Origin of the sequence: Fodinibius salipaludis (assembly GCF_002287075.1) — a bacterium.
GTDB classification, from domain to species: Bacteria; Bacteroidota; Rhodothermia; order Balneolales; family Balneolaceae; genus Fodinibius; species Fodinibius salipaludis.
In genome coordinates this window covers 403699-519041 of record NZ_NSKE01000001.1, presented here as the reverse complement: position 1 = coordinate 519041, position 115343 = coordinate 403699, and the positions used below count along the sequence as shown (strand labels likewise).

Sequence of the window (115343 nt, the reverse complement as noted above, 5' to 3'; positions counted from 1 at the left end):
AGTTGATAAGGGAGATAATCTTACCTTTAAACCCATAAAACTGTAGTAAAACTTTGAACTTTGGCTAACTATAGGGATTATTGTACGCAAAAATATAAAGTGTATTTTTAACAACTAATATTTTATTGGCTCAAAGATTAAAAAATTGAAGTTAAAGAAAGGAAAAAGAAGATGAGTTCTGATAACAATTGTGTAATTGGTATTGATTATGGTACGGATTCGGTACGCTCGGTTTTGGTCGATACCGAAGGAAATCAGCTTGCGGAAGCTGTACACCATTATTCACGCTGGAAAGAAGGGATGTATTGCAGTCCCACACAAAATCAGTTTCGCCACCATCCGCTGGATTATCTTGAAGGGTTGGAAAATACCTTAAGTAATGTGTTGCAAAAGGTGGACAATGAAACTGCAGCCAAAGTGAAAGGTATTGCTGTTGATACGACCGGTTCTACGCCGGTTGCAGTAGATAAAACTGGTAAGCCATTAGCGCTTACAGATGAATATGCAGAGAATCCCAATGCCATGTTTATTCTCTGGAAAGATCATACAGCCGTGAATGAGGCCGAGGAAATTACAAAACTTGCACGATCGTGGGATGGACCTGATTATACGAAATATGTAGGTGGGATTTATTCTTCTGAATGGTTTTGGGCTAAAATTTTGCATACCATCCGCAATGATGAGAATATTTGCAATGCAGCTTACTCTTGGGTTGAGCTTTGCGATTGGATTCCCTACGAACTCACGGGTGGTGATGATGTAAATGAGATGAAACGAAGTCGTTGCGCAGCCGGTCACAAGGCTATGTGGCACGAAGAATTCGATGGGTTGCCGAGCAAAGAATACCTTTCGAAATTAGATCCCGATCTTGCCGACCTTCGAGATCGATTGTTTGACGATACGTATACTTCAGATCAGCCGGCGGGAACGTTGTCAACAGAATGGGCTCAAAAGCTTGGTTTATCGGAAGAGGTAGTTGTATCAGTGGGGGCGTTTGATGCTCACATGGGAGCGGTAGGGGGCGAAATTGAGCCCTACTTTTTAAGCAGGGTTATGGGTACTTCTACCTGTGATATTTTGGTTGCTCCTTATGAAGACGTGCAAGATAATCTTGTAAAGGGTATCTGTGGACAGGTTGATGGCTCGGTTATTCCCGGTATGGTCGGACTTGAAGCCGGACAATCCGCTTTTGGGGATGTTTATGCGTGGTTTCGAGATGTGATTCTTGGTCCCTTTACCCAAGTCGTCGAAAATTCTGACCTCCTTTCTGAAGGCCAAAAAAAGCAATTGGTAGATGAAGCAGAAGAAAAACTGATTCCGCAATTATCAGAAGCCGCAGCCGAAGTCGAAGAAGTTGATACGGGCATTGTAGCTCTTGATTGGCTGAACGGACGGCGTACGCCGGATGCTAACCAACTTTTAAAAAGTTCTATTGAAGGCTTGGATCTTGGTAGTGATGCGGGACGTATTTTCAAGGCTCTTGTTGAAGCTACCTGTTTTGGAGCCAAGGCTATAGTTGAGCGGTTTCGGGATGAAGGTATTCGTATAGAAGGAATAATAGGTTTGGGAGGTGTTGCCAAAAAGTCTCCTTATGTAATGCAAACGCTGGCAAATGTGCTTGATATGCCGATCAAAATTGCTAAATCAGATCAGGTTTGTGCAACAGGGGCAGCTATGTTTGCAGCGACAGCAGCCGGTTTGTTTACTGATGTAAATAAGGCCAAGAATGCTATGGGAAAGGGATTTGGAAAGATCTATGAACCGAATCCAGATAAAACCGAACAATATCAGACATTGTATAAGCAGTATAAATCATTGGGACAGACTATAGAGAAACGTATACAAGACAAACATAAGTAAATCGATTATTAGAATAATGAGTGAATTTCAGGAATTAAAAGAAATTGCCTATCGCAGTAACATGCGGCTTCCGGAGCTGGGATTAGTACTCTTCACCTTCGGCAATGCCAGTACAGCAGATCATAAACGCGAAGTTTTTGCCATCAAGCCGAGTGGGGTTCCTTATGATGAATTAAAGGTCGATGATATTGTGATCGTCGATTTTAACGGTAATGTAGTAGAAGGAGATATGCGTCCCTCTTCGGATACCGAAACACATGCCGTTTTGTATAAACATTGGGAAAACATTGGTGGAATTGTCCATACACATTCGACCTATGGTACGGCTTGGGCGCAGGCACAAAAAGATATCCCGATTATGGGGACGACCCATGCCGACCATTTGACGCATGATATCCCGTGTGCTCCACCGATGAGCGATGAGATGATAGAAGGTGACTATGAAGAGCAAACGGGTCATCAAATTATTAATGCCCTGGATGCCCGGGAATTGTCATATGAAGAAGTAGAGATGATTTTGGTTGGTAATCATGCGCCATTTACATGGGGAAAAACTGCTGAAAAAGCAGTTTATAATAGTGCGGTACTTGAGGAGGTAGCAAAGATGACATATTTGGCGCGACAAATAAATCCCGATGCTCCACGATTAAAAGATACGCTTATTAAAAAGCATTGGGAACGGAAACACGGAGATGACGCATACTACGGACAAGAAAATTAATTAACACTTAAATTTTAGAATTATCTACAAATGATTGAACAGCGAAAACCTCGAATAGGCCTTTTGGGTATCATGCAGGAATTATACGATGATGATATCCCGGGTATAACAGAACACCAAGAAAAATATGCCCGAGAGGTCTGCGAACAACTAAGTGATGTAGCTGAGTGGGACTTTCCTCGCGCAGCCCGAAATCGTGATGATATTGAAGAAATCCTTGGTGGTTTTAACCACAAAAATCTGGATGGTGTGATGATTGTCATGCTCACCTACGGGCCGGCAATGCGAACTGTTCGTGCATTACAGAAAAATAACCTTCCCCTGTTGTTAGCTAATATTCAACCGGTTTCTGAAGTCACAACCGATTGGGATATGGATGATTTGACTTACAATCAGGGTATTCATGGGGCACAGGATATGGCAAATGCAATTCTGCGAACCTGTGGCAATAACTTCGAAGTAATTTCTGCTGATTGGAAGAGTGATGAGTTTGAGAATTATGTTGCAGATTGGGCAAGTGCAGCTCAGGCAGCATCCGAATTAAGAAAAATGAAGATTGCCTCCATCGGGAAAATGCATGGCATGGGAGATACTCTTTCTGATGAGGCGGCTTTTACCCGCATCATCGGTCCCGAAGTTAATCGGGAATATATGGGGCAAGTATTTCGAAATATGGAAACCATTTCTAAAGACGAAGTCGAAAAGCAGATGGCGGTGGATCGTAAGCGTTTTGATGTAGATGATGATATGCCCGATAAAAATTTCCGCTATGCTGTTCGGATGTATCTTGGGTTTAAAAAGTTTTTGGAAGAAGGAAATTACCGTGGCTTTTCAGCCCACTTTGATACGTTTAAAGGAGATGGGCGTTTTGAGCAAATTAATATGTTAGCAGCATCGAACCTGATGGCCGAAGGCTATGGTTACGCTGCCGAAGGAGATACTAATACAGCCAGTATGGTAGCAGCGGGGCATATATTGGGTGGTGATGCCCACTTTACCGAGATGTATGCTATGGATTTTAAGCGTAAGTCCATGCTCATGAGTCATATGGGAGAAGGAAACTGGAAAGTAGCCCGAAAAGATGAACCTGTACGTCTGGCTAACCGTGAGTTGGGAATAGGGGATTTGAATAACCCACCAACAACGGTGTTTCGTGTTGAACCGGGTCCTGCAACTATTGTGTCATTAGTACACCTTGAAGGAGAGGAGTTTCGATTGGTGGTAGCACAGGGTGAGGTATTAGATTCTCAGAAATATCCCACCATAGAAATGCCGTATTTCCATTTTAAACCAGATTCAGGAGTGCGGGACTGCAACGATGCGTGGCTTAAAGCAGGGGGGACCCATCATCAAACCCTTCTTTTGGGTGACCAAAGACAGAAATGGAAGATGCTTTGTAACATTCTCGGGATTGAATATATCGAAGTTTGATAATTTATCCTGTTTGAGTGATGGTCAACATGTTTTAAAGTTGGCCATCTTGCTTGAAGAACTAACTATACTTTCAGGTATTTGTATACAATAAAATGCTAATCAAAACTATCTACATAGGAGCTTTTTATGGGAACTTTAGCGGCAATTGATTGGATTGTCATTGGGTTGTATTTCTTGTTGATCGCAGGATTGGCCTGGTGGGTTATAAAACAAAAAACAGATACAACGACCGATTATTTTCTTGCCGGTCGCCATTTGGGCTGGATTATTGTCGGAACGTCAATATTTGCTTCCAATATTGGTTCTGAGCATCTGGTAGGGCTTACCGGAACGGGGGCCACGGATGGTGTGGCAATGGCGCATTACGAGTTGCACGCCTGGTGTTTGCTAATTCTGGGATGGGTGATGTTACCATTTTATATTCGGTCACGTGTTTTTACGATGCCCGAATTTCTCGAAAAACGGTTTTCTCCCATGGCTCGGACAGTACTTTCGGGAGTGTCACTTTTGGCATATGTGCTTACTAAAATTGCTGTTGGTATTTTTGCCGGGGGGATCGTATTCAGCGTGCTCATGCCTGAACTTTCTTTTATGGGAATGAATAGTTTTTGGCTTGGTTCCGTACTTGTTATTGTATTTACCGGACTATATACGGTTTTGGGAGGTCTCCGAGCAGTAGCGTACACCGAGGCCGTGCAGACATTGGTCCTTATTTTTGGATCGGTAATGGTACTTTATTACGGTTTAGATGCTATCGGCGGGTGGAATCGCCTTGTTGAGGTTGCTGGTCCCGAGATGTTTGACTTATGGAAACCGATTGTACCTGAAGGCACCGAAGCGACTTGGGCTCCCGTGATGGGAGATGGCAAAATGGCTTGGTATTTTAACAGTAATTATCCTTGGCTGGGGATGTTGTTTGCTGCACCTATTGTTGGGTTATGGTACTGGACTACCGATCAATATATTGTTCAGCGTGCTTTAGGTGCTCCCAATGAAAAAGAAGGTCGGCGGGGAACTATTGCGGCTGCTTTTTTGAAGCTGTTACCGGTATTTTTATTTATCATTCCCGGGATTATTGCTTTTGCATTGGCGAAATCTGGAGATTTAGCGATCATGCAGCAAGAACTGCTAAATGAACAAGGGAAAATTATCAATCAAAATGCCCAAGCTTCTTTCCCGCTGTTGGTAGCCCATATTTTGCCTGTAGGAATTCGGGGTATTGTTGTTGCAGGATTATTAGCTGCTTTAATGAGTTCATTAGCCGGTGTGTTTAATGCTTCATCTACGCTATTTACAATGGACTTTTACAGTAAATTTAAACCCGATGCATCTGAAGAACACCTTGTGTTGATGGGGCGTCTTGCTACTGTTGTAATGGTTATCATTGGTTTGCTTTGGATTCCAGTAATTCAAGGAAGCCGTGGACTATATGATTACTTACAAGGGGTACAGGCATATTTGGCACCACCTATATTTGTGGTCTTTTTCTTTGGGATCTTTTTTAAAAGGCTCAACAAACAAGGGGCACTATGGGCACTGTTTATAGGGTTATTTCTGGGTATATTTCGGTTAGCAGTAGATACGCCCGTAATGTTAGGAGATATGACGTACGCAGAAGGATCCTTCTTTTGGATTATTAATAATATCTTCTTCCAATATTATAGCCTGTTTATTTTCTTAACCTGTATTGCAGTAATGTTTGGTGTGAGCTATGCCACAGATCCTCCAAAATATGAGAAAATTTCGGGGCTTACATACGGTACGCTTACCGAGGAAGACAAACGAAAATCCCGTGAAAGTTGGAATTGGGTGGATGTAACGCTATCTGTATTACTGGTAGCCGTAATTGGATTCATTTACATTTATTTCAGCTGAAAAAGAATCCTATAAATGTTAAAAGGCTCACTAATCATTGATTAGTGAGCCTTTTTTAAATAGCTAAACTCGAAGAAACTTTACTTTAGTTATTACATAAGCTTTATGAGGAGATCAAGCTAATAACATTTGCGTTATATGTTTTGGCTCAAACCCCACAAAGTTTTCAATAACCATAGTACAAGGTGATAATTCTTCGTTTGTGTGAGTGGTAGTTACTCCAATTACATTGGCTCCTGCCTTTCTACCAGCGGACACTCCTGAAACCGAATCCTCAAAAACAATACAATTTGTAGGCTTTTTGCCGAGCGCTTTTGCAGCTTTAAGATACACTTCTGGATGGGGCTTTCCGGATGTTACATGGGAGGAATCAAGAACAGTTTCAAAATAGTCGGTCAAGAAAAGACGAGAAAGAATATAATCGGCGTTTTCTCTTGGCGCGGAGGTTGCCACTGCCATTGAAATATTCTTTTTTTCAAGCTTCTCTAAGAATTCATGAATTCCTTCAACGATATGATCTTCTGGGGTAAACATATCACGAAACAGCTGCTCTTTTTCGTCAGCCAGTTTCTTGAGCCTATCATCACTTATTTTTCCAAAAAGTTCGGGAATCCACTCTTTATTCGTGCGCCCATATAAGCGATTTTCAAGAAAGGTTTTGGAAACATCCTGATTGTGTTTTTCGCAAAATATCTGGATGGTTTTTTTATGTGCAGGGTTACTGTCAACAATTACGCCATCCATATCAAAAATTACGCCGGGAGTATTAGACATTGTAGTTAGATTAGTGATTGTATAAGCTATTCGAATAGATTTTTGACATCAATTTATGGAGAAAGTACAACTCTAAAGCACAAGAATAGGTTCCCTGCAAAAATAGAGTCCGGATTAAAAAAAATTAAATACTTATAGTGAAATATCGGGCCATCCCTCATTCCATTTTATTTTTCGGATGATCAACTTAGCTTTTCCCTCATCGGATTTATCATAACCGTGAAAGATCAGGTAATCAGTACCATCAAAGGTATAAGCAGCTTGATGCCCTACCGCAGCCCAATCCTCGTTACCTTTTGCGATGAGTGTTCCACCTCCATGAATTAACTTTTCACCGGATTTATCAAGGTAGGGGCCGGTGATATCTTTGGAACGCCCCACTTTAATTTTGTAAGAGCTATTTAGGCCACGACAGCAACGGTCCATCGATACAAAGAGGTAGTAGTAGCCGTTTTTCTTAAAGACGAAAGGGGCTTCTACAGCTCCATTTTCCATATTCTTGTTGGCTTCGAGCAGATCTTCGGAATACAACTTTTCATAATCCAACTCGGGATTGGCAGCATCACCGGCATCGCGCTCATCTACTTTCCAGTGGCGGTGACGGGCGGCAATAGTGTGCCATTCCTGCTCTTGAGGTGCCTCGACCACTTCTGTTAGGTTATCTTTTAGTTTAACGATTTTCAATCCCATCCAAAAAGAACCAAATGTAAGCCAAGGGGTACCGTTATCGTCGAATGCCAGGTTAGGGTCTATCGCGTTCCACATATCACGGCCGGGCACAGATTGTACAACTATTCCGTGATCGTCCCATCCAAATTCGGGATCATCTGGATTCAAGGTCTCGTTAGTTGCAACTCCGATCGCTGAATTATTACGTCCAAATTGGGATACTGAATAATAAAGATAAAAAGTGCCGTTATACTCAGCGATATCCGGTGCCCAAATTACATTGTCAAAATCTGGGACAAGATCGAAACTCCACTCCGGTGCTTGTTCAAAAACAGGTTTCTCAGCAGTCCACTCTTTCATATTGGGAGAAGACCACACTGCAATACCTTTTCCGGTTCCAAAGGCGTAATAGGTGCCATCATCTTCAATCATAACAGGGTCATGTATAGGAATCTGCTCATGATCAAATTGCGCTTGTGCCGGTATCGATATCATTAAAAAGAAAAGAAAGGAACCGAGTACAAATAGAATGTTTGTGACTTTCATAATTGATGAGATTAATTGTGGATATATTAAAAATCTATTGTAGGCCAGCCATCTTGCCAGTTAATTTCTTTTATGATGAGTTTAGAGTTTCCCTCGTCAGATTTATCATAACCGTGAAAGACCAAGTAGTCGGTGCCGTCAAAGGTATAGGCAGCATTATGGCCAACGGCTGTCCATTGGTCATTTCCTTTAGCCACAAGGGAACCCCCACCGTGGATCATTTTTTTGCCGGCTCGGTCAAAATAGGGACCGGTAATATCTTTTGAGCGTCCCACTACAATTTTATAGGTACTTTCGTTACCCGAACAGCATTGATCCCAGGAAGCAAAGAGGTAATAATAATTGTACTTCTTGAAAATAAAGGGAGCTTCTATATCTCCGTTGGAACTGTTTCCCGCATCGCGTTCGTCAAGCTTCCAGTAGCGATGGCGCGAAGCTATAGTTTGCCAGGATTTGGGAGAGCTGGCAATTTCTGTGAGGTCGTCTTTTTTTAGCTTCACGATTTTAATTCCTAACCAATAAGAACCAAATGTGAGCCAGGGGGTACCACTATTGTCAAATGTTAGATTAGGATCAATTGCGTTCCACATGTCGCGACCGGGTACCGATCGTACAACAAAGCCATGGTCTTTCCATTCGAAATTGGGTGCATTCGGATCAAGTGTTTGATTGGTGGCTACTCCAATAGCAGAATTATTGGTGCCAAAATTGGAGATTGAGTAATACAGGTAGTAAGTACCATTATGTTCGGCAATATCTGGTGCCCAAATATGATTTCTAAAATTAGGATGAGTTTTCGAGGTCCAACCGGGGGCACTTTCGAATACCGGCTTTTCACGGGTCCAGTCTTTTAGATTATCTGAGGATTGTACCGAGATACCTCGTCCGGTACTAAATAGATAATAGGTGCCATTTTGTTGGATCATCACGGGATCGTGAACGCGGGTATTCTTGGATTGAGCATTTGCAAGGGAAATGAAACCAAGCAAAAGCGTGAAAAGAAATAGGATAATCCATTGCACTGGTAAACGTAAACTCATAGGTTGGGAACCGAAGAATACTTACAAAGTGTTAAAAATACACTTATTAATAGGCATTTATTGTTATTTTTGCAAGTAGGTAATTTCTATTGGAATGTCCTGCAAATTATTGCTGTTGCTAATCCAAAGTAGTTCGAACAAGTTTTCTTTATGAAAAACATCAACAGCAAGCGTGTTTTTAAACGAAACGAGAAGGAGCCTAATACGGATGGGGATTATATACTGTATTGGATGCAGATAAATCGTCGCTTTCAGTACAATTATGCGCTGGAATATGCAGTAGGTTGGGCTAATAAGTTAGGTAAGCCACTGTTGATTTATGAAGGGTTGAGTTGTGATTATCCGTGGGCCTCTGATCGTTTTCATCACTTTCTGATGGAGGGGATGGAGGAGAACCTGTCTTATGCTAAAGAGAATAATATTAACTATTACTCATATCTGGAAGATGTACCGGAAGCCGGTAATGGATTACTTTATGAGTTAGCAGATAATGCCTGTACTGTTATTTCGGATGAATATCCGGTGTATATTATTCGGGAGCATAATGAGAAAGTGGGTCCCACATTAGAGGTCCCCTATATCACGGTAGATTCAAATGGCATTATTCCATTGGGATTGACGGAAAAAGCACCCTACAACGCCTATTTTTTCCGGAAGATCATGCAGCGGAATTTTGTGGAGTGTTTTACCCATCCGCCAAAAAAAGAATCGTTGGATGATTTAGAAAACAGAAATACCGTTTCATTAAGTGATAACTTTCTGGAGAAATATCCTCTGGCAGATGAAAAGCTGAAAAACCGATCATCGTTTATTAGCTCGTTGTCCATAAATCATACGATTGGTAAAATTGACTTGGAAGGCACACGTCAGGCGGCACTGGGTAAGTTGGGACAGTTTATCGAATACGGTCTTTCGAAATATGATGACCATCGCAATGATCCCGATATCAATGCTACAAGCGGGCTAAGTCCTTGGCTACACTTTGGTAAGATATCGGAATACGAAATTGTGGATGCGGTGCTTGATCATCAGCCCCAGGGATGGAGTTTAGATAATATAACCTTTAATAAGGGATCTACCGGTGGATTTTTTAATGGTGATCCCAACGTAGATGGTTTTTTGGATGAAGTTATTACGTGGCGGGAAGTTGGGTTCCATTTTGCCCATCATGAATCCAATTACGATCAATACGAAACGTTACCGGATTGGGCACTTAAAACGTTGGAAAAGCATAAAGATGATCCCCGTGAATATGTATATGAGTTGGAAGAGTTTGCCCAGTCGCAGACCCATGATGAGATCTGGAATGCTGCTCAGACGCAGCTCCGAGAAGAGGGTGTGATGCATAATTACCTTCGGATGCTCTGGGGAAAAAAGGTGCTGGAATGGACGCCCAATCCTGAAATAGCGCTGGCTTATTTGATTGAGCTCAATAATCGCTATGCCATTGACGGGCGTGATCCCAATAGCTATTCAGGTATTTTCTGGATATTTGGCCGCTTTGATCGTGCCTGGCAGGAGCGTCCCATTTACGGAAAGGTGCGCTATATGACAAGCGATTCCACGCGTAAAAAACTAAAGCTGAACCAATATTTAGAACAATACGGCTCCCAAAAGACAATGGATATATAGAACTCTTCTGCCTAAGATATCATGTCATCCTGAACTGGTATAGCGAAGCTTGGCGTAGTTGTGCTTGTTTCAGGATCTTTAATATGATGTTTCGCAGCAGAGCAACAAAACGAGATTCTATCAGTCTTGAATCTGTGTAAATCAGTGGCTTATAATTTTTCAATAAGAGCCTTAACCAGCTTAGCGAAATCATCTTTGCGTGCGTCAGCAGCTTCTTTTACTTCCTCATGATCAAGTTTTTCGCCGGTAACGCCGGTTGACATATTGGTAATCAGTGAAATAGCTGAACTTTTTAGATCAAGGCGAGCGGCTTCAAAAAGTTCAGTAGCCGTTGACATACCCACCGCATCGGCGCCCATTTTGCGGAAAGATCGAATTTCAGCTTTTGTCTCGTAGTTGGGTCCGGTTACATACATATATGTACCTTGCTGGGTGACTAATCCCAATTCAGCGGCAATTTTTCGTACTTTTGGAACCCACTGATGGTGGTTGTAGCGATGTCTCTTATTGCCACGAGGAGAAATCGCCACATTACTTCGTATAACACTTTCTATGACCATCAGATCGCCAACCGAAAAGGAGGTGTTAATGGCTCCGGCAGCATTGGAAACGATGAGTTTCTTGGCCCCAAGGTGGTTAGCGATATATACCGGTGTGGCTGTTTCCTTAAATGGGAATCCCTCGTAATGGTGAAAACGGCCTGAAAATGCCATTACATTCTGACCCTTAAGCTTACCGAAAATAAGTTCTCCGGCATGTCCCTCTACAGATGAAACCGGCATTCCGGGAATATCATGGTAGGGAATGGTAGAGGTGTTTTTGATCTGATCTACAAAGCCGCCCAGACCGGAACCTAAAATAACAGCGGCTTCGAAGGTGTCGGGCAGCGTCTGTTTATCTAAATAGTTAAAAATATCAGTAGTAAATTCGGGGTATGACATTATACAACAGATTCAATTTTGTAACCTTGCTGTTCGTCGTAGTCGGTGAGATTAAACAGGGGATGGTGTGAGTCGTGGTATCCCATGACCGTATAGCCTTCTTCATAAGCTTTCTCCGTTAGCTCTTGGCGAACCTTCATGCTTTGATCGGCGTCAAAATCATATTTAGCCGCAAATTTTCGATTTACTTCTCCCCGCGTAGCCAATACATCTCCGGCCATCATATATTTGTGACTGTCGTCATCAAAGAGCAACACCTGTGAAAATTCGGTATGTCCGCCAATTTTCTTGACGGTTACCTCGGGATAAGGCTGATCTTTCTCGTCCAAAAATTGCAGATTTGCCTTGGCATCTAAAAAGTGAGTAAAAGCCGTCTTTTCCTCATCATAATATTCCTCTTGGGCCATGACCTTTTCCCAGCCTTTCTTAGAAACCCAAACGTTAGCATCAGGAAAGGTGAGCTCCCAGTATCCTGATGAACGTCCGGCCAAACCGCCAATATGATCATAATGAAGGTGACTGGCAAAGATATCAGTGATATCGTATTCGGTGAGTCCTATCTCATCGAGATTTTCCTTAATGATGTCAGTACTGGTATCTTCGCCGAAGTCACCGATTCCTACATCAAAAAGAATATTTTTATCACCGGATTGTATCAAAAAGGGGTTAAGTGATATTTTTAGAGCTCCTTTGGCGGGAGGGTCGTCACGATTAATGCGATTAAATTTTTTATCTAATCCAACGCTGAAAGTCCCTTCGTAAAGGGGGTAGGCCGTTAGTTCCTTGGTTGCCATCTTATGATTTTTTATTCTTTTTATTTTCGTACTTGTCGTAGGCTTCGATAATATCACGCACTAATTTATGGCGAACCACATCTTTTTCATCCAGGTAAACAAACGAGATGCCATCAATATCTTTTAAGATTTTTTGGATGGAGATGAGTCCCGATTTTTGTTTGTGGGGCAGGTCGGTTTGAGTGATATCTCCGGTGATAATGGCCTTGCTGTTAAATCCAATACGCGTTAAAAACATCTTCATCTGCATATTGGTAGTATTTTGGGCTTCATCCAATATCACAAAGGCATTGTTGAGGGTACGTCCGCGCATATAAGCCAGGGGGGCAATTTCAATACTATTCTTGGCCAGATGCATTTCCAGTCGATCATACTCAATCATATCTTCAAGCGCATCATAAAGCGGGCGTAGATAGGGATCAATTTTTTCGCGCAGATCGCCAGGTAAGAATCCGAGCGTTTCACCGGCTTCAACAGCGGGACGCGCGAGCACAATTTTCTTAACTTTTCGCTCTTTAAGTGCTTTAACGGCTAAAGCTACCGAGGTATAGGTTTTTCCAGTCCCGGCCGGGCCAATTGTAAAAACAATATCGTTTGCAGCGGCCGCTTTCAGAATTCGTTTTTGCCCCGGTGTTTTGGCCGTAATTGCATCGCCGGTATGAGTATTAAGGATAAAATCACCGGTAACACGGGTATCGCGCAGTGGGTTGGGCTTTTCGCTTTCACGGTCGCTGTGCTTTAAAGCAAGAACGGTTTCGAGATCACTTTCCGTGAGATCCTCATTGCGCAAAGCCATGCGTTCGAGTTCATTGAAAATATCAAGGAGCTCTTTACAATCTTCTTTCGGTCCTGATATTTTAATCGTATTGCCACGAGCCGTAATTTTGGAGTCGGGATAAGCTTTATCAATTTTTTTCAGATAATTATCCTGAAACCCTAAAATCAGGACAGGCTCAACATCCTCTATTTGATAGGTTTCTTTGCTAATGGTCGATTGGTCTGCGATAAATGGCCTCTACTTTAATTAAAAATCCGAACCCCTAAAATAAGGAAATTGTATGAATTTTTCGTAAATCGGTTAAACGAGATTTAAGCAATTGTTCCTTTTCCCAATTTTGCTTTCTGTGTCAGATTTTCAATTCGTTTGGGAATGTTTTTAGCTTTAAATACAGCACTTCCTGCTACAAGAACATCGGCACCGTACTGAGTGACTTTCCGGATATTATCGAGGTTTATGCCTCCATCCACTTCAATAAGAAAACCGGCCCCGTTTTCATCACGCATAGCGCTCATCTTTTGCAAGCGCTGATAGGTGTTTTCGATAAAGGATTGTCCACCAAAACCGGGATTTACACTCATTAGAAGTACTAAATCAACATTATTAATAACTGGTTCAATTGTTTGCAGGGAGGTCCCGGGATTTATGGCAACTCCCGCGGTAATTCCTTGATTATGAATATTTTGAATGGTGCGATGTAAATGGGGGCAGGCCTCTTGGTGTACTGTGATTTGATCGGCTCCGGCATCAGCAAAACGTTCGATATATTGATCGGGATTTTCAATCATCAAATGAACATCTAAAAAGGCATCAGTACAACTTCCTGCTGCTTTTACAAGCTTGGGCCCATAGCTGATGTTAGGAACAAAATGACCATCCATGATATCACAGTGTAACCATTGAATGTCAGCCTGATTACACTTGTCGATTTCTTCACCAAGGCGTGTGTAGTCAGAGGCTAAAATTGAGGGAGCTAAAATGGGTAACGTAAAATCCATATCAATTAATTGTTGTTATCTTCTGGTGAGGATACATTTGAGGTGTCAATGACGGCTCCGGATTCATCCTGTTCTTCTACTTCAAATCGTTCCGAAACAATAAGTTTTAGCGTTTCGCCTTCTGTAAGTTGGTCTTTTTGTGGCTCGTAATTAATGATGACATTGGGATCAAATTCTTTACTTGGCTGAAATTGGATCTCACTAATCCGAAGCCCTACTTTCTGTAATTTCTGTTGTGCTTCAGAAAGACGAAGCCCTTTGATATTTGGAATATCCACCATCTTTTCGCCAAGCCCGTCACTTACGGCTAAATCTATTGTGGTGCCTTTTGGAACAATATTTTCAGCTGGTACAGACTGACGAAGTACCACATTTTTAAATCGGGATGATTCATAACTAATCGTACCTACGCTCAAACCGTAATTTTCCAGTTGAACCCGGGCATTGCGCAACGAGAGATCAACTACTTTCGGGACTTCAACTGTGGGATTCGCCTCGGTATTTACGGTAAGATAGACTTTACGGTTAGGCTTCACAATTTCCGATGCTGCCGGCATCTGGTCAATAACATAATCAGCTGGATAAGCTGAATTGGAGCGACGTTCAGAGACCTCATATCGCAGGCCATAAGAAGTGAGACGTTCCTGGGCTTCATCTAACGAAACCTGGGTAATATTGGGTACGGTAACCCCTTCGTTGTAATTGGTATAGGCCGGCATAATTACAAAATCGAGCAGTGTTAGAAACAATGCTCCGACGGCAATTAAACCACCTAACCCCAGGTAAAATATTTTATTTGTGAGTAATGATTTTATTTGTGACCGCATGTCTTAAAAATATGATTATTTGGGAATTACTTAAAAATGAAATTTTAGTGTAAAGGTGCGATGCGGATTTAACAGGTTTGTTTCGGTTTCCAGTTTTCGATTTTTAACCTTGACTGTTAAATAGGCATCAAAAGCCGATACAACATGATTTAATATCAGAAATGAAACCATGTTCCCGGCCAGGCGATAGCTGTCATTAAAATCATCAGCCATGTTTGCACCTAAAATAAAATGGTCTGGCATGCCACTACCGTCCCACTTTAGTTTGTATTGGTTTGTAAAATCGTTCCAGCCCGGACCATATTGGTAGTATTTGCTAATGAGTTCGTAGTATTGTTGCGAGCCGTAATCCGGCATAACATGTGAAAAATTATTACCGACATGTTCAGGATATACAAACGGCGTATTTCGTTCCACATTGTGCAGCAGTTCAATATCTATTTTCGACCAATCACTATCGGGATTGTAATCAGCTGTTTTGCCCTCGATATGTTGCTTAAGATCATCAATGTGATTATTGCTCAAGTTATTTTGTTCATGATATTCAACTAACCATTGGGCATAGTTGATCACACTCCAGTTGTTATTGGCAAACTGTTTGTACCGTCGTTCTTCGATTCTTGCATCATGAGAACCTTTAAGATAAACACCGATCAGCACCGCTTCTGCCAAAAAGTATAACCCAGCCCTTAACCATTTTTTGTTAGCAGCTTGTCCGCTTCCGGGAATAACAGCTGAACTGAACAGTGCCCAGCCTGCTTTTTCCCTTATCGGTTGGTAAAAGGGATTGGATTGAGTGTAATTGATTATAGGCTTAATATCATCAAGGGTAATTTTCCGTGTAGTTTGCTCGTTTTGTGCAGTTATACTGTTTACCATTATCCCCAAAAGGATACCTAAAAATGTCACTTTTTTAATCATGATGTCAGGACATTAACATCGAATGTTATCCGAAAAAAAAGAAGTGGAAACTTTTCCGTATGTTATCTTGCTCCCTGTTGATTTGGTAATAAATTACGATGAGTAAGGTAACATCAAATTTGTTGAATCCATAAAGCAGTTCTGGAAAATAATTTGCAGTTTGCCCTAATACTTGGTTTTAGATAGTTGCTAATTTTCCAAGCGTTTTCCGGAAATTTTCTTAAGTAGAGTTTTTAAAAAGTATGATGGTTAACCCTGTATGTTTGATTTATTGAAAGTTCGGAAGGTATAGGAAATATTTGGTAGAGTTGAGGTTAATTAGTTTCTGTCGGACTAAAATTCAACTATTAGAGTGATTACAAGGAGTTGATGGGAGATTAACTTGGCTTGAGAATTTGTGAAGGAGATACGGCTAAAGCTTCACTGTATTTAAATGTGCAGGACGAAAAGGTTTGGAAGACCACATAATAAAAGCATGCTTATAAATAGCATGCTTTTATCAAAAAAAGGGTTGCTCGATTTAGAAGTTTAAGAGCAGGCCAAAACGAGTTGTATTGGCAAGAGGATGGTTTTCTGCACCGAGGGTGTTAATATAGCTAAAATCAACTCCTACAAACTTGTATCGGATACCAGCCCCCAAAGTCATGTACTGTCGATCGCCATTATTGGGATCTTCATAATAATAACCGCCACGCACGGCAAAAAGATCGTTGTACCAATATTCTGTACCCACAGCATACATCAGTTGTTGTGGAAGAGAAAGAGTAACCTCTCCAGTTCCGGTATTACGAGTAAAGCTACCCCAAGACGAGAAAAGAGAATTTATAACTCCTTTGGGCTTGTCGTCAGAGTCGAGTCGTGCCATTACCTTGGAGATGTCGTTGGCAATGGTCAATTTGTGGATGCCGTCGTTATCAAGGTTTGTGTTAAATGCCCATCCGATACGGAAGATAGTCGGCAGGGGATCTTTTTGGGCATTATCAGTATAGTTTACCCCGGGACCGATGTTTGAGATGTTTAATCCGGCATTTACATTGGCGTCATTGCCGATAAATTTAAAATTATTTGATTTATACATAGCAGCAAGGTCAACGCCTACACTGGAACCTGGGTTAATGCGCTGCTGGCTTACCCGACCATCGGCAAGACTGCTGTAAATGAATCTAAAACCGGAACCCAGGGACCAGTTTTCATTAAGTTTAAGTCCATAGGAAAGTCCTGCTGCAAGTTCATAGCTGTTAAAACGTCCCTGTTCCAGTCCAGTTTCATCAGTACGAAGTTGTTCTCCTAAATTCAAAAAAGTAACGTGGCCGCCAAATGTCCCGATCCCTTCCACATAGTATTTGCCACCGAGATAATCATAAAACAGGTCAGCGTTAAATTGGGGCAACCATTCACTATGCGTAAAGTTGATTTGATTTCCCTTTTGGAAAGCAAGCCCGGCGGGGTTCCAAAATACTGCCGAGGCATTATCGGCAATGGCAACACCGGTATTTCCCATTCCAGCAGCCCGGGAATCGGGTTCGATCTGTAAAAATGGTACCGAAGTAATACCAACTTGAGCATGTGATAAACCGGCTAAAAGAAATAGAAGGGCAAAAGTTGATAATGCTTTCTTAGTCATAACAAAATCGGTTGAAAGAAGTACATTTAGGGTTTAACAGAAATCAGTAAATTTAATTTCTTATCTAAAAACTTGCTCTAATATATAGTTCACATAAAGTTATCAGAATAAATGAAAAATAAAAAAGCAGGATGAAATAGTTCATCCTGCTTTCAATTTCTTAAAGGATCTTAATTAAGCATCTCCACAACCATGGCCGATGCTCCACCGCCACCATTACAAATGCCAGCACATCCATACCGTCCTTTGGTACGCTTGAGAGCATGTAGAAGCGTGACAATGATACGTGCTCCCGAGCAGCCAATGGGATGACCAATACTGACCGCTCCACCGTGAATGTTTACTTTTTCCGGGTTGAGCTCTAAAATTTGTTCATTAGCCAGAGAAACAACGGAAAAAGCCTCATTAATTTCAAAAAGGTCAATCTCATCTTTTTCAAGACTGGCTCTTTTCATAGCTTTAGGCATAGCATCGGCAGGTGCCGTGGTAAACCATTCGGGTTTTTTAGCTGCACTGGCCTGACTTACAATACGAGCAAGTGGAGTAAATCCAAGTTCTTCCGCTTTTTCTTCACTCATCAAAAGAACGCCTGCAGCTCCGTCATTAATACTGCTGGCGTTAGCAGGGGTAACGGTTCCGTCTTTTTGAAAAACAGGGTTTAGCTTGGGCACTTTGTCGTAATTGATTCGTTTGAGCTCCTCATCCATTGTAACTTTGGATACATTGCCCTTGCGATCTTTTACTTTCATTTCAATGATTTCATCATCAAAATAACCTTCTTCGTGGGCCTTAATAGCCCGCTTATATGAGGTGATGGCGAATTCGTCCTGTTCTTCACGGCTAATATTGCATTCTTTTGCACAAATTTCCGCTGCATTACCCATATGGAAATCGTTATATACATCCCAGAGTCCATCTCTGATGATGCCGTCTTGTGCTTCAGCATGTCCCAGTTTAGATCCAAAACGGTGTTTATTTAGGTAATAGGGGACATTACTCATGCTTTCCATACCACCGGCAGCAATAACATCTGCTTCTTCGAGCTGAATTTGATTGGCGGCAATCATGATAGCTTTCATTCCCGAGGCACAGACTTTGTTAATCGCTGTTGCAGGAGTAAGCTCAGAAAGTCCGGCTTTTAGTGCAGCCTGTCTCGCAGGAGCTTGACCTACACCGGCGGTGAGTACATTCCCGAATACCACTTCTTGAATCTGCTCGGGTTTGATACCGGATGATTTTATTAATTCGGTAATCGTTGCCGCACCTAATTCCGGTGCAGAAAATGAGGATAAGCTTCCACCGAAAGAGCCAACGGGTGTTCGTTTGGCATCAACAATAACTACATTCCGCATAATTTAATCTGTTTTTGTGGTTTAAATTTATTGGTGATCCGAAATCTATTCGAAAGCCTGTTCCAGATCTTCTATAAGATCGTCGGCATCTTCAATACCTACCGAAAGTCGGATTAACGAGTCTTTGAGTCCCGCTTTTTCGCGAACTTTTTTAGGGATCGACCCGTGTGTCATTGAAGCGGGGTGGCTGATTAATGATTCAACGCCTCCAAGACTTTCAGCTAATGTAAAAATTGTTGTTCTGCTCATGAATTCCTGAGCTTTTTCCATGGAATCATCCTTTAAGGAAAATGAAACCATGGCGCCGAAGTCGCTCATCTGTTTTTTAGCGATTTCGTGCTGTTGATGACTTTTTAATCCGGGATAAATAGTTTCGTCAACATCGGGATGATTTTCCAGAAAGGAAGCAACTTTTTTGGCATTATCTACTGATTGCTGCACGCGTACTGATAGCGTTTTTATTCCTCGTAATGTAAGGTAACAATCCATCGGACCGGGAACAGCTCCGGTAGTCTTAACCTGGAAGCGAAGCTGCTCCATAACTGCTTCATTTGAAGTGGCTACAGCACCTCCAATAATATCAGAGTGTCCGCCTAAATATTTAGTGGTGGAGTGGAGTACCATGTCAGCCCCCATCGCTAACGGTTGCTGGAGATAGGGGGAGGCAAAGGTGTTATCAACCAATGATAGGATATCCTTACTTTGTGCAAAGTCTGTAAGCTCCTCAATATCGACAACCCGCAATAGGGGATTGGTTGGGGTTTCAATCCAGAGCAATTTGGCATCGTCGGTAGCAGCTTCTTTAACCTTCTCGATATCCGTCATATCCACAAAGGTAAAGTCGATGCCGTATGGAGCAAACACTTCGGTAAACAGTCGATACGTACCACCATAAAGATCGTTTGAGGCAATAATTTGGTCTCCGGGTCGAAACATTTTGAGAACGGCATCCATTGCAGCACAGCCACTGGAAAAACAAGCACATTCATCGGCATCTTCTAACCCGGCAATAAGCTTTTCAAGGGCCGTGCGGGTAGGATTACCCACGCGAGCGTAATCATAGCCTTTATGTACATTTGGGGCCTCCTGGGCATACGTAGAGGTTTGAAAGATAGGAGGCATTACAGCTCCGGACGTTTCCTCCGGTTTCTGCCCTGCATGAATTGTTTTGGTATTGAATTTCATTACTGAAAGGTATTATAAATTATCCTTAGCATTTTCTGCTTCTTGTTCCATTCCTAAAATAGAATAAGCCTGAAAAAGTTTCTTCCAGATTTCTTTATTCTGCTGATCCTGTTCTATCAGGTTTTCAAAAAGGGGAATTGAAGCTGATAAATATTGTTTGATCTTCTCTTGTAGTTGCTCTTGGTGTATATCCGATACTAATGGGACAAGTTTTTGATATTGTGATGCACTGTTATAGTAAAAAGTAGCAGTACGTTCTTGAACTTCCGAGTTCCCAGGATTTGCTTCAGAAATTTGATTAAACTGTTCTTCGGCTTTTGTAATTAGAGAATCTGCACTATCAAATGCGGTATCATCAAGTGAATTGCCATCCTTCAGAGCAGTAGCAACAGAGTTGAGGCTCGATTTACCCAGAAAGTATAATTCAGTAGCTAATGATTGACCGTAAATAATATTCTCAGGCTCATTCTCGATCAGTTGTTCGAGCAGTTTTACTGCTTTCTGATGTTCTCCTGCATTAATATACGCATTTGAAAGTCCATGTAGTAAGTTCAAGTTCCTATTTGAAAAGGATTCAGCTTGCTCATAAATTCCAACCGCTTTTTGTGGATCGTCATTTTCGAGATATAAATAAGCCAGTTGTTCTAAAAGACGTGTCGGTGGATTATCAATCTTTCCGTGCGCCCTTTCCAATGTATTAATCGCTTTTTTCGGTTGTTGGTTTTTGTACAATGCACGTGCCTGCATCGTATAAGAAATTGCACTGTCGGGAATAACAATAGTTGCATTATTGAAATGGGCGGCAGCTTTATCATAATTGGGCTGTTCCACATTCTCTTCCTGCAACATCTTAACGCCCTGATTATGTTCTAAACTCCATGTTATGTTGAGTAAGTCGCTTACTTTGTTCTGTAGGTCTGTATCATCACCATATAGTTCTGATGCCCGGTTTAAAACCTGACGAGCATTTGTATATGGAGATACGCGTTCTGAAGGATTCTCTTTCTTTTGAGCAAGTTTTGTGAGGAGTTTACCTTTTTGGAAGTATAAATCAGCTTGCCCAGGATTTGAGGAAATATCCTTTTCGAGGGAATTTATTTGTTGTTGAATCTGCTGTTCGGAAAGGTTTTCAGATGTAGCAGATTCTTGGGTTGATGATTGTAATGTAGAACAACTAATAAAGAACCCGAATGCAAGCACAATGCTTGCTATTCGGGTAAAGTCGGAAATCATAAATAAGTAGTAAATTAGTTAATGCGAGTGATCAGATCGATGTTATCCGTCCATGCCCGCTTTTTCCATTGCTTCTTCAGCTTTTTCGTCCATACCGAGGAAGGTGTAAATCTGGAATAAGCTCCTCCAGTAATTTTTGTTATCAGGATCGAGTTCGACGGCTTTTTCATAATAATCCATAGCCTGGCGGATGTCTTTTTTACCTTGTTCGTCAAGCTTAGCCGCCTTTTTGTTATCGGCAGTTCTGTTACGGCGATCGAAAAGATTTTTGGCTCGATTTTGGTAAATGACGCCCAGTGTTTCGTAAGCAGCTGGCTCATCGGGATCAATTTCCAGAGCTTTTTTAATTACTTCCTCAGCACGGTTAGTGAGTTCTTCTTGTTCAGCTAACAGCTTTTCATTTTGATTACTGAGTTTATCAATTTGACTCTTAATTTCTTCCTGTTTGGAAGGATCAGCCTGTTTAAACTTCCTCTGCAGCTCCATGATTTTTTCAGAGTTTGTTCCCAATGTATCTTGCAGCTCCAGCGCCTGCTGATAAATTTTCGTACCCATTACCAAGCGGTATTGGGCATTATCTGGATCTTGCTGAACAAGCTCTTCAAGTGTAGCGATTGCTTTTTCTTGTTGCCCAGCTCTGCTATAAGCATCAGCAAGGTTTGTAACAATAGGTCTACTTTCGGGGAATCGCTCTTTTCCTTTTTCAAAGACCTCAACGACTTTTTTATCGTTTCCTACATTGAAGTAGTAATTCCCCAAGTGCATGTAATCTACGGTATCAATCTCTGACTCAGAGATCATACCCATATACTTTTCTTTTGAAGTAACAGCTTCTTCAAATTTCTTATTCTGAGCAGCTATTTGTGCACGGACATTCCAAGAGCTTGCACTGTCTGGCTGGATTTCGGTAGCATTTCGCAAGTGGTATAATGAATACTCCATTGGATTTTCTACCGTACCCTTAAGGCTGTCATCGGTAGCGTAGTTAACACCACTCTGAAATTCATTCTGCCATACGGCAACTTTCACGCCGGAAATGTTTTCAATTTCTCCCGGTTTATTTTCAGAAGTATCAGCAACAGCTTTAGCCGTTTCAAATGTTTCATCCATTTTTTTATAATACTCGAGTCGTTCGCTTGGATCCTCTTTAGAACTTGCAAGTTCGCCAAGTGCAACGGCTTTATAGTAATATCCCAAAGGATCTCCAGGATACTTTTCAATGGATTTTTCAGCTGAAGCAATAGCACCTTCAAAATCCTGACTTTTAAGATTATTTTGAGCTTCGTCAGCTAACGGATTTGAAGATCCGCATCCTATCAAAATCGCTGCGAGCAATGTTACAAGTAAATGTGGTAATTTTTTTATAAACATGGTTTCTGATTGCTATAAATTCAATGTTATTAGAATATCCATTTGTGATTGAAGAAAGTAACTATATATAGTCCTTTCTGCAATATTAATGCATAATTTTATTATATTATATACTTAAAAATAACAGTCTATTAACCCAGGTATCAATTTATATGTTCGGCAGTAGTCATTTCGAAAGTCATCATCACAACAGTTTTGAATATCTCAAAATTTCAAAGGGAACAGAGGATTCAGCTAATCTGGTTTTTTTGCATGGTATGTTTGGGGGGTTAAGTAATTATGATGCATTGGTCGAATATATAGATGACTATAATGTTTTTGTGCCAGCTATTCCTCTCTATGAATTTAAGGCCCGAAAGCTGACATTTACGAATATGGCCAAATGGCTGCATTCTTTTATGGAGGCATTGGACATTCAAAATCCTATTTTACTGGGTAATTCTATGGGCGGGCATCTCGCTCTTGAGTATACTGTCCAACACCCGGAGAATGTGGCAGCGTTGATTTTAACCGGAAGTTCCGGATTACAGGAAAGAGATTTTGGGTCCACATTTCCTCGTCGAAATGACCGCGATTATGTGCGTAAGCAAGCCGCCATTACTTTTTATGATGATGATTTTGTGACCGAAGAACTGATGGATGAAATCATGGACGTGATCAATGATCGATCGAATTTGTTGAATGTACTGGCGATTGCCCGGGAGACACACGAGTACAGCATGGAAGATTATTTGTCTGATATCGATCAGGAAGTTCTGTTGATTTGGGGTAAACAAGATGAGATTACACCCCCTGAAGTTGCGGAGGAGTTTCATAAGGCATTGCCAAATTCTCGACTTAAATGGATTGGCAAATGCGGCCATGCTCCCATGATGGAACATCCCGAGAAATTCGCTTTTTATTTGAATGAGTTTTTGATTGAATTGAAAAATAAAAATGCAACGTCAATAAAATAATATTTACAGATCATGAAGAAGATTATTCATACCTCAAATGCACCGGAAGCCATAGGACCTTACAGTCAGGCTGTTGTTCATGACGATTTGGTTTATTGTTCAGGACAAATAGGATTGGATCCCGATAACATGGAGTTTGTGGGAGACGATGTTAACTCTCAGGCTAAACAAGTCATGAAAAACTTAAGAGCCGTTTTGGATGAAGCCGGATCCGGTTTTGACAAAGTTATTAAGTGCAGCATTTTTCTGGATGACATGGATAACTTTGGAACAGTTAATGAAATTTACGGCAATTACTTTGAGAGTGATCCGCCGGCACGAGAAACGGTTGCAGTAAAAACGTTACCAAAAAACTGTAAGGTTGAGATTGGCTGTATTGCACATCTTTAATAAATAAGCAGAATATTTATTATAAAGGGGAGAAGCTGTACACCGGTTTCTCCCTATTTTTACTCTTTGTTTTCTAATTCAAAAATCTGTTCTGTTTTATTTCCCATCTTATCATAGGCGATAACCTTAACTTTCATTGAGGGAGTGGGCACAAAATTAGGGTGGTAATAAACAAAGCGATTATTTTCCGGCTCAAATTCTGCAATACCCTGATCATCGTTAACGAATATTTTTGACTTGGAATAATCAATGCCGGAAAGATTATCCAAAATATTTATATAAATAATCCATTTGCCATCGGGACGTTGGCGCAGGCGTGGATTTCTTAATTCAGGAGCTTTTTGATCCTTTTTTAAAGAAAAATGGCCAAGAGTTTCAGTTTTGCCAATAATATGAGAGTTCGTAAAACTTGTAGGAATTAATTCCCATTCCTTATCCTCTTGATCATAATGATAAAGCGAGAGTTTGGCTGTATTACTCAAAGTACTATCACGAGCGGTATAAAAGGCATATTCTTCTTTAACCGGATAGGCATTCGGGATTAAATCAACTGTTAAGGTATTTTGGGTAAAACTGTTAACAGACATTCCCACCGAAACGGTATCATAAAATGTTTGCCTGGGAAATATGGCAAAATGGTTTTGATCAGCGGAGGAAATAAAAGAGGTAGATTTCGGATTAATCCGGTAGAGTTGCAGTGGACCCGTCTCCGGAGTATTGACGTAGATCGATTTTTGTCCTTTTAGATTAACTGCAATACCGTTGGTATGTTCAGTAAATTCCTCTCCATCTGCCAAACCAATGGTGGTATGTTCATATTGACTGTATGGGATGGTAACCCAATCCGAAAACCAGTTCCACTGATCTGGAGATACAATGCCGGGATTTGAGTTGCGATTTGTGAAAATTTGATGCTTTTTTTGCTGCTGATCTTCGGAAACTTTTAGAGTAAGTTTGGCTGTAGAAGTATTACCGTAATAATCTTTTGTTGTGATGGTAACATGATGTGTTCCCACCGGCAAATTGAGGACGCCATTTTGTTTGTCGGTTTTATAAAATGGGAGGGAGTTTCCATCCGCTATATACAGTCGTTGAAATCCTTTGTCCATATTTTTTAAGAGGGGATACACTCGATCGATGAACATCTGGTGAGTTTCACCGTACGAAAAGCTGTCGACTCGGGAGCTGAAAGTGTGCTCCCCGTTTACATTTAACTTGAGCTCATAAACGGCATAGGTGTTATGAACATTGTTAGACTGATCAAAAGCATTTAACCCTAAGCCAATAGGGCCTTTAGTTGTAATGGTACCAAAGCTATAAGATCCATTTTTGAGTTTTGCTTTTTTGGTAAATATGGCATTTTCGCCTTCAATGGTGGATCTGAGACTAAGTGGTTCTACAGAAAGCCCTCTAATTTGCGGAGGGATGTCATCTTTAACCGATAAGTTTGTTAGCAGGGGATTAAATGGCTTGTGTGAGGGCGTTCGAAGCTCAAAATGAAGGTGGGGCGGACCAATACCCGAAGCGCCGCTGTATCCGATGAGGTCACCTTGGTCGACTTCAATATTTCGCCATCCCCAGAACTTTTCTATTTCAAATTGATAATTGTCAGCAAACCGAACGGAATCAGCCAGCTGCTGCAGTTCATCATTAAAAGCGAGCAGGTGGGCATATACCGAATAGGATCCATCGTCGTGTTTTAAATAGATTACTTTGCCGTAACCCCTTGGACCAATAGCAACACGATCAACAGTTCCATCGCGGGTGGCATAAACTTCGTATCCCTTTCGTCCCCAGGTTTTGATATCCAAAGCGGCATGAAAGTGCGCTGCTCGTGTTTCCCCAAAAGTAGAGGAAAGATACCGGCTGGCTTCGGTTGGCCAAACATAGTGGGCTTGGCTCGGACCAAAAGTATCCGATTCTTGAGCTAATAATGGATGAGTAGAAATTCCCGTAAAAAGCGTAATGAAAAGTAGAAGGCGAATATTCATCGGTTAATCTACGGTTACGGAAATTGTTGCCAGTCCATTGTTCAACGTAGCCTCAATGTTATCTCCCTTCGTTATGGGTGATACCCCTTTGGGGGTACCGGTTAAGATAATGTCGCCGGGTTGCAGGGTAAAAATGGTCGATAAATAATGGATTAGGTCAGCCACCGTAAAAATCATCAGCTTGGTACTGTCCGATTGACGAATTTCGCCATTCACGGATATTTGCAGATCTATATTTTGTGGATCTTCGATCCGATCCTTTTCGATGAACGTGCTCAGTGGAGCAAAAGTATCAAACCCTTTGGCAACGGTCCACGGATGACCTTTTTCTTTGGCTTTTTGTTGAATATCACGAGCGGTAATATCAATTCCGATACCATATCCCCCGACATGTTTTAAAGCTTTTTCTTTCGGGATATTTTTGCCAGCCCTATCAATAGCAACTGCCAACTCCACTTCGTGATGAACATTCCCACTTTGGGGAGGGATCTGAATGTTATCACCATCAAAAATGATGCTACTGGTCGGTTTTAAAAAAACAAGCGGCTGACTCGGGACTTCATTGTTGAGTTCTTTAGCGTGTTCAACATAGTTGCGGCCGATGCAAAAGATATTACGAAATTGTAGATGGGGCAGTCCCGGGATATTATTCTTTTTCATAGAGCGTAATATAAAAAAGCCTTGGTCTCTTAAGAAACCAAGGCTTGAAAAAAATCTGGTAAAAAAGTGCTGTTATGAAACAGGTTCAACACTTACATATTTACGTCCACCGGAGCGAACGCGGAAGGTAACCTGTCCGTCAGCTTTGGCAAAGAGCGTGTCATCGCCGCCACGGCCTACATTATCGCCGGGGTGGAATTTAGTACCACGCTGACGTACGATAATATGACCGGCTTTAACAACTTCTCCACCGTATTTCTTAACTCCAAGTCGTTTCGAAATCGAATCGCGACCGTTCTTTGTAGAACCTTGTCCTTTCTTATGCGCCATAACAATCTAAAATTTCTGAATTATCCTTCTTGCTTACTGTTCCATGCGTCCAAAACGGTAACCCGTTCTTCATCATCGGGAACAAAACCTTTGAGATCTTCAAGATCAGTATTTCGGATATGACTAATGGCCTCTTTGGCTGTCATATCAGTAGATACTTGTCCTGATTCCTCAGACTCAGAAGTATCTTTTGCTTTCTTAGCTTTTTTCTTACTTCCACTGCCGGAAGTAGAAATGCTGTTAATCTCGATTTGGGACATCGGTTGGCGGTGTCCGCGCTTAACTTGATATCCCTTGCGACGTTTCTTTTTGAAAACGATAACTTTGTCTGACTTTACATTATCAAGCAAAGTCGCTTCAACAGCAGCACCTTCAACAACAGGTTGACCTACTGTTACATTACCGTCATCATTTGTTAATAAAACTTCGTCAAAAGTAAGCTTTTGATCTGTTTCATCACTTTGCTTGTCAACAAACAGGACATCGCCTTCTGAAACGCGATATTGATGTCCACCTATCTTTACTACTGCGTACATCTAATTGTCTAATTTTATGTTGTAAATTCTTTTGGCTACAGAATGCCAAATATAAGCTTTTCGAAGCTTAAAGCAAAGCTAAAAATCTTATGAATTATAGTTGTTAAAATTGTATTATTGTCAATGAATTACATCCAACAGAAAAGAAATTGTTATGGAGAAGAACTTACCCGATTTGCATGAGCAAGCTTTTATGTTCAAAAATGAGAAACGTTTACAACATGATGGAGGACGAGCGTGGATTAAGGATTCACAACTCCACGAAGCTCGCAAAGATGGGAACGGCAAATTGAAGACTATCCACCCTGAAAAAGATTCCGATCGCGTTGAAGAGGCTGAGGATCATAAGCCTTCTCTCTAATCTTTTGCAACTCAATTATTGACAATGAAATATGTCCGATTTCGATCTTGGATAGTCTTAATAGCACTGGTAGTTGGTGTTATTATACTATTCAATTATTCGACTGGTGATTCGGGGCCATATAAAAGTGCTAATCCGATTACAGATTCACTGCTTACTGCAACGCACCCGGATTTATATGAAGCTGTTACCCGGCGGGATGCAGAATCCCTCGAGCCATATTTATCTCATCAACATCCCCAGGTACGAAAGCAGGCTTGGCGGGCTTTTGCCAACACTCCGGTAGATTCTGCAGGTTCATTCATTAACATTGTTAAAGAACAGAATTCTGATGCCTCTTGGTTTGGGCTTAGCAAGCACGAACTTGCAAAAAATGAATTGAGAGAGCTCGAACAAAGCTGGATAGAGCATGCTGAATTACGTCCCGGAATTTCAAGGGTACTTGGTCGACAGGGTGATAAACAAACGCTTTCCTTTTTAATTGACCAGTTGGATAAAAACTTAGCGGATAGTGAGTATCAGTCTGCGTTGGCCGTAGGGCGGTTAGTGCAGCAGTTTGATATTACTCAGGATCGTCAAATCCGGGTGATACAGAAGGCATTTGATACAGAAAACTATGAAGCTACTCGCGCTTATTTATATGGTTGGTATCGTGATGATGAGTCTCAATTAACTGCTACGGCTCAAGATACCCTGTTTAATCGATGGCAGCTGATGGGAACAGGCTTGAGTAGAGATGTGGATCAGTATGTAAATAAGATTCTACCCGAACGCACTACTCATACCATGACAATTTTCTATAATGGTGAACAGATGCTGGACCATGAAGTGCAATTGGCGTATGAGTTGGCTACTTCTATTGGTAAAGTATCCCTGAATGATAAGCATTCATTGGCAGCTAAAATTTTATTGACGAACGAAAATCCGCATGTCCAGATTCGAACATTGCAAAGTTTGCAAGGGAATGTTAAAGAAGGGGAAGATCTGTATGAATACATTTATAATGAAATGTTGACCGATGAACGGTTAACTGACGCTGTTTGGCTGCAGGCGTTAGCGTTAGTACAACAAGTGGATAGTCAGATTGTTGGAGAACACCAAGACCGGCTTGCGACCATTCCTGAAGAAAACCCCTATTTATGGCCCGAAGCGTTGGGGATTTATCAGCAATATGAAGCTCCGAAAGATTATCTGCAGCGTATTGAGGATTTGGTGAGCGAGGGGGAACAGTTGCCGACAACGTATGCTTTGCAAAGTTTGGGAAGTTTTGTACAGAATGGTCAAAATATAGGAGACCATAGGCAGCAAGTTCGCAATATTGTTTTTGATGCTCTGGATCTCGGTGACCGGGGCGTGGCTTATATGTCAGGTTCGCTATTGGAAAATGAAGCATTATTTGAATCTGATGATTTTGATCGCATAAACGGTAGCTTGGCGGCCTTTTCGCTGCCCGAAGACATTGAAGTTTATCAAACGTTTGGCTCGTTGTTTAAAGAACGATTTGAAGAGCAGGCGAAACCCGTTATCGATTCACTTGCTTCTAAAAATTATGTGCCGTTGAATCGCTCGCTGGCCGATGCCGGATGGGATGTTGAGGTGCCGGAAGACTCAAAAACTGAGTTTCGTTTACCTGACTGGGCTCGACTTTGGGAGCTGGGGCCCAAACCCACACTGCTTGTGCAAACCGAGAAAGGGAGAATTCATATTGAGATGAATACGCTTAGTGCTCCCGCTACAGTTGCAATGATTGACAGTTTAAATAGTGCAGCACAGTACAATGATGTACCGTTTCATCGAGTGGTGCCCAATTTTGTAATACAGGGCGGAGATATTGAACGACGGGATGGATTTGGCGGACCCGATTTTGTGATACCTACCGAAGCATCAGAAAAAGGATTTACGCGGGGTGCGGTGGGTATCGCCAGTGCAGGTCCCGATACTGAGGGCAGCCAATACTTTATGATGCATCAGTGGAAGCCGCATCTAAATGGAGATTATACACGTTTTGGCAAAGTGACTGAGGGAAAAGATTTGGTGGATAGTATCTTGAAAGGAGATAAGGTGTTATCGACCACCTGGTATTAACGGTTGATTGTCGAGTGTCTCTGGGTCTTTGAATATCACTTTGGTATGGAATTCTCCGTTTTCACCCATGGGATCGATTTCATTAAGGCGCTGAAGTTGCATGACCAACTTCTGATCGAACGGTTCTCCTGTTTTTAGCAGTGACTGAAATTCTTCTTTAACCGCGCTGATTTTTATTTCTATCGGTTTTAGAAGCAATATGGGTAGCAAGTCATTTAACTCTTTTTGCCATATGGGGAAAAGGCAGGAATACCCCATTTCTCCGAACACTTTTTCTCGCCATTCTCGGATATCTTCCAGGTACCAATCGCCAAAAATGAGATTATCAATCGGTTGGTCCAATTCATTCAGGGCATTTTTAATCCGCTCTAAATAGGTTTTATTGGGGCATTGGGAAGGAAGTCCGACGGAAATTAGATCCAAGTCGAGATAATTTGTTTGTTCCTCTATTTCGGAGAGCGGGATGTTTTGATGAGGTACAATGTCGGTGGACTCATCATAAGTTGTAAGCAGTTTTAGATCCGCCTTCGGTTGCGACTCCCTGAAAAAATGCAGAGCCAAATAGGCATCTTTGCCGCCGCTCCAAAAAAGAATATTCATTGTGTTTGTAATAAATTAATTAGGTAATCAGTGTTTGTAATTAAAGTAAGATCGATTCTGAATTCTGATTACTGAATTCATATATTAGGGCGCAAGTTCAGATTCTGTAAGATAAAAATATTCATTAACGTTTTAATTTAAGATAGTTTTTGATGAGCAGCGAGATTCAAAAAGTACATTTGCGCACCAAAGGTATTCTTCCCGTTCAAAAATTGCGTGTGTTAGCGAATGCGGGCATTATTTCTCATGCTGATGGATATCCGTTGCAGGATGACCAGTTTCAGCCCAATTCAATAGATTTACGTTTAGGGGAGAAGGCTTACCGGGTGAGATGCAGCTTTCTGCCCGAAGATGAGTCAGTAGATCAGAAGCTGGACAAGCTCAGTCAGTACGAGTTTTCAATTACCGACGGAGCTATCTTGGAACCGAACTGTGTGTATATCATTCCGCTGCTCGAAGAGTTACATTTGCCGTCGCATATCTCACCGCAGAAAACATTATTCAATGGAAATGAAAACGGAGTTGACTATCAGATTGTATCCGGAGAGCATCTTTCGGCCAAAGCCAACCCCAAGAGCACAACGGGGCGACTCGATGTATTTACGCGTGTAATTACGGATTATTCGCACCGTTTTGAAGAAATACGATCGGGCTATAAAGGAAGAATGTATTTAGAAGTGGTGCCAAAATCTTTTCCGATAAAGATTAAAACGGGACACCGGTTGAATCAGCTGAGAATTCGTCACGGCTATACCGTGCTTTCCGATCAGGATATTTTGCGGACCCACAGTTCTGATCCATTGCTTTTTACCGAAGGCGGGAGTCCGGTTGATGTGGATGAACTGAAAGTTAATAACGGACTCTTTTTGAGTGTGAATTTACATGCTTCAGAAGGAAAAATTGTAGGATACAAGGCCAAGAAGCACCGTGATTATATCGATCTCGATAATATCGACTATTATGAGGTTTCTGAGTTTTGGGAACCTATTTATCATCAACCTGATGATCACCTTATTTTAGAGCCGGAGGCATTTTATATCTTTGCCTCTAAAGAGCGATGCCGTATTCCGGAATACTTAGCGGCTGAGATGATTGCCTACGATACGGGATCGGGAGAGCTGCGTACGCATTATGCCGGCTTTTTTGACAGTGGATTTGGCGGACGTGTTGAAGATAAAGGAGCACGAGCTGTGCTCGAAGTGCGTTCGCATGATGTACCATTCTTGATTGAAGATGGACAAACGTTTTGCAGTATGAAGTTTGAACCGAATACCGAAGTTCCTAAATTTGTTTATGGTGATGATATTAAGAGTAACTACCAGGGACAAGAACTTCGTTTAGGAAAACATTTTAAACAATAGTGGTTAAGAGCTGAGTTATTATGGCTCCAAATAATGTAACAGAATGTATTTGTCACGATCGGGAGTTTATCGAGATAAAGCAGTATGCCAATCAAAATAATGTCACTTCACTCGATGAGCTTCAAGATCAGGATTATTGCAGTAACAGTTGTGGGCTTTGTGCTCCGTATGTTGAAATTGTTTTGGAAACCGGCCAGACGGAGTTTGTGCCCGGTGAGCCGTTCCGAAAAAAACGATAAGGGATGAATATTTTTTATGTGCCACCCGCGCAGATAAATAATGGATTTGCAGAGCTTTTGGATCAGGAGGCGATTCATGCTTCCAAGGTGATGAGGGCTCGGGAAGGAGACAAGTTAACGATTGTAGACGGGGTTGGCGGACGTTATGAGGGAATTGTCCGTCGGATTACAAAGAAATCGGTGCAAGTAGAAATTAAAGATGAGCAGCACAGTTTACCTCCGAAGCCACAACTTGTTTTAGGGATGGGAATCATCAAGAAAAGAGATCGTCTGGAATTTGCCGTAGAGAAAGCCATAGAGTTAGGGGCAGCTCAAATAGGTCTGTTTAGAAGTGAGCATACGATTAAAGAGAATGTGCGCATGGATCGTCTGGAATCGATTGCTGTCTCAGCGATGAAACAGAGCTTACAGTCACATCTTTGTAATGTAGAGATCTACCATTCGTTGGATATTATGCTTGATGTTGTTACAGTTGATAATATATTGGTTGCCCACGAAAAAGTTGACGAAACCAACGGAGATATTGACTACAAAAGTGTTCACAACTCTGATAGAACACTGTTATTAGTAGGGCCGGAGGGAGGGTTTTCGGAAGATGAAATTGAAGAGTTCGTCAATAGGGGAGCAGATCTTGTCTCTCTTGGGCCAAACAGATTACGTGCAGAGACAGCTGTAGTGGCATTTCTTAGTCAGTTTTTGTGAAACTTTTGTTACCTACCGGATCTAAAATAATTGTCTTAAATAAAAAAGCCCGACTCATTGAGTCGGGCCTGTTAAATTATTAATTGGACATAACGGTTAGTAACGATCAGTAGAAGGCGTTGTATGCGTGGCTGCATACTCTTCTAACTTTGCTACTTCATGCCACATCTTCATTGCTTCATCAATAGTTTCGTCAAGTTTATTTCTGACTGGATAATACTTTTTAAGTCCCCAAACCTGTCGCGCCAGCTCTGCTTTTATTAGTCCACGGGGCATCCATTCGATTTCTTCTAAATGGCCATTCGGAATGAATAGCGTATCAGATTTGAAGTCTGGTTTTGACAATGTATCGGTTACGACCATATTCTTTTCTTTGAGACGGCTGAAAACCTCATCCATCTGTTCTTCCGACCACTCAAACTCTTTGTTAAAGCGATCATAGTTATCTTCCCATTTTTTTCGGAAACTGTCACCGTTTTCATCCAGATAGTCTCTTACAAAATCAAAACCAACCCGATTACGAAGCATATAGTTGGCTACAATCTTGGATTGCGCTGTATCGGGCTGTACAACATGATCCGGGACAATGCCGCCGCCGCCGTAAACTGTTCGTCCGGCATCAGTAGAATACTTCAAGGAGTCGGGTACATCAGATACAAATTCCATGGCATCACCCTTGGCATCGACCCCACGTTGATATATTTCATAAGCGTATTCTTCACCACCTTTTTTGTTGTATGGTTTTTGTATTAAACGTCCGGAGGGGGTATAGTATTTGGAGATGGTAACACGAATTTTACTGGAATCTACCAGTTCGTATTGCTGCTGCACCAATCCCTTGCCGAAAGTACGTCGTCCTACAATCCATCCGCGATCGTGATCTTGGACTGCGCCACTTACAATTTCACTTGCAGAAGCTGATCCCTCATCAACGAGAATCATGAGCGGTTTGTCTTTGAAGAAACCATCTCGGCGTGAATAATAGGCCGAGGTAAATCGGGTATGCCGACTTTTAGTTGAAACAATTTTTGTGCCTCGGGGGAAGAATTCTTCGGTAATAGCAACGGCCTGACTAAGATAACCACCGGGGTTACCTCTTAAATCTAACAATAGGCGTTCCATACCTTTATCCTGGAGATCTTTCATGGCCTCCATAAACTCTTCATGGGTAGTTTGGATAAATTTATCCATTTTGATGTAGCCGGTCTTTTCGTCCATCATATAAGCGGCGCCGATGGAGTAGAGAGGTATATCATCACGGACAATGGTGAATTGGATAGGATCTTTTACGTTGGGTCGTTTAATTGTGACATCGACCTCAGAACCCTTTGGTCCCCGAAGGTTATTGCGTACATCCTCATTTGTAAATCCTACAGCACTTTCACCGTCAATTTTGATAATGCGATCTCCTGAGCGAATGCCCAATGCATCACTGGGTCCACCGGCAATAGCCGTAATTACAGTAATGGTATCTTGGATTACGTTAAACTGAACGCCAATACCTTGAAATTTGCCTGAAAACTCATCATCGATATCATCACTCAGTGAAGGTTCTATATAAACGGAGTGTGGATCCAATCCCTTAAACATCGATTCCAGGGCATCTTCGGTACGTTTGGTCATATCCTCATCGGGATAGTTATTAGTCACATAAAGATATGCTTCTTCAAATTTGTTGACCGATTCGCTAATATCATTAATTTTCAAATCCCCAAATGTAGTATCGGCGGGGGTACCTTGAAGATTAGCTGTGCTGTCTGATAAGTTTTTTACCAGTCCTTTAACACTGTTTTTATATAGGTTTGTTACATTAACCTCATCAACATAATTGTCGATTATTCGTCGTTGGGTCTGGACGTATTTTTTGATGTTTTTTTGCAGTGTGTCATTTCCGGGAACCACGGTTTCAACGCCGGCAAACCAGAAAGAGGATAGGACAAACAGTGTTATTATGTTGGGGATGATAAACTTTTTCATGCTCATGGTGCAAAAAGGTATTGGTGGTTATATGCAGAATTTACTTCCTAAACATACTGTTAAAGAAACAACGTATTAAAGTAGACAAATGGGTATTTGCTGTTTTAATTGTAAGTAGTTCATTAATTTGATTTTTGTCAACGTATATTTAAAGAATATATTGACTTAAATCTTTATCCTTAACAAGATCGTCCAGCTGTTTGTTCACATAATCTTTGTCGATAGTGATGTCGCCGGAGCTAATATCATCGGGAACAGCAAATAACAGCTCATCCAGCAGTGATGATAAGATCGTGTGCAGTCTTCGAGCACCGATATTTTCTACGCGATCGTTTACCTGAGCAGCTATAGAAGCTACTTCCTTAAGGGCGTCTTCCGTAAATTCTATTTCAACGCCTTCAGACTTTAACATAGCTTGATATTGCTTGGTCAACGCATTTTTGGGTTGTGTTAGAATATCAAAGAAATCCTTTTCTGTAAGGGAATTAAGTTCCACGCGAATAGGGAAACGTCCCTGTAATTCGGGAATAAGATCGGAAGGTTTGGAGACATGAAAAGCCCCTGAACCGATAAACAGCATGTGATCGGTTTTCACCATACCGTGCTTGGTAGAAACATTACTTCCTTCCACAATCGGGAGCATGTCGCGCTGTACTCCTTGGCGACTTACATCGGGTCCACCGCCGCCACCGCTTTTGCCGTTATTGGAAGATTCGGCGACTTTGTCGATCTCATCAATAAAGATAATGCCTTGTTTCTGTACGCGCTCAAGTCCTTCCTGGACGGCCGACTCGTGATCAATTAGCTTTTCGGCTTCTTCTTCCAGCAGGATTTCACGGGCTTCTTCAATCGTTACTTTGCGGTTGGTTTTTTTCTGTCCCCCTAAATTACCGAGCATATCCTGCAGGTTGATGCCCATTTCATCCATTCCGCCCTGTGGACCAAAAACCTGCATCATGGGTGAGCGACTGGTCTTTTGAACTTCAATCTCAATTTCGCGTTCATCAAGTTCTCCGTTACGAAGCTTCTCGCGAAATTTTTTGCGTGTACGTTCATTCAGCTCCTCATCAGAAGCACTTTGTGGGTTGAAATCCTGATCGCTTGAATTGGAATCAAATCCCGGAGAGCTATTATCACTCTGGTTTTTCTTAACGGGAGGTATGAGGATATCCAGAATGCGTTCTTCAACGATTTCTCGAGCTTCCTCTTCTACGCGATCGCGCATCTCCGTTTTCACCATGTTGATGGAAATGTCTGTAAGGTCGCGAATCATCGATTCTACATCGCGTCCCACATAGCCAACTTCAGTAAATTTGCTGGCTTCAACTTTTGTAAAAGGTGCTTCTGCAAGCTTAGCCAACCGACGAGCAATTTCTGTTTTACCTACACCGGTAGGGCCAATCAAGAGAATATTATTGGGCAGGATTTCATCTCTGATTTCTTCATCAGCATTCATACGTCGCCAACGGTTTCGCAAGGCAATGGCAACCGATCGCTTAGCGTCGTCCTGTCCAACAATGTATTTATTTAATTCTGCTACAACTTGTTGTGGAGTAAGATTCTTCTGTGTAACTGTCTTCTGTAAAGTACTCATTAATCTTCAAGTTCTAATATACTCAGGTTATGATTCGTATAGATACAGATATCTGCTGCAATATCGAGTGCTTTTTGTACGATCTCACGGGCTGATAAATCGGGAGCATCCTCCTTTAATGCCCGCGCAGCAGCAAGTGCATAGCTGCCACCGCTGCCGATGGCTAAAATTTGATCATCGGGCTCAATAACATCACCCTGACCCGAAATAAGCAGAGCCTGATCTTTACTCATTACGACCAATAGTGCTTCAAGTTTTCGTAAAAATTTATCCTGCCGCCACTCTTTGGCCATCTCAACGGCAGCGCGTTTTAAATTACCGTTATACTGTTTCAGTTTTTCCTCGTATTTCTCAAAAAGAGTAAAGGCATCAGCCGTAGAACCGGCAAAGCCCGCGGCAATTTTTCCTTCATACAGGCGCCGTACTTTGTTAACGGTAGCTTTCATCACCGTATTTTCCATGGTTGCCTGTCCGTCGCCGCCAAGGGCAGCCTCTCCATTGTGAATAATGCCTAAAACAGTTGTTGCTTTTATCTCAGGTAAACTCATTAAATTCTGTTCTGTTTCATTTCTTTTGGGTTAGGATGTATTGGTTAGGAGTCAGACTTGTAGTACTTGGACTTTGAGCCGTCTCCCGAACGGGTCGGACGTGGCTTTCGCTTATCTCGTTTTTGACGTTTACCGGAATCAGACCCATTTTCCTTTTTATAATAATCCAGGTCACCTCTGCCCGGACGGTCATCCAGATCGTCCAAATCATTCGTTTCGTTTGCAATAAGCTCATCGATGTTGTTTTCCTGCATAACCACATCTGTAATGTCAATATCGGAGCCGGCAATGGTAGCCTTATATTCGTTCAGGGAAATAGAATCATCGCCAACAAGCGTAATTTTCAGCCAGTAGCGGAACATCCATTTCCGACGAATGCTAAGCAATCCTTTTTCCAAGTATGCCTTGAGATATGGATTGATATAAATATCAACAGCGCGATAGTCAGTCGTAGTACGGAATTTACTTAACCATGCATCAAGATCGGCAATAATAGTATTCTTTGTAACTACGCTACCCGATCCTCCACAAGTGGGGCATACTTTAGATACAGAATTAACCACACTTGGCCGGATACGCTGACGGGTAATTTGCACCAGCCCGAAATCGCTCATTCCAATAACATTGGTCTTGGCGGGATCTTTCTTGAATTCTTTCTTGAGCTCGTCGTAAATCTTCTTTCGATTTTTATCATTGCGCAGATCAATAAAGTCGACGACAATAATTCCCCCGATATCTCGTAGACGCAGTTGTTTCGCTACTTCACGCGCAGCTTCAAGATTCGTTTTTAGCGAATTGTCTTCCTGCTTTTCCTTAGCTGCGTACGGACCGGAGTTTACATCTACCACATACATCGCCTCGGTTTGTTCAAAGATGAGGTACCCGCCGGATGGCATGCGAACGCGTGGACTAAAGATAGAATCCACATCTTTGGCCACCTTCATGAAGTCAAAGATGTGTTCACGTCCCTTATAAAGTTCTACATTGGGAAGCATTTGCGGCGCGACCTGGCTTACATACGATTTAATCTTTTTGTGCATCTCGGGATCGTCAACCAGCACGCGGTCATACTGCTTAGCAAAAAGATCACGGACCAAGCTCTCGGTCATATCAAGATCTTTATAAAGCAGTTCCGGTGGATCAGCGGTTTCAAGCCGTTCCAGGATACGTTCCCATTTTTTGAGCACATCGCGCATATCATCCTCAATAGATTGCTCATCCTGTCCTTTGGCAACCGTTCGGATGATAACACCGAATCCATCGGGAACCATTGAGCTTACAATGCTTTTAAGGCGACGACGCTCTTTATAGTTATTTATTTTCCGGGATACTGCTACATAATCACCCATGGGAATAAGCACGAGGAAACGTCCCGCTACAGTGATATCCGTAGAGATACGCGGACCTTTGGAACCAATTGGTTCTTTAACAATTTGAACCAACAGTTTCTGACTGGGATTTAAAATTTTTCCCGCCCAGTTCTGTTTCTCGTAATTGGAAATCTGGTTGAAGTCCGTCTTCTTCAGCTCTTTGCGAACATTCTTGTGAATGGCATCGCGTCCGTTGAGCATCTGAACATATTCTTTCAGATGATCACCGGCGTCAGAAAAGTGCAGAAAAGCGTCCTTCGGGGTACCCATGTCAATAAAAGCTGCACGGATACCACTCATTACCTTGTGGACCTTCGCCAGGTAGATATTACCTACCGTACGTTGGTTTTCATCAGATTCTATAAAAAGTTGGGCAAGTTCGCCGTTTTCCAGCAGGGCTATCCGGGTCTGCTTTCCCGAGGCGTGAATAATGATTTGATTTTTCATTGAAATATTCTTCTTTCACGCAGTTGCTGTCCTCCGGACGTATAATCCTGATCAGTAAATCAATAACTTTCATAGTAACAACAGTCTTACAGTTCGTTCGTCTTAGCGGGATTCCAGCAACCGCTAAATTAAAATTCCTGTTAGGAGAAAAATTTGTTTGTGTAATAAGATCGTATTCAGAGGAGGGTATATATTGCAGGAAACGATCACAAGAAATCAGCGAGTTCATAAACTTCGCCGCATTCTTCAAAAAAATGTTCAAATGCTTTCGAAAAGTGAATAAAACCTTAAATAGTGCTTGTGAGTAAATAATATGCTGCAAAAGGTAAACCTAAACTTTTTTAAAATCTCTGAATACTTGGTACATAGTATCACATTAATATACAAGTAGTTTTGCTATTATGTAAACGGTAAATTGATCAAGTGAGTTCATGAATTGATAATATTCCTTTAAGTCGGATCTCATTAACAATTTTTGTGCTTCCTTATTTTAAGTTCACTGTATATATCTGCAATATATGGCTCTGTGTATCCATGCGTTATTTTTTTATTTGCCTGATTAGAACTCCATGTTTGAGTGGAGATGTTGGGTAATAAATATTGGATCTATTTTAATCCTTATACCACAACCAGATTGCTGAACCAACCATAATGCCCAATAGAAGTGTTTGCAGCTGTAGTGCTATTGTATCATCAATTATTTTAAGAATGTGATAAGCGTAGGAATTTATTAGCACATTACTGCTAATAATAACGGTACCTAATACGATTCCGCTTCGTTTTTTCCTGAATAGCAGGTAGGCTGTTAAAAGATCAAATCCATCGAGCATAGTCCAATACAGATTAATCCATATTGGTGCAAAATGATAAGGCAAAAATCCATATGCAAAGTTGTGGAAAAGATGTGTGAGTCCTCCTACAGTAAAGCTAATACTTAATAACAGGAAATATACTTTTTTGATTTCCACATCAATATAGTAAATGCCAATATTGGGAGAAGTTTACTCCTTTTGCTCAGCCCGGGTGATATTTGCCCCAACGTTTGTCAGTTTTTCTTCGAGATCTTCATAACCACGATCAAGATGATATATACGTAACACGTCGGTTTCTCCTTCGGCCACCATTCCGGCCAGAACCAAGCTTACGCTGGCTCGCAGATCCGTACTCATTACCGAAGCCCCTTTAAGTTTCGTTTTTCCGCTGATATGCGCCGTATTTTTCTTGACGTCGATATCGGCACCCAGTCGCACCAACTCGGGTACGTAGCTGAAACGATCATCGTAAATGGTATCTGTCACTTTTGATTCGCCGTTTGCCTGTGTCATCATTGTTGCCCATTGTGCCTGTAGATCGGTAGGGAAGCCGGGATAGACTTTCGTTTTTATAGATGTGGGAGTAATATGATCGGGTGCTTTAATGTGAATAGAATCACCGTTAATATTCATCTCGGCACCAATTTTGCGAAATGTTTCCGGGAAATGTCCCAGATCATCCACATCCACGTTAGTCAATGTTATATTGGACTGCGGATGCATGGCTGCGGCAATCATAAAAGTTCCGGTCTCAATCCGGTCGGACGCATTGCGGGCGGAAATACCCTGCAGGCTGTCAACTTTGCGGATGGTCAAGGTGCGCGTTCCAATTCCTTCAATATCAGCACCCATTTCGGCCAGTTTTTCGCAAAGCAATACTACATCGGGTTCTTTGGCAGCATTTTTGATCGTAAATTCTTTGGCACGAAGTACCGCTGCCAGCACTAAATTTACGGTTGCCCCAACGCTGCTGGGTTCAAGGGTAAATGTGCCGCCCTCTAATTCTTTGGGAGCGTTGGCGATGACATATCCCTCTTCAAGTTCAATATTAGCCCCCATGGCACGCATACCGTCGAGGTGTAGGTCAACGGGACGAGGTCCCCAGGCACAGCCGCCGGGCAGAGATACTTTTGCTTCGCCGTATTTGCCGAGCAGCGCCCCAAGCATATAGAAAGAAGCCCGCATCTTTCGAACGAGCTCGTAGGGAGCTTCGTAATGATTTAAGTTTTTAGGGTCGATCGTGAGAATGCCTTCATCCTCATTAAATTCCACACGGCAGCCCGTTACGCGAATAACATTGTTAAAAGTATAGATGTCGCGCAGTTTCGGGATGTTGGTAATGGTTGTCGGCGAATCACCTAAAATCGCCGCTGCCATCAGGGGCAGAGCTGCATTTTTTGATCCGCTGATTGGAATAGTGCCTTGGAGAGGAGTAGGTCCTTCAATTACAAATTTATCCACTTGCTTCGATTTCTAAGATTAGAGCGTCTTTTTCGAGTGAGTCTCCCTTTTCAACAGCGATAGATGATATTACGCCTTTGATGGGAGCTTTAAGTTCGTTTTCCATTTTCATGGCTTCAAGAATAGCAACAGGATCGCCAAGTTCTACTTCGTCACCTTCTTCGACAAGTACTTCCAGAATTTTACCGGGCATGGGAGCGTTGAGTTCGCCTTCGCCAATTTCGCCGGCCGTTTTAAAGCCCATGCGGTCCAGTAACAGATCCTGCTCATTGCGAATATCTACCGAGTGCCAATTGCCATTCAGGGTAAAGGTAATCGTATGTTTGTCGTATGATACATTATCGATTTTATAGAGTTTTGTTCCCATCCGGAGCAGGTAACGTCCGTTTTCTTGTCGATGTAACTCATAGGATTGGGTATCATCATCGAAGGTAACTTGGTTGGCATCTTCTACAATTTCCAGCTCGGTCGTGGTTTCGTCAAATACGGCTTCAAATTTCATAATTAGTTCGATTTAATTTCTGACAGTCCCTTGCTTGTAGCTTGAAAGGTAAAATCCTGTAGGTTATCAGTATCATAAAAACTGGTGAGGGCAATTTTGTTGCCGCTGCGTTCATAGGCCTCTACAAAGCCGAAACTTAACAGGTTAATCAGATCGTCGCGCAGCTCACCCTGCAACAATCCCGTTTCTTCCATAATAACCTGGAATTTTTCTGGGAATATGAGACGTTCGAGAACTTGTTTTTCGGTTTTGGTTATTTTATGCTTGCCCATAACTTTTTGTTTCTAAAAGAGAGCTTGAAAATAGGAGGGAGATCGCTTTTTAACAACTTAGTTTGTCACTCCGATTTTAACATCACCATAGGTGATTAAATTATCTTTCCCATCATAAATGAAAATTCTGTAAATGTTAGAAAGCCCTACTCCAGATTCTTGGGCAAATTGAGCTGTATTTATTGAGAAAGTATCTATAATTGAAAGATCACTTTCCCTAAACAAAAATTGAAGTTGGCTTTCAGAGGTGTTTTGAGACTTCGCAAAAAACGCTATTTCATTTGCGGTATTGTCATACCCAAAATCAATCGTGATTTGCATAGTTTGTCCATAATTTATGGGATTTGGATAAGCAGGAGTAAGAACACTGATTCGTTGTATATACCGAGGAGAAATATTCCAATCATCAGAATCGATATTTCCATTTTCTGTTTTTTCTCCCTGTGAAGTCATTTCTGTTATTCCTTTAAAGGGAGGGACTAATGCTTGGTTCTCAAACTCGCGCTGATCGTCGCTTTTTGAACATCCCGCAACAATCAGGAATCCCGCTAAAAATAAAATAGTTTGGTATGGGAAAAATCTATTAGAAAACATGAACGAAATTCCTGAAAGATACTTTTAATAATATTTCAATTTCACCTATATAATAGGGAACTTTGGACGCTTATTTAAAACAAATTTAAGAGTTTATTTTGAGACTATTGAAGCAGCTGGGAATTACCGGATTTTTTGTCATTTTTATGTTTGCAGGTTTGGGATCTCCGTCAGAGGTGCAGGCACAGGACTCACTGCTGACTTATGAGCATCCCGACAGGCCGCCTACGATGGAAGAGCTGCTGGAGTGGAAGGAAGTTTTTACTTACAAAGTAAAGTTTGGATTCTTCAAGCTCGGCGAAGTAAAGACCACCATCATCAGGGATACAACTTATCAGGGACAAAAAATATGGTGGCTCCGCACAGTAATAACGTCAAACTCGGGCATTCCTTTTGTCGGGGAAGAAGAAAATCACTACAACACTTATATGGTAGAAACCGATAGTACGCCTTACACGAAGCTTTATTGGCGGGATAATGTGGATGAGGACGAGTTTGAGGCTGAATTATATGAGTTTGATTACGAGAATGAGAAGGTCTACATATCGGAGAATATGAGTCCCGTTGACACCCTGGCATTGACCGAGCCCTCAAGTTCGGGCCAGCTTATTTTCTATTATTCTCGGCTATTTGCAGGTACCAATCAGGATTATCGCCTGCCGGTATATTTAGAACGTGAAAAGGGATATATCAACGCGACGAACAGTACTAAAATTAAGATGCGCGATTACGATGCTTTTGAAGATCCGGTAGAAACTTATTTTAGTGAAGGGGATGCTAATATTGACGGCCCCTTTGGATTTCGCGGGAAATATAAGGCGTGGTATGTCGCTGACGATCTGCGAGTCCCCGCCGAAGCTCATGCCAAGGTTTGGCTGGGCAATGTTAAAGTGCAACTAATTGATTATAAAAAAGAACGAAGATAACCAATGAAGATACAGTTTAAGAAATTACCTCATGCCGAGGATTTACCACTCCCTTCATATGAATCGGAATATGCGGCCGGAATGGATATTCGGGCTGCCCTGGATGAGCCGATCACCCTGCAGTCCGGTGAACGACAGCTTATTCCATCGGGGTTAAAGATGGCCATGCCGCAGGGTTATGAGGCGCAGATGCGTCCGCGAAGTGGATTGGCATACAGAAATGGCATTACCATGCTGAATACGCCCGGAACCATCGATGCAGATTATCGGGGTGAGCTGAAAATGTTGGCGGTAAATCTGGGAGATGAAGAATTTACCATCAACCATGGGGATCGCATTGCCCAGATGGTCATTGCACCCGTCATTCAGGCTGAAGTAAATGAGGTTGAAGCCCTATCTGAAACTGATCGCGGGGATGGCGGGTTTGGTAGTACTGGAGTAAAGTAAATAATCGTAAAATGATTATTTGTTGTTGGGCTACTAATCAACCAGTAACAGATAGTAAAAACCAGAAGCTTGCTCGATAAGATACGTCCATATATAGACTTAGTATCCAACAACCAAAACTATCGCCGGTTGTGGCTAAGCCAGATTATATCCAATTTTGGTGATTGGTTTGGCATATTGGCCGTATATGCGCTAATTACGAAATATTCTGATTCTGAATTTTTACTGGGACTTATTATAGTAGTGAAAATGATGAGCCTGGCCAGCTTTTCTCCCTTTGCAGGTTATATTACTGACCGTTTTAATCGTCGACATTTGATGATTATTTGCGATCTGCTGAGGGGTATGATCGTCCTGGGATTATTATTGGTCGTATCCTACGAAACGCTTTGGCTGGCGTATGTATTAACCGCTTTACAAATGATGCTTTCGGCCATCTTTGAGCCCGCCAAAACTTCATCTATTCCAAATGTTACTACAGAAAAAGAGCTGGTGGATGCGAATGTGTTATCAGCGGCAAGTTGGAGCATCATTTTTACCATTAGTATGGGTATTGGCGGACTGGCAACAGCGGGATTGGGTACCGACCTGGTATTTATCATTAATGCCATAAGCTATGTGTTATCAGCGTGGTTTATCTATAGAGCTGTTATTCCACAAAAGAAAATGGATGTGGCTGAGCGAAAACGAACACGTAATCCACTGACGGGAATAAAAGAGGGCTTTCAATACCTGTTTAGAACGCATAAAGTATTGCGCCCCACGCTGGCGAAAGGGTGTTTTACGATGTTCCTTGGAGCGTTAACCTACATGCTTATTCTGGTTTCTGAGGATGTGCTGATGATGGGCAGTGTCGGGCTCGGTCTGCTTTATTCGGCACGAGGCGTTGGTACCGGTATTGGACCTGTCATTGGGCGACGCATTTTCAACCAGGAAAGTGATTGGGTGCGTGCGATGGGATTTTGTATGATATTTGCCGGGTTGATGTATTCAGTGGTTGGACTGACGACCAGCTTAAGCATTATGTTACTTTTTGTCTTTATAGCCCACGCTGCGTCCGGAGCCAACTGGGTGATGAGTACGGTATTACTACAGCGTCGAACCCCCGATACGTTTCGCGGACGTATTTTTAGCACTGAATGGTTGCTATTTACGCTGGCTCAATCAGCATCGGTAATAATGGCCTCATGGATTTTAGAAAATGAATGGTTGACTATTCAGCAAGCGATGGTAGTATTTGCACTGGGACTGTCAGCAGCGGGAATGATCTGGCATTTTACGATTACTCAACAGGAGGAGGTTTACCAAATAAACCGTGAGGATAATGAGCATTTTGCAGCTGCAAACAGGATAGAGGCAGAGTAAATTGTTCCGGACTTGTTGCTATCCTTCGGGCTATGCTCAAAATTCTTATATCTAATTTCATCCTGTGAAATAAACAATAATTATGATCTCTTCGAAGGTCAACGATGCTTCAAAAATTTAGCGATGTAGGAGATTCATCCGTGGACAAGTGAGGGATAGAACTTTTGTTTAGCTGATGCAGGTCAGGTAGTTTTTCTGGAAATATCAAAACTGTCTCAATTTAGATGCATTTAAGCAGTGTCCCTTTTACCTTGATGCAAAAGGGACGAAAAGATCAAGACTTTAGATTCTGTAAGCACTGCATTCAGCGGATTGGATAATTCTGATGGTCCGTTACGTATTGAAGTGATTTTCAGATAGTACCGGTACAGAATTATCCCGGTCATCCACTTTCACTTCGTACAGAATCCAAGGTCTTGGTAAAAAAATAACCCTCAGGGATTTACAGGCCCTGAGGGTTTAGTAATTAGTTGAATTAAAGAGAAAATATTATTCTCCGGTATAAACGATACGCCAAATTTTTCCTTTTATCGAATCAGAAACATAAAGTGATCCATCGGGGCCGATAGCTACTCCCGTAGGTCTGTATTCGGCATTACCCGGAGATTTTAATTCGTCCGTTCCGGCAAAATTATCTGCAAATGTTTCATGTTCACCAGATGGGTTTTCTCCATCAAAGGGCAGAAAAGTAATGCGATACCCTTCTTGTGTTTCCGGTGCTCGATTCCATGAACCGTGGAAAGCCACAAAGGCGCCATTTTGATATTTTTCCGGAAATTGAGCTGCGTTATAAAAAAGCAAATCATTAGGGGCCCAGTGAGCTGGAAATGCGTAGGTAGGATCTTCAAAATCAGCAGCCCGGCCAATTTTATTACCGTCACCGCCGTATTCAGGCGCTAATACCTTTTTTTCTTGAAAATGATCGTAATAGGAATATGGCCAGCCAAAGTTATCGCCGTCTTCAACAGAAAAGAACTCTTCGGCAGGAAGCTGAACTCCTTCTTTTTTGCTAAAACGATCGGGCCATAACGCATTTAGCTGATCACGGCCGTGTTGTACAAGATAGAGTTTGTTGATGGAGTTATTCCATTCGAGAGCAACAGCATTACGTATGCCGGTTGCGTATCGATGACCGTCTTCCTGTTGTGTTTGTTCGGTTTGCGTTGCGGAGAACTGCCAGATTCCGCCATGTCGTTCCAGCTGAGGACAAGGATCCTGGCCTGGTGATCCCGGAGATCGCATTTCTTCTTGGCAGGCATTGGAAGGGCCGCCAATGTTTACATAGATATTCTCCGATTGATCAAGTGTAAATGACTTGGCGGCGTGTTGACTCTGCTCTGGCAGGCCTGTAACGATTGTTTCCGGCTGGCCAGTGGGGGCAAGACCATCATTTGGAAGGGGATATCTAAAAACTTCCACATCCGAACTTCGATACAGATAGCCATCGCGAATATCAATACCGGTTCCTGTATATTCCCCGAAATATTCCGTTTGGTCAGCCACGCCGTCGCCATCGGTATCACGCAGTGCTGCGGTGCCGCCTTCTTGTTGTTTTTCGCTCAGTGCCACATAAATATCCCCATTATCACGAACAGTAATATGGCGAGCAGGGCCAACATTCTCGGCAACAACTACGACTTGAAACCCATCAGGAAGTTCCAGCCCTCCGTTATTTTCATCAAAGGCAAGCTGCTGACTTCCTGCAGTATCAGGCTCTGCGGTGCAGGACATGAGTGCCAAAATTATTCCTAAAACAATTCCAATATGAATTATTCTATACATGAGTCCCTGATTTTATTTAGATAAATAGTTTATCTCATTATCAGTAATACGCTAACTAAAATTCAAAGATCATCCAAAACATTCCCTTAAAAATGTATTAATCGGTAATTTTATGGGTATGTATTATCCGGATATACATTAGGAAAGACACAATTTGTAATTAGGAGATATTAATGGGTGCAAATAATAAACCCTTCAAGATTTCAATTATCTTGGAGAGTTCTAAAGTGATATTAAGGACTTTTTTAATCTTCCGGGATGTTGTAATCAATATTATTGGGTCGATAGTCACCTAATAGATGTTCAGCAAAATAGCGCCAGCGGAGTCGTTCAAAGTAGGGAGAGTAATCTCCAAAACCGTGTCGCTGACCGGGAAGCATCATAAAGTCGAACTTTTTACCATTTTTAATTAATGCATCGGCTAACCGGATGGTATTGGCCGGATGTACGTTGTTGTCGATGGTACCGTGAACCAGCATAAGATGTCCTTTAAGATTTTGAGCAAGGTCAATATTGGTTTCAATTTCCGACTGGAACTCAGTCTTCGTTTTAACTGAATCGGACGAGGTGCTGTCGGCCTGTACCTCTTTCTCCACACCCTTTACGCCATGATGGAATTCGCTCCACCACAAGTTATAAATATTGTTATCGTGGTTCCCGGCTGAAGACACCGCAACATCATAAAAATTGGGATACGTCAGCAGTGCCGCGGTACTCATAAACCCACCACCGGAATGTCCGTATATACCTACTTTGTCTAAATCAATAAAAGAGTACCGAGCCGCCAGTTGTTCCAATCCATATTTGTTGTCTTTAAGTGGATAATCGCGTAAGTCACCGTATCCATAATTGTGATAATACTTGCTTCGGATAGGACTTCCGCCCCGTTGTCCCATAGCTACGACCACAAACCCCAGCTGTGCCAGGGCCGTTTCATCGACGTGGCTAAAGCTGATGGGGAAGGGTTCGACTTGTGGGCCGGGATAAACATAGGTGATGATTGGATAACTTTTGGTGGAGTCGAAGTCAAACGGTTTCCACATCACGCCGTGAATGTCAGTAGCATCATCGCCTGCTTTAACCTTGAATGTTTCCGGAGCTTGCCATCCAGCTTCTTTTAATCTGCTCACGTCCGTTTGTTCAAGTCGGGTTATAATATCTCCGTCACCATTCCGAACAACAGATTGTGTCGGCAGATCAACGCGTGAATAATTATCGACAAAATAATTACCGTTGTCGGAGGCACTAATTTCGTGGGTCGCATTTTCGGGCGTAAGCCGCTCCATGTCAGAGCCATCAAAATTAACTTTGTAAAGCTGTGAATAGTAAGGATTTATATCAGCTTCACGGCCGTAGCCTTCGAAATAGAGAGTCTGCTCGGTCGTATCAATTTTTGCAATATCACCGGCAACAAAATGCCCATGAGTAATCTTGTTTTTAAGATTCCCATTTTTATCATAGCGATAAAACTGCCCCCAGCCGGTGCGCTCCGACCACCATATAAATTCTTCGCCCTCATTAATTATAGCTAAGTTTGCCAGCATTACATTAAAATAGGGATTACTTTCTTCGCTAAAGAGGACCTCGGTTTCTCCGGTATTGGTATTTGATTTTAAAACATCGATTTTATTCCATTCACGATTACGCCGCAGCATGTAGAGATATTCGGATCCCGTTCCGGTATAGATGCCACCGTTGTTAAAGTAAGCACCACCGATGACTTCATCCGTCCATTCTTGCTTATCGGTGTCCAATTTAACGCCGTTGGTATCCTGAAGGGGGTCGGCCTTATAGACCCATATTTCGTCTTGGGGTACATTTTCTTCACCGGGCATTGCATATTTATAGGTTTCCAGCTCCGGGCGTTCTTTCAGAGAGTTAATAACCCAGAGTTCTTCAACGTCGCGCTGATCTATACGTTTGGCATAAAGCTTATTGGAATCCTCGAACCATTCTGCTACCGATCTCAATTTCTCGTTACTGGTAGTATCTCCGGCATCGGCCTGAAAACTGTACCAACGTTCGCCGTCATCAGTAAGCTGATATTCAGTGCTATCGGGATCATCAGCCTTCATCAAATAGAGATCGTGATCTTTTGCATAGGAAATCCAGCTGCTGTCGGGAGAATAGGTAGCCCATCGCTCATCGGACTCCTCTTTTAACGAATCCCCCTTGATGAGCTCGTTGTTTTCGAGTTTGTATTCAAAGTTGATGCTGTCGACGTGAAAGGTGAACAAGCCTTTATTAACATTATATTCAAACTCGTTGAGCTCCAGCTTTTTGTGGTTAAACGTTTTGCTGAATGTTTCTGACAGCTGTGCAGCCATTTCTTTACGATCAAAAAGAGGACGCTTTTCGCCTTCTTCGGCATTCACAAAATACCAGTGCGTACCGGACGGATTTTCATAGCTGTACCAAAATCGATCTTGGTCTTCAATCCACTGGGGATTTACCCGGGTATCGCCGGTCATTTTTTCCATGCGATCTTCGGTGAATTGTTGGGCCGCCTCAAAATTGGCTTGCTGGGCAAAGACTTCTGTTGAAAAGAAGAGAGTAAATAAAAGTAGTAATAGCGTTCGAGATAGATGTGAGAACATAACTTGATTTGTGCCTGTTGTAATTTTCGATCAATATTTATAAAAACAAACTATTAATGCTAAATATGATACCGTAAAAGAAAGTAAAAATAGAGTGTCTAACTGAATCAAAAGGGAGAGTGCAGGAATGAGAAGTAACAGTTAGATTATGGCAGAGTTGAGGTTACTAGTACAAGTCAACAACAAGCAATGCTTATCCTGAATAATATTAATATTATTTCTCCCATCCTCCTTTTCTAAGTAGGAACTTTTATAATGCTGTTAGGGCAAATAAATGAAATCCCTCTTGGCGAAGATAGATTTGCGCAGATTGGGAAGGTACATCTTCTTTGGTTTCAAATATATTACTAATTAAACTGTGGCCTCATGTGGTTTAATCCCTACTCAAAGTGTTTTTTCTCCTTATCAAAGTCATCATTCGAGACAAGTCCCTGCTGCCATAGTCCCGTCAGGTAATCCATGCGCTCCATTGTTCCGGGATCACGGTCAGGTTGTTCGGGTTTTGTTTCCTGTTTTTTGTTTTGTCGCTCTTTCTGGGCCGATATCGCTTTTTCAAGCATATTCTTTAATACGAAGGGATCAGCTATGCCTTGGAGCGTCATTGAAGTAGCTGTGGTCTCAAGTTTAATATCTCCAACAGAAACTTTCTTTTGCAGCCAGCCCTGCTGTACCAACACGTTTTCAATATTAACCAGATCAATATTACGCTGATATTTATCATCACGTGAAGAAATCTGTGTGTCGGTAAATGTGTAGCTGTGTTTTTTTTGTCTTTTATAAACCCAATAGAGTCCCACTAACCCAATTCCAAATAGTGGAATAAGTAGCACCGAAACGATATATCCTATAAGATGATTTTTCCAGCTGGGCTGCAGTGTGATGGTTTTATCTGAAGTTTGATCAGCCATAATAGTTGCATTTTATACCATTTATTAATCTGTTGTAAACTTAGGTAAAATTCCGGAAAGACTAAGGCGAAAAGACTAATTTTTCCAAAACAGATTTCGTATATTATCAGGCTTTCATAATCACCCGCCTCCCAGTAGAGGTAAGTTTTTTTGTTCATGAGACTAAAACCCTGGAAATATATTGTTGCTTTTTGGATGTCGGCCGTTATCAGTATCGGATTTTTGACCCCTATTCCCGACATCCCCATTCTTAAAGAATCGGCTCGTAACCTGTTTTTGCATGTGCCGATGTGGCTAACGATGTCAGTCTGTTTTGCCGCGGGACTTTATTACAGTATTCGCTATTTGAACAATCCTATTATGAAGTTTGATCGAAAAGCGGAGACTGCAACACAGATAGGACTTATTTTTGGCATTTGTGGATTGTTAACCGGGTCACTTTGGGCTCGCTTTACCTGGGGAACATGGTGGACGTTTGCTGAACCGCGCATGAACCTTTCGGCGTTGGGAATGATGATTTATGTGGCATACTTTGTGTTACGTACGGCTTTTAATAATCCCGAGAAAAGAGCTAAAATTGCCGCAGTGTTTAATGTGTTTGCAGCGACAACGATTCCATTTTTACTGTATATCATACCCCGACAGTTGCCAAGCTTGCACCCGGGCGCCGATGGCAATCCGGCCTTTAGCGAGATTACAGCTCCCGAGCTGCGATATATTTTTTACCCTGCAGTAATCGGATTTATTGGACTGGCTGTTTGGCTGAATGATATTCTTAATCGTTACAAAACTGTAAAGCATTTAACTGATCAACAACGAGCATGAAAATTTTTCCTATTCAGGCACAAGAAGATACGGTTGCTGCCGTTGATACATTAACAGAGCAATATTCTCAGAAATGGGATGGAGCAGCCGGATTGGATCAGGCAAGTCCGTTAATTCAAACTGCGGCCTCGTACGACCTTATTTTTATTGTACTGGGCGTAAGTCTTATTATTTGGTTTGTGCTGTTGTTTTTTATCATCCGGGTAGATAAAAAAGTGAGTAAATTGGAAGAAGAAATTGAAAAGTCTAACGTCGAAGATACATTATGAAACCTAAACTGATCATCGGAATTATTGCTATTGTCGGGTTTACATCGCTGTTGATGTATAACTTTGGAAACAGCATTAGCACGTACGTAAATTTTGAGCAGGCTTCCGGAATGGAGGGGGCCCATGTGGTGGGAAAGTGGGATGACTCTCAAGATTATGGATTTTCTATGGAGACCAAGCAGTTCTCCTTTTATATGGAAGATAAGGATGGTAATGTACGGCGAGTGGTGTATCCCAAACCCAAACCCAATAATTTCGAAGAGGCCGATCAGCTGGTTGTTATCGGGGAGATGCAGAACGGCGTATTTTATGCCAACGATATGTTGATGAAATGTCCCTCGAAGTATAACAATGCCGATGAAGCTGAATTTGAAAGAGCAATGTCCTCAAAGAGTTAAGATTTCATGATTGGATTTTTAGGAGACCTTTTTATCAATGCTGCATTGGTAAGCGCGATACTGGCGGCTATTGGATATTTTATATACGCCCAGAACGATACGGATAAGCATTTTAAGATATCCAACTGGCTATACGGCTTACAGGGTTTGTTTTTGCTTGTTGCATCGGGATTGCTGCTCTATATCATTCTTACGCATCAGTTTAATTTCTATTACGTCTATAATTATACCAGCAGTGACCTGCAGCTCAAATACCTGATATCGGCCTTTTGGGGCGGACAGGAAGGGAGCTTTATGCTTTGGGTTTTGTTTTCAATCATGATAGGACTGGGCCTGATGAAATGGACACGGGAACCCTATCGTGGTCCGGTGCTCTTTTTTCTGACGCTCACGCAGATTTTCTTATTGTCGATGGTCTCCGGTATTTCTATTGGTGACTTTCAACTGGGAGCTTCTCCATTCCGGTCGCTGGCCGAGGCTATGCCAAATGCCCCATTTTTACAATCAAACCCCGATTTTGTGCCGCAGGATGGTAAAGGGTTGAATGATCTGCTTAAAAGTCCTTGGATGATGATTCATCCCCCCATATTATTTGTGGGTTTTGCGATGATGACGGTGCCATACTGTTTTGCTATGGCCGCTCTCTGGAAGCGCAAGTATAATGAGTGGGTAGATCCCGCCCTTCCCTGGACATTGGGTGCCAACGTTGCATTGTTAACCGCTATTTTCTTAGGTGGATATTGGGCTTATGTGACGCTCTCATTCGGTGGATATTGGGCTTGGGACCCTGTAGAAAATGCCTCCTTTGTGCCATGGCTTTTGGGTACTGCAGGCATCCATATGATGATTATCCAGCGCAAAAGTTCGACCTCGCAAAAGGCCTCTATTATTTTTGCGATATTGGCTTACGTAGCTATCGTTTATGAGACCTTTTTGACGCGTTCGGGAATTCTGTCCGACTCTTCGGTGCACAGCTTTGTTGATCTTGGGCTTTATAATCAGCTCGTGGTTTTTATGGCTACGGTGACGCTTATCGGTCTGGGACTGTTTTTCTATCGATACAAAGAGTTGCCTTCCCAGGAGAATGAGTCCAAATTATTGAGCCGCGAGTTTATGACTTTTGCCGGGGCCATGGTACTGTTCCTTATTGGGTTTGTCATTATACTGGGAACGAGTTCACCAATTATCGGTCGATTGTTTGTAGAAAATCCTACACCTCCTGAAGTTAGTTTTTATAACGAATGGACAATGCCGCTGGCTATTATAGCCGCAATAATGACAGTCTTGGGACAGTTCCTGTTCTGGAAGCGTCAGGATGCTGAATCGCTGGCTGCTGATTTGTTATGGCCGGTTGCGATAAGCTGTGTCGCAACACTGGCTACAATTATAATAGGGGATGTCCGCAATATTTATTATATGGTCTACCTTTTGGCGGCTTGGTTTGCTGTGATTGGAAATTCTGTGATTATGTATCGTCTGGTTCGCCAAAAACCGTTACTCATTGGCGGAACACTTAGTCATGTTGGTTTTGGTGTACTTCTGCTTGGAATATTGGCTTCCTCGGCCTACAACGAAATGTTGCTTGATGAATCCGTAAAAAAGTATAATGCTGCAATCGAGCGTGGAGAAGTAACTGATGAACAGGGGTTTCAAAAGACGCAAAAAGTGGAATTTCTGGAGTTGAAGCTAAATCAGCCCAAAATTATTGATGATCGTTATAAAGTTACGTACGAAGGATATACGCTTAAGAATCAAGAGCGTCCGGGCCAGCAGGAATATCGCATTAAGATTGAACCCGCCGACGGAAATGGGGAACAATTTGTGTTAAATCCGCAGGTTTATCCGATGTTATCATCTTCTTCGCAATCCGAAATTCAGTGGTCGGTAGATCCTGATGTACGTACCGGATTAGTGAGTGATATTTATTTATATGTAGCTGGCAGCTCCTTTGTTGAGCGGCGGAATGCTGAAGCCAAGGAGACTGCAGCTAAGCGAAGGAGTAATGGCAGTACATCAACAACAGAAGAGGACTCTATCGAAGTGCAGGAAGTAAGTATTGGCCGCGGTGAAACCATAAAAGTGGGAGAATTTGATCTTTCTTTTGAGGATTATGTTGAAGTAGATGATCAGCAGTTGAAAGATAGCACAATAGTAGCAATTCGGGCTAATCTTAAGCTGACGCAACGCGGCAGTGATTCTTCGGTTCCACTCCGACCGCTGTTTTCTATTTACGTGCAGGATGAAGAAAACTGGACGTATGCTCCTCCTATTTCTATACCCGGTTATGATGATGCGAGTATACAGTTTACAAGTGTAGACCCTTCAAATGGCGGTATTGACCTTAAAATTCGCGGTATTGATACCCAGGTTGAAGAGCAATGGGTACTGCTTGTTGCCGAAGAAAAACCGTTTATCTCTGTGGTGTGGCTGGGTACCTTTTTACTGATGGCCGGATTCAGCGTTTCCATTTTCCGACATTGGGGGAGAGAACGAAAGAAAGGGTGATACAGTAACTGAACGGATACCTAATGGATTGCCAATCAAACGCTTTGATTTTAGCAAATGCCCCGATATAAAATTTCGATAGAATTTGACGGTACCCGATACAGTGGCTGGCAAAAGCAGCCGAATAGTGATACCGTCGAGGAGGAGATCGAGTCTGCACTATCCCGAATCTTGCCTCAGCCGGTAGATGTAATCGGACAGGGGCGTACCGACAGCGGAGTGCATGCAGAGGAGCAGATAGCTCATTTTGATTTTCCTGATGAGCTTGATGCGGACAGAATTCTCTATGCGCTCTTGGGTGTGTTACCGCACGATATAGCAGTTTGGGATATGCAACAAGTGGATGATGATTTTCATGCCCGATTTGATGCTGTAGCACGCCGCTATCGGTATCAAATAATACGCCGACCGGCGCCCCTGATACGATCTGTATCAGAGATGGTGCTTGATGAGCTGGATTTGGATAAGATGCATCACTGCGCACAAAAAGTACAAGGAACGCACAACTTTGACAGTTTTACGAAGCCTGATAATCAAAATCCGGATTCGGTTTGTGAAGTTCTGCATTCGTCATTTACTGAAGATGAGTATCTGCTTTGTTATCATGTGGAAGCCAACCGATTTGTCCGCCATATGGTTCGCAGACTGGTAGGCACGATGATAGAGGTGGGGAAGGGCAAGCGAACGGTAGAGAAATTTGAGGATATGATCGATAATGCAAGTAAAAGGAAGAATGGCCACGGGGCCCCGGCACAGGGTCTTGTTTTGGAAAAAGTTAAGTTCGAAAAAAGCTAAAAAAATTCTTGACTTGAGTTACCTGAATCTATTATATTTGTCCTCTCTTTGAAACGGTTGATAGATTTTCAAACGAGTTACATTCCTCGGTAGCTCAGCGGCAGAGCAATCGGCTGTTAACCGATGGGTCGTAGGTTCGAATCCTACCCGGGGAGCCAGGCATCCCTGAAGTGCGAACTTGGTCCTTTCCAGGTTCGCACTTTCTTATTTCAGTGCCATTCAGCAGTAAGTTATTTATAAGTAATACATTTTACCGCAATGTTGCCCTTCACAATACTGATCTAATTTAGAGATAGCTTAGTTAAAAATACTGCTTCTACCGTCAAACAGTGCTTATTGTATCACATCCTCATCGGTTTCCCCGGTTCGGATGCGTACGCCTCGTTCGACATCGGATACAAATATCTTGCCATCCCCGTAGTTACCCGTCTGTCCCTTTTTAACAATTACGGAGATAATTTCATCTACCCGGTGGGTAGGTACAACTGTTTCCAACTTAATACGCTCAACCAGTTGGGCCGCTTCTTTTTCTTGGGCATGGCCCCAGCCCCGTACGTCACTGAGTGTAATACCAGGGGCATCCTCAAGATTTTCAAGGGCGTCAATAACATAATCAATCATGTTGGTTCGAATAAAAGCTTTGATCTCTTTCATAATACTAGATGGTTTAATTGGACCTGCCAGGTCTCGAAAACCTAACAGGTCTGTTGGTTAAAATTTAAAGTTCGGCATGTGTGACCGGTTCGGCAAACCACTTGTAGATGGTCGGCAGTACCACCAACGTAAGCAGCGTGGAGGTAAATAGGCCCCCTACAACCACAGCGGCGAGTGGGCGCTGCACGTTGGAGCCGATATCATTAGCCAGCAGTAGCGGCAGTAGTCCGAGTCCCGTGGTCAAGGCCGTCATCAGTACGGGACGCAGGCGGAGCAGCGAAGCCCGTACGACCGACTTCTCGGTGGACATGCCTTCCTCCCGCAGCTGATTGATGTAGGATACAATCACCAGTCCGTTGAGTACGGCAATACCGAAGATCGCGATAAAGCCTACCGCAGCCGGTACCGACAGGTACAGCCCGGATATCCAGAGGGCAAAGATTCCCCCGATGGTTGCAAAGGGGATGTTAAGGAAGATGAGCACCGCATAGCGCCAGCTGCCGAAGGTGGAGAACAGCATAAAGAAGATCAGTCCCAGGGTAATGGGTACGACCACCATCAGCCGGTTCATCGCTCGTTGTTGGTTTTCAAACTGTCCGCCGTATTCGGTAAAGTACCCGGCCGGCAGATCTACTTGCTGTTCTACTTTCTGGCGGATCTCGTTAACGACGCTTCCCATATCCCGTCCACGCACGTTTAGCTGTACGTAAGTACGTCGGCTTGCTTTGTTGCGGGATATTTGTTTTGGACCAGTAAAGACTTCTACATCTGCAATCTGGGAGAGGGGTACCAGCGAGCCTTTAGCCGTACGGACAGGCAGTTCCCGAATTTGTTCAATGCGTTTGCGCTGGTTTTCCTGTAGGCGCACGAAGATATCGAAGCGTCGAATGCCCTCGAAGACCTGTCCGGCTACCGAGCCCCCGATACCGGTTTCTACTGTATTCAGAAAGTCATCGATACTGATGCCCAGTCGCGCCAGCTGCTCCCGATCAGGGCGCACCAGGATTTGCGGTTTCCCGCCCTGTTGCTGGGCGCGGACATCCACAGCTCCTTCTACGCTTTTGGCGACCTCGGCAATCTCCTGGGCTTTTTGAGCCAGGGTATCAAGGTCATCCCCATACAGACTGGCAACCACCTGGGCGCGTACGCCGCTGAGCAGCTCATCGGTACGAAGCTGGATAGGCTGAGAAAAGTTAGAAGCCACACCCGGCAGATCTTCCTGCAATTTTACAGCCATGGCCGACTGCAGTTCTTCATAGCTGCGTCCGGCGTCCCACTCATCAAGCGGCTTCAGGTTCACCACATTGAAGACCACGTTCACCGGCTCGGGATCACCGCCCACTTCGGCACGCCCCACACGGGAAAAGATGCCCTGGACTTCGGGGAAGGTTTGCATCGACTCCTGAATACGCTTCGTGTATTTTTGGGTGGTGGGAAGGTTAGCGCCCGGAGGCAGCACAGAGCGTACGGCAAAGGTGCCTTCACGCAGCGTTGGCTGAAACTCGGTTCCCAGAAACGGAAACACCGCCATACTTGCGGCAAACAGCAGCAAGGCTCCGCCAAAGACCATCTTGGGAAATTTCGTAGCTTTTTCAATGAGCGGGCGGCTGAATCCTTTTACCTTGCGGACCAACCACGGCTCTTTGTCCATCCCCTTATCCGGCAGGATATAACTAGAAATGACCGGGATGTAGGTCAAGGCCAGAAATATGGCGCCGGCCAGTGCAAAGGTAATCGTATAGGCCAGCGGCTTAAACATTTTACCCTCGACGCCTTCCAGCGAAAAGAGGGGAATAAATACGATAATGATAATGCTGGTGGCGAAGATCACGGGACGTATGACTTCCCGAGCCGCTTCGCCTACCACACGCACCAGGGAGACATTTTCGGTATCCCGTTCTTCCAGCAGGCGGTAGGTATTTTCCACGATCACGGTGGCACTGTCCCCGATCATCCCAATGCTGATCGCCAGTCCCCCCAGACTCATTAGGTTGGCCGATATGCCCATGATGTTCATCCCAATAAAGGCCATGAGAAACGCAATGGGAACAGTTGATATAATGATAAGCGTTGATCGAAGGTCCCCCATAAAAAAGTAGAGGATCACCAGCACGAGAATGGCCCCGATATACAAGGCGTTGCTGACCGTACCCACAGCTTTGCTGACGAGCTGCCCCTGCGAGTAGAAAGGTTTCATAACTATGCCATCCGGCAGCGTTTTGTTGATGGCATCGACCTTTTGATCCACCTGGGTCAGCAGGTCCTGGGTATTCGTGCCAATGAGTTTTAGCACAAACCCACCCACGGATTCCTCTTGGTCTTTAATAAGGGTCCCCCGCTTAATCTCTGAGCCGAACTCCACTTTGGCGACATCCTTGACGTAAATGGGCGTACCATCAGAGTTTTTGACAATAATGTTGCGGATATCCTGCAGGCCTTCTTTGTCCGGTTTAATCCAGCCGTAGCCGCGGACGAGGTATTCTTCACCGCCTCGCTCCAAAAAGGAAGCACCTACATTGCGATTATTGCTGTTGATGGCTTTTTCCAGATCTTTCAAGGTAAGTCCCCGTGAAATCAGGGCGTTCATATCGGCATTGACCTGGAACTGGCGGACATCCCCACCGAGAGAAAGGACGCCTGTAACCCCGGGCACTGTTCGCAGTTGCGGCTTTACGATCCAGTCCTGTGCCGTACGGAGTTCCATCAGGGAGTGGTCGGCGGTATCGGTGTTGGTTACTTCGTACATCATGATCGTTCCCAGTCCTGTGGTAATGGGCCCCAGTTGTGGTTGTCCCAGCCCATCGGGAATAGACTCCCTGGCTTTGGATAACCGTTCCATAACCAGCCGTCGGGCAAAATAGATATCGGTGCCGTCTTCGAAGTAAATGTTTACGCGCGAAAGCCCGAAGATGGACGTACTCTGCACGCGATCCAGTTTGGGAAGCCCGTACATCGAGATTTCAATGGGATAGCTAATTTGTGTCTCCACATCCACCGGGGAAAGGCCAGGACTGGAGGTAAACACCTGCACCATGGTGGGCGATACGTCCGGAAAGGAGTCGATAGGGACATCCTCAAAGGAGAAGTATCCATAGACGCCAACGGCCGCCACCAGAATGAGGATCGTCAAACGATTCTTTAATACCTTGTCAATAATCTGTTGAAGCATAAGTCAAAAATTCTTTAGTCTTTAAATACATCATCTGTCACCCTGAATTTATTTCAGGGTCTATAATTCAGGTTGTTAGATGCTGAAAGAGATACTGAGACAAGCTCAGCACGATGGTTCAGCATGACACGAGAGTAAATGGGATTAATGTCCGTGGGATGCGCTTCGTCCCTGAGCGGTAAGGGCGGACTTCAGGTCAAAGGCTCCGGCGATTACGGCTTGCTGGCCGGGTTTCAGGCCTGACGCAATTTCCACGTAGCCCTCATTCTCGCTGCCCAACATCACCTCGACGGGCCTGTAGCTGCCATCCTCTTTGCCGGGGATAAAGACCACTTGCTTACCCTCGATGGTTTGTACCGCGTCAATGGGAATCATCGCAACGTTCCGTTCTTTCCCTGTTGATATGCGAGCGGTGCCGAACATTCCTGCCCGTAGCTTTCGATCTGGGTTTGCAACAATCGCGCGAACCGGCATGGTACGCGTCTGTTTTTCGAGGCTATATGAGACCCAGTCTGTTTTTCCCTCAAAGGTTTCCCCGGGTATGCTTCGAACCGAAAGGCGTACGCCTTGTCCTTTATCCAGATACCGGATATCCTGCTCGTAGGCATCGATCATCACCCACATGTTGGAGAGGTTTGCTACGTGAATGGGCGTCTCGTTGGGACTGATGGTTTGTCCCGGCGAAATATCTCGCTCTTGAATTACCCCGTCGAGTGGGCTTGTCAGGTAGAAATGGGATAAGGGCTGATCGCTGCCTGCTTCAATATTTTTAATGTCGTTTTGCGTCATACCGTAAAGGCGCAACGCTTCGGCCGCAGAGTTCAGTTCGGCTTTGGCCTCTTGGTAGTTGGCTTCGGCATCGAGCAACTCGGCTTGTGAAGATATGTCCTGATCATACAGCGTCTGTTCGCGTTCATACCGCGCTTGTTCGGCTTTGAGTCGGGCCCGAAGCCGAATATATTCAGCCTTGGCTTTGCCCAAGCCTACGCTGCTCATCAGCGCAATCGGTTCATCCTTCTTAACTCGGTCTCCCAGGTCTTTTATGACCTTCACTACCTTTGCTTCGATACGAGGACCGACTTTGGCAATTTGATCCAGATCGTATCCAACGCTGGCCGGACGTGAAATGGTTGAGGAAGCGCTTCCTTCAGACAGTGTTTCCACTTTAATGCCGAGATTATCTTCTTGCTGCTCAGTCAGGTGCACTTCGCGCGCCTGTTGCCCCGACTCTTCGGTATGTTGCTGTTCGGATTCTTCACTATGTTGCGATTCTTGTTGATGCTGTTCGGTTTGCGTGTTGGTTTGGGAATCTGAATCAGATCCACAGCCTGTTAAGAAACTTCCCAAAAGAAGTCCGATAATCGATAATACAGTTAGATTCTTCATGAGTGGTGATTCCATATTCATTCAAAAAATTAGTTTGCAGAAATTTCAGAGAGGGGCGTGCCGATGAGTCGTTCTACTTCGGCTACGGCCCGGTTGTATTCGGCCAGGGCCTGGATGTAGCGAGTGCGCGTCGAAAAGAGCGTGCGCTGGGCATCCAGTACTTCCAGGTAATCGAACTTGCCCTGCCGATAGCCGGTTTGGGCGGCCTCAAAAGCCGTTTTGGCACCGGGTAAAACCTGCTCTTGCAGCTGATTGACTTCGTGGGCAGCTGCATTCAGCCGGTTGTATGCTGTTTGCAGGGCCTTGTAGGTTTGGGAGACGGCCGCTTCCCGCTGGGTTTCTACGCGACTTAGCTGATACTTCGCCGCCTTAATGTTGCCCTGGTTGCGATCAAAGAAAGGCAGTGGAATGGAAACGCCCACGATGGCGGCACTGGCTCCTAAATTCTCCGCTCGTTTATATCCCCCGCTCACGATGATATCGGGAATGCCTCTGGCTTGTGCAAGGTCAAGAGCTGATTCGCGCTGCTGCAATTCGGTAGCCCAGCGCGCCACATCCGGATTGCGCTGTATATAGGTTTGCACCTTAGCGTACTCGGGAACAGTAGAAGGCATGCTCAGCTGGCCTTTTAACTGCTCGAACTGTGGTTGTTCGCTTCCCCAGTAAGAGGCCAGCGAGCTACGAGCGGATTCCCATTGGTTGCGGGCATTTTTCAAGTCAATTTTTGCGCGGGAAAGCTCAACCTGTGCTTTCGTCTGGGCCAGCTTGGAAACTTTACCGGCCTTCACCTGCGCAGATATGGAGTCGTACAGGTTTTGCGCCACATCGACCAGCTCTTTTTGCTGCTGCCACTGTCGTTGCGCTTCCAGTGCTGATATATAAGCTTTGGTAACGCCGGTGAGCACGTCCAGCCGTTGGGCTTCATAATCCCAGCCGGCCAGTTCTTTGGTGGTTCCGGCCAATCTTTTGCGCTTGAGTCGATCAGCACCCAGCAGGATTTTCTGTCCCAATTTGACGGTCACTTCTCGCCCTTCGTAGCCTTCAAAGGGGCCCGTGCCGCCAAAATTTTCCATTTCGGCATTCAGTTGTGGATTGGGAAGCAGGGAAGCCTGAATGCGTTCGGCTTCTCTCACCCGCACCTGCCAGCCATAGCTTTGCAGCCGGGGATTTTCGAGCAGGGCTTTGGACAGCGCATCCGAGAAGGCCAGTGTATCGGAAATAGTGACCTTGGATACGGTATCCTGTGGGTTAACATTCTGATTTAGTGCGGGAGACGTCTCATAGGTTTGGTCTCCCAGCGTGCTTTCTGAAGGTGGTTCGATAACGGTTTCTTCTGTGGCACAACCGGCAGCAAGCACAAGCATGCCGAGGGCCAGTAGGGGTTTAAATAATTTCATCTGTTTCCAGCCAAATTTTGCTGTTATAGAGGGGTAAGTAGCACCGGCAGGATATAATAGTTCCTTACCTGATTACATTACTTGCAAGTGAAATGGTGATATGGAAAGGGCTGGAACTACTTAGTTGTAGAGAATGCGGACAACTGTTTTGAGCGAAGCAGTTATCGTATCCTCAATCAAAAGAGGGGGGTAAGAAATTAGTTGAAAGGCCCGTGATTGCGGGAGGGTTTCAACCATACTGTAAAGCATTCCATCAAGAAGCTTAAGCATGCGTTCTTGATCGAAACGTGTTGTTTGTTCCTCTTTGGCACAGTTCAGCGACAACGGTACATCGTGATGGTTGTCCAGGTCCGCCTTCAGGGTAGGAGTAGTATGTTGATGGGCGTCTTTAGTATGTATGACATCTTCCGAGGGGATGGAAAAAATACTGCCGGCTTCAGACTCGATATTGATTTGCCCATCTTCTTCAAAGCAATAGACGAGACTGTCAACAAATCCGTGAATGCTAAGAAAATGCAGCCCAAACAGAAACAGAAGGGCAAGGGTTATTCCCTTCAGGCTTTTCTTGTATGTGGATCGGATCTGTTCCATTGGAAAATATTTTAAATTAAGCCTAAAGTTAGGGAATAGATAGGAGCTAAAAAAGCTACGTTTTACAGAAGATCTATTTCAATACCTTGGAAACCCATGCCCGAGAACAATCAAATTTTCGATCTATATCAGCTTGCGAATCCACCTCTCCGAAGGCCAATAAATCCTGGAATATTTCTCTTTGTTCCTCTCTGCGTTTGCTTCTTTTTCTTAGGCTTTCAGTTAACAGAATTACCCGTTTTGTAAAAGTTCGCATTACTCCATTTTGGGTACTCTTCGGCCAATTTTCGTACTGAATTTGGTACTCAATTCCTTTTGGACCCCTGTTAATAGCTCTAAGGAGCACTTTCGCGGGAAAAAGTGTTCGCATTCCAGGGACTCGCGGGGAGAAAAAGGCTTCATCTTTGCGGATGAAGCCTTTTTTATTTTTATACCACTTCACTGCCAGCTACTTATCGGGCGATATATGAAAATGTCGAAAATGTTTTGATTTTAGGTTTTATAGCATATTTAGAGACCTAAGTGTCGGCGTAATGACAATTTAGAAAGTATGGATAGTATCTTACTTTGATATTAACACCCTTTCTACCTATCCTTTAGGGTGTTTAAAAGCAATAAGCATATCGTCAAAATTATTACCGGCCTGCTGATTGTGGCGGCAACCTTTTTCTGCGTACTATTTGGACAAGGGGCTCATCTTCATGATTTAGACATTCACATTAGCAGCCATCTTGATGTTCATGCTCATGTTCACGCTCATGAAAGTCATGATGAGCCCGTGCAAGCTAATGACAGTGAAGGCGATCCCCACCGGCATGAGGTAAGCACAGCCAGTGATATTATTGGGACGTTAACTTCCCCCTATCAGTTGAGTCCAGACTTACAGCCAGTTATTGCTCTTAGCCTGGATGCCGGATCTGATGCTTCTAATTTAGCGCTTCAGCGGGTTCCAGTGTTGCTTGATCTGCCACCCCCAAGACCAGTACCGAACCAATATCACCTCTCTTCTTTTTCCCGTCGCGGCCCTCCTATAGCTTAGTTTTTCCTTTTTAGAGATTCCTTTCCAAACCGTATCAATTAATTACAATTCAACCACCATGATAAGGTATATCCGGTGGACCCTATTACTGGTATTATTTCCGGCATTGGTCCATGCCCAATCAACATCTATTTCACTTGATGAAGCCGTCGAGCTTTTTAAGCAGAACAGTCTTCAGCAGGAGCTGGCCCGGTATGAACAGCTGCGCAAGCAGGGAGAAGCGAGCCGGTACAAAGCCTATCCCAATCCCGAGATCAGCGTCAGCCGGGAGCAGCTAAATGCCGGAACGGTCGATTACGAGGAGACGACCTACATGCTATCGCAACCCATTGAGCTATTGGGGCAACCTTTTTTGCGCAGTCGTAGTGCTTCCAAGTCACAAAAGGCGGCTGAACTACAATTTGAATACGATCGGCTCCAGTTGATCCGGCAGCTAAAATCCCTGTATGCCGAATATTGGCAGTTGTCGGAGAAGCTGGAAATCTATAATCGGGCGCTGGACGTTATTCGCAAAGCCCGTTCAGCAGCTAAATCACGACAGTCGGAGGGCACCTTCTCGGCCCTACAGCTGCAGCGGTTTAACGTGGAGCTCAGCCGGTACCGCAAACAACGGGATCAGATTCAGCTGAACCGTAAGCAGACAGGCAATCGATTGGCCACCTATTTGTTTCCGGGAGGAGAGCTGGATACCGAAATCCAGCTTTCAGATAGCCTGTCGGTAGAGCCCATCAATATGAAGGAGCAGCTCCTCATTCAATATGCATTGGCTAATCGGGCAGATCTTATTGCTTTGGAGCAGATGGTTGATGCCTCTGAGCTACAATACAAGGTTGAAAAACGGGATCGCTTGCCCGATCTGAATCTAAATGTTGGATACAAAGAGCAGTCGGATGGTGCTGAGGGATTTGTCATAGGCGGTTCCATAAAGCTTCCCATCTTTAATCAAAATCGAGGCAATATAACCACTACCCGAGCCCAAAGCCGTTCGCAGCAGACTGAACTAACCTTAAAGCAGCAGGCAGTACGCAACCAGGTTTCAACGGCTTACGAACGAGTGAAGCTGATATTGGAGCAGTGGAGGTCGATGCAAGATGACGGGATGGACCAATCGATGTTGGGAGCAACCCGTGCAGCCTACCAACAGGGGCGGTATTCGTTGGTTGAACTGCTCGATGCCACCCAGGCTTATGTCGATGGACAGACCATGATTTATGAAACTATAGCTGACTATAACCAAGCACTTTTTGAACTGGACGTACAATCCGCAGGACGAATTTCTAACTCTCAAAACAACTAATACCATGAAACGCTTACTTCTTATTCTTTTAATTGCAGCAGGACTAACGATAACAGGATGTGGCTCGGATGATTCGGAACACCCCCACGGCGATGAAACACATACCCACGAAACCGAACAGACTGCCCATGATGAGGGCACAGAAGAAGTTCACCAGCATGAAGGAGAGGAGGGGCATGATCACTCTGAGACGGAAGAAGAGCATTCTCACTCCGGTGAAGAAGCCCATAGCCATGATGGAGAAACCTCTGAGGCAATGATGGGAGTTGATGAAACCTACGAGCAAGTCCGAAAAGGAGTCCGCCTGACGTTGTCGTATGACAGCAAATCTGAATCTTTCAGTGGCACCATTGAGAACACCACCCAAGATGCCCTGCCGGCAGTATCGGTTGAGGTTACATTATCAAACGGATCCGAGCTTGGTGCTACCAGTCCGGTGGATCTTGCAGCCGGTGAAAGCCATTCTATTGAACTGGATGCCGCCGGAGAAACATTCGACAGCTGGAGCGCCCAATCCGAAATGGGAAGCAGCGGGCATAGCCACGGTGAAGATGCCGATCATGAGCATTAGACTCAAGGGCGGGTAAAATGGAACGCAGATAACACGGATATTGCAGATCTCCGTGCTGAACGGAATAATCTGTGTTATCCGTGTTCGATAATGGGTTCAAAGACAGCATTTATACAACTTAAAATACTTACAACCAATGAAACGCTTAATCATACTCTTATTTATAACAACGGGACTTTTGATTGCCGGGTGTAGTTCCGCTGATGAAGGTCACAGTCATGGCGAAGGAGCTGATCACAGTCATCAGCAGCCGACCGAGCAGACCCAGCAAGAACATACCCACGGGCAAGAGGAAGGTCAGCACCAACACAGTGAGGAAGCTACTTCTCAGAGCAGCAGTTCCCAGCGGGAGGGCAGCGGTACCGTCACCCAATGGACCGACGAGACCGAACTCTTTATGGAATACCCGGAAATCGCTGTCGGCCGGCAGGCCACCTTTGCAGTGCATCTAACCCGACTCTCTGATTTCAGTCCTATTGCCAATTCCGAGGTGTATTTCACTTTCCGTTCCGACAATGGTACGGAGATATCAGCCCGGGAAACCGAGGTGCAGGTCCCCGGCATTTATGGTCCGGATATTACGTTTGAGCAAGCCGGTCGCTATGATTTAACCATCGAAATTTACGGTATGGTGAATGACACCATTCAGGTAGATGGCATCCCAGTCTATAATTCGGCTGATGAAATCCCACAAACACATGCTGAGGAGGATCCTAATTTAATAACCTTTTTAAAGGAGCAGCAGTGGGATATCCCCTTTGCTACTCAAGAGGTACAACAGCGAACGCTTACGCAAACCGTAGATGCCACCGGGGAAATCATGGCCGCACAGAATAGTCAGGCCATTGTTTCCGCTCCTTTTTCAGGCATCATCCTGTCCAGCCAAAACGGCAACCTGCCGGTTGTAGGGCAGCAGCTGTCAAAAGGAATGTCGATGGCGGTATTGAATCCTGCAATTCAGTCGGGTGGTGGAGACAATTATGCCCAGCAGTTTATTAATGCCCAGTCTGAACTCGAGCTGGCCAAGGGCAACCTGGAGCGGTCCAAGCGTTTGTATGAAAAGGAAGCCATCCCGCAAAATGAGCTTCAAAAAGCCCGCATTGAGTACCGTCAGGCGTTGACGCGTTATCAGACCATCAATGAGGTAATTCAGGTGGATACGACGACTATCGAAGGCTACGGGAAATCAGCTGAATCCTATCGATTTGCACTCAAAGCTCCGATTAATGGTACGATCATTGAATCTTTCGTCACCCCGGGCATGCAGGTTGAAGCCGGTCAGCCATTGTACCGCATAGCCGATGTTTCCAAAGTGTGGCTTAAGGCCAATGTCCCGGCCGCCAGGCAACGTCGTATTGCCAATGCCGGGCAGGCCGCCTTTCGGGTGCAGGGCGATGACCGACTATATGAAGTTGGTGAGCTGGATGGACGGTTAATTAGCCGGGCCAACAGCGTTGACCCACAGACCAGAACTCTGTCTTTGATTTACGAGCTCGATAACACCCAAAACGGACTTCCACTGGGCATGTTTTCGATGGTGCATATCAATACGGATACCAAAGAGAATGTGCTGGCGATCCCACAGTCGGCGTTAATTGAGGAGGAAGGAAATTACAACGTCTATGTCCATGTCTCCGGTGAATCCTTCCGCAAGCAGCGTGTTACAACGGGCATTGAATATCGTGGATGGGTGGAGATTACCTCCGGGCTGCAGGGGGGAGAACATGTGGTGACTGAAAATGCCTACCAGGTAAAACTGGCTTCGCTTTCGTCCGAGGCGCCATCCCACGGTCATACGCACTAAATACGCTCTGAAATTCAAATTAGTTTAATCTTACTGATATGTTAGATGCAATTATTAAAGGATCATTGAGGCACCGGCTTGTTGTTGTGGTGACCTCCATCGTGTTATTCTTTGCCGGCGCGTACGTGGTTATCAACATGCCCGTGGATGTATTCCCCGATCTTACGGCCCCAACGGTTACGGTAATGACCGAAGCGCACGGTATGGCACCGGAGGAAGTGGAACAGCTGGTAACCCTGCCGATTGAAACAGCTACCAATGGTGCCAGTGGCGTGCGGCGGGTGCGCTCGGCTACCTCCAAAGGATTTTCCATCGTCTGGGTAGAATTCGAATGGGGCACTGACATCTACCAGGCCCGCCAGATTGTCAATGAAAAACTCTCAATGGTGAGCAGCCAACTGCCGGAAGAAGTACCCCCACCCGTTATGGCGCCGATCACTTCCATTATGGGTGAAATTATGCTGGTGAGTGTGGAAAGCGACCGGCATTCGGAGCTGGAAATACGCACGGCAGCCGATTGGGAGATCCGGCGGCGCCTGCTGGCGATCCCTGGGGTGGCCCAGGTGGTGCCGATAGGCGGAGGAGTAAAACAATACCAGGTTCGTGTGGATCCCGATAAGCTGGAAGCCTACAATATAACACTGGACCAAGTGATGGAGGCCACCGAATCCTCTAATAAAAACTTTTCGGGAGGCTTCTTCCAGGAATACAGTCAGCAATATACCATTCGTGGTATTGGTCGGACTCATTCGCTGGAGGATATCAGGCAATCGGTGGTGGCCAAACGCAATAACCAGCCGATCACTATTGGCGATATCGCAAATGTAACAATTGATGCCGCTCAAAAGATAGGCGATGCTTCTGTCAACGGTGACCAGGCCGTGATTATCTCTATCAAAAAGCAGCCGGATACCAATACTCTTGAATTAACGGAGCGGGTCGATGAAACGCTGGCACAGATTGAGCAAAATCTACCCGAAGGGTTTACGATCAACAGCCACATTTTTCGTCAGGCAGACTTTATCGATCTTGCTATTGACAACGTTATTGACGCCCTGCGCGATGGAGCTATTCTGGTGGTCATTATTCTGCTGCTTTTCCTGGCTAATATCCGTACGACGATGATTTCCCTCACGGCCATACCGCTGGCACTTATTAGCTCAGTTTTTGTACTGGAGTTTTTCGATATCACCATAAACACCATGACCTTGGGAGGGATGGCTATTGCCATTGGGGTGATTGTGGATGATGCGATCATCGATGTGGAGAACGTGTTCAGGCGGCTTCGGGAAAACGCCAAGCTGACGGAGTCCGAGCAAAAATCGGCCATACAGGTGGTTTTTGAAGGATCCAAAGAAATACGGACCTCCATCATTAATGCTACGCTGATCATCATGATCGTCTTTATTCCGCTCTTCTTTTTAAGTGGGCTGCAGGGACGCATGCTCCAGCCGCTGGGACTGTCTTATATTGTATCCATCGGGGCCTCCCTGGTTATTGCGATGACGGTAACACCCGTGCTGTGTTATTACCTGTTGCCGGCACAAGCGGCGAAAGGAAAGCTGGAAGAAAGCTGGTTTACTAAAAAGCTTAAATTAGGCTACGACCAGATATTAGATAGCGTCCTATACTACAAGAAAAGTGTGCTGACCGGCACGCTGGTTCTATTCCTGGGGACCTTGGTGATGGTACCGTACCTGGGAAGTTCTTTTTTGCCCGAGTTTAATGAAGGTACGCTGGTGATCAGCGCAGTGACCATTCCCGGTACCGGGCTGGATGAGTCCAACGAAATTGGAAAGCGAATTGAGAACATTCTTCTTGACCATCCGGCGGTTACCGGTACGGCCCGCCGAACAGGTCGAGCGGAAATGTCTGAACATGCCCAGGGCGTTAATGCCTCGGAGATTAATGCCGATCTGGATATCCCGGAAGGTACGACCAAGGAGCAGGTCTTGGAAGAGCTGCGTTCCGACCTGAGCGTCGTTTCCGGGACCAATATCACGATAGGGCAGCCCCTTGGCCACCGTATTGACCACATGCTCTCGGGAACGCGTGCTAATATTGCCGTGAAAATATTTGGGCCTGATTTGTATCGACTGCGAACTCTGGCTGAGGAGGTTCGAGGCCAGATGGAGGGCGTTGAAGGGGTTGTGGATCTCTCGGTCGAACAGCAGCAGAACGTCCCGCAAATCCAGATACGTCCTGACCGCCATGCCTTGGCGCGCTATGGAATGAGTATCAACGACCTGTCGGAAAAGGTAGATGTGGCTTTTGCCGGTGAGACCGTTTCGCAGATTATCGAAGGCGACCGGTTATTTGATCTGATGGTCCGCTACGACGAAGCCCACCGAGGCAGTATCAAGGCCGTGCGCAATGCCGACCTGACGCTTGATGACGGAACAGTGGTTCCGCTTTCAGAGTTGGCCAGTATCAAATCGCGCAGTGGTCCTAATACCATCAGCCGCGAAAATGTGCAGCGTAAAATTGTCGTTTCGGCCAACGTGGCCGGGCGGGATTTGCGCGGTACCGTTAATGCGATCAGTGACAATATTTCTAAAAACATCAGCTTTCCACAGGGCTATTTTGTGGAATACGGTGGGCAGTTTGAGAGTCAGGCGCAAGCAACCCGCACTATCTCGCTGCTAAGTATAGTTGCCATCTTGCTCATTTACATGCTGCTGTACCTGGAGTTCAGCTCCCTGAAAACAGCACTCCTCGTAATGGTAAACCTGCCCTTTGCCCTGATCGGTGGTATATTTATCGTCTGGTTTACCAGCGGTATCGTTTCCATTGCCTCCCTGGTTGGTTTTATTACGCTCTTCGGTATTGCCACCCGAAACGGAATATTGATCGTTTCCCACTACCAATATCTGCGGTGGGAAGAAGGCAAGTCTTTTATGAAAGCCATTCGACAAGGTGCCATGGAGCGACTTAATCCGATTCTTATGACAGCCCTCACTGCTGGGCTTGCATTGATTCCGTTGGCACTGGCCGCCGGTGAACCGGGCAACGAGATACAGTCGCCTATGGCACAGGTAATCCTGGGTGGACTCATTAGTTCCACTTTGCTTAACATGATTGTGATACCCGCCTTACTGGCACAATTCGAGAGCAGTGATGTTAACATTGCAAACTAAAAATACTAAGGTTTTGAAATTGATATTATTTTAATGGCAAAAATTCAAATCTATGAAAGTACTTTTGATACCCAAGCCAGACTAACATCAAACTTTCGAGCAATAACAGCTTGTGTGTCAACCTCTTTGGAGGCAAGAAGCTCCTGAAATATTTCTCTTTGTTCTTCTCTGCTTTTGCTCTTTTTCTGGGTTTTTGGTTAATAGAATTACCCTTTTTGTATTTGTTAGCATTGTCCCAATTCGGTACTTAGCGGTCAATTTTCAGTTAAACTATTTTTCTCCATGGCCTGGTAAGCATTAGAAAAATTCCTGCCGCTGGGTTCCTGGAACAAATCAAGATCAAAGAATGCTACAGTAGCATAGAGGTGATCGAAAATATCTGCCTGTATAGTTTCATATTCCAACCAAGCGGTGGTCGCGGTAAAACAGTAGATCTCCAAGGGAATGCCCCGGCTTTCCGTTCCGAGTTGGCGAACCATCACGGTCATATCCTGTTTGATTTGAGGATGGTTTTTCAGGTAAAACTCAACATACTTTCTGAACACTCCGAGATTGGTCATTCGACGCCCATTGATCAATACGGACGTATCCAAGTTGTGTTTCTTATTGTAGTCTTCAATCTCTTTCTGCCTCGTTTCCAGGTATTCTTTGAGCAGGTGGTATTTTTTGAGTTCCTCACGCATCTCCGGATTCACAAATTTTACTGTTTGGGCATCGATATAGATCGCCCTCTTAATCCTCCGTCCACCGCTCTGCTGCATGCCTCTCCAGTTTTTAAAACTGTCGGTGATAAAATAATAGGTCGGAATGGAGGTAATAGTTCGGTCCCAGTTCTGAATTTTGACCGTATTTAGATTAATTTCAATCACATCCCCATCCGCGTTGTACTTCGGCATCTCCACCCAGTCGCCTACCCGTACCATATCATTGGACCACATCTGCACACTGGCTACCAGCCCGAGAATAGTATCTTTAAAGATCAGCAAAACAATTGCTGTCATCGCGCCGAATGCACTGAGGAAATATACGGGAGACCGCTCCAGGATCAGGGAAAGAACCAAGATACCCGTAACGATATACAGGATAATTCTTGCAAGCTGAAAATAGCTTGCGATCGGTTTATCTTTGAAGATGGGATGAGAAACAAGTCCGTATTGGGCAACCCTGAGAAAAGCAAAGATGATGGTCATGCCTACAATCAGCAGATAACTATCTGTTATCTTAATAATGAACGGAAGGGCTTGTTCAAAGTCGGCGAAGATAACAGGTGCCGTGATACGGACTAAAATGGCAGGAATGATATGGGCTACATTGTTGAATACCTTGTGATCGGCCAGGGCATCATCCCAGGTTAGGGATGACATCTTTACAAACTTATAGAGATAGTGGATGATAATCCGTTTTGTTGTGACATAAGCAATTCCAGAAAGAAGGATCAGAATCAGGATAAAAAGTATAAGCCGCAGATACACTGCCCACTCTTCAGCAATTCCCGTATTTACCAGTAGTGATTCAATCCACTCTTCAATCTGATTCATTATTTTATTAGTTGTTTTTAAAAATGAATTGCAGCTTTTGCAATGTCTGGCATAATATATCACATCCTCAGCAATATATTTGGATAGCACAGAATAGCGTTTTTTCAGGTTTCATGCTCTTTGTAATTATCGCATTCCAGTGTATTCTTGTATTTACTTCTGAAGCAATTTGTTGATTGAAGCCTCAATAATTTCATGTGAAGTGTTCAGCAATCAATAAACCATGACTCCATCTCGCTATTTCATTTGGAAAAGTTTTGGGAGTACCTACATAAAATGAAAAAACATTTGGTTCTTCTTTACTCTTTAAATCAATATTAGCTTCAACGATAATTGTATAATTTCAGGATTTTTTGGTAATTCCACATCCTCATGTTCTATATATCAAAAGATATTTTGGTTCTGGTTACATTCTGAATGCTAACTAAATTGCATGTAAGGGGCGTGCAAAATAGTGCTGAATTCGTTTCAAAATGTACTATAGCAATTGATAAATCGAAATCAGCAGCTAACGGTGAGGCGCGTCCGCTCATACGACGGTTTTATAGGTAGTAGGACTCTTAATCAGTGATTCCTTTTCCTGCTTTGCGTATTGCTTGACCCGGTACTTACGCTTGGATGCCTTGGAGCGACCGGGGCAATCTGCTATAAAATGAGAAGCGAATTTAGGCTTGTAGGGATTGCCCTTCTTCCCGTAGGTGAATAAGCCTATAAGACCAAAGTGGTTATAAAATAAGCATAGGCTTATAGGCCTAATTTGCCCTTTTTAGCCGAAAACACTTGGATAAAGTTACCCGTTTCTTTATAATTGTCCGCGCCCTTACCCAGGGCGTCTCTCTTGATGAATAGTTAGGCCCTCACAACTGATACTTGTGAGGGCTTATTTTATTTAGGGTAGTACTGACTAATGAACTTACCGATTTTTAAACGCAGGTATACAGGCTATTATCCCCATATATCCAATTAAGTTTCCAGAAAACTAAAATAATTTTCGAATGGGGCTGAGGGCAATATCTGTAAACTGGTGTATAAACAAGTCTTTGCCAGTAGTAAAAGATATAATCTTAATCCTACGACTTTTAAAAAAATAAGAAAGTAAATCTGTTATTACTTACCCGGGCTTGAAAATAACGGGGGCTGTGAGAATTTTAAGGATCTCGATTAGCTCAGCTTGACCAACGACGATTGCCAGCGATAGGTTTGAAAGAAAAGTTTATAAAAGCGAGGGCTATGCTCCCAAATTACTATTTATACGCAATTTCTTTAGTATCGGTTACTTGCTGGAGGTAATTTTTTAAGTTTTTAACTTGGTCTTTTGTATGTATAGGAAGTTTAATTCTTTCAGTAGAGCCAATACTTTTTGTTAATTCAATTCTGTTCTTTTTTACTTCAACAGCTTTAATCTTAGACCAATCATACTGTTTTTTCCTCCCCCAAAAGGTATTCTGAGAGATACCATCTTCACTGATTTTGAGAGATTGTTTCTTGGCTGCCCCCGGGAAGAAAGCAAATGAGAGACTGCAAACAATGCCAACGAATGCGTTCATCCAATCGATTGTACCTTCATATTTATATTTGATGGATATAACACCAATAAAAAATCCCAGCGCAAGAGTTCCTAAAAACCGAATAATTCTTATGAATGTAGTATTTGTGTCAACTTTTAATTCAAACGATTCCATCTTCCCTTTCCTTATTAATATTCACTACTAATTTAATGAAATATTTGGGTGGATAACGACAATGCACATAACCGGCAGGTGCAAGAGTATTGAAATAACTAAATGAAAGATTAACTAATAAATGGAAGGAGGGCAAGGAGATGGTGAGGTGTGTCCCTTAGAAATGCTATAATGCTATAACTAAGATGTAGGTAAGAACTGTCTACTTGATGTTTTCTTTGTAGTGGTTAACCTGCAGTTTTTTTTGATAAGTGAGAGCAAGATTACAGTGGAGGTGGGATCGTCGAAGGAGGGTAGGCTACCATCAATTATTACATTAGCCCATAAACTCTTTTTGCGCCGCATTGAGGAGTAGTCATTGTGATTGTTCAGAAAACAACTCCTCAAGTTTCTCTTTAAGTTCTTGGCCATGAATATCTTTAGCGATTATGATTCCGTTCTCATCGACAAGAAAATTTTTGGGGATCGCCGTTATGGAATAGGCTTCAGCAATGTCATTTGAATAACCGTCAACTGTAGATACATTTATCCAGGTTCTGTTGTCCTTGTTAATCGCTCGGATCCATCTGTCTTTTTCATACTCAATGCCAAAGCCGAAAATCTCGAATCCCGAGCTATTGTATTGGTCATACATTTTTCCCAGATGGTCACTTTCTGACCGGCAGGGGCCACACCAACTACCAAAGAAATCTATCAATGTGTACTTGCCGAGATTATTATAAAGAGACCGCTCCACACCGGACGTATCCGGAGCGACTATTTCTGAAACTTTGTCGCCGATGGAAACCTGCTTTAATGTTCTGATTTTCTCTGATACCAATTCAGCCACCTCAAGCCCTTTATGTTGTTCTGAGAAATCAGCGGCCAGTCCTTCATAGTAATCTATATGTTTATCGCCTTTCCAACGAACCATGGTCGGATAAATGGCGATAGATGTACCCATTTTTTTTACCGCGTGTATGAGGGTATCCCGATAACTTTCTTCTGCCTTTAGCACACGTTCCCCAAGCTTTTCAATACGTTCGGCATCTTCCGGGTTATTTTCTTCCCGTAAATCATCCAATTGTCCTCTTACCGGGTACACCGTTTCTCTCAAAACCTCCATGCGAAATTTTTCATACTCCTCAAAAAGTTCTGTGTCTGGGGAACCAGATACTTCATACTCACCTTCAGCGGGAATATTCATTGTAATTTGTTGCCCGGAATCAGCAATAAAGGGCACATGCAGGGAGTCGTGAATACTTAAACGGTAATAATGAGGCTCAAGACTATAGGATGATGAAAATGTACTATCAGCATCTATCGACAGGGTATCCATGACATCGAACTGATTAGCGTTCAAACCTTTCGCTTGATACAACAGCACCTGCTCGGTATCGATGTTATTTAGTTTTCCTTTCACAGAAAATACTGCTTCGTTTTTTTCTGCAGTACAGGAGATACACAGAACTATTGAGACAGCAATGAGAGTTAGCGATGTCTTGGAAATCACGATTTATTGATTATATGATTTTAAATTTAGGAGTAATCGTCCGAATGTATGTATCAAACGTTCAATGCTTAGCCGGTATATATAATACTCTTGGATATTGTTACAAATAAAAGGCTATTATAATTCGATAAATCTTAAAGGAAAAAATGTGGTTAGCCTCAATGTACTCATTTTATAACCCATGGTAGATTTCTAATCCCTAAGATGCAAAGGGGAGAAGGAAATGATAATAAGTAGACGAGGTATGTCTCCTCATACGACGGTCTTATAGGACTCTGTAATCAGGAACTCCTTTTCTTGTTTTGAGTATTGCTTGATCTCATACTCACGTTTGCATGCTTGGGAGCGATCCGGGTGTTTTTCAACAAATACGACGGCTTTTGGTGTATGGGCCTGTAGGTATTTAGCCCCCTTGCCTTTCCTGTGCTGGTGCCAACGGTGGATAACATGATTTGTACTACCGGTATAAAGACTACCGTCTTTGCAGCGTATCATATATACAAACCATGTTTTCATAACATTGAGATTATGTTTGAGAATTATACTAATAGCAATTAGTTATTCTCAACATAATTGTGCTGTATTTAGTATTCAAAAGGTAGATAAAGATATGTGGGAGCAATTAAAATGCTATAAAAGGGATTGAGAAATGGGGGTGACATATAGTATGTAAGAGGTTTTATGATTTAAGGAGTCGAGTTTTCTATTTGAACCACCTTTTCCTTACTTAACTCTACGTTTTGGATGTGCCGGATTCTACTTGTTCATAGCTAACCACCTTTCGTATTGGGTGTGTTCCCCCACAATGCCGGACAAATGTAAGTTTCTGGTGGATATACTTACGGCGAATTAATGTGCAATACATGGACAAGAATGGGAGGGTATCCCGATTGGGTAATGCTTTTGGATGGCCCATCAGTGCTGATATCCTGAGAAAGTTCAGAGCCTACGCTTGATCTGGCTCCGGCAAAGTATACCATTGACTACCGACTTGTTGGCTTGTCTGAAATTATTGCTTTTGGCAACCTTGGCAGCCGTCCGAAAATATGAATTGAAGAATTATAAGAATTGCTGTTAGGCTTCTACAAGTTCGTTATCGGAACGTTTCTTTTCTGCATAATATCGGTCTATAGCCTTAAAGGCTTTAAACATCGCTTCTTCGGTATACATCCCGCTGGCGTAAATATTTTTCTTCCCATTTGAAAAAATGAGGACCGTCGTTCTTGAGAATTGTCCAAAGCGTTCTTTAACCTTATAAAATCCTTTGTACCGATCTGTTTGATAATATTTTCTGAAGCTTTGAGCTGTGTTCATCCTATGTTGTCCTCAGTGTGATATTTATACTGTAATTAGGGAAAGGATATCTGTAATTTATGAGTGCTGATGTTCTTTGAATACAAATAAATGATACCCTTCTTATATACTATATATGGTTTGCTTGTAATAAGCTTTGTAAAAAATACGTATATAAATTTATTAAAGGAAACTAATGTTTGTAAAACAATTCCTTGTGGAAAGTAAATGGAATGGTAAAACCTTACTTGGATTTAACCTGATATTCTGCCTCTGATTATCAAGAGTACTTCTTTGCAGATTATATTGGGTTGTTCGCGCATTTGATGTAACCGAATGCTAATTGCACCTGCATCAGATTAGCGATATCTTTAGGTGTATATGATTAAATAGCCCTCCCTCGAGATATTAGATTCTAAATCAATACTTAAAATCGTTTAATATAAAAGAGAGATGATATAGAGTCTCTTTTTTCTCGATTAATACTATAAGAAAATGGCATGAAGGAAGACGATATCAAGGAACAAATTGACCAGTCTCAAAGTGGTGCTCCGGCAGGAGGACGAGCTGTTCGTGATATATTTTCAACGGATGAAATTTTCCATCGCATTGTAGCCACAGCCGATGAAGATTTTAGCCGTTCTGCACGGCTTCTTTTTTTAAGCGGTATAGCTGCGGGACTCTCTATCGGTCTTACGTTTGTAGCCCGTTCTGCGATGACAAGTGCTGTAGGGCCAGAGTCCTCTTTGTTCCTTGGAAATATGTTATATCCACTGGGATTTATACTGATTGTAGCCGGTAAATATCAGCTGTTTACCGAAAATACCCTTACTCCTGTTACGCACGTGCTCACACGGATTGCCAGTATACCCGCGCTATTGCGAGTTTGGGGTATTGTACTATTTGCAAATGTAGTTGGTGCTGGGGCCTTGGCGTATGTGTTGGCCAATACAGGTATTTTTGCACCTGAAACAGCCGAAGTGGCTCGGGGCTTTGGAGAACATGCCCTAAGTGTTTCTTGGAATGATCTGTTTTGGAAGGGGGTATTGGCCGGATGGATCGTAGCCTCGATGGTATGGTTGACCCACGCCGTAAGAGATGCTATGGCTCGTATCGCTATTGTATTTATACTGATGTATCTCATTCCTATAGCTGATTTATTCCACTGTATTATCGGCGCTTGTGAGGTGCTTTATTTGATTTTTCAGGGGTTAGCTGGATGGAGTCATTTTGGATATTTCTTTTCTGCAGTTACGCTGGGGAATACAGTGGGTGGGGTAATATTGGTGGCTATGCTTAATTATTCGCAAACACGGCAGAGTCGCTTTCCCGATCGGGATTGTGGCCAGCTTGAGCTTACATGGAAAGAATGGCTGTTTGGTCGTAATACAACGCTGCCGGATTTTATTCGTCGTCCGCATTCCAATGAGAACCAAGAAGAAGAAACGGATGATACATTACAGCCCCCTGTCATTGACGAAGACCATCGGCGTGGAAACGGTGATGCAGAAATTACGCTCTTGCAGTATGGGGACTATGAATGTGTAACCAGTCGTCGAATCTACAAGATGGTAGATGAAATAATGCAGGAGGATAAGCATATCCGATATGTTTATCGTCATCTTCCGCTTAGCCGTCGACATCCGCATGCCGAAAACGCGGGCATGGCTGCAGAGGCCGCCGCCAACCAAGGTAAATTTTGGGAAATGCATGACGAACTATTTGATCATCAAAATCATCTGGAAGATGAAAACCTCATTAAATGTGCTCGTCACGTAAACTTGGACACCGATCGGTTTGAGAAAGAAATGTTCGCCGAAGAAAACAGGGAGCGCGTGCTGGAGGACCGGCGCTCCGGAGTTCGTAGTGGAGTGAGCGATACCAATAATCTATTTATTAATGGGCAGCGATTCGACAAGGCAATGGAAAAGGATAACATTCGGCGTGAAATTGAACGTATTAAAATGACATTGACATCCGAAGTGTAGAATACATTGACAGAAGAGCGTGATTATGCTGGAGTGTGTTATTAAGATTGATAGGGGTTTGTCAGTCTTTTTTAAACCTTCAGGCCAAGAAAAAAGGAGATGCTATGAAGTTATACGTAAATAATTATCCTCTTGATATATACACAGCTTACACGTAAAGCAAGTCTTATTATAGAAAAAGGCCCCGCTCTGTTTCAAGCGGGAATCTTTTTCTTGGGATTATATCCTCTTGACGGACAATAATGTTTGTTATTGATAATGGTAATCCCACCATTGATTTGCACTCATTGAGCTTCTCTTTTGATGACGCTGAAGTATTGCGTTATCCGATGATTATATTATTACCGTATGATCTACTTTTATTATTTAGTAATTAACAATTAAATAGTTTTATTACCTTTTGTTACTCGGGATTATACAGCATAAATTATTAGATAAGAAGAACATTTATGAACCAGTTCGGAACCTGAGGTCTGTAAGGGTCGATATGTACGAGGTTTTAAGGAAAAGCTAAGTCTTAAATACCTATTTAAACTAATAAAGCGAAGTTTGGTGTTGGGGTAGGGGTATTATCGCAAAAAAAGTCTTTTGGGTTAATTATGTAAAATAGTACGGCTATGTAAATCATCGAAACTGTTCGTGTTATATATAATTGCTATTACACTATATGAGTAAAAACGTTGTGCTACGCGAGATGATATTTTGTAAAGGTAGGAATGGAGTTGGTTTTAAAAAAGGGTACAGGATTTTTTCGAGGTTATTGGCAATTGCCGTCGTGCTTTTATTCGTACTAATGCCTCTAATGGGATCAGGAGCTATTGCTTCAGACAGTAAGAAGATAAGTATGATAGAGGATCTGTTGGCAGATCGCGATGGTGACGGGCGTATCGATCGGCTGGGTGAACAGGTAACAGTGAGAGGAAGAGCAACGGTAGGGGACAATGTTTTTGATGACGAATACCTCATTCTATATGTACAGGACCAAACGGCAGGTATAATGGTTTTTTCTGATATGCTGGATGTCCCTGTGTCAAAAGGTGATAGCCTGCAGGTTACCGGTACTCTTAAGCTACATGCCAGCAAACCGGAGATTGTGGTTGAAGATCTAAAAATCTTAAAATCAGGCAATCGTGTTCCCGAAGCAAAACCGTTGAGCCGTGTTTTTAAGAATCCGGATGATTATAGAGGACTGTTGGTGAGTGGTGAAGCTGTTATACAAAGAGGAAGCACTCCTAAAGACATTAAGATGCTTCGAATAGCTCCAACGACCGGTTCCGATGACTCTCTTCATATTTTCGTGTCCCGTTCCAATGTTGATTATGAAGACTTTAACTTTAATACACTTGGAGCCGGAGAACGGATTCATATCCGTGGCATTCTTATCCGTTATATCTCTGATTACAACGGGGAAATGTATTACCAGGTTTTGCCTCGGAGGCGAGATGATCTCACTATAAATAATCTCCAGCCGATGCTGGAAGAGGGGGCATTTATCTATGCAGATATTGATACCACATCAGGGACTATTTATATGTTACTCCAAAGTGGTCTTTGGGGGTATAATCTTTCTGGTAAAAAATGGCGTTTCCTTGATGCCCTCGCGGATTTTGAAGGAGCGTTCAGCACCTATGAATTTGGTTTTAATGCACGCACCAATTTGATCCAGCTTTGGTCGAGGGGTATGGGTAAGTTATTTAATATTGATCCCAAGACTTATGAAATTGAAAGAGTAGACCAGTCATCTGAACACCGGAACCAGTTTGGACATTTTCCTTTTTATCGGGATAGCACCCTTTATGCTTTCGGAGGATATGGTTTTTGGGATTATCACAATATGATGATTCATTTTAATCATCCACGGAATGAGTGGAGATTACAGGCCGTTGACCAAAATTCACCATACCCCAGCCGACGGATTCCCAGAACCGGTATTTTTGATCAGCAGCAGGATCGGTTGTATATCTTCGGAGGGTGGGGCACTGACTCGGGATATTCCGAGGATCGGAATTCAAGGTCACAGGAATTTCAAGATATCTGGAGCTTTTCTTTCGGCAGTCAGAAGTGGAAGAAAATAATGACGCTTGAGCAGCGCGAGAATGGATCGGGCAGTGTTATACATCCCTCTAAGATAGGAGAAATCAACAAGCAATCATCTTCATTATATCTCCCGGATGAGCAGATGTGGTTTATCCCCACATTTGACCCGGAACCGTTGGATGATGCTTTCTATTTTAGGGCCGTGCACTTGCCTTCGCACCATGCAACGGGACTTGTATCTCCGGACTTTGACCGTTCTAATAAATTTATGCCCACAAATTATTTTTACAACCCCAATGAGGATGAAGCGGTGTTTGTAGGAATCGATAATCTTACAAATACTACTACCTATCCCGTACATGTTCACCGGATGCCCGCTGATTCGCTGATGGCTAACATCAGTAATCCTCCTTTTTATCTCTCTACTAAATTATACTACTATCTGATTGGGTTAGTGGTAATCGGAGGGTTCCTGTTTTGGTTCTACAGAAAAGAACCTAATGGTGGAAAGGTGGAAGAGCAGGAAAGTAAAAATATATCGTATCACTCACTTCTACAGGCCAGCTGGTATAACAGTAAGGAGAAAAAATTATTAGAGTATATGCATCAACAGGATCGATTTTTGGGTTCCCAAGAAATCGAAGAGCTACTGTGGAGTGACATCGAATCGTATGACTATCGACGGAGGCTTCGGAACGATATTCTCAAAGAGATCAATAGAAAGTTCAAGAAGCACTATCCCGGCGTGGGCAGTATAATTCTTCGGAAAAAAGATCCCGATGATAACCGTCGCTATCTCTATGGGCTTAACAAACAGTTTATCGAAGAGTGAAAATCCTCTAAAATAGGTACTTTTGAGTAAAGGTTTTCATTTAAGGGAAGGCATAATAGATTACAAAATTGGTCCTTTCAGGTTCGCATTTTTTATTTGTGTCAGGCTGACTCCAGTTGTATGTCAGCAAATATCGGATCTCAACTCATTCCAACAATATACGTCCGGTCAGATTTTTTGCTAAAAAGTATCGGAACAATGAATAGGTATTCTTATATAAGTAATACATTTTTCAATTAAACTTGGGGTATTATGATCAAATTAAAATTAGGGTTTGTCTTGCTTTCTTTTCTTCTCATTACCGGATGTGATGGACCAGACCAACATGGAAGTGCTGAGGGTGGTGTGGAAATCCAAATGGTTAATGAATCAGATTCGCTATCTAATGAACTTTCGACGGCCAGTGACTCTGTTGATAAAAAGATGAAGGATTTACAAGCGACCTTAGACGATATAAATAATTAATTACAATACGAGATGATATTATCATGAAACGATTATCACAGATAAGTCTGCTAACAATTTTGGTGCTATTCTTAGGAGTAGGTACTGTTTTTTCACAAAACAATAACAAAGGTAATAAGGGTAATAAAGGAAAATCTGAAAAAGCGGGAGGTGTTGCAGATAGTCTTAAAGCACAACAGTCCAAACCTGATTCGGTGGACCGGAAAGCAAAGGGTAAGAAGCAAAACAAAGGCAATCAAGAAAAAGCAAAAGGGCAGAAGAAAAGTGATGGACAAGGCAATGCCTACGGAAAAAATAAAGGAGATATGTCAGGCCGTGAATTTGGACAAGCCCGTGCTGCAGCGGCTCAAAAATTGGAAAGTCAGATCGATAGTTTAGATCAGAAGGTTGATTCTGCAGAAGTTGTAGCTGAGAAGGCCGAAGAAGATATAGAAAGGGCAGAAGAAAAGCTGGAAGAAGACGATGTGGATGAAGCAGAAAAACGTGAGAAAAGGGAACAGATAGAAAAAGCCAAACAGCAACTTTCCGGATTGGAAGAGACTATCAAAAATGAAAAAGCGAACCTGCAAAATGCTCGTAAAAAGCTTGAGAAAATAAAAGGTGATAAGCCTAATACAGACAAGTCAGAGGATGAAAACGAGAACGAAGATGAGGAGAGTAATAAAAGTGAGGGCAATAAAGATGAGAGTGATCAATAGTCATCTCATATTGTTATACATTCTTAGAGGCCCGATTTTTTTTGGGCCTTTTCTTTTGGTCAGGAAATTTTAAAAGGCAGCCCGGTTTTATACATAGCGAACGGGTTTATTAAAAGTACTATAAATTATTCCAGATAACTCTGTATCACTGATTCAATAATATTGCAGGGAATCAAAGTTGGCTTATCTGTAATACTAATTGATAACGCATTGTTTTTAAATGTCACATTTCCGGTAATTTCACCGCCCGGTACTGTGATGGTAAACTCCCCTGAATTGTCATTAATTCGAATTTCGCCGTTATTTTCGGTGATTTCTTCGGTAATAATTTTTTTTGCCTCATGAACTTCATGTTCATAAGCAATGTCAAAATTGCATTTAGCCATAGTTTACAAGTTGAATGACAGTTGTAAAATTGAACAAATTGATTAGCGCTGTTAAGCTACCCTATTAATCATTAAAAGGGCAAATATTTTTTTAATGGAAATAGGTGCATTCATTACGGATCCGTGCCAATTTTAAATTATGCTCCTTGTCCAAGATCCCTGATTATAGTTGATAATGAAATTACCCTCTATTGATGTATATTAAATACTGTAAATATAACCGGGATGACACAGAGGATATTTTTCCATGCTATTAAGAATGCCCAATCTTTTAGGCTTCTTATTAGTTGCTTTTATTCGTTTATTAATTTTAGCGGCATGTAACAATGAGAAGAGGTCGGAAAAATTAAGAGGTGTTACAGTGAGGACTACAAACGCTTTTTTGGTGATCAGGCAGTCTTCACGGCCAAGGAGCAGTTTTTAAAAGCTCTGTTGGGATAAATGTTTCCTTAAAAAACAATGACTCCAGGAGCCAATCTTTCAGGAACTTGTTAATGAAGAGGGTTTTCTTTACGCCGACTGTCAATTTTGAGCCGATTCGCAACATATATCTTAATGGTATAACGGTTATATAATGACGATAAAATCACGCTTAAATATTATTGCACTGCTGGCAATAGGAGCATTCTTTATCCTTTTCGGCTTTCTGTTTTATACGACTGTGCAAATAAATGATCAACTTGATACTCTTGAAAGAGTTAGCAGCTTTGCTAAAACGGCTTCAGAATTGAATATTATTACGGAGCAATATTTGGCTTATGAGGAAACACGGTATCTGACTACCTGGAACGACTTGTACGATGAGTTAGAAAAATCCAGAACCAAAATTCAGGATCTTCCTGATCGAAACGTTATATCAAATTCGCTTCCCGCAATAAAGCGAGCTTTTACACTCATTCAAAAAGTGAAGGAGGATCCTGAATATTATCAAGATCAAGAGAACAAGGAGGTTCTTTTAGAACGAGCTCGTGCCCGGATTAGATCGGATATTCAATTGTTACTTTCGGTCTCCAACAGGTTGGAGGAGAACCGGCGGCAAGAGATACGGGATCTCCAAAATGATCAGCGATTCGAGCTTTTTATCCTAATTCCGATTGTTGGATATTTCGTATACCTTATTATCAGTGTCCGCAAACGAATTATTAATTCACTGTCGTCACTTCTTGAAGGTACACAATTAATTGGGGAAGGAAATCTTGAAAGTCGAATTACGATTGAGGGGGCAGATGAGCATAGCCAGTTGGCTGATAAATTTAACGCCATGGCTAAAAAATTGAAGGATCACATTAAAAATGAAAAACAACTCCGGAAGAAAGCAGAGGAAAATCAAAAAAGATGGGAAACATTAGTTGAACAAGATCCCAGCCTAATTGTGATTCATATTCAAGGCAAAGTACAATTTATAAACTCGGGAGGGGTCGATATTATTGGAGCAGAGAGTTCCGAAGATCTTATCGGAAAGTCAATTTATGAGTTTATTGAAGAAGCACAAACAGATCAGGCCATTGATCAAGTAAAAGAGGTACATGAAGAAGGTAAGAAAACGGTACCCACCGTTTATAAAGTGCAAAGGTTAGATGGAGAACAGCGATACCTGCAGGTTCAGGCAATGCCTATTAAATATGGAGAAGAACTGGCTGCACAGCTCGTTGGCATAGATATTACAGACTATGTTACCTATGAGGAAGAGCTACAGGAATCGTTAGAAGAAAAGTCAGTTTTATTGCAAGAAATTCATCATAGAGTGAAAAATAATTTAGCTATTATTTCCGGGATGATGGAATTACAGGCGATGGAGAGCACAAATGAAGTCCTAAAAGACAAGTTAAGCGACAGTCAACTGAGAATTCAATCCATGGCCTTAGTCCATGAGTTATTATATGAAAGTGATAATTTTTCAAAACTTAACTTTAAGGAGCATGTCAGTAAGTTAGTCAAAACGATTGTACAAACGATAAATGCCACTGCTTCAGTTAAGATTGATTATGATCTGGAAAATGTAATGCTCAATATCAATCAGGCTATTCCCTGTGCTTTGATCATTAACGAATTAGTAACCAATGCCATGAAACATGCGTTTGTAAATGCCAAGAAGGGAAAAATTTCTATTTCCCTTGAAGAAAAGAATGAAATAGTCCATTTAAATATCAAAGATAACGGTGTTGGATTACCAGAAAGCTTTGGCTTTGATAATGCAAACACCTTGGGAATGCGCATTATACAATCGCTAATCGAACAACTTGAAGCTTCTATAGATTTTGCTTCCGGAGATGAAGGGACCAATTTCTCAATTACCTTTGAAAATGTACAGGTCAAAGGTATTGGAGCTCATCATCTCAATTAGATACAAGTGATGCTCGGGTTATTAGGATTATCGTATAATTGATATTCCTTGCGGATGAACCCTCTCCATTGCTTCCAAATAGATGGCATCCTTAATACTTATCGGTTTAGATCTTTTCTTAACAAGCTCATTATTACGCAACCACCGATGCTGATCTTCTAATAGGATGAGCATTTGCTCTCCCAATGAAAGATCATACGTAATTGAACCCCATATCTTTTGGATTACTTTTTGCGAGGTATTGGTTTTATTGGCTAATATTTTTTGTGCCTCTTGTGGATTGTTTTGGATATACCGTTGCGCTTTTTTTATAGCGTGCAGATATGTCTCAAGAGTTTCTGGACTTTGGTTGGTATATGAGGCAGAGGTTACCGCTAACCACAGTGTTGAATGATCTATCATGGTATCAAGTGCATGTACCTTATTGCCCATCTCTACTAACATTTTTGAGGCATGGGGTTCCCAGCTGACAACGGCATCAACTTTCCCTTCTTTCAAAGTATTGAGTTGTTCTGCTACATTAATATTCACTTTTGTAATTAAACTATCCTCAATGTTGTGTTCTAACAGGAAGGTATCTAAAAAGAACTCGGATGTAGTTCCTTCATAAAAACCAATGTTTTTGTTTATCAGATCTTTAGGATTCTTAATGTCGCTACTTTTACGGGCAATAATTTTTTGAATGTTATTAACATGGATCATATTGGCAAAGATTTTAAGGTCGATGTCTTCGCCTGTTTTATACTCTTCTGACCCTGCTAAAGCGTATACTATGGGTAATTCAGCGACGTGAGCAATGTCAAGGGTTCCCTTGAATAACTCCTCTAACGATTCTTTTCCTGCCGAATTTGAGTGGGATATGACTTTCAGTCCCTGATCTTCAAAGAAACCTTTCGATTGAGCAATATAAAAAGCAGTTTCCCCAAAAAAGGGAGTGGTGCCCACATGTATTTCTGTTGGGGGATCACTGCATGAAAGCAAAGCCAATGACAATAGAATAGTTGCGAAATACTTTGGCATACAAATATATATTTTAAATAACACTTATAAAGAGAACCTCACTATTGCAATTGAATAAAAATTACATGGAATACCAACCTTATTTTGATATGGAAAAATCAATTAGAAACAGGTTGAAATAACATAAACATTAGTAGTTTTTTTCTGTAGAACAATTGCTCTTGACTATTTTTCTGGCCTTCAGACTTGCTGACTATTGAATAGTTGGGAGTGTTAAGGAAGCTATTGCTGCATTTCTTACATCAATATCTGCAAGTTTGGCCCTAATGCCCCTAACCAGTCATTTATTTTTAGAGCGGATTTATATTTCAATTGATCATTAAATTATTTATTACTTTAATTTATAAGTGGGTTTTTAGAGAATATCATTATATGTGTTTTAATTGATGTAAGGTGCGTTAAAGTAAAATTCTTTCTATATTTATATCAGCAGTGGCCCCCATTTGCTTCTCTATGATATTCATTTCTTGCTTTTTTTCATTCAGAATAGTTGGATAAGGAGAGATTAGGGATTTCAAAATAGTTTTGAGCAAGTTGTGTTATGGAGGGAGACGTATGGTAATGTTGGTTTAGGAAATCCGAAGAGCCTTCTCTATTGCTGTTCAAAATATAATTATCTACAGTTCAATAATTAGTTATGTCACAATCTAATATCTCCGATATGGGTGAAAAAGAACGCCTTGGGAAATTAGCAGAGTATAATCTAACCGATAGAGATATCGAGGAGGAGTTAAACAATTTAGTTACTCTTGCTTCAAAGATTTGCGAAACGCCCATTTCGTTAATCAACGTATTAGGGGCAAACACACAGTTTACCAAAGCAAGTGTGGGCTGGGATATAACGAAAATATCGAGAGAAGAAAGTTTTTGCCATCATACGATTCAGGATCATGATATTATGATCGTCGAAAATGCGATTGAGGATGAACGATTTACTGAAAGCCCCTTGGTAGAGGGAGAGCCACATATCCGGTTTTATGCTGGGGTCCCGCTGAAAACTAACGAGGGGCATAATATTGGTGCGATCTGTGTTATTGATAGAGAAGAGCGGTCACTAACCTCACAGCAGAAAGAGAGTCTTAAAATGATTAGCAAAGAGGTGGTTTCTAGGTTTGAGCTGATCAAAAAGAATGCCCAGCTTAAAAAGGCTGATATTCTTTTACAAAACTCTTCTGATATTCAGGCGATTATCGATCCCGACAGTCTAAAATATCTCGAAGTTAATAATGAGACTTTATCTTTGTTAAGTTGTTCAAAATCAGAATTGGATGGTAAGCGGTTTGGAGAGCGTATTGTTGATGAGGACCTGAGAGATGAAGTGAGAACATTTTTAAGCGAGCCTAAAAACGTCGAAGGGTCATTTGTTGTACGCTTCTTGTCCAAAGAGGAAGAAGTAGTGAAATTAAAATTGAGCTTTACCTTTTATCAGAATCGATGGTATATGACGGGTAGAGACATTAGTCGTCGTGACAAAGTACTGCAAGAACTGGAGTCTGAAAAGCTATTTTCAGATAATATTATCAACAATTTGCCCGGTCTATTTTGTTTGACAGATGAAGACGGAATCTTGCAGCGGTGGAATAAAAACTTCAAACAATTGGTAGGTAAGTCTAACTCAGAAATTGAGGATTCAGCTTTGTTTGATCATTTTGCTGAAGATGACTCAGAACTGCTTGAAATAGCTTTTAAGCAGGTATTGGCTACAGGAGAGGGAGAAGCCGAAGGAAATCTAAAAACAAAAGAGCAGGGACTGATACCTTATGCACTGACGAGTTTTCAATTTACGATGGATGACCGTAATTATATTGCCTGCATTGGAGTTGATATTTCTGACCTGCGTGAGACACAAGATAAATTGAGACATACCTTAACCAATATGCGGATAGGTCAGGAGCTTGCTGACTTGGGTAGTTGGCGCTGGGATCTCAAGAATAATTCGCTCCTGTGGTCGCCGAAAGTGTACGATATCTATGATATTGATAATGTGGCTCAGAAGCCTTCGGTAGAACTTTTTAAGGAAAGAGTACATCCCGAAGATATTTCTATTATCGACGATATTACAAATCGTATTAAATCGGGAGAACCTTTTCAGGATTTTGAACATCGGTTGCTTATATCTGATGATAAGGTACGCTGGGTTCGTCACTCAGGAAAGATCATGTATGAAGATGACGGATCTATATCACATGTTATTGGCGCCGTACAGGATATTACCAGTCAGGTAAAAGCCAAACAGAAGCTTGAGAAAGAGAAAGCCCTGAGTGATAAAATTATTAACAGTCTTCCTATTTCGTTTTTTATGTTCGATCAGCATGGTAATGCAATTCGCTGGAATGACTATTTTCGAAAGGCAACAGGCTTCAACGATATGCAAATATCGTACATGGATCCGCTGGATTATTTCCCCGAAAAGCATAAAGAACGTGTTTCCCAGGCTATAGAGAGGGTTTTTGAAGAGGGGAAAGCGTCGATACAGGCTGAGTTCTTAACAAGTAGCGGAGAATTGGTTCCATATTTATATAGCGCTTCACGGTTCCAGGGGGATCAAATAACATATTTGATTGGTACCGGACAAGATATTTCGGAGATAAAAGAATATCAGAATGAGCTGGACCAGTCGCTCAAAGAAAAAGAGGTATTGCTTACTGAGATTCATCATCGTGTAAAAAATAACCTTGCGATTATTTCCGGACTTTTGCAGTTAGAGGCTTTTTCGGCAGAAAATGACCATACCAAAAATATTTTGAAAAACAGCCAGATGCGGATACAATCAATGGCTACCATTCACGAAATGTTATACGAAGCCGAGAACTTTAACGATCTTTCGTTTGATAGTTTTGTAGAACAAGTTACTTCATCAGTCAGAGAGGTGTACAATACAGCAGGTAATAACGATATCAGTTTTGACATTAGTATCGATGCTATAAATTTGAATATCAATCAAGCAGTTCCATGCGGATTAATCATTAACGAGCTGGTTACGAATGCATATAAACATGCTTTTCCAAATCATCAGGATGGCAGAATAGAAATAAATGGTAACAAGGTGGGTTCGAGCATCACTTTTGTAATTGAGGATAACGGAAGGGGTTTGCCGGATGATTTTTCGATTGATGAGCAAAACTCGCTTGGGTTTTCGTTGGTTAGTTCACTTATCGATCAGCTTGGGGCTACGCTGGATATTAGACGTGATGACGGAGCAATTTTCATCTTTTCGTTTGAGCAGGAAAATGTACGTGGGGCCGGTAGTTCTATAAGTGGTACTTGATGGAGTAGGGAAGATCTCCTTTATCTTAACGCTTTTTTACTTTTCAATTTTGATTGTCACCAAGTATTTTAATAGTTAGAAAAGCAAATAAAAACCAGTCCTAAACTACGATCTCAATGAAACGTTTACTGATATTCTTTTTTGCTCTTTTTCTTTCAGCAACTTTTAATTCGGCGGATGCCCAGACCACAAGTTCAGGTGAAATGGAAGGTATGGCAGGTTTTGCCCGGGCCGTTTCGGTGAATGACGGAACAGTTTTCATTGGTGAGGCGGCCAATCCCCATCAGCCGGGACTTGTATATGTTTACCAGCGTACTGATGAGGAGTGGTCTGAACAACTTGAACTATCAGCAACTGACGGAAAAATTGGTAACGGTTTTGGCGCTTCGTTGACAACCGACGGAAATGCAGTTCTTATCGGTGCACCGGCCCGCGATGATGAACGAGGCGCGGCTTATCTGTTTACAAAGTCTGGTGACGGATCCTGGAGCCAGAGGGTACAGTTAGCACTGTCGGATACAAGTAAAAAGGGTAGCTTGGGCACCAGTGTAGCGCTTAGCGGTGACCTTGCTTTTCTGGGTGCGCCTGGAGAAAAGGATGGCAGCGGAGCTGTATATGTGTTTCGTAAAACAGAATCGGGATCCTGGGGCCAGCAGCAGCGTTTGGCCAATCCCGATACGGCACAGGGAATTGGTTTTGGGTCAGCTCTTGAAGTAGATGGATCAAAACTGCTTGTTGGAGCTCCGGAAGAAGGTGGGGCAGTACACGTGTACCGATCCGGTGATGAAGGGTCGTGGACCAAAGAAACTACCCTGAGCAGTGACCAGGCGGCTGATAATGCACAGTTTGGGTCTACACTGAAAACTTTTAATGACAAGGTACTTGTAGGAGCACCCCGTGATGCTTCCGGATCAGGAGCAGTGTTTATATTTGAGTCTAAGGCTGATAGTTCTTGGAACGAGACGGGCAAGTTGGTGGCTTTTAATGGCCAGCCGCGCTACGGTTTCGGTTCTTCACTGGCAATAGCTAATGACAAGCTCTGGGTAGGTACGCCCGGTGCCGATGATAGAAAAGGAGCTTTGTATCAGTTTGAACAGAATAAAGACAGCGGCGAATGGGTTGGCGTCAGTAAGATAGGCGGCCCTGATCGGAAGGAGGGAGATCAGTTTGCAAGTACTGTTGCCGTTGATAAAGATATTGCAGTTGCCGGACTTACCGGCGCGGATTATGGAGCGGGAACGGCTGCTATATTAGAAATGGATGATGCCGGAAACTGGTCAGTGGTCTCAAGGATAGTTAGCGAAAGTAGTTCTGTTCTTGAACCCATCACCGGTAATAAAGTGGAATGCAATGACGGTAGTGCTTCCCATTTTGGATGTAATAATATGAATCTTCTCTCATTCCTTCCTATTGAAGAAATAGGTGGCGATCGCGGCGTTCGTATGAACGATATTTGGGGATGGACCGATCCCAAAACCGGGAAAGAGTATGCATTAGTCGGCCGTATAAACGGAACCTCTTTTGTGGATGTAAGTGATCCGTCTAATCCGGTTTATGTAGCTAACTTGCCCATGACCGAAGGTTCGCGAGCTAATGCTTGGCGTGATGTTAAGGTTTATAAAAATCACGCATATGTAGTGGCTGATAATGCCGGAGAACATGGTATGCAGGTAGTTGATTTAACCAAGTTGAGAGATTTTGATGGTACGCCGATGACCTTGGAAGAGGACACGGTTTATGACAAGGTGAACAGTGTCCACAATATTGTAATTAATGAAGATACTGGTTTTGCTTATGTTGTGGGAAGCAGTGGAGGCGGACAAACCTGTGGCGGAGGACTCCACATGGTCAATATTCAGGATCCTAAAAATCCTGAGTTTGCCGGCTGCTTTGCGGATCCATCAACGGGACGCAGCGGAACGGGATACACTCACGATGCGCAATGTGTAACGTATGAAGGTCCTGATAAAGAGTACCAGGGAGAAGAAATTTGTATTGGTGCCAACGAAACTGCTATCAGTTTTGCTAATGTCTCGGATAAAGAAAATCCGCAAGCACTTTCAACCGTTTCATATCCCGACTACGCTTATGTGCATCAGGGCTGGTTGACGGAAGATCAGCGCTATTTCTTCCAGAATGATGAGCTGGATGAGCTAACTGGGAATGTAGATCACACGCGTACGCTTATCTGGGATGTTTCTGATCTGGATGATCCGCAATTTGTTGATGAATATCTGTTCGATAATTCTGCTTCGGATCACAACCTTTACATCAAAGGTAATATGATGTACCAGTCGAACTACGTGAGCGGATTACAAGTGCTTGACATTAGTGATCCCGAAAATCCTAAGAAAATCGGATACTTTGATACCGAGCCTTTTGGGGAAGATGAGCCAGGGTTTGCCGGAACGTGGAGCAACTACCCGTATTTTGAAAGTAATATTATTATTATGACCAGCTCCACTGAAGGGCTTTTCATTCTTGAAAATCCTGAACAGCCGGTAACGCCTGCAAGTAGCCAGTAATCTTTTATAACTCAAAAAATTATATTGTAATGCGAAATAAGATCGTTTTTTCGCTAAAGATTCTGTTTGTTTCTCTGCTTTTTGTTGGATTTTCTGCCATATCTACCTTTGGCCAAAGTGATACGAGCGAAGAAAACCAGCGGATCTATGTTTGTAATCAGGGAGAAGCAATGTTATCCGTGATCAATGTTGAAAGCAATGAAATTGTAGACCACATTGATCTCCAGGAATTAGGGTTTTCGGCTAATGCCAAACCGCATCATACCGTTGCCGAGCCGGACGGCTCGTTCTGGTATGTTACGTTGATTGGTGAAAATCGAGTGCTAAAATTTAATCGGGATAATGAACTGGTCGGTCAGGCGGAGATGGAGGTGCCCGGATTGCTGGCTTTGCATCCCACTCGTGACCAATTGATTGTCGGACGATCGATGAGTGCTGTAAATCCCCCGCAAAGTATCGGAATCATTAACCGATCGGATATGACGATGCAGAAAAAAGTGCCTACCTTTTTTGCACGTCCCCATGCGATTGCTGCGGCATCAGACGGCAGCTGGACTTTTATTGCAAGTTTAGCTGAGAATCAGATCCTTTCACTTAACAACGAGACTGAAGAAACGGAGCTCACTACGGTGGATGGAGATACGCACGTATTTGTTAATTTTGCAATTTCGCCAGATGGCGATACCATGGTGGTAACGGGACAGATCTCAAGTAAGTTGCTGTTTTTTGATATCAGTAATCCAGAATCCCCTAAACTCACTGAAAGTATTGGTGTAAATGCACAGCCCTGGCACCCGGTTTTTACACCCGACGGCAACTACGTCTATTTCGGTAATAAGGGGGCCCATACCATTACAGTGGTAGATATGAAATCGCGTTCCGTTTATGCGGTTATTAAAGGAAATGGGTTGGCTCAGCCCCATGGAAGTGCGATGTCAGCTGATGGAAGATACCTCTACATCTCGAATAATAATAGAAAGGGAACATTTGAATCAGAAGGCACGTCAGCGTCAGGCGATCCCAACGGGACAGTCACTGTGATTGATACCAAAACGAATGAAATTGAGAAAGTGATTGAGGTTGGTGCATATCCATCCGGAATAGGAACGAATGCTCGTTGGTAAGTTTGTTTTTGGTGAAGAACTGACGGCTGAACCCAATTTAACTGACAAAGAGATAATGGCTGCTCGATTTTTATGTTTTGCACTCGTATCCATTGCTATGTTGATAAGTGGATGCAGCGGAACGGCTTCGTTAAGCCGGGAGGGAGAATCAGAAAAATTCGAAAGAAGAGTTGTTCCATTTTCGGTTTATGATAGTTCAGGAACTGCGATGGAGCATCCTTTTTTAGGTGGATTTAATGCTCCGCGTCCACAGTTTGTGGATATCAACGATGATGGCAACCCCGATCTCTTTTTGCAGGAGAATTCGAATGATCTCATGTTTTTTGAGAACAAGGGCTCGGAGCTGCGTTGGCAAACCGACCGTTTTCACGACCTCGATATTGGGGAATGGTATCGTTTTGCGGATTTAGATCAGGATGGCGACATGGATCTGCTGGCCGAGCAGCCGTACAGCTATATTCGGTATTACCGCAATGATGGCAATTCCGAGCAACCCGATTTTACATTAGTGACAGATACATTAAAGGATGCTGATGGGGAGCCTATCTTTTCGGATCGGCAGAATATCCCGAATGTTACGGATATTGATTGCGATGGTAAGCTGGATCTATTTGTAGGCCGGCTGGACGGCACCATCACCCGCTATGAATCGGTAGGGCGTGATGGGCGTGGTGTACCCCAATTTGAGTTGGTTAACAGGAAATTTGAAGGGATTGAGATCGTCAAACAAGTAGGGACCATGCACGGGGCCAATACGCTTACCTTTGTGGATATTGATGACGACGGTGATCAGGATCTTTTCTGGGGCGACTTTTTTGAGCCCAGTCTTTTGCTCATCGAGAATAGGGGGTCATGCAGTAATCCCGAGCTTCAGGGGGAGCCACAACCATTTCCGTCTTCCAACCCCGTAGAGTCCAGCGGATATAATGCTCCTACTTTTGCCGATTGGGGACAAGACGGTAAAAAGGATTTCCTGATTGGGGTATTGGGCGGAGCTTACAATGCAAGCAGGACGCTGGCCGAGAATCTCTATTTCTATAAGCAGAATGACAACGGACAATTCAATCGGCAGAGCAAACAGTTTTTGCACAGTATTGATATTGGAAATGAAAGCATTCCTGCAGCCGGTGATATTGATGGCGATGGTGATATTGATTTGCTGCTGGCGAATAAAATTGATCCTGGTGGACGTAAATCATCGATCGTATATAAGTTTGAAAATCGTGGTACGAAAGAAGATCCATCTCTGCATCAGTCTGGAACGTTAAATTTACCGAGTGCCTATCATTATGCGCCGGCATTGGGTGATCTGAATGGCGATGGTCTTGATGATCTGCTGCTGGGGACCTGGAAAGGGCGAATTGCTTATTATCAGAATACCGGTGATGGATTTGAGAAAGTGGAGGATTCATTTGTAGAGTTGGAGCGGGGCAGTAACAGTACTCCTGCACTTGCTGACATTGATAACGACGGTGACCTCGATCTTTTTGTGGGAGAATCAGGTGGACGTATCCATTTTTATCGGAATAAGGGAACAGGGGAGCAAACCGATTTTGTTCTCGAAAAAGATTCGTTTACCAATGTTAAGGTTGGTCATCGAAGTACTCCTATGTTGTTTGATATCGACGGTGATGGTGATCTGGATCTGTTTGTCGGAAGTAAAACCGAAGGGCTTTTATTTTATCGGAATACCGGTACCGAGAATAAGGCTGAATTTGAAAAGGAGTCGCTCCCGATTTCTATTACAGCACCACGATTGGCTGCTCCTAAATTTGTCGATTTTGCTGGTGACGGTGTAGCAGACTTTATTTCAGGCGGTCGCGGCGGGGGGCTTATCTACTACCAATGGATTGGACAATAAATTAAGCTGTCGAGGCATAGGGATGATGCCGGTAGTATTTGGGATTTGAATCCAGCCGAACATGAAGCCATGCTACTCCGCCGCCAGCGGTGTTGAGCCAGATCGGTTGATTCGAAATAAGGGTTTTAGTTATGCCTCCCACTGTTTGCCAAAGCGCCAGCTGTTGTTCTTTTGGGGCATTCTCAGTAAACACGCCAATGTGCGAATAGTTCAGCTGTTTATCAGTTGGTGTAGGCGCAATTAATTTGGCATCACCACCCAGATTATCAAAGACAGCAACCTCTTTCCCGGCCTCAAAGTATTGCCGAAATGGTCCCGGATCGGGAGGTAAATCAATCCTGGGAGCACGGCTACACACAAACTCAAAGGGTTTATTGACAGTATTTTTTGTAACGGGTGGTGTTTCCCAATGATAGGCGCGAAGTGGTATATTCGCTAACAAATCTATATAAAACTGTCGAAACTCTTCTTCTTGATCTAATAATTCTAAAAACTTTGTAAAGCTGAGCGGACGTTCTTGCCGGTAAAGTTGATACTTGTAGGATGTGTCTTTTTCCACAGTTTTCCTTTCAAATTTGTACATGGCAGGAATTTACAAATGTGAGTAGTTGAATTTATGTTTTATCTCAAAGATTTTTGTGTTTAAGAGGATGCCAATTTTAGTTTTATCGATCAAATTCGCATACTTAGCTAAGTCTTGTATATTATGATCTCTATATTTAATTAGAGGGACAACTTAAAAGAAAAAACAGCTTATGAATTATTCGATAAACGAGCGTTATAACTGCATTGTGATAGAGTTTAGTGGTAACCTGATGGGAGGTCCGGATGCCAATAAATTTAATGAAGATCTGCATGATTTAATCGACGAGGGTAAAAAGGAAGTAATAGCAGATGTGAGCGATGTTAAGTTTATGAATTCTTCGGGGTTGGGAATTTTAATTGGCGGACTTACTACCATGCGTAATGCAGGCGGCGATCTGCGTATTGCCGGGGCTGACAAACGTATTGAAAGTTTGTTAATGGTTACTAAGCTGATAACCGTATTTAAAAGTTACAGAACGGTTGAAGAAGCTGTTGAATCATACGAAGAAGAGCCTGTAGGAGAAGAGGAATAAATTGATTGAATAGTTATTTTTTAAGCTGCCGCAGGATGAACTCTTGCGGCTTTTTTTATCTGCACTAATATCTATCCAATAATATGGTAAGTAAATAAAAAAGGCCGCTAAAAGCGGCCTTTAGAAATTAGATAAGTGGAAAGACGAAATTAGAGTTCGTCGACTTTTCCAGTGTTTTTCCACTCTTGAATTTCCATTCGAATTTCTTGCGCCTTCTTCTTCATTGCTTGAAGAGTTTTACGAGCGCGGGTACCTGCAGCTTTGTTTCCTTTGTTGTAGAACTTATTAATGTCAGGTTCCAGTTGATCTAACAATTCACTCATTTCATCGTATCGGCTCATTATATGACTCCGTTTGATTAGTGTTAATAATTAAAAAAATCGCTCGATGTTTTTCTATGAATACATCGAATGGTCGAATCTATGTATATGGAACTGTCGTGTCAAGTAAAAAAGGGCATTTTAATTGATTAAATGGACTTTTTGCCAAAAATGTGGCGATTTATAATCGATTTTCGGGAAAAAGCTCATTTTTAACTGCTGTTGATAGCAATAGTTTGTTCTAAATTTGGTAATTGGTTAAAGTCGCGGGCAGTCGCAATTTTTACGGGATGGTTAAAATTGTTGAACTCATCTGGAATCTGCTGTTTCCTGAATTCGGAATCCATTGTATCCCAGCTTATATCTGTTTCTGTTTTTTTATCCGTAAATATTTCCGATTCGTCGGACTTTGAAAAAAGAAATAGCTCATCGGTCTCTAACTCTTTTTGTAAAAAAGTTACAAGACGTGGTAGAGATAATGACTCTATTTGATCTTTGTCATCGTTTTGAATAAGCGTGGAGAGCAGTAACGTTGATTGGCTGGGTAGTGTATCAAAAAAAGAATGATCGAGCTTTAGCGTTCCATTTTGCAGGGTGATCAGGTTCCGCTGGTAGGGATTGATGCCTATCGCGGATACGCCCTCATCAGCAAAAAGAGCAACCAGCCGGTTATTAAGATCCTTGATACTGCGGATGGTCGCCTCATCGCGCATAACACCGGTCTGGATAATACGCTCTGTGTATTCGCTGTCGGAATGAATAATAATGGGGCGCAGGTCGGCATTGCCTTGCTGTTGTGAAAGCGACCGAGCCAGACTGGTTAGAAAAACTCCGTTATCTAAATGATCATAATCGACTGCTGCTATGTATTTCATATATAAATCAGAAAATTATCTGTTTGAAAGTGAAGAAGAACTAAAACTATGGGGAAGAAGGTCTTCGCTAAAATGAATGGATTCAGAATCGTCGGCATGGTGCAGATGAATTTGTTTCTTTGGCAGGTGTTCTTTGATAACCTGTCGACAGGCACCGCAGGGGCTGCTGAATTCTCCTTTTCGGGTGTGTATTTCAAGGCTGATTAAATTTTTACTGCTAAAAGTCAGCGCTTTTGCAATGGCAACACGTTCGGCGCAAAGTCCCATATTCCACGAAGTACATTCAATATTTACCCCCGTAAAATATCCCTGTTCTGTTTCTACGATTGCGGAAACCGGAAAATCCGATTCCCCGACAACGGCCATATCTAATAGTTCTTTAAGCTTATCTATTTTGTTGAGATCAGCTTCTAAAACCGGATTATCGAACGTAATATTGTGCAACTCATCTTTTTCCAGCGGGTTGGACGTAATCCCCAATTCTTTTTCCCAGCTTGGAATCATGGTTGCATGTATTTCATCCGTAAAAAGCTCAGCGGGTTCATGTCCTTCGCTAAGGCAATAGAAGAGTGCATTTTGCGTGGCACTGATACTCAGCGGATAACAAATATTTTCGATACGTACGCCGGGGAACCACTTGCCGTTCTTGCTGCGAACAACGGCCACCGAGGCCTTTTTGGAATAGGGTACGTAATTTTGCTCGTAAAGGTCATTAATATCCATTACTCTATGATTGATGAAACAACCGCATCCGCTACTTTTGCTCGTATATCGCTGATATTTTCACCGTATGATCGGTACGGATACGTTCGGTTTGTTAAAATGATAATTGCCAGATCACGCTCGGGATCAATCCAGTAGCTGGTACCGGTAAAGCCGAGGTGACCAAACGTTTTTTCACTGGTCAAAGATCCGGCTGTGCTGTTTTTTCCGCTTTTACGGTCGAATCCGTAGCCCCGATTTGAATGTGTTGCTTGTCGCTTGGTAAATTTCTGTATTGTTGAAGGTTCCAGATAGCGCTGCCCGGCATACCAGCCTTCATTCAGCAGCATCTGACAAAAGATAGCCAGGTCTTTCCCGCTCGAAAATAATCCCGCATGACCAGCAACACCGTTGAGGAAATAGGCCCGTTCATCATGTGCTTCAGCATGGATTGTGGTGTCTCTGTAGACAGTATCAATTTCGGTGGGTGGAATACGATTTGTCATGCGATAACCGATCTGCTTGGGATTGAAAAAGGTGGACGACATCCCAAGGGGATAGTAGAATTTTTCTCTCACATACTGATCCAGCGACTTGCCGGAAACTTCCTCAATAATTTCACCGAGAAGAATAAATCCAAGATCACTGTATCGATAGTCGGTACCGGTCTCATACGTCAGTGGCTCATTTTTGATAGCCTCAATAATTTCCTCTTCCGATTTAAGGGAGTCAACATAGACCCGAAAGGGAGGAAGGCCCGAATTGTGAAGCAGAAAGTTTTCTACGGTGATATTTTGTTTTTCATCCTCTGAAAATTCAGGGATATATTTTCCAATTTTATCATCAAGGCCGATTTTGTCTTCTTCGACCAGCTTCATCACAGCAGCTGTAGTAGCCGTTACTTTTGTGAGTGAAGCCAAGTCATAAACCGCATTCTCTTTGATTGGATTAAGCTTTTCGTAAGTTTCATATCCAAATCCTTCTTGGTAAGCAATATTTCCATCCTTAACGACGGTAACCACGCCGCCGGGAAAGGTAGAATCAAATATGGCTTCGTTCATAATTTGATCGATATTGTGAAGCGAATCGCTTGATAATCCCGAAACTTCGGGTTCGTCGTAACGCACTGCTGTTTGTGGCAAGTACAACCCATGATTGATAGAGTACAGGCCGGGAATACTGATGGGAAGTCGTCCGCTTATTTCGGATCCGCCGAACAGTGCGGGTACCGTACTTTTAACTTGCCCTCCGTTGGCCGACCACGCCAAAAGTTGTACATCGGTATATGGCAGATCCTGAACCACATAGGGATTTCCAAAAGCGGTTAAAACAGAGGGTTTATTCTGAGTTAATTCTTTTAAAAATGATAATTGTTCATTTTTGAGCTGTACTTTCTGACCTGATTTAACGTAAATAAATGATCCGATGATAATGAGATCCGCTTTGCGGGCATCTTGGATCATCTTCTTTTTTTCTTCTTTACTTGTACGCTGATCCAACAGGTGAGAGCTTACGTCGGGATGGTAATCTCTTAGTTGTGAAACAAAGGATGAACCGGTATAGCCGCTTTTACCATCCGAGACTGATACAACCATTACCTTGGGATATTCGGATGCCCGGATAGGTAAAATATCATTATTGTTTTTGAGCAGTGTCAGTGATTTTCGACTGATTTCATCGGCAATTAAGCGATTTTTTCGAGTGCTGATATTGGCGCTTAGAGACTCAATATCTACTTCTTTATTTTCGAAAAGTCCTTGCTGTTTCTTCCATTTAAGAAGTTTGCGTACGGAATTGTCAATACGTTCTTCTGATATTTTGCCGGTATGAACAGCCTGCTCAATTTCGTGAAGAGCTGTCAGTTCATCCGGACTTAGAAGCATAAGGTCAACACCGGCTTTAAGCGCTTGGATGACGGCCCGCCCGGGCGAATAGTGAGACGAGATGCCTCGCATTTCCAACCCATCGCTGACTACGAGCCCGTCAAAATTTAGGCTGTCAGCCAGAATACCATCAAGGATGGAAGGATCCATCGTAGCAGGAAGTGAAGAGTCGGGGCTGATGGCAGGGAATGAAATATGGGCACTCATAACGCTGTTTAAGCCATTGTTAATAGCCGATCGGAATGGAACGAGTTCGACAGAGTCGAGGCGAGCAAAATCGTACTTAATTACCGGTAGCGACAGGTGAGAGTCCATATCGGTATCACCATGGCCGGGAAAGTGTTTGGCTGTGGAGAGTACGTTTTCTGATTCCACACCTTCAATAAATTTGTTGCCGAACTCCGAAACAATGTCGGGATCACCCGAAAAGGATCGCACATTGATCACAGGATTTAGTGGATTGTTGTTTACATCTAATACCGGAGCAAAAACCTGATTTACCCCCAGCGCCTTGGCTTCTTGTCCGGTAACTTTCCCCATCCAGTAAGCGTACTCAGGTTTTTGAGTAGCGGCAACGCCCATGGCAGGCACAAACCTCGTTGTACCTTCAACGCGCATGGCGGCGCCGTACTCCATATCCTGGCTAATCCACAGGGGAATTGTTGCGGCGCGTTGGAGTTTGTTTGTTAAAATTGCCTGACCGTAAACCGTTCCGTTAAAGAAGACCAGTCCACCGATATGATAATTCTGTATCTGCCGTAATAGTTTTTGGTAGGATTCATTGTCGTCGCTTTTATAATTTCCATAGGCACGAACGAAAAATAGCTGACCAATCTTTTCTTTCAGCGACATTTCGGCAAGCAGTGAATCCACATTTACAGAGTCAGCAATTTGGTTGGGTTGGTCTGCTGCTGTTGAGGCGTCTGTCGACTTGAGGTCTTTTTTAGCAATATTATTTAGCACACTTTCTTGCTGTATGCTCCCCACTGCCGGTGATGTGGACGTCGCTTTTTGGGAAGCCGAGCACGATTGAGTTGAAAAAAGAAATACCGCACTGGATACAATCAGCAGGAATATATTGTTAGCTAAAACTTTCAAATGTGTAGTCATGGATTTTTTTAAGATGATATATGCTGATCCTAAATTTATGACAACATAGTTGAATGCCGATGCGGAATCAACATCAACGATACCCTTATGGGTTAAAAATTATTGGTTCCCAGGTATGAAGGTCATAGTCTTAAACTGATTTTCATCAAAAAAAGTACTGTCCTGATATAAAAATTTATATTGGCCGTTGAGCCAGCTTTCGGTTTGATCACCGTAATATTGCGAAAGGGGATTTCCGGATTGGCCGGTAGGGTTAATAGACCAGGTTTTGCTTAGATCAGAAAAATCAACAATACGGCGGATTGACGGGCCCAGTACCATTTCGTAGGGATCGTTCCAGCTATACTCCCCATTATTGATACTCATATCGTGACCACTTACGGGATGCGGGCCATTATTGAGCAAGTTGTTGACAATGAGTTGTAATGCTTGCGGGGCATTGGGGTCTTCGGCGGCTTCTCCAAATAGCTGAGGTTTGAAGGTGATGGTGTGTAGTTGTTCCCAGCGCCACTCAAACGGCTCGTCGCCGTAGTTTCTTTGCAAAAAGTCGATGGCTTCGGCCATACTTTTCCTGATCATATCATCCCGGGTTTCGGTTGTATCTTCGGTATTAATATTATCGAAAAAGGTACTTCCGTTGATCAAAAATCGGTTAAGCGCACGAATGGGCATCGAAGAGAATCGTACGAAGTTTTCATAGCCGGTTTCGCCCATTTCATCAACAAAAGTGTTTTTAGCAAGATGTATTAGAAATACATCCATAATAGAGGCCGCTGTTTCAGATTTATCATAACTGAAATCCCAGTTTTCCAGGTACGAAATGGCGGTATCAAATTCTTGTTGACTGCTATTTTTCAAAACCGGAAGAATGAGCTGCGAAAGCTCCTGTGAGAACCTGGAATAGGAATCATTTTGCATCTGTTGGAACAGCTGTGGGGAAAGTTGTTCATTTTCCGTCAAGTATTGCTCAATGCGATCGATCCGGGACCCCGGCTCCCAGTACACCGAAATATAGTAGGGATAATCGTCGTCGGCAGGTGAGGTATTGGCATTGGCCACCCAGCCGCGCTCGGGATTAATGACTGTTGGCAACTGTTCATCAGGTACATAACCCTGCCAGTCGTGTTCGGTATTCCAGCCTTCTCTCAACAAGATCGGATTTTCATCCCGAATGGGAATATTGGCCATCGACAGCTGGGCGATATTGCCGGCTTTATCAGCATAGATGAAATTCTGGCCCGGTACTTTAAAATTATAGGCCCCTTTTCGAAACTCGTCAAAAGATTGTGCCCAGTTCATGGTTAACAGGGCTTCGATCTCATTACTTACTTCGTAGCCGGTCCATTGCATGGAAATAACGCGATCTTTAGTATACTCTTGTTCGGGATATACATCAGAGATAACAGGACCGTGATTGGTAAGCTTCCGAGTAAAAAGGGTATCGTCGGCTCCTTTTATTTTTATAACCTCTTTTTGGATTTGAAACTCATCATAAACCGCTTCGTTTGCGAGTGAATCGATAACATATTCGTTGGGGTTTTTGGTGTTAACAGCCTCTACAAAAAAGTCGGTTTCGTCGAGCATGATGTTCGTTAATGACCATGCGAGGTGATCGTTTTGGCCCAAAATAACGATGGGAGCACCGGCAAGCGTAGCGCCTGATAGATTACGGCTATTGACATTCAAATGTGTTTCGTACCACTTGCCGGGCATATTCAAGCCGAGGTGGGGATCGCCGGCTAACAGAGGTGATTCTGTAGATGATTTTTCAGCGCTGACCGCCCAGGCATTACTGCCTACATGCGAACCCTGCCGACCCATAATTTTATTCAAACGTTCGTTTTTTTCGACCAACGGCATTAGCGTTTGAGCCCAGCTGGAGTCTGTTGACAGATTTGAAGAAAGAAATCTGTTGTCGGGAAGCAGTTGCGCGAACTTTTCTTCAGAGAGGTGTTCAGCAAAATAGGCATAGTTCAGTTCCGATTTCCAGGCTAAGTTTAACTCCCAGGCCATCATCCGTGCCAGAGCGATAGAATGGGTTGGCGTCCATGGGATAGGTTCCATATCGGCCAGCGTAAATTGTATAGGCAGACTTTTGGGATTGTTTTTGACATAGGAGTTCACACCGGCGGAATAAGCCTGGAGTAAATTTTGGGTAGAGTCGGATATAGTGGGAGCAATTCGTTGAGCGATTTCCCAAAAGCCAAGTGTACGCTGCAGTTTATCGTAGGGGAGGAGATCTTTTCCTAAAAATTCGGCAAAACGTCCTTCGGCCGCCATCTGACTCAAGGTCATCTGCCAAAGGCGATCTTGGGCGTGCATGTATCCCAGCGCGTAATACAGATCGTTCTTGTTATCAGCATAAATGTGCGGTATCCCGTGAGTATCCCAGTGGATATCAACCTGTTGATTTATTTCTGAGTGCTCTTGTGTAGCTTGGTAGTCGGGCAGGGGACGATAGAACGTCCAGTAGATGGCCAGGCTGCCGATCCCGACGATTAAGATGAGCAGAAAAAGAGCAATACGTAAGAACTTGTTCATAAATAGTGTAAAATAATTTTTGTACAGTCAGGAATGTAGCAAACATACCAATTAATGAGTAACCGGAAAAAGGGTACATTCCATTTGTTAATATCAGATTGCTCTTACTTCAAAGATGAGATTATTCAACGAAGTATTTTAGCTGTGAAATCGTTGAAAATGCCTCAGAAAATCGATACCCTCTTTTATCAATAATCAACATCTAATCGCAATAAAGTTTTTGTAATATGGATATTAAAAAAGTAGCAGTCATTGGCGGCGGTACCATGGGCAATGGCATTTGTCATGTTTTTGCCATGAATGGCATTCCGGTGAACCTGGTAGAGATGAATCAAGAGCTGGCTGACGAGGCCTTGGCGACCATCGATAATAACCTGGAGCGCATGGTTAAAAAAGAAAAAATCGATGCGGATCAGAAAGTACAGACGCTCGAAAATATTGAAACGCATACCGATACGACTAAGGCTGTAAATGATGTGGACCTGATAGTTGAGGCCGTTCCGGAGAATTTTGAACTCAAGAAAAAGGTATTTGCTGAAGTAGATGAAGCAGCGCCGGAGAAGGCGATATTAGCATCCAATACTTCTTCAATTTCTATTACAAAGTTGGCAGCAACGACTTCGCGCCCCGAACGATTTATTGGAATGCACTTTTTTAATCCCGTGCCGATAATGAAATTGGTAGAAGTAGTGCGCGGACTTGATACCGACTCGGAAGTTGTGGAAACAATCGAAGAGACGGCCGAACTCTTAGAGAAAAATCCCGTTGAAGTGGCTGATTATCCGGGCTTTGTATCCAACCGAGTGTTAATGCCGATGATCAACGAAGCGATCTATTGTGTATATGAAGGCGTGGCTGAGCCCGAAGATGTAGACCAGGTAATGAAGCTTGGTATGGCGCACCCGATGGGGCCGTTGCGATTGGCTGATTTCATTGGTTTGGATGTGTGTCTGGATATCCTCAATGTACTTTACGAAGGATTTAAAGACTCCAAATATCGACCGTGCCCGCTGTTGGTTAAGATGGTGGATGCCGGCAAGCTCGGTGATAAGTCCGGCGAAGGATTTTATAAGCACGATTAAAAGTTTAATTGGTGTCATGCTGAACTCTGCGTGCCCCGACCAATCGGGGTTTCAGCATCTATAAGTTGCAATTAGGCCCTCAGGATTTCGATTATTCTGAGGGCCTTTTTATTGAAGGACATGGTAGTATTTATTTTGTTGCCCCAAATAGTTCTGGACCTCTGAGTAAAAATTGTGAAGCCGGTTATGTTAACTAATCACATTAAGGGGGTAGTCCTGCGAATTATGTGCAGAGGCCGGGAGACGAAAAACCATAATTATCGTTAGAAGGAGATATAATTGGTTACAGATATTATGGCTGATTAATTTTACTCCTTCACCAAAACCTCCAGTACTTGATATAGTCCTTCAGGCGATGGATAAAAGACTTGCCGCGGAACCATCCGAATACAAAGCATAGGGCCAGAACGGTATAAATGAGTACGGTGGTCATTTCGCTGGCAATAGTTCCCACCTTGTGGTAGCCGGCGAACATGTAGAGCGCCCCGATACCGGCCCCGGGAAACATCCAAAAGATGATGATATTGAGCAGCAGAAAACCCAGAAAAGCACTGAGCAGCGCATGGATGATGCGTTCGCCGAGCGAAGGAACCCGCTCGTGGGTACGTTTATCGATATGTAATGGGTCTTCACTCAATAGTGTTTTGCTCGTTCTTGATCTTTGGTAAGGTCTAAAAGTTGGGAGAGAAATGAAAAGCACTGCACTGTAAAAAAATATTTCTCGTTTCCATTTTTATCATATTCTTGTTATTTGTTGATGGCTAAACTTTTATTAAAAGGGATTAAAAGGCGATATGGAAACGATTAAAATTCCAACTCCGAGACAGGTTGAACAGGCACGAGAAAAATTGGGTAACAAAGTTCGACGGACCCCCGCCTGGCAGTGGAAAAGCGATGTCAAAGATCAGTTGTTGAGTGCAAAAACAAATGTGTTTTTAAAGCTTGAGCTTTTCCAATATGCCGGGAGTTTTAAACCGCGCGGCGCGCTGATGAATATGCTGGATCTTACGGAAGAGCAGCTCAAAAATGGGGTGACTGCCGTTAGTGCAGGAAATCATGCCATTGCTGTTGCTTATGCGGCAAAATCACTTGGCACTACCGCCAAGGTCGTTATGCCTAAGACTGCTAATTCATTCCGAGTTGAGAAATGTAAATCACATGGAGCTACTGTTGAGCTGGTAGATGATGTGCATGAGGCTTTTCGTCGAGTAAAAGAGATTGAAAAAGAAGAGAATCGAGCATTTATCCATCCCTTTGAAGGAGAGCAAACCGCACTGGGAACTGCAACGGTTGGACTTGAGTTTGCTCAGGATATCCCGGAATTGGATGCCGTTATTGTACCTATAGGCGGCGGAGGACTATGCGCGGGCATTGCTGCAGCAGTTAAACAGATGATTACCGACTGTAAAGTATACGGGGTAGAACCGGTAGGAGCTGATAGCATGAGTAAAAGTCTTGAAGCAGGAGAACCGGCTGAAATTGATGAAGTTGATACTATCGCCGACAGTTTGGGCGCACCTCATGCGGCGCCCTATAGCTTTGGTTTGTGCAAGCGTTTCGTGGATGAAGTTGTTACCATAACTGATTTAAAGATGGCACAGACCATGCGAATGATGTTTGAAGAACTAAAACTGGCCGTAGAGCCGGCCGGTGCCTCAGCACTGGCGGCGGCAACAGGACCACTTTCCGATGAGGTGATGAATAAAAATGTGGGGATTATCGTCTGTGGCACCAACATTGACAATGAGAGTTTTCAAACAATTCTTAATGAGATAAGGTAAAATAAAAAGCAAAGTGTCATCCTGAACTTGTTTAAGGATCTACTAACTAATTTTAAGTTGCTATTTTTTAATGATTGATCTACGAAGTGATACCGTAACGAAGCCTACTTCCGAAATGCGAAAAGTAATGGCTGAAGCCCAAGTAGGGGACGATGTTTTTGGAGAAGATGCCACCGTGAATGCGCTTGAAGATAAGGTAGCCAAGATGTTCGGCTTTGAAGCCGGACTCTTTACGCCCAGCGGTACCATGGCTAATCAGCTGGCCGTAAATGTGCTTACGGATCAAGGAGATGAAGTGCTCATCGAAGAAACAGGCCATATTTTTAATTATGAATCCACAGCGGCATCGCACCTTTCATCAGTACTATTACGTCCGCTGCAGGGAACGAAGGGCAAACTCTCTGCTGATCTGCTAAAAGATACGATCCGCGGACAGCAAGATTGGGAACCCCGAACAAAAGTGATTGCGTTAGAAAACTCAACTAATAAAGGGGGAGGATGCTGCTATACCGAGCAAGAACTGGCGGCAATAAGCTCATTTGCCACTCAAAATAATTTGTCAGTTCATCTTGACGGTGCCCGGATATGGAATGCGATGACTGCGACAGAAACAGAGCCCACATTCTACAGTCGTATAGCCGATACCTTGTCGGTGTGCTTTAGTAAAGGACTCGGCGCACCGGTAGGATCGATGATTCTTTCATCCCAAGAAAATATAACTGATGCCCGGCGTATGCGTAAAATGTGGGGCGGAGGAATGCGTCAGATTGGGATATTGGCCGCAGCCGCTGATTATGCCTTAGATTATCACTATCCATTGCTTAAAGATGATCATCGAAAGGCTCGAGAGATAGCAGAGATTATTGATGAATGCTCTGATCTTTTGATAGATTTGGATTCAGTAGAGACCAATATTTTAATTTTTGATGTTATAAACACCACGGCCGAAGAAGCCGTACAACAATTGGCAGGAGAGGGCATACAAGTGGTACCGTTCGGCCCCAGAACACTGCGTGCAACTTTTCATTTTCAGATTATGGATAAGGATTTGCAAAAAGTGAAGGAAGCTTTTCGTATTATTTTTAATTAATGATAGTGCTGCTTAATGACTAAGAATACAAGAGAACTTCAAAAAAGAGTCTTTATTTAAACTGCCATTCTGTGTCATTCTGAACCTGTTTCAGAATCTAAAAAACTGTTGTAGAAATGAAATTCAGATCCTTAAATAAATTCAGGATGACAAGTAGATTTTTAGCTGTTTGAAGGAATGGCAGTTTTATATCTAAGTAAAAACTTACTCCAGCTCTTTATCATTGCTGTACGACTGCCACAGCGGATTATCACGCCCTACAATCTGTAATTGATTAAAATCACTGACACCCAGATGTAATCGAATATAAGGACTTATGGCTCTGAGAAAGTGCCAATAGTTACTTTCCTCCATCTCTTTTCGGTACTCTTCCATGAATTGGTCAAGCTCTTTTTGCGCCTCAAAAGGAGCTTGGTAATACTGCTTGGATGACGGCACATCATACGTGCCCATGTCGGTCAGCGCCCCACCCGAAACGGACCGATTGTATTGCTGGTCAAGTTGTATGGACGTATCGTCCTCCTCATCCTGCTCAATAGTCGTACTCGTAGTATCCCTTTCCTGTGCAACTCCCCGGTCACATACGCCAAGCAATAGGAAACCACCGGCCAGCATTATAACTAAAAGACGATTCAAAGATATCCCCATGTATTAATCATTTTAAGTTCACTAACTACAACAAAAATACGGGCATTTTGTTTTCCTTAGGGAGATGTTTTTTTGATTGCTGATACCAATACCTCAGCCAAGGTGGATAAACCTTGTTTCTTGGTCACCAGCGGTGGCACCAGTCTCATAACATTCCCCTGCGTACAGTTCGATAGTACTCCTTGAGACATCATCTCTTCCACCACCGGACGTCCTTCAAACGAAAGCTCTACGCCAATCATAAGTCCTCGGCCGCGAATATCAAGAACCTCATCCATGTCAGAAGTGCGATCGGTAATTTCCTGCTTTAGAAAAGCTCCTTTTTGAGCAGCTTGATCAACAAGGTCTTCAGTAATAACTGTTTTTAAAGCGGCTAAGGATGCCGTACAAGCCAACGGATTACCACCATAGGTACTACCGTGATCGCCAAAATTCATCGTTTCAGCAACCTTATTACGGCAGACCATTGCTCCAATAGGAAATCCCCCGCCCATTGCTTTAGCCATACCGATGATATCGGGCTGAACGCCATAGTGTTCAAAACCAAACATCTTGCCGGTTCGGGCGACACCAGTTTGCACTTCATCGACAATTAAAAGGGCATTGTGCCGGTTGCAAAGCTCCTTAATAGCATCCATAAACTTCCGGGAAGCCATATGTAGCCCTCCCGAACCCTGAATGGTCTCAATTACAATGCCGAGCGTTTGTTCATCAAAATGAGTATTAAGTGCTTCAATATTATCCATTGGGATCTGCTGAAAACCGCTTAAGAGGGGATCGTAGCCCTTGGCATACTTATCCATACCCATAGAAATGGTCCCGACTGTTCGACCGTGAAAGGCATTGCTAACAGTCAACAGCGGACCTTTCTTTTGATGGGCCTTCCCAAATTTTCGAGCAGCTTTAAGAGCGGCTTCCATTGCTTCTCCACCGCTGTTGCAGATAAAGCCTTTATCTAAGCCGGTAATTTCTGAAAGTAATTGCAGCAGCTCTGCCTGTGGTTTGCTGTAATAGAAGTTGGAAATATGCATCAACTGCCCAACTTGCTTACGTACCGCTTCCACAACATTGGGATGGCAATGTCCCAAACTGTTAACCGCAATGCCGGCCAGGGCATCCAGGTATTTGTTGCCTTCGTCATCCCAAACAAATGCTCCTTTACCTTTGGCAAGGGTGATGGGATAGCGGTTGTAAACGGACAAATGATACTGCTCGGTAAGTTGCTGGTAATCCATAAAATGATCGGTGAACGCTGTTGTCAATTAAAAGTTGTAACAATTGAATGCTTTATACGAAGTAATAATGCTTCCAAAAATAAGATCAATAGTAATAAAATTTTACCGAAACTATGAATAAAACAGACTTGCTAAGTGTGGTAATGATAATATTGATTTTAGGAGTTTCACAGGGTTTCGGTAAGGATAAAGAGGATACAGAACCACCGAAATCATTAAAAGAAGCACAGGAAGAAAATATATATGAGTTGTCCTTAGAAAATGGCAAGCTCAAGGGAGGGGGAGGAGAGTGGCTCATCAAACAATCCCAAAATGCATCGGTTGTCACGATAGGGGAGATGCATGGCACACAGGAAGTACCAGCTTTGGTACAGTCAATGATTCAAAGTATGGGACAAGAGAAAAAGTTTGATCACATGGTCCTGGAAGCAAGTCCGTGGACCGCAGGTAGAGTGACAGACAGCCTTAAGAAAAGCAAAGAAGCTTATAATCGGCTCATTGCTAAATACCCAAATGCCATTCCTTTTTACAATTTTAAAGCCGAACGGGATCTGGTTTACGAATTTATGGCGCACAGCGATGCAGAAAGCCCGTTATGGGGATTAGATCAGGTATTTGCCTTTACTACGGATATGGCTTTTGACCGACTTGAAGCATTAGCACCGGATTCATCAACTCAAAAATTAGTTCGGGAAGTACGTGCAGAAACCGGTTCTGTTGATGATCCGCGTCTTAAAAAATTGCCTGATGATACTCCTAACCCTATATCTATATATGATCCGGGCACAATAATGAAGTTAAAGCCCCATTTTGAGGGTATGCCTGAAGCTCAGCAGATATTGACCGAGTTGATAAAAAGCATAGAAATATACCGACTCAACGATGATAATAATTATACATCGAATAAGATGCGGGCAAAATATCTGCGAGAAAATTTATGGAGTTCATTTCAAAAATATTCTGCAGAAAATCAGCGGGTTATGATAAAGATAGGAGCCCGACATGCGTACCGAGGGATGACTCAAAACCATGCATTGGATGTGGGAAACTTAGCGGTATCTCTTGCTGAATTGATGGATGGAGAGGCACTAAATATTGCAGTCTTGTGTGGACCAGGTTCTAAAAATATGACCTTCCCAGCGCGTAGTGTGGAGTGTCAAAATCCTTATCTGAATGACGAGTTTCGTTCACTTATAAAAGAGCAACCGGCCTTGTTTGATTTCTCCTCTTTATATGCAAAAATGCATGATGGAAGTCTCAATATTTCGGAAGATTTGGAAGCTTTTTTATGGGCATTTGATGCTGCCTTTTTTATACCAAATACAAGACCTGCGGAACCCATAGTATCACCGGTCAAGTAGATCGTAAGTAGCGATAATTTTATTCAGTATTTGAGTCGTTTTTTGGCATGTATTGATGACCAAAAAGGGTAGAGGTAAAGAACAATTTTTTATCGAATATTTGAGTGGAAAAAATGCAACTACTATGGAGTAAAAGTGGAAGGTATTAAGGGGTATTAATCTCGATTCTATTTGAACAGGATGGTGTTATTCGGGAAAGGATTTTAATTATCAAACCGATCTCATTGGGGAGTAATACTAAGGTCCGGTATGTTCATGAATTAGCAGAATAGAAAATGTAATTGTAAACAAATTTTAGTCAGCATTTCCTTTTTGATGAACAGTGTGGCAATTTGACATATAAAATGGATATATATAGAGTGGGGTATAGAAAGAGAGCCAATACTGTGTTGGCTTGCAACAAGTTAGAGTGATTGATGTAACTGGGTTTACTCTTTACGTCATTACACGCAAAAAAACCATAAAACAAAATTGTCAAGAGCGCTCTAATTTCAAGCGAATACAAATATTATATAATGCTTTGCAAATAGTTGCGATAAATACCTATAAAATACTTTAAGTATAGTACTACGTTAATACTGTGCGGGACTTAAATTATTTAGGCGGAAAATATGCGGTTTATTGAAGATTAGTATATCAAAATGATAATTTGTGGGGTAAGATTAATTATATCAAGGGTTTATGGGATAAAAATAGAGAGATGTGTTGCCAGGTTTGTATCGATAATATTCGCCTAAATAATTTAAGTTTAGGCCTCATATCAGCTGGGAGACAATTTTTCAGTACAATATTAAAAATGTATAAATGTATGAATAGCAACAAATTACAGTACATAATTAATGTGAAATAAATTAAAAAAGTGCAGAAATAGCTTTTTATTAGCTCAAATAAATGCTGAATCTGTAATTCAGAGTCTATTTTCTGTAATAGAATTATGAAAATTTTTCGGGACTATAGGCAGAAAATTTATTTAGAGAAAGGAAATGGATAGATGTCTACAGACAATATTTTGTTATATCAGGGAGAGAAATTGCTAATACGAAATGGAAAAACTTGGCAAAAAGTAAGGGGCTAAACAGTCAGATATTGGACGACTATTTAGCCCCTAAAATGAATTGGTTTAAGTGCTGGATGGGGAACTCGATTTCTACCCCAAGTTAGCTAAATATTTAAGTTTAAAATCAGACTATTCTACGAGTGATAATCCGATGCGTCCGCGCTCCAAATCGAGCGACACAATGGTAAGTTTTAGGATGTCCCCAACAGCCACAATATCATGTGGATCTTCGACCTTTTGATCGGCCATTTTTGAGATGTGTAAAAGGCCGTCTTGTTTCACTCCGATATCCACAAAGGCACCGAAGTCAACGACGTTGCGAACCGTGCCTTCGAGCACCTGTCCTTCGCTCAGATCTTCCATCTTCATGATGTCATTTCGAAGCACCGGCTTGGGCAGAGATTCCCGCGGATCGCGTCCCGGTTTTTGGAGGTTTTCGATAATCAGTTCGAGCGTCGGAACGCCAACGTCAATTTGATTGGCAACCTGCTCCTTGTCAATATTTTTGAGCTTTTCTGCAATAGCTTTTGTCTGCTCGTTAAGTTTCTCCAAATCAATACCGAAAAGGTTGCATAGTTTTTCGGTTGCCTCGTAGCTTTCCGGGTGAATGGCCGTATTGTCGAGTGGGTTGTGAGATTCGGGAATACGCATAAATCCGGCCGCCTGCTGGAAGCGAAATTCGCCGACTCCCTTAATATCTTTGATTTGCTCGCGATTTGAGAAGGTTCCATCGGTTTCTCTATGTTCTACTATGCGTTTAGCTACTCGACTGCTTAAACCGGAAATATGGGATAATAGCGGAGCACTGGCCGTATTTAGGTTCACGCCCACCTGATTTACACAGCTTTCGACTACATCATCGAGGGACTGTGCCAGCTGATTTTGATTGACATCATGCTGATATAGTCCTACGCCTATCGATTTCGGATCGATTTTTACGAGTTCGGCCAGTGGATCCTGTACACGTCGCGCAATAGAAATATTACCGCGCTGCGGAGCATCCAGATTCGGGAATTCCTCGGCTGCCACTTTTGATGCCGAATAGACCGAAGCGCCGGCTTCATTCACGATCATGTAGTTAAGCTCTTCATTGGGATGTTTCTCTTTTCTTTTCTGGATGAAGTTTGCCACAATCTGTTCGGTTTCGCGGCTGGCCGTTCCGTTGCCGATGGCAATAAGGTTCACATCATATTTATCTATGAGTTTGTCAAAAACTTCTTCAGCTTCGGCTACTTTCTTTTGTGGCGGGGTGGGATAAGTGGTCGTTCCTTCAAGATACTTCCCCGTCTCGTCCACCACGGCCACCTTGCATCCGCTCCGATAGGCGGGGTCGATACCCATGACCACCTTGTGATCGAGCGGCGGCTGCATGAGCAAATTGGATAAATTCGTAGCGAAAGTTTGTATAGCGTGCTGGTCAGCTTTTTCGGTGAGCTGATTGCGCAACTCACGTTCCAGAGAAGGAAACAGCAGGCGCTTGTAGGCATCTTCTACCGCATCTTGGATATGGGGGACAAAAATGCTCATATCGTTGTTAATTACCACATCGTCAATATTTCCGAGTGTGATCTCATCCCATAATTCCACGTTCACAAATAGTACGTTTTCTCGCTCCCCGCGATTAATGGCCAATATCTGGTATGGTTTCAGGTGTTTGGCCTTTTGAGAAAATTCGTAGTAGTCTTCAAAGTTGGTGCGTTCCTCAACGGCGGGATTTTTCTCCGTTTTAATCACCGCATGCTCCTGAAAGATATCGCGTAGCTTTTCGCGCACGTCGGCCGACTCATTAATCCACTCGGCGACGATATCGAGGGCCCCGTCCATAGCATCTTCTGCGGATTCGACTTCCTGCTCCTCATCCACAAATTTTGCAGCGTGCTCCATGGGATCACCTTTCTCAATCTCTTGCGCCCAGATAAGCTCAGCCAACGGCTCTAAACCTTTCTCTTTGGCCATATCGCCCTTGGTGCGACGTTTCGGTTTGTAGGGTAGATAGAGGTCCTCGAGGGTATTCAGATCAGTACACGACATGATTTTTTCTTCGAGCTCATCGGTAAGTTTATCCTGCTCATCGATGGTTTTGAGAATAGTTTTCTTGCGATCCTCGAGCGTGCGGTGGAACTCCAACTTGTCGCGAACACTTCGGATATCCTCCTCATCGAGTCCGCCGGTAGCCTCCTGACGATAACGAGCCAAAAAGGGAACAGTGGCCCCGTCATCCAAAAAGTCAGCGACGCTTTTAACCTGCTTGGTTTTAAAGTTCAATTCCTGTGCTATACTGCTAAAAATCTGTGAATCGGTCATTCTGGAAATTGAAAATTAGAGATTAGATGCTGGATATGTCTTACAAGATAAAAAATCCAGCGAGCAAATTTCTTATGATAAGAGAGTCAGCTCTACCATTCTGATTTTTGTGTGCTGACTCCTATATTTCGTCTGCTGAAAATAACTAACTGACTCGAATTTCTCACCAAGAGTTTTGGTTGATGTGTGAGGCGGAACTGAAATATCGAAGTGAAGAATCCTAAAGGATCTGAACAAGATATTTTCAAGTTCCAACAAAACCGCACAATCAAAAATCGAAGACAGTTAATTAATTTTTTATGTCTGATAAATAGATTTAAAGATCCAGTTTCTGATTAAATTTATAATCAACTACTATAATTTGTTGTGAGAAATTTGAGAAAAGACTTAAGTACACATGAATTTTGACTTTGATAATGTACACGAGGCGGCTATTGAAATCGCAAAAAAGGGCGGTAATCATACGCTTAACTATTTTAACAAATCATTTGATGTAGAGCGCAAGTCAGATGATTCTCCGGTAACGGTCGCTGATCGCGAGGCAGAAATGGTTATGCGGGAGGAGATTATAAGTCATTTTCCCAAGCACGGTATCGTGGGAGAGGAGCATGACGATCATAACCCTGAGAGCATTGTGCAGTGGATTTTGGATCCTATTGACGGAACAAAGTCATTCATCCACGGTGTGCCGCTTTATACGACGCTGATTGGTGTTGTGGTTGAAGACGAGCCGGTGATCGGCATCATTTATGCCCCGGCGCTTGATGAACTTTGCGATGCTGCCAAAGGCAAGGGGACGCGCCTTAATGGCGATTTGTGCAGTGTGCGTTCCTGTGATAATCTGTCCGAAGCCAGCTTTATGAGCACGGATGCTTATACTTCGGCGAAGTACGGGTATGGAGATGCGTTTGATGCCCTGATTGAAAAAACGCGCATTCACCGCACCTGGGGCGATGCCTATGGACATATGCTCGTAGCCACGGGACGGGCTGATTTAATGTTCGATCCCATTTTGAATATTTGGGATGCGGCGCCGTTGCTAACGGTGCTTCAGGAATCAGGCGGTGTTTTTTGTGATACAGAGGGAAACGAAACAATTGAATCGGGCAACGGTTTTTCCTGCAGCCGGGAATTACTTCCGGAAGTGTTAGAGGTGTTTGAGGGAAATTAGAATTTAAAAATTAAACCCGCAGGGTTTCTTTTCCTGAAGAGTTAACAGTGTTATAAGCAGAAACACCTCTTCAAGAAAACCCTGCGGGTTTGAAAAAAACGTTCCGCAGTGGAGCTACGGAACGAGGAAAAATTGAAGTGGATTATGATGCAAAAACATTGTAACGAAATGATAATTAACCGATAACGAAGTGCGAATTACATTTCCAGAACTACTCTGAACCGCGCTTCATTATTGATCATCCGATCGTAAGCTTCATTGGCTTCTTCGAGCGGATAGGTTTCAAT

The 115343-nt window shown here is 42.9% G+C and carries 95 protein-coding genes and 1 tRNA gene (2 of these 96 only partly in view); 43 read left to right on the top strand and 53 right to left on the bottom strand.

The window, feature by feature from the left end:
- From CK503_RS02080 to CK503_RS02060, 5 genes are all read left to right on the top strand, one after another.
- A protein-coding gene (locus CK503_RS02080) for an NUDIX hydrolase (protein ID WP_095605114.1) crosses the window boundary here: on the top strand, positions 1-46 show its 3' end. 659 nt of this gene lie to the left of the window's left edge; only the last 46 of its 705 coding nucleotides appear in the window; the start codon falls outside the window, past its left edge; the stop codon is at positions 44-46.
- Between the two features lie 125 nt (positions 47-171).
- Positions 172-1860 (top strand): ribulokinase, encoded by a 1689-nt coding sequence (locus CK503_RS02075; protein ID WP_095605113.1) that lies wholly within the window; start codon positions 172-174, stop codon positions 1858-1860.
- A gap of 16 nt (positions 1861-1876) precedes the next feature.
- Entirely contained in the window at positions 1877-2581 is a 705-nt protein-coding gene (locus CK503_RS02070) for an L-ribulose-5-phosphate 4-epimerase (RefSeq protein ID WP_095605112.1), read from the top strand.
- A gap of 30 nt (positions 2582-2611) precedes the next feature.
- Positions 2612-4012, top strand: coding sequence for an L-fucose/L-arabinose isomerase family protein (locus CK503_RS02065; protein ID WP_095605111.1), 1401 nt, complete (start codon positions 2612-2614; stop codon positions 4010-4012).
- A 129-nt stretch (positions 4013-4141) separates the two neighbouring features.
- Positions 4142-5890, top strand: a complete 1749-nt coding sequence (locus CK503_RS02060; protein WP_095605110.1) for a sodium:solute symporter — start codon at positions 4142-4144, stop codon at positions 5888-5890.
- A 114-nt stretch (positions 5891-6004) separates the two neighbouring features.
- Here the strand turns inward: CK503_RS02060 and CK503_RS02055 are convergent, their stop codons facing one another.
- From CK503_RS02055 to CK503_RS02045, 3 genes are all read right to left on the bottom strand, one after another.
- Complete coding sequence (locus CK503_RS02055) at positions 6005-6664, bottom strand: HAD family hydrolase (protein WP_095605109.1); 660 nt, start codon at positions 6662-6664, stop codon at positions 6005-6007.
- Between the two features lie 132 nt (positions 6665-6796).
- A complete protein-coding gene (locus CK503_RS02050; RefSeq protein WP_217988300.1) occupies positions 6797-7879 on the bottom strand; it encodes an arabinan endo-1,5-alpha-L-arabinosidase in 1083 nt (360 codons plus the stop codon).
- Positions 7880-7905: 26 nt separating this feature from the next.
- A complete protein-coding gene (locus CK503_RS02045) occupies positions 7906-8919 on the bottom strand; it encodes an arabinan endo-1,5-alpha-L-arabinosidase (RefSeq protein WP_095605108.1) in 1014 nt (337 codons plus the stop codon).
- 150 nt (positions 8920-9069) lie between these two features.
- On the opposite strand from CK503_RS02045, the gene CK503_RS02040 reads away from it, so the two are divergent.
- Positions 9070-10551: an FAD-binding domain-containing protein gene (locus CK503_RS02040; protein ID WP_095605107.1), complete on the top strand. Its 1482-nt coding sequence runs from the start codon at positions 9070-9072 to the stop codon at positions 10549-10551.
- Between the two features lie 149 nt (positions 10552-10700).
- Here the strand turns inward: CK503_RS02040 and CK503_RS02035 are convergent, their stop codons facing one another.
- From CK503_RS02035 to CK503_RS01985, 11 genes are all read right to left on the bottom strand, one after another.
- Positions 10701-11492 carry a purine-nucleoside phosphorylase gene (locus CK503_RS02035; protein WP_095605106.1) on the bottom strand — a complete coding sequence of 264 codons (792 nt, stop codon included), beginning with the start codon at positions 11490-11492 and terminating at the stop codon, positions 10701-10703.
- Positions 11492-12286, bottom strand: a complete 795-nt coding sequence (locus CK503_RS02030; protein ID WP_095605105.1) for an MBL fold metallo-hydrolase — start codon at positions 12284-12286, stop codon at positions 11492-11494. Before CK503_RS02030 ends, CK503_RS02035 begins: the two co-directional genes overlap by 1 nt.
- Before the next feature lies 1 nt (position 12287).
- Positions 12288-13274 carry a PhoH family protein gene (locus tag CK503_RS02025; protein ID WP_095605104.1) on the bottom strand — a complete coding sequence of 329 codons (987 nt, stop codon included), beginning with the start codon at positions 13272-13274 and terminating at the stop codon, positions 12288-12290.
- Between the two features lie 101 nt (positions 13275-13375).
- Positions 13376-14062 (bottom strand): ribulose-phosphate 3-epimerase, encoded by a 687-nt coding sequence (rpe, locus tag CK503_RS02020; RefSeq protein ID WP_095605103.1) that lies wholly within the window; start codon positions 14060-14062, stop codon positions 13376-13378.
- 5 nt (positions 14063-14067) lie between these two features.
- The gene (locus tag CK503_RS02015) at positions 14068-14889 is read right to left on the bottom strand and encodes a PASTA domain-containing protein (RefSeq protein WP_095605102.1); all 822 of its coding nucleotides are present in this window, start codon (positions 14887-14889) and stop codon (positions 14068-14070) included.
- A 30-nt stretch (positions 14890-14919) separates the two neighbouring features.
- On the bottom strand, positions 14920-15810 hold the full coding sequence (locus CK503_RS02010) for a hypothetical protein (protein WP_095605101.1): 891 nt from the start codon (positions 15808-15810) through the stop codon (positions 14920-14922).
- A gap of 520 nt (positions 15811-16330) precedes the next feature.
- Complete coding sequence (porV, locus tag CK503_RS02005; protein ID WP_095605100.1) at positions 16331-17434, bottom strand: type IX secretion system outer membrane channel protein PorV; 1104 nt, start codon at positions 17432-17434, stop codon at positions 16331-16333.
- 170 nt (positions 17435-17604) lie between these two features.
- Positions 17605-18786 carry an acetyl-CoA C-acyltransferase gene (locus CK503_RS02000; RefSeq protein ID WP_095605099.1) on the bottom strand — a complete coding sequence of 394 codons (1182 nt, stop codon included), beginning with the start codon at positions 18784-18786 and terminating at the stop codon, positions 17605-17607.
- A 45-nt stretch (positions 18787-18831) separates the two neighbouring features.
- Positions 18832-19971 carry a cystathionine gamma-synthase gene (locus CK503_RS01995; protein ID WP_095605098.1) on the bottom strand — a complete coding sequence of 380 codons (1140 nt, stop codon included), beginning with the start codon at positions 19969-19971 and terminating at the stop codon, positions 18832-18834.
- A 12-nt stretch (positions 19972-19983) separates the two neighbouring features.
- The gene (locus tag CK503_RS01990) at positions 19984-21204 is read right to left on the bottom strand and encodes a tetratricopeptide repeat protein (RefSeq protein ID WP_095605097.1); all 1221 of its coding nucleotides are present in this window, start codon (positions 21202-21204) and stop codon (positions 19984-19986) included.
- A 42-nt stretch (positions 21205-21246) separates the two neighbouring features.
- Positions 21247-22575: a tetratricopeptide repeat protein gene (locus tag CK503_RS01985; protein WP_095605096.1), complete on the bottom strand. Its 1329-nt coding sequence runs from the start codon at positions 22573-22575 to the stop codon at positions 21247-21249.
- 152 nt (positions 22576-22727) lie between these two features.
- Between CK503_RS01985 and CK503_RS01980 the strand changes: the two genes are divergently transcribed.
- Together CK503_RS01980 and CK503_RS01975 are read left to right on the top strand one after the other, a co-directional pair.
- Positions 22728-23531 (top strand): alpha/beta fold hydrolase, encoded by an 804-nt coding sequence (locus CK503_RS01980; RefSeq protein WP_095605095.1) that lies wholly within the window; start codon positions 22728-22730, stop codon positions 23529-23531.
- 12 nt (positions 23532-23543) lie between these two features.
- A complete protein-coding gene (locus CK503_RS01975) occupies positions 23544-23921 on the top strand; it encodes a RidA family protein (RefSeq protein WP_095605094.1) in 378 nt (125 codons plus the stop codon).
- A 59-nt stretch (positions 23922-23980) separates the two neighbouring features.
- On the opposite strand, the gene CK503_RS01970 is transcribed toward CK503_RS01975, so the two are convergent.
- From CK503_RS01970 to rplU, 4 genes are all read right to left on the bottom strand, one after another.
- Positions 23981-25912, bottom strand: a complete 1932-nt coding sequence (locus CK503_RS01970; protein WP_095605093.1) for a M23 family metallopeptidase — start codon at positions 25910-25912, stop codon at positions 23981-23983.
- A gap of 3 nt (positions 25913-25915) precedes the next feature.
- Positions 25916-26572: a fumarylacetoacetate hydrolase family protein gene (locus CK503_RS01965; RefSeq protein ID WP_095605092.1), complete on the bottom strand. Its 657-nt coding sequence runs from the start codon at positions 26570-26572 to the stop codon at positions 25916-25918.
- 72 nt (positions 26573-26644) lie between these two features.
- Entirely contained in the window at positions 26645-26902 is a 258-nt protein-coding gene (gene rpmA / locus CK503_RS01960; RefSeq protein ID WP_095605091.1) for a 50S ribosomal protein L27, read from the bottom strand.
- A gap of 20 nt (positions 26903-26922) precedes the next feature.
- The gene (gene rplU, locus CK503_RS01955; protein WP_095605090.1) at positions 26923-27438 is read right to left on the bottom strand and encodes a 50S ribosomal protein L21; all 516 of its coding nucleotides are present in this window, start codon (positions 27436-27438) and stop codon (positions 26923-26925) included.
- Between the two features lie 154 nt (positions 27439-27592).
- On the opposite strand from rplU, the gene CK503_RS01950 reads away from it, so the two are divergent.
- Together CK503_RS01950 and CK503_RS01945 are read left to right on the top strand one after the other, a co-directional pair.
- On the top strand, positions 27593-27799 hold the full coding sequence (locus tag CK503_RS01950; protein WP_095605089.1) for a hypothetical protein: 207 nt from the start codon (positions 27593-27595) through the stop codon (positions 27797-27799).
- 24 nt (positions 27800-27823) lie between these two features.
- Positions 27824-29884, top strand: a complete 2061-nt coding sequence (locus CK503_RS01945) for a peptidylprolyl isomerase (protein WP_095605088.1) — start codon at positions 27824-27826, stop codon at positions 29882-29884.
- Here the strand turns inward: CK503_RS01945 and CK503_RS01940 are convergent.
- Positions 29864-30484, bottom strand: coding sequence for a Dph6-related ATP pyrophosphatase (locus CK503_RS01940; RefSeq protein ID WP_095605087.1), 621 nt, complete (start codon positions 30482-30484; stop codon positions 29864-29866). The genes CK503_RS01945 and CK503_RS01940 overlap by 21 nt on opposite strands.
- A 152-nt stretch (positions 30485-30636) precedes the next feature.
- Here CK503_RS01940 and CK503_RS01935 point away from each other — a divergent pair, with 152 nt between their 5' ends.
- Genes CK503_RS01935 through CK503_RS01925 form a run of 3 tightly spaced genes read left to right on the top strand, consistent with a single transcriptional unit; the run spans position 30637 to position 32786 of the window.
- Complete coding sequence (locus tag CK503_RS01935; protein WP_095605086.1) at positions 30637-31845, top strand: 2'-deoxycytidine 5'-triphosphate deaminase; 1209 nt, start codon at positions 30637-30639, stop codon at positions 31843-31845.
- Positions 31846-31865: 20 nt separating this feature from the next.
- Complete coding sequence (locus tag CK503_RS01930) at positions 31866-32084, top strand: hypothetical protein (protein ID WP_095605085.1); 219 nt, start codon at positions 31866-31868, stop codon at positions 32082-32084.
- 3 nt (positions 32085-32087) lie between these two features.
- Positions 32088-32786 carry an RsmE family RNA methyltransferase gene (locus CK503_RS01925; protein ID WP_095605084.1) on the top strand — a complete coding sequence of 233 codons (699 nt, stop codon included), beginning with the start codon at positions 32088-32090 and terminating at the stop codon, positions 32784-32786.
- Between the two features lie 96 nt (positions 32787-32882).
- Here the strand turns inward: CK503_RS01925 and CK503_RS01920 are convergent, their stop codons facing one another.
- The 9 genes from CK503_RS01920 to CK503_RS01880 form a co-directional block, all read right to left on the bottom strand.
- Positions 32883-34769 (bottom strand): S41 family peptidase, encoded by a 1887-nt coding sequence (locus tag CK503_RS01920; protein ID WP_095605083.1) that lies wholly within the window; start codon positions 34767-34769, stop codon positions 32883-32885.
- 142 nt (positions 34770-34911) lie between these two features.
- The gene (gene hslU / locus CK503_RS01915; RefSeq protein WP_095605082.1) at positions 34912-36357 is read right to left on the bottom strand and encodes an ATP-dependent protease ATPase subunit HslU; all 1446 of its coding nucleotides are present in this window, start codon (positions 36355-36357) and stop codon (positions 34912-34914) included.
- Positions 36357-36905: an ATP-dependent protease subunit HslV gene (gene hslV / locus CK503_RS01910; RefSeq protein WP_095605081.1), complete on the bottom strand. Its 549-nt coding sequence runs from the start codon at positions 36903-36905 to the stop codon at positions 36357-36359. Before hslV ends, hslU begins: the two co-directional genes overlap by 1 nt.
- A gap of 44 nt (positions 36906-36949) precedes the next feature.
- Positions 36950-38722, bottom strand: a complete 1773-nt coding sequence (locus tag CK503_RS01905) for an Rne/Rng family ribonuclease (protein WP_095605080.1) — start codon at positions 38720-38722, stop codon at positions 36950-36952.
- 611 nt (positions 38723-39333) lie between these two features.
- Positions 39334-39690: a hypothetical protein gene (locus tag CK503_RS01900; RefSeq protein WP_217988299.1), complete on the bottom strand. Its 357-nt coding sequence runs from the start codon at positions 39688-39690 to the stop codon at positions 39334-39336.
- A gap of 33 nt (positions 39691-39723) precedes the next feature.
- Positions 39724-40995 carry a UDP-N-acetylglucosamine 1-carboxyvinyltransferase gene (gene murA / locus CK503_RS01895; protein ID WP_095605079.1) on the bottom strand — a complete coding sequence of 424 codons (1272 nt, stop codon included), beginning with the start codon at positions 40993-40995 and terminating at the stop codon, positions 39724-39726.
- Complete coding sequence (locus CK503_RS01890) at positions 40988-41497, bottom strand: acyl-CoA carboxylase biotin carboxyl carrier protein subunit (protein WP_095605078.1); 510 nt, start codon at positions 41495-41497, stop codon at positions 40988-40990. The genes murA and CK503_RS01890 overlap by 8 nt, the downstream gene beginning before the upstream one ends.
- Before the next feature lie 2 nt (positions 41498-41499).
- Positions 41500-41769, bottom strand: a complete 270-nt coding sequence (locus CK503_RS01885) for a hypothetical protein (RefSeq protein ID WP_095605077.1) — start codon at positions 41767-41769, stop codon at positions 41500-41502.
- Positions 41770-41826: 57 nt separating this feature from the next.
- Positions 41827-42363, bottom strand: coding sequence for a hypothetical protein (locus CK503_RS01880; RefSeq protein ID WP_095605076.1), 537 nt, complete (start codon positions 42361-42363; stop codon positions 41827-41829).
- Positions 42364-42461: 98 nt separating this feature from the next.
- Between CK503_RS01880 and CK503_RS01875 the strand changes: the two genes are divergently transcribed.
- From CK503_RS01875 to CK503_RS01865, 3 genes are all read left to right on the top strand, one after another.
- Positions 42462-43289: a DUF3108 domain-containing protein gene (locus CK503_RS01875; protein WP_141239859.1), complete on the top strand. Its 828-nt coding sequence runs from the start codon at positions 42462-42464 to the stop codon at positions 43287-43289.
- 3 nt (positions 43290-43292) lie between these two features.
- Positions 43293-43736, top strand: a complete 444-nt coding sequence (gene dut, locus CK503_RS01870) for a dUTP diphosphatase (protein WP_095605074.1) — start codon at positions 43293-43295, stop codon at positions 43734-43736.
- Positions 43737-43805: 69 nt separating this feature from the next.
- Positions 43806-45101, top strand: a complete 1296-nt coding sequence (locus CK503_RS01865; RefSeq protein WP_095605073.1) for an MFS transporter — start codon at positions 43806-43808, stop codon at positions 45099-45101.
- Positions 45102-45590: 489 nt separating this feature from the next.
- Here the strand turns inward: CK503_RS01865 and CK503_RS01860 are convergent, their stop codons facing one another.
- From CK503_RS01860 to CK503_RS01850, 3 genes are all read right to left on the bottom strand, one after another.
- Positions 45591-46832, bottom strand: a complete 1242-nt coding sequence (locus CK503_RS01860; RefSeq protein WP_217988298.1) for a PQQ-dependent sugar dehydrogenase — start codon at positions 46830-46832, stop codon at positions 45591-45593.
- Positions 46833-47128: 296 nt separating this feature from the next.
- Entirely contained in the window at positions 47129-49480 is a 2352-nt protein-coding gene (locus CK503_RS01855; RefSeq protein ID WP_095605071.1) for a S9 family peptidase, read from the bottom strand.
- Between the two features lie 380 nt (positions 49481-49860).
- A complete protein-coding gene (locus tag CK503_RS01850) occupies positions 49861-50388 on the bottom strand; it encodes a PH domain-containing protein (protein WP_095605070.1) in 528 nt (175 codons plus the stop codon).
- 156 nt (positions 50389-50544) lie between these two features.
- Here CK503_RS01850 and ccsA point away from each other — a divergent pair, with 156 nt between their 5' ends.
- From ccsA to CK503_RS01820, 6 genes are all read left to right on the top strand, one after another.
- A complete protein-coding gene (gene ccsA / locus CK503_RS01845; RefSeq protein WP_255233302.1) occupies positions 50545-51213 on the top strand; it encodes a cytochrome c biogenesis protein CcsA in 669 nt (222 codons plus the stop codon).
- A complete protein-coding gene (locus CK503_RS01840) occupies positions 51210-51482 on the top strand; it encodes a CcmD family protein (RefSeq protein ID WP_095605069.1) in 273 nt (90 codons plus the stop codon). Before ccsA ends, CK503_RS01840 begins: the two co-directional genes overlap by 4 nt.
- Positions 51479-51880: a cytochrome c maturation protein CcmE domain-containing protein gene (locus CK503_RS01835; RefSeq protein ID WP_095605068.1), complete on the top strand. Its 402-nt coding sequence runs from the start codon at positions 51479-51481 to the stop codon at positions 51878-51880. Before CK503_RS01840 ends, CK503_RS01835 begins: the two co-directional genes overlap by 4 nt.
- Positions 51881-51886: 6 nt before the next feature.
- Positions 51887-54385 (top strand): heme lyase CcmF/NrfE family subunit, encoded by a 2499-nt coding sequence (locus tag CK503_RS01830; protein WP_095605067.1) that lies wholly within the window; start codon positions 51887-51889, stop codon positions 54383-54385.
- A 57-nt stretch (positions 54386-54442) separates the two neighbouring features.
- Positions 54443-55180, top strand: coding sequence for a tRNA pseudouridine(38-40) synthase TruA (truA, locus tag CK503_RS01825; protein ID WP_095605066.1), 738 nt, complete (start codon positions 54443-54445; stop codon positions 55178-55180).
- Positions 55181-55263: 83 nt separating this feature from the next.
- Positions 55264-55338: transfer RNA gene (locus CK503_RS01820), tRNA-Asn, on the top strand.
- 175 nt (positions 55339-55513) lie between these two features.
- On the opposite strand, the gene CK503_RS01815 is transcribed toward CK503_RS01820, so the two are convergent.
- The 5 genes from CK503_RS01815 to CK503_RS01795 all read right to left on the bottom strand — a co-directional run bounded on the left by CK503_RS01815 (position 55514) and on the right by CK503_RS01795 (position 62377).
- On the bottom strand, positions 55514-55834 hold the full coding sequence (locus CK503_RS01815) for a P-II family nitrogen regulator (protein WP_095605065.1): 321 nt from the start codon (positions 55832-55834) through the stop codon (positions 55514-55516).
- A 64-nt stretch (positions 55835-55898) separates the two neighbouring features.
- Positions 55899-59003 (bottom strand): efflux RND transporter permease subunit, encoded by a 3105-nt coding sequence (locus CK503_RS01810; RefSeq protein WP_095605064.1) that lies wholly within the window; start codon positions 59001-59003, stop codon positions 55899-55901.
- Positions 59004-59147: 144 nt separating this feature from the next.
- Positions 59148-60404 (bottom strand): efflux RND transporter periplasmic adaptor subunit, encoded by a 1257-nt coding sequence (locus tag CK503_RS01805; protein WP_255233301.1) that lies wholly within the window; start codon positions 60402-60404, stop codon positions 59148-59150.
- Between the two features lie 14 nt (positions 60405-60418).
- A complete protein-coding gene (locus tag CK503_RS01800) occupies positions 60419-61786 on the bottom strand; it encodes a TolC family protein (protein ID WP_095605063.1) in 1368 nt (455 codons plus the stop codon).
- Positions 61787-61906: 120 nt separating this feature from the next.
- The gene (locus CK503_RS01795) at positions 61907-62377 is read right to left on the bottom strand and encodes a hypothetical protein (RefSeq protein ID WP_095605062.1); all 471 of its coding nucleotides are present in this window, start codon (positions 62375-62377) and stop codon (positions 61907-61909) included.
- A gap of 601 nt (positions 62378-62978) precedes the next feature.
- Here CK503_RS01795 and CK503_RS01785 point away from each other — a divergent pair.
- The 5 genes from CK503_RS01785 (at position 62979) to CK503_RS01765 (ending at position 70225) form a co-directional block, all read left to right on the top strand.
- Positions 62979-63416, top strand: coding sequence for a hypothetical protein (locus CK503_RS01785; RefSeq protein ID WP_095605060.1), 438 nt, complete (start codon positions 62979-62981; stop codon positions 63414-63416).
- Between the two features lie 58 nt (positions 63417-63474).
- Complete coding sequence (locus CK503_RS01780) at positions 63475-64713, top strand: TolC family protein (protein WP_095605059.1); 1239 nt, start codon at positions 63475-63477, stop codon at positions 64711-64713.
- A gap of 4 nt (positions 64714-64717) precedes the next feature.
- Entirely contained in the window at positions 64718-65284 is a 567-nt protein-coding gene (locus CK503_RS16025) for a hypothetical protein (RefSeq protein ID WP_176466182.1), read from the top strand.
- A gap of 136 nt (positions 65285-65420) precedes the next feature.
- Positions 65421-67088 carry an efflux RND transporter periplasmic adaptor subunit gene (locus tag CK503_RS01770; RefSeq protein WP_095605058.1) on the top strand — a complete coding sequence of 556 codons (1668 nt, stop codon included), beginning with the start codon at positions 65421-65423 and terminating at the stop codon, positions 67086-67088.
- A gap of 38 nt (positions 67089-67126) precedes the next feature.
- Positions 67127-70225 carry an efflux RND transporter permease subunit gene (locus tag CK503_RS01765; protein ID WP_095605057.1) on the top strand — a complete coding sequence of 1033 codons (3099 nt, stop codon included), beginning with the start codon at positions 67127-67129 and terminating at the stop codon, positions 70223-70225.
- Between the two features lie 254 nt (positions 70226-70479).
- On the opposite strand, the gene CK503_RS01760 is transcribed toward CK503_RS01765, so the two are convergent.
- The 5 genes from CK503_RS01760 to CK503_RS01740 all read right to left on the bottom strand — a co-directional run bounded on the left by CK503_RS01760 (position 70480) and on the right by CK503_RS01740 (position 76251).
- On the bottom strand, positions 70480-71763 hold the full coding sequence (locus CK503_RS01760; protein ID WP_095605056.1) for a mechanosensitive ion channel family protein: 1284 nt from the start codon (positions 71761-71763) through the stop codon (positions 70480-70482).
- A gap of 1244 nt (positions 71764-73007) precedes the next feature.
- Complete coding sequence (locus CK503_RS01755) at positions 73008-73445, bottom strand: hypothetical protein (protein ID WP_095605055.1); 438 nt, start codon at positions 73443-73445, stop codon at positions 73008-73010.
- Positions 73446-73800: 355 nt separating this feature from the next.
- The gene (locus CK503_RS01750; RefSeq protein ID WP_141239858.1) at positions 73801-74847 is read right to left on the bottom strand and encodes a TlpA family protein disulfide reductase; all 1047 of its coding nucleotides are present in this window, start codon (positions 74845-74847) and stop codon (positions 73801-73803) included.
- A gap of 342 nt (positions 74848-75189) precedes the next feature.
- Positions 75190-75432 carry a GIY-YIG nuclease family protein gene (locus CK503_RS01745; RefSeq protein WP_255233305.1) on the bottom strand — a complete coding sequence of 81 codons (243 nt, stop codon included), beginning with the start codon at positions 75430-75432 and terminating at the stop codon, positions 75190-75192.
- Between the two features lie 579 nt (positions 75433-76011).
- Entirely contained in the window at positions 76012-76251 is a 240-nt protein-coding gene (locus CK503_RS01740) for a hypothetical protein (RefSeq protein WP_095605052.1), read from the bottom strand.
- 479 nt (positions 76252-76730) lie between these two features.
- On the opposite strand from CK503_RS01740, the gene CK503_RS01735 reads away from it, so the two are divergent.
- From CK503_RS01735 to CK503_RS01720, 4 genes are all read left to right on the top strand, one after another.
- A complete protein-coding gene (locus tag CK503_RS01735) occupies positions 76731-78218 on the top strand; it encodes a formate/nitrite transporter family protein (RefSeq protein ID WP_095605051.1) in 1488 nt (495 codons plus the stop codon).
- Positions 78219-79020: 802 nt separating this feature from the next.
- Positions 79021-81087: a hypothetical protein gene (locus tag CK503_RS01730; RefSeq protein ID WP_095605050.1), complete on the top strand. Its 2067-nt coding sequence runs from the start codon at positions 79021-79023 to the stop codon at positions 81085-81087.
- A 252-nt stretch (positions 81088-81339) separates the two neighbouring features.
- Positions 81340-81552, top strand: a complete 213-nt coding sequence (locus CK503_RS01725) for a hypothetical protein (protein ID WP_095605049.1) — start codon at positions 81340-81342, stop codon at positions 81550-81552.
- 23 nt (positions 81553-81575) lie between these two features.
- Entirely contained in the window at positions 81576-82250 is a 675-nt protein-coding gene (locus tag CK503_RS01720; protein ID WP_095605048.1) for a hypothetical protein, read from the top strand.
- 125 nt (positions 82251-82375) lie between these two features.
- On the opposite strand, the gene CK503_RS01715 is transcribed toward CK503_RS01720, so the two are convergent.
- Positions 82376-82636 carry a hypothetical protein gene (locus tag CK503_RS01715; protein ID WP_095605047.1) on the bottom strand — a complete coding sequence of 87 codons (261 nt, stop codon included), beginning with the start codon at positions 82634-82636 and terminating at the stop codon, positions 82376-82378.
- Between the two features lie 574 nt (positions 82637-83210).
- Here CK503_RS01715 and CK503_RS01710 point away from each other — a divergent pair.
- Complete coding sequence (locus CK503_RS01710) at positions 83211-84980, top strand: sensor histidine kinase (RefSeq protein ID WP_095605046.1); 1770 nt, start codon at positions 83211-83213, stop codon at positions 84978-84980.
- 27 nt (positions 84981-85007) lie between these two features.
- Here CK503_RS01710 and CK503_RS01705 read toward each other — a convergent pair whose 3' ends face one another.
- The gene (locus CK503_RS01705; protein WP_095605045.1) at positions 85008-86000 is read right to left on the bottom strand and encodes an ABC transporter substrate-binding protein; all 993 of its coding nucleotides are present in this window, start codon (positions 85998-86000) and stop codon (positions 85008-85010) included.
- A gap of 637 nt (positions 86001-86637) precedes the next feature.
- On the opposite strand from CK503_RS01705, the gene CK503_RS01700 reads away from it, so the two are divergent.
- From CK503_RS01700 to CK503_RS01685, 4 genes are all read left to right on the top strand, one after another.
- Positions 86638-89268 (top strand): PAS domain S-box protein, encoded by a 2631-nt coding sequence (locus CK503_RS01700; protein WP_095605044.1) that lies wholly within the window; start codon positions 86638-86640, stop codon positions 89266-89268.
- Between the two features lie 116 nt (positions 89269-89384).
- Positions 89385-91793, top strand: a complete 2409-nt coding sequence (locus tag CK503_RS01695) for a choice-of-anchor B family protein (protein ID WP_095605043.1) — start codon at positions 89385-89387, stop codon at positions 91791-91793.
- A 29-nt stretch (positions 91794-91822) separates the two neighbouring features.
- Entirely contained in the window at positions 91823-92917 is a 1095-nt protein-coding gene (locus CK503_RS01690; RefSeq protein WP_217988297.1) for a YncE family protein, read from the top strand.
- Positions 92904-94778, top strand: a complete 1875-nt coding sequence (locus CK503_RS01685; RefSeq protein WP_217988296.1) for an FG-GAP repeat domain-containing protein — start codon at positions 92904-92906, stop codon at positions 94776-94778. Before CK503_RS01690 ends, CK503_RS01685 begins: the two co-directional genes overlap by 14 nt.
- Before the next feature lies 1 nt (position 94779).
- Here CK503_RS01685 and CK503_RS01680 read toward each other — a convergent pair whose 3' ends face one another.
- Positions 94780-95337, bottom strand: coding sequence for a DUF6940 family protein (locus CK503_RS01680; RefSeq protein ID WP_141239857.1), 558 nt, complete (start codon positions 95335-95337; stop codon positions 94780-94782).
- Between the two features lie 196 nt (positions 95338-95533).
- Here CK503_RS01680 and CK503_RS01675 point away from each other — a divergent pair, with 196 nt between their 5' ends.
- Entirely contained in the window at positions 95534-95896 is a 363-nt protein-coding gene (locus CK503_RS01675) for an STAS domain-containing protein (RefSeq protein WP_095605041.1), read from the top strand.
- A 149-nt stretch (positions 95897-96045) separates the two neighbouring features.
- On the opposite strand, the gene CK503_RS01670 is transcribed toward CK503_RS01675, so the two are convergent.
- The 5 genes from CK503_RS01670 to CK503_RS01650 all read right to left on the bottom strand — a co-directional run bounded on the left by CK503_RS01670 (position 96046) and on the right by CK503_RS01650 (position 103327).
- Entirely contained in the window at positions 96046-96237 is a 192-nt protein-coding gene (locus tag CK503_RS01670) for a histone H1 (protein WP_095605040.1), read from the bottom strand.
- Between the two features lie 191 nt (positions 96238-96428).
- Positions 96429-97091: a hypothetical protein gene (locus tag CK503_RS01665; protein WP_095605039.1), complete on the bottom strand. Its 663-nt coding sequence runs from the start codon at positions 97089-97091 to the stop codon at positions 96429-96431.
- 15 nt (positions 97092-97106) lie between these two features.
- Positions 97107-97814, bottom strand: a complete 708-nt coding sequence (locus CK503_RS01660; RefSeq protein WP_095605038.1) for a cytidine deaminase — start codon at positions 97812-97814, stop codon at positions 97107-97109.
- Complete coding sequence (locus CK503_RS01655; RefSeq protein WP_095605037.1) at positions 97814-100786, bottom strand: serine hydrolase domain-containing protein; 2973 nt, start codon at positions 100784-100786, stop codon at positions 97814-97816. The genes CK503_RS01660 and CK503_RS01655 overlap by 1 nt, the downstream gene beginning before the upstream one ends.
- 99 nt (positions 100787-100885) lie before the next feature.
- Complete coding sequence (locus tag CK503_RS01650) at positions 100886-103327, bottom strand: penicillin acylase family protein (protein ID WP_095605036.1); 2442 nt, start codon at positions 103325-103327, stop codon at positions 100886-100888.
- A gap of 233 nt (positions 103328-103560) precedes the next feature.
- On the opposite strand from CK503_RS01650, the gene CK503_RS01645 reads away from it, so the two are divergent.
- The 4 genes from CK503_RS01645 to CK503_RS01635 all read left to right on the top strand — a co-directional run bounded on the left by CK503_RS01645 (position 103561) and on the right by CK503_RS01635 (position 107280).
- Positions 103561-104409, top strand: coding sequence for a 3-hydroxyacyl-CoA dehydrogenase family protein (locus CK503_RS01645; protein WP_095605179.1), 849 nt, complete (start codon positions 103561-103563; stop codon positions 104407-104409).
- Positions 104410-104866: 457 nt separating this feature from the next.
- Entirely contained in the window at positions 104867-105031 is a 165-nt protein-coding gene (locus CK503_RS16215; RefSeq protein WP_217988294.1) for a hypothetical protein, read from the top strand.
- Between the two features lie 172 nt (positions 105032-105203).
- Positions 105204-106190, top strand: coding sequence for a threonine ammonia-lyase (locus CK503_RS01640; RefSeq protein WP_095605035.1), 987 nt, complete (start codon positions 105204-105206; stop codon positions 106188-106190).
- A 70-nt stretch (positions 106191-106260) separates the two neighbouring features.
- A complete protein-coding gene (locus CK503_RS01635; RefSeq protein ID WP_095605034.1) occupies positions 106261-107280 on the top strand; it encodes a threonine aldolase family protein in 1020 nt (339 codons plus the stop codon).
- A gap of 204 nt (positions 107281-107484) precedes the next feature.
- On the opposite strand, the gene CK503_RS01630 is transcribed toward CK503_RS01635, so the two are convergent.
- On the bottom strand, positions 107485-107928 hold the full coding sequence (locus CK503_RS01630; RefSeq protein ID WP_141239855.1) for a hypothetical protein: 444 nt from the start codon (positions 107926-107928) through the stop codon (positions 107485-107487).
- Positions 107929-107984: 56 nt separating this feature from the next.
- Entirely contained in the window at positions 107985-109163 is a 1179-nt protein-coding gene (locus tag CK503_RS01625) for an aspartate aminotransferase family protein (protein WP_095605032.1), read from the bottom strand.
- A 113-nt stretch (positions 109164-109276) separates the two neighbouring features.
- Here CK503_RS01625 and CK503_RS01620 point away from each other — a divergent pair, with 113 nt between their 5' ends.
- On the top strand, positions 109277-110524 hold the full coding sequence (locus CK503_RS01620) for a TraB/GumN family protein (RefSeq protein ID WP_095605031.1): 1248 nt from the start codon (positions 109277-109279) through the stop codon (positions 110522-110524).
- A gap of 1186 nt (positions 110525-111710) precedes the next feature.
- On the opposite strand, the gene CK503_RS01615 is transcribed toward CK503_RS01620, so the two are convergent.
- Positions 111711-113885: a Tex family protein gene (locus CK503_RS01615; protein ID WP_095605030.1), complete on the bottom strand. Its 2175-nt coding sequence runs from the start codon at positions 113883-113885 to the stop codon at positions 111711-111713.
- 397 nt (positions 113886-114282) lie between these two features.
- Between CK503_RS01615 and CK503_RS01610 the strand changes: the two genes are divergently transcribed.
- Positions 114283-115056 (top strand): inositol monophosphatase family protein, encoded by a 774-nt coding sequence (locus tag CK503_RS01610; RefSeq protein ID WP_095605029.1) that lies wholly within the window; start codon positions 114283-114285, stop codon positions 115054-115056.
- A gap of 197 nt (positions 115057-115253) precedes the next feature.
- Here CK503_RS01610 and CK503_RS01605 read toward each other — a convergent pair whose 3' ends face one another.
- On the bottom strand, positions 115254-115343 hold the 3' portion of the coding sequence (locus CK503_RS01605; protein WP_095605178.1) for an alcohol dehydrogenase. It continues 915 nt past the right edge of the window; 90 of the gene's 1005 nt are visible here — the last part of the coding sequence; its start codon lies off the right edge, out of view — the gene reads right to left on this strand; it ends in the stop codon at positions 115254-115256.

Coding starts and splice junctions, on each gene's coding strand:
- CK503_RS01990 (WP_095605097.1), bottom strand. CDS start 21,204: ATGATTTCCGACTTTACCCGAATAGCAAGCATTGTGCTTGCATTCGGG.
- CK503_RS01830 (WP_095605067.1), top strand. CDS start 51,887: ATGATTGGATTTTTAGGAGACCTTTTTATCAATGCTGCATTGGTAAGC.
- CK503_RS01700 (WP_095605044.1), top strand. CDS start 86,638: ATGTCACAATCTAATATCTCCGATATGGGTGAAAAAGAACGCCTTGGG.
- CK503_RS02055 (WP_095605109.1), bottom strand. CDS start 6,664: ATGTCTAATACTCCCGGCGTAATTTTTGATATGGATGGCGTAATTGTT.
- CK503_RS01770 (WP_095605058.1), top strand. CDS start 65,421: ATGAAACGCTTAATCATACTCTTATTTATAACAACGGGACTTTTGATT.
- CK503_RS01610 (WP_095605029.1), top strand. CDS start 114,283: ATGAATTTTGACTTTGATAATGTACACGAGGCGGCTATTGAAATCGCA.
- rpe (WP_095605103.1), bottom strand. CDS start 14,062: ATGGATTTTACGTTACCCATTTTAGCTCCCTCAATTTTAGCCTCTGAC.
- hslU (WP_095605082.1), bottom strand. CDS start 36,357: ATGAGTACTTTACAGAAGACAGTTACACAGAAGAATCTTACTCCACAA.
- CK503_RS01625 (WP_095605032.1), bottom strand. CDS start 109,163: ATGGATTACCAGCAACTTACCGAGCAGTATCATTTGTCCGTTTACAAC.
- CK503_RS01715 (WP_095605047.1), bottom strand. CDS start 82,636: ATGGCTAAATGCAATTTTGACATTGCTTATGAACATGAAGTTCATGAG.
- CK503_RS02015 (WP_095605102.1), bottom strand. CDS start 14,889: ATGCGGTCACAAATAAAATCATTACTCACAAATAAAATATTTTACCTG.
- CK503_RS01940 (WP_095605087.1), bottom strand. CDS start 30,484: ATGAATATTCTTTTTTGGAGCGGCGGCAAAGATGCCTATTTGGCTCTG.
- CK503_RS01615 (WP_095605030.1), bottom strand. CDS start 113,885: ATGACCGATTCACAGATTTTTAGCAGTATAGCACAGGAATTGAACTTT.
- hslV (WP_095605081.1), bottom strand. CDS start 36,905: ATGAGTTTACCTGAGATAAAAGCAACAACTGTTTTAGGCATTATTCAC.
- CK503_RS01655 (WP_095605037.1), bottom strand. CDS start 100,786: ATGACTACACATTTGAAAGTTTTAGCTAACAATATATTCCTGCTGATT.
- CK503_RS01805 (WP_255233301.1), bottom strand. CDS start 60,404: ATGGAATCACCACTCATGAAGAATCTAACTGTATTATCGATTATCGGA.
- CK503_RS01755 (WP_095605055.1), bottom strand. CDS start 73,445: ATGGAATCGTTTGAATTAAAAGTTGACACAAATACTACATTCATAAGA.
- CK503_RS01880 (WP_095605076.1), bottom strand. CDS start 42,363: ATGTTTTCTAATAGATTTTTCCCATACCAAACTATTTTATTTTTAGCG.
- truA (WP_095605066.1), top strand. CDS start 54,443: ATGCCCCGATATAAAATTTCGATAGAATTTGACGGTACCCGATACAGT.
- CK503_RS01630 (WP_141239855.1), bottom strand. CDS start 107,928: ATGGGGATATCTTTGAATCGTCTTTTAGTTATAATGCTGGCCGGTGGT.
- CK503_RS01855 (WP_095605071.1), bottom strand. CDS start 49,480: ATGTTCTCACATCTATCTCGAACGCTATTACTACTTTTATTTACTCTC.
- CK503_RS01925 (WP_095605084.1), top strand. CDS start 32,088: ATGAATATTTTTTATGTGCCACCCGCGCAGATAAATAATGGATTTGCA.
- CK503_RS01810 (WP_095605064.1), bottom strand. CDS start 59,003: ATGCTTCAACAGATTATTGACAAGGTATTAAAGAATCGTTTGACGATC.
- CK503_RS02035 (WP_095605106.1), bottom strand. CDS start 11,492: ATGTCATACCCCGAATTTACTACTGATATTTTTAACTATTTAGATAAA.
- CK503_RS02010 (WP_095605101.1), bottom strand. CDS start 15,810: ATGATTAAAAAAGTGACATTTTTAGGTATCCTTTTGGGGATAATGGTA.
- CK503_RS02065 (WP_095605111.1), top strand. CDS start 2,612: ATGATTGAACAGCGAAAACCTCGAATAGGCCTTTTGGGTATCATGCAG.
- CK503_RS01705 (WP_095605045.1), bottom strand. CDS start 86,000: ATGCCAAAGTATTTCGCAACTATTCTATTGTCATTGGCTTTGCTTTCA.
- CK503_RS01685 (WP_217988296.1), top strand. CDS start 92,904: ATGCTCGTTGGTAAGTTTGTTTTTGGTGAAGAACTGACGGCTGAACCC.
- CK503_RS02045 (WP_095605108.1), bottom strand. CDS start 8,919: ATGAGTTTACGTTTACCAGTGCAATGGATTATCCTATTTCTTTTCACG.
- CK503_RS01640 (WP_095605035.1), top strand. CDS start 105,204: ATGGAAACGATTAAAATTCCAACTCCGAGACAGGTTGAACAGGCACGA.
- dut (WP_095605074.1), top strand. CDS start 43,293: ATGAAGATACAGTTTAAGAAATTACCTCATGCCGAGGATTTACCACTC.
- CK503_RS01780 (WP_095605059.1), top strand. CDS start 63,475: ATGATAAGGTATATCCGGTGGACCCTATTACTGGTATTATTTCCGGCA.
- CK503_RS01800 (WP_095605063.1), bottom strand. CDS start 61,786: ATGAAATTATTTAAACCCCTACTGGCCCTCGGCATGCTTGTGCTTGCT.
- CK503_RS01935 (WP_095605086.1), top strand. CDS start 30,637: ATGAGCAGCGAGATTCAAAAAGTACATTTGCGCACCAAAGGTATTCTT.
- CK503_RS02000 (WP_095605099.1), bottom strand. CDS start 18,786: ATGCGGAATGTAGTTATTGTTGATGCCAAACGAACACCCGTTGGCTCT.
- CK503_RS01620 (WP_095605031.1), top strand. CDS start 109,277: ATGAATAAAACAGACTTGCTAAGTGTGGTAATGATAATATTGATTTTA.
- CK503_RS01665 (WP_095605039.1), bottom strand. CDS start 97,091: ATGAAATACATAGCAGCAGTCGATTATGATCATTTAGATAACGGAGTT.
- CK503_RS01835 (WP_095605068.1), top strand. CDS start 51,479: ATGAAACCTAAACTGATCATCGGAATTATTGCTATTGTCGGGTTTACA.
- CK503_RS16025 (WP_176466182.1), top strand. CDS start 64,718: ATGAAACGCTTACTTCTTATTCTTTTAATTGCAGCAGGACTAACGATA.
- CK503_RS01975 (WP_095605094.1), top strand. CDS start 23,544: ATGAAGAAGATTATTCATACCTCAAATGCACCGGAAGCCATAGGACCT.
- CK503_RS01965 (WP_095605092.1), bottom strand. CDS start 26,572: ATGAAAAAGAATAATATCCCGGGACTGCCCCATCTACAATTTCGTAAT.
- CK503_RS01890 (WP_095605078.1), bottom strand. CDS start 41,497: ATGAAATTTGAAGCCGTATTTGACGAAACCACGACCGAGCTGGAAATT.
- CK503_RS01670 (WP_095605040.1), bottom strand. CDS start 96,237: ATGAGCCGATACGATGAAATGAGTGAATTGTTAGATCAACTGGAACCT.
- CK503_RS01765 (WP_095605057.1), top strand. CDS start 67,127: ATGTTAGATGCAATTATTAAAGGATCATTGAGGCACCGGCTTGTTGTT.
- CK503_RS01735 (WP_095605051.1), top strand. CDS start 76,731: ATGAAGGAAGACGATATCAAGGAACAAATTGACCAGTCTCAAAGTGGT.
- CK503_RS02050 (WP_217988300.1), bottom strand. CDS start 7,879: ATGAAAGTCACAAACATTCTATTTGTACTCGGTTCCTTTCTTTTCTTT.
- CK503_RS01930 (WP_095605085.1), top strand. CDS start 31,866: ATGGCTCCAAATAATGTAACAGAATGTATTTGTCACGATCGGGAGTTT.
- CK503_RS02060 (WP_095605110.1), top strand. CDS start 4,142: ATGGGAACTTTAGCGGCAATTGATTGGATTGTCATTGGGTTGTATTTC.
- CK503_RS01650 (WP_095605036.1), bottom strand. CDS start 103,327: ATGAACAAGTTCTTACGTATTGCTCTTTTTCTGCTCATCTTAATCGTC.
- CK503_RS01860 (WP_217988298.1), bottom strand. CDS start 46,832: ATGTCCTGCACCGCAGAGCCTGATACTGCAGGAAGTCAGCAGCTTGCC.
- CK503_RS01885 (WP_095605077.1), bottom strand. CDS start 41,769: ATGGGCAAGCATAAAATAACCAAAACCGAAAAACAAGTTCTCGAACGT.
- CK503_RS01985 (WP_095605096.1), bottom strand. CDS start 22,575: ATGTTTATAAAAAAATTACCACATTTACTTGTAACATTGCTCGCAGCG.
- CK503_RS01945 (WP_095605088.1), top strand. CDS start 27,824: ATGAAATATGTCCGATTTCGATCTTGGATAGTCTTAATAGCACTGGTA.
- CK503_RS01695 (WP_095605043.1), top strand. CDS start 89,385: ATGAAACGTTTACTGATATTCTTTTTTGCTCTTTTTCTTTCAGCAACT.
- CK503_RS02030 (WP_095605105.1), bottom strand. CDS start 12,286: ATGGCAACCAAGGAACTAACGGCCTACCCCCTTTACGAAGGGACTTTC.
- CK503_RS01730 (WP_095605050.1), top strand. CDS start 79,021: ATGGGATCAGGAGCTATTGCTTCAGACAGTAAGAAGATAAGTATGATA.
- CK503_RS01795 (WP_095605062.1), bottom strand. CDS start 62,377: ATGGAACAGATCCGATCCACATACAAGAAAAGCCTGAAGGGAATAACC.
- CK503_RS01720 (WP_095605048.1), top strand. CDS start 81,576: ATGAAACGATTATCACAGATAAGTCTGCTAACAATTTTGGTGCTATTC.
- CK503_RS01760 (WP_095605056.1), bottom strand. CDS start 71,763: ATGAATCAGATTGAAGAGTGGATTGAATCACTACTGGTAAATACGGGA.
- CK503_RS01905 (WP_095605080.1), bottom strand. CDS start 38,722: ATGAAAAATCAAATCATTATTCACGCCTCGGGAAAGCAGACCCGGATA.
- ccsA (WP_255233302.1), top strand. CDS start 50,545: ATGAGACTAAAACCCTGGAAATATATTGTTGCTTTTTGGATGTCGGCC.
- CK503_RS01920 (WP_095605083.1), bottom strand. CDS start 34,769: ATGAGCATGAAAAAGTTTATCATCCCCAACATAATAACACTGTTTGTC.
- rpmA (WP_095605091.1), bottom strand. CDS start 26,902: ATGGCGCATAAGAAAGGACAAGGTTCTACAAAGAACGGTCGCGATTCG.
- CK503_RS01690 (WP_217988297.1), top strand. CDS start 91,823: ATGCGAAATAAGATCGTTTTTTCGCTAAAGATTCTGTTTGTTTCTCTG.
- CK503_RS02040 (WP_095605107.1), top strand. CDS start 9,070: ATGAAAAACATCAACAGCAAGCGTGTTTTTAAACGAAACGAGAAGGAG.
- CK503_RS01635 (WP_095605034.1), top strand. CDS start 106,261: ATGATTGATCTACGAAGTGATACCGTAACGAAGCCTACTTCCGAAATG.
- CK503_RS02070 (WP_095605112.1), top strand. CDS start 1,877: ATGAGTGAATTTCAGGAATTAAAAGAAATTGCCTATCGCAGTAACATG.
- CK503_RS01745 (WP_255233305.1), bottom strand. CDS start 75,432: ATGATACGCTGCAAAGACGGTAGTCTTTATACCGGTAGTACAAATCAT.
- rplU (WP_095605090.1), bottom strand. CDS start 27,438: ATGTACGCAGTAGTAAAGATAGGTGGACATCAATATCGCGTTTCAGAA.
- CK503_RS01660 (WP_095605038.1), bottom strand. CDS start 97,814: ATGGATATTAATGACCTTTACGAGCAAAATTACGTACCCTATTCCAAA.
- CK503_RS01840 (WP_095605069.1), top strand. CDS start 51,210: ATGAAAATTTTTCCTATTCAGGCACAAGAAGATACGGTTGCTGCCGTT.
- CK503_RS01710 (WP_095605046.1), top strand. CDS start 83,211: ATGACGATAAAATCACGCTTAAATATTATTGCACTGCTGGCAATAGGA.
- CK503_RS01850 (WP_095605070.1), bottom strand. CDS start 50,388: ATGGCTGATCAAACTTCAGATAAAACCATCACACTGCAGCCCAGCTGG.
- porV (WP_095605100.1), bottom strand. CDS start 17,434: ATGACTAAGAAAGCATTATCAACTTTTGCCCTTCTATTTCTTTTAGCC.
- CK503_RS01980 (WP_095605095.1), top strand. CDS start 22,728: ATGTTCGGCAGTAGTCATTTCGAAAGTCATCATCACAACAGTTTTGAA.
- CK503_RS01740 (WP_095605052.1), bottom strand. CDS start 76,251: ATGAACACAGCTCAAAGCTTCAGAAAATATTATCAAACAGATCGGTAC.
- CK503_RS01815 (WP_095605065.1), bottom strand. CDS start 55,834: ATGAAAGAGATCAAAGCTTTTATTCGAACCAACATGATTGATTATGTT.
- CK503_RS01995 (WP_095605098.1), bottom strand. CDS start 19,971: ATGAAATTCAATACCAAAACAATTCATGCAGGGCAGAAACCGGAGGAA.
- CK503_RS01950 (WP_095605089.1), top strand. CDS start 27,593: ATGGAGAAGAACTTACCCGATTTGCATGAGCAAGCTTTTATGTTCAAA.
- CK503_RS01675 (WP_095605041.1), top strand. CDS start 95,534: ATGAATTATTCGATAAACGAGCGTTATAACTGCATTGTGATAGAGTTT.
- CK503_RS02075 (WP_095605113.1), top strand. CDS start 172: ATGAGTTCTGATAACAATTGTGTAATTGGTATTGATTATGGTACGGAT.
- CK503_RS01725 (WP_095605049.1), top strand. CDS start 81,340: ATGATCAAATTAAAATTAGGGTTTGTCTTGCTTTCTTTTCTTCTCATT.
- CK503_RS01970 (WP_095605093.1), bottom strand. CDS start 25,912: ATGAATATTCGCCTTCTACTTTTCATTACGCTTTTTACGGGAATTTCT.